This window comes from Streptomyces sp. NPDC054813 (assembly GCF_053611365.1).
Genome location: NZ_JBSHAF010000023.1, coordinates 81,579 through 188,994, shown reverse-complemented (window position 1 = coordinate 188,994; position 107,416 = coordinate 81,579). Strand labels below are relative to the sequence as shown.

95 protein-coding genes and 2 pseudogenes are annotated in these 107,416 nt (G+C 71.6%); 52 read left to right on the top strand and 45 right to left on the bottom strand.

The genetic code is table 11. The features are described 5' to 3' along the window. The 6 genes from ACWGJB_RS36960 to ACWGJB_RS36935 all read left to right on the top strand — a co-directional run. Positions 1–363, top strand: a 363-nt coding sequence (locus ACWGJB_RS36960; RefSeq protein ID WP_453384417.1) for a phosphoadenosine phosphosulfate reductase domain-containing protein, incomplete at its 5' end; no start/stop codon positions are given. 2 nt (positions 364–365) lie between these two features. Continuing rightward, positions 366–1,703 (top strand): sulfate adenylyltransferase subunit 1, encoded by a 1,338-nt coding sequence (locus ACWGJB_RS36955; protein WP_453384416.1) that lies wholly within the window; start codon positions 366–368, stop codon positions 1,701–1,703. Positions 1,704–1,925: 222 nt separating this feature from the next. Further along, positions 1,926–3,029, top strand: a complete 1,104-nt coding sequence (locus ACWGJB_RS36950) for an aliphatic sulfonate ABC transporter substrate-binding protein (RefSeq protein WP_453384415.1) — start codon at positions 1,926–1,928, stop codon at positions 3,027–3,029. A 35-nt stretch (positions 3,030–3,064) separates the two neighbouring features. Further along, positions 3,065–3,850 (top strand): ABC transporter ATP-binding protein, encoded by a 786-nt coding sequence (locus ACWGJB_RS36945; RefSeq protein WP_453384414.1) that lies wholly within the window; start codon positions 3,065–3,067, stop codon positions 3,848–3,850. Next, positions 3,837–4,715: an ABC transporter permease gene (locus ACWGJB_RS36940; protein ID WP_453384413.1), complete on the top strand. Its 879-nt coding sequence runs from the start codon at positions 3,837–3,839 to the stop codon at positions 4,713–4,715. The genes ACWGJB_RS36945 and ACWGJB_RS36940 overlap by 14 nt, the downstream gene beginning before the upstream one ends. Before the next feature lie 8 nt (positions 4,716–4,723). Further along, positions 4,724–5,461 carry a sirohydrochlorin chelatase gene (locus ACWGJB_RS36935; RefSeq protein WP_453384412.1) on the top strand — a complete coding sequence of 246 codons (738 nt, stop codon included), beginning with the start codon at positions 4,724–4,726 and terminating at the stop codon, positions 5,459–5,461. Positions 5,462–5,865: 404 nt separating this feature from the next. On the opposite strand, the gene ACWGJB_RS36930 is transcribed toward ACWGJB_RS36935, so the two are convergent. After that, on the bottom strand, positions 5,866–6,417 hold the full coding sequence (locus ACWGJB_RS36930; RefSeq protein ID WP_453384411.1) for a DUF1697 domain-containing protein: 552 nt from the start codon (positions 6,415–6,417) through the stop codon (positions 5,866–5,868). A gap of 382 nt (positions 6,418–6,799) precedes the next feature. Between ACWGJB_RS36930 and ACWGJB_RS36925 the strand changes: the two genes are divergently transcribed. Beyond that, the gene (locus ACWGJB_RS36925; protein ID WP_453384410.1) at positions 6,800–9,049 is read left to right on the top strand and encodes an MMPL family transporter; all 2,250 of its coding nucleotides are present in this window, start codon (positions 6,800–6,802) and stop codon (positions 9,047–9,049) included. 147 nt (positions 9,050–9,196) lie between these two features. Here ACWGJB_RS36925 and ACWGJB_RS36920 read toward each other — a convergent pair whose 3' ends face one another. Continuing rightward, complete coding sequence (locus ACWGJB_RS36920; protein WP_453384409.1) at positions 9,197–10,420, bottom strand: RNA-guided endonuclease InsQ/TnpB family protein; 1,224 nt, start codon at positions 10,418–10,420, stop codon at positions 9,197–9,199. A 172-nt stretch (positions 10,421–10,592) separates the two neighbouring features. After that, positions 10,593–10,733: pseudogene (locus tag ACWGJB_RS36915) on the bottom strand (sugar ABC transporter substrate-binding protein); the annotation flags it as partial. Between the two features lie 64 nt (positions 10,734–10,797). On the opposite strand from ACWGJB_RS36915, the gene ACWGJB_RS36910 reads away from it, so the two are divergent. Then, positions 10,798–10,986 (top strand): hypothetical protein, encoded by a 189-nt coding sequence (locus ACWGJB_RS36910; protein WP_453384408.1) that lies wholly within the window; start codon positions 10,798–10,800, stop codon positions 10,984–10,986. A gap of 241 nt (positions 10,987–11,227) precedes the next feature. Here ACWGJB_RS36910 and ACWGJB_RS36905 read toward each other — a convergent pair. Continuing rightward, positions 11,228–11,440 (bottom strand): annotated as a pseudogene (locus ACWGJB_RS36905) (hypothetical protein); the annotation flags it as partial. 158 nt (positions 11,441–11,598) lie between these two features. Here ACWGJB_RS36905 and ACWGJB_RS36900 point away from each other — a divergent pair. Continuing rightward, a complete protein-coding gene (locus ACWGJB_RS36900) occupies positions 11,599–12,462 on the top strand; it encodes a phosphotransferase enzyme family protein (protein WP_453384407.1) in 864 nt (287 codons plus the stop codon). Between the two features lie 123 nt (positions 12,463–12,585). Here ACWGJB_RS36900 and ACWGJB_RS36895 read toward each other — a convergent pair whose 3' ends face one another. From ACWGJB_RS36895 to ACWGJB_RS36880, 4 genes are all read right to left on the bottom strand, one after another. Then, complete coding sequence (locus ACWGJB_RS36895; RefSeq protein ID WP_453384406.1) at positions 12,586–13,305, bottom strand: exonuclease domain-containing protein; 720 nt, start codon at positions 13,303–13,305, stop codon at positions 12,586–12,588. A gap of 102 nt (positions 13,306–13,407) precedes the next feature. After that, positions 13,408–14,649 carry an SAV2148 family HEPN domain-containing protein gene (locus ACWGJB_RS36890; RefSeq protein WP_453384405.1) on the bottom strand — a complete coding sequence of 414 codons (1,242 nt, stop codon included), beginning with the start codon at positions 14,647–14,649 and terminating at the stop codon, positions 13,408–13,410. Between the two features lie 102 nt (positions 14,650–14,751). Continuing rightward, positions 14,752–16,068, bottom strand: coding sequence for a copper amine oxidase (locus ACWGJB_RS36885; protein ID WP_453384404.1), 1,317 nt, complete (start codon positions 16,066–16,068; stop codon positions 14,752–14,754). 100 nt (positions 16,069–16,168) lie between these two features. Then, on the bottom strand, positions 16,169–16,984 hold the full coding sequence (locus ACWGJB_RS36880; protein ID WP_453384403.1) for a Tat pathway signal sequence domain protein: 816 nt from the start codon (positions 16,982–16,984) through the stop codon (positions 16,169–16,171). A gap of 196 nt (positions 16,985–17,180) precedes the next feature. Here ACWGJB_RS36880 and glgX point away from each other — a divergent pair, with 196 nt between their 5' ends. The 3 genes from glgX to ACWGJB_RS36865 all read left to right on the top strand — a co-directional run bounded on the left by glgX (position 17,181) and on the right by ACWGJB_RS36865 (position 23,343). Continuing rightward, entirely contained in the window at positions 17,181–19,289 is a 2,109-nt protein-coding gene (gene glgX / locus ACWGJB_RS36875; protein ID WP_453384402.1) for a glycogen debranching protein GlgX, read from the top strand. A 157-nt stretch (positions 19,290–19,446) separates the two neighbouring features. Then, entirely contained in the window at positions 19,447–21,819 is a 2,373-nt protein-coding gene (gene treY / locus ACWGJB_RS36870) for a malto-oligosyltrehalose synthase (RefSeq protein WP_453384401.1), read from the top strand. A 270-nt stretch (positions 21,820–22,089) separates the two neighbouring features. Beyond that, positions 22,090–23,343 (top strand): M14 family zinc carboxypeptidase, encoded by a 1,254-nt coding sequence (locus ACWGJB_RS36865; RefSeq protein ID WP_453384400.1) that lies wholly within the window; start codon positions 22,090–22,092, stop codon positions 23,341–23,343. Positions 23,344–23,399: 56 nt separating this feature from the next. Here the strand turns inward: ACWGJB_RS36865 and ACWGJB_RS36860 are convergent, their stop codons facing one another. The 3 genes from ACWGJB_RS36860 to ACWGJB_RS36850 all read right to left on the bottom strand — a co-directional run bounded on the left by ACWGJB_RS36860 (position 23,400) and on the right by ACWGJB_RS36850 (position 25,838). Then, complete coding sequence (locus tag ACWGJB_RS36860; protein WP_453384399.1) at positions 23,400–23,807, bottom strand: SSI family serine proteinase inhibitor; 408 nt, start codon at positions 23,805–23,807, stop codon at positions 23,400–23,402. Next, the gene (locus tag ACWGJB_RS36855; protein ID WP_453384398.1) at positions 23,804–25,129 is read right to left on the bottom strand and encodes a M14 family zinc carboxypeptidase; all 1,326 of its coding nucleotides are present in this window, start codon (positions 25,127–25,129) and stop codon (positions 23,804–23,806) included. The genes ACWGJB_RS36860 and ACWGJB_RS36855 overlap by 4 nt, the downstream gene beginning before the upstream one ends. Positions 25,130–25,286: 157 nt before the next feature. Continuing rightward, positions 25,287–25,838: an FHA domain-containing protein gene (locus tag ACWGJB_RS36850; RefSeq protein WP_453384397.1), complete on the bottom strand. Its 552-nt coding sequence runs from the start codon at positions 25,836–25,838 to the stop codon at positions 25,287–25,289. Positions 25,839–26,014: 176 nt separating this feature from the next. On the opposite strand from ACWGJB_RS36850, the gene treZ reads away from it, so the two are divergent. After that, positions 26,015–27,760, top strand: coding sequence for a malto-oligosyltrehalose trehalohydrolase (gene treZ, locus ACWGJB_RS36845; RefSeq protein WP_453384396.1), 1,746 nt, complete (start codon positions 26,015–26,017; stop codon positions 27,758–27,760). Positions 27,761–27,833: 73 nt separating this feature from the next. Here the strand turns inward: treZ and ACWGJB_RS36840 are convergent, their stop codons facing one another. From ACWGJB_RS36840 to murJ, 4 genes are all read right to left on the bottom strand, one after another. Next, on the bottom strand, positions 27,834–28,778 hold the full coding sequence (locus ACWGJB_RS36840; protein WP_453384395.1) for an aminoglycoside phosphotransferase family protein: 945 nt from the start codon (positions 28,776–28,778) through the stop codon (positions 27,834–27,836). A gap of 62 nt (positions 28,779–28,840) precedes the next feature. Beyond that, positions 28,841–29,968: an aminopeptidase P family protein gene (locus ACWGJB_RS36835; RefSeq protein ID WP_453384394.1), complete on the bottom strand. Its 1,128-nt coding sequence runs from the start codon at positions 29,966–29,968 to the stop codon at positions 28,841–28,843. 197 nt (positions 29,969–30,165) lie between these two features. Next, complete coding sequence (locus ACWGJB_RS36830; RefSeq protein WP_453384393.1) at positions 30,166–30,720, bottom strand: PDZ domain-containing protein; 555 nt, start codon at positions 30,718–30,720, stop codon at positions 30,166–30,168. 212 nt (positions 30,721–30,932) lie between these two features. Continuing rightward, positions 30,933–32,765 carry a murein biosynthesis integral membrane protein MurJ gene (murJ, locus tag ACWGJB_RS36825; RefSeq protein ID WP_453384392.1) on the bottom strand — a complete coding sequence of 611 codons (1,833 nt, stop codon included), beginning with the start codon at positions 32,763–32,765 and terminating at the stop codon, positions 30,933–30,935. Between the two features lie 430 nt (positions 32,766–33,195). On the opposite strand from murJ, the gene ACWGJB_RS36820 reads away from it, so the two are divergent. Continuing rightward, positions 33,196–33,537 (top strand): hypothetical protein, encoded by a 342-nt coding sequence (locus ACWGJB_RS36820; RefSeq protein WP_453384391.1) that lies wholly within the window; start codon positions 33,196–33,198, stop codon positions 33,535–33,537. A gap of 238 nt (positions 33,538–33,775) precedes the next feature. Here the strand turns inward: ACWGJB_RS36820 and cyc2 are convergent, their stop codons facing one another. Both cyc2 and rox read right to left on the bottom strand, forming a co-directional pair. Continuing rightward, the gene (gene cyc2, locus ACWGJB_RS36815; RefSeq protein ID WP_453384390.1) at positions 33,776–35,941 is read right to left on the bottom strand and encodes a germacradienol/geosmin synthase Cyc2; all 2,166 of its coding nucleotides are present in this window, start codon (positions 35,939–35,941) and stop codon (positions 33,776–33,778) included. Positions 35,942–36,092: 151 nt separating this feature from the next. Next, a complete protein-coding gene (gene rox / locus ACWGJB_RS36810; protein WP_453384389.1) occupies positions 36,093–37,544 on the bottom strand; it encodes a rifampin monooxygenase in 1,452 nt (483 codons plus the stop codon). A gap of 294 nt (positions 37,545–37,838) precedes the next feature. Between rox and ACWGJB_RS36805 the strand changes: the two genes are divergently transcribed. Continuing rightward, on the top strand, positions 37,839–39,428 hold the full coding sequence (locus ACWGJB_RS36805) for a serine/threonine-protein kinase (RefSeq protein WP_453384388.1): 1,590 nt from the start codon (positions 37,839–37,841) through the stop codon (positions 39,426–39,428). 254 nt (positions 39,429–39,682) lie between these two features. Here the strand turns inward: ACWGJB_RS36805 and ACWGJB_RS36800 are convergent, their stop codons facing one another. Next, the gene (locus ACWGJB_RS36800; protein WP_453384387.1) at positions 39,683–40,846 is read right to left on the bottom strand and encodes a damage-control phosphatase ARMT1 family protein; all 1,164 of its coding nucleotides are present in this window, start codon (positions 40,844–40,846) and stop codon (positions 39,683–39,685) included. Between the two features lie 53 nt (positions 40,847–40,899). Further along, complete coding sequence (locus ACWGJB_RS36795; protein ID WP_453384386.1) at positions 40,900–41,547, bottom strand: ScbR family autoregulator-binding transcription factor; 648 nt, start codon at positions 41,545–41,547, stop codon at positions 40,900–40,902. Between the two features lie 433 nt (positions 41,548–41,980). Here ACWGJB_RS36795 and ACWGJB_RS36790 point away from each other — a divergent pair, with 433 nt between their 5' ends. Continuing rightward, entirely contained in the window at positions 41,981–42,913 is a 933-nt protein-coding gene (locus ACWGJB_RS36790) for a lytic polysaccharide monooxygenase auxiliary activity family 9 protein (protein WP_453384385.1), read from the top strand. A gap of 17 nt (positions 42,914–42,930) precedes the next feature. Here ACWGJB_RS36790 and ACWGJB_RS36785 read toward each other — a convergent pair whose 3' ends face one another. Further along, entirely contained in the window at positions 42,931–43,581 is a 651-nt protein-coding gene (locus ACWGJB_RS36785; RefSeq protein WP_453384384.1) for a Tat pathway signal sequence domain protein, read from the bottom strand. A gap of 613 nt (positions 43,582–44,194) precedes the next feature. Here ACWGJB_RS36785 and ACWGJB_RS36780 point away from each other — a divergent pair. The 3 genes from ACWGJB_RS36780 (at position 44,195) to ACWGJB_RS36770 (ending at position 46,605) form a co-directional block, all read left to right on the top strand. Then, a complete protein-coding gene (locus ACWGJB_RS36780) occupies positions 44,195–44,905 on the top strand; it encodes a DUF6230 family protein (RefSeq protein ID WP_453384383.1) in 711 nt (236 codons plus the stop codon). Beyond that, complete coding sequence (locus ACWGJB_RS36775) at positions 44,905–45,345, top strand: DUF6114 domain-containing protein (RefSeq protein WP_360475869.1); 441 nt, start codon at positions 44,905–44,907, stop codon at positions 45,343–45,345. The genes ACWGJB_RS36780 and ACWGJB_RS36775 overlap by 1 nt, the downstream gene beginning before the upstream one ends. A 300-nt stretch (positions 45,346–45,645) precedes the next feature. Then, on the top strand, positions 45,646–46,605 hold the full coding sequence (locus ACWGJB_RS36770) for a sporulation protein (RefSeq protein WP_453384382.1): 960 nt from the start codon (positions 45,646–45,648) through the stop codon (positions 46,603–46,605). A 36-nt stretch (positions 46,606–46,641) separates the two neighbouring features. On the opposite strand, the gene tatA is transcribed toward ACWGJB_RS36770, so the two are convergent. From tatA to ACWGJB_RS36755, 3 genes are all read right to left on the bottom strand, one after another. After that, positions 46,642–46,908 (bottom strand): Sec-independent protein translocase subunit TatA, encoded by a 267-nt coding sequence (gene tatA, locus ACWGJB_RS36765; protein WP_453384381.1) that lies wholly within the window; start codon positions 46,906–46,908, stop codon positions 46,642–46,644. A gap of 140 nt (positions 46,909–47,048) precedes the next feature. Continuing rightward, on the bottom strand, positions 47,049–49,553 hold the full coding sequence (gene mgtA / locus ACWGJB_RS36760; protein ID WP_453384380.1) for a magnesium-translocating P-type ATPase: 2,505 nt from the start codon (positions 49,551–49,553) through the stop codon (positions 47,049–47,051). Further along, positions 49,543–49,905, bottom strand: a complete 363-nt coding sequence (locus tag ACWGJB_RS36755; protein ID WP_453384379.1) for an ArsR/SmtB family transcription factor — start codon at positions 49,903–49,905, stop codon at positions 49,543–49,545. The genes mgtA and ACWGJB_RS36755 overlap by 11 nt, the downstream gene beginning before the upstream one ends. A 152-nt stretch (positions 49,906–50,057) precedes the next feature. Between ACWGJB_RS36755 and ACWGJB_RS36750 the strand changes: the two genes are divergently transcribed. Further along, positions 50,058–50,513: a tellurite resistance TerB family protein gene (locus ACWGJB_RS36750; protein WP_351729144.1), complete on the top strand. Its 456-nt coding sequence runs from the start codon at positions 50,058–50,060 to the stop codon at positions 50,511–50,513. A gap of 12 nt (positions 50,514–50,525) precedes the next feature. Here ACWGJB_RS36750 and ACWGJB_RS36745 read toward each other — a convergent pair whose 3' ends face one another. Both ACWGJB_RS36745 and ACWGJB_RS36740 read right to left on the bottom strand, forming a co-directional pair. Next, positions 50,526–52,040 (bottom strand): M81 family metallopeptidase, encoded by a 1,515-nt coding sequence (locus tag ACWGJB_RS36745; RefSeq protein ID WP_453384378.1) that lies wholly within the window; start codon positions 52,038–52,040, stop codon positions 50,526–50,528. A gap of 129 nt (positions 52,041–52,169) precedes the next feature. Continuing rightward, a complete protein-coding gene (locus tag ACWGJB_RS36740; protein WP_453384377.1) occupies positions 52,170–53,363 on the bottom strand; it encodes an ROK family protein in 1,194 nt (397 codons plus the stop codon). A gap of 184 nt (positions 53,364–53,547) precedes the next feature. Here ACWGJB_RS36740 and ACWGJB_RS36735 point away from each other — a divergent pair, with 184 nt between their 5' ends. The 5 genes from ACWGJB_RS36735 to ACWGJB_RS36715 all read left to right on the top strand — a co-directional run bounded on the left by ACWGJB_RS36735 (position 53,548) and on the right by ACWGJB_RS36715 (position 59,831). Continuing rightward, a complete protein-coding gene (locus ACWGJB_RS36735) occupies positions 53,548–55,305 on the top strand; it encodes a peptide ABC transporter substrate-binding protein (protein ID WP_453384376.1) in 1,758 nt (585 codons plus the stop codon). A gap of 2 nt (positions 55,306–55,307) precedes the next feature. Beyond that, positions 55,308–56,267 (top strand): ABC transporter permease, encoded by a 960-nt coding sequence (locus ACWGJB_RS36730; protein WP_453384375.1) that lies wholly within the window; start codon positions 55,308–55,310, stop codon positions 56,265–56,267. Further along, positions 56,264–57,136 carry an ABC transporter permease gene (locus ACWGJB_RS36725; protein WP_453384374.1) on the top strand — a complete coding sequence of 291 codons (873 nt, stop codon included), beginning with the start codon at positions 56,264–56,266 and terminating at the stop codon, positions 57,134–57,136. Before ACWGJB_RS36730 ends, ACWGJB_RS36725 begins: the two co-directional genes overlap by 4 nt. A gap of 137 nt (positions 57,137–57,273) precedes the next feature. Continuing rightward, positions 57,274–58,893 carry a dipeptide ABC transporter ATP-binding protein gene (locus ACWGJB_RS36720; RefSeq protein WP_453384425.1) on the top strand — a complete coding sequence of 540 codons (1,620 nt, stop codon included), beginning with the start codon at positions 57,274–57,276 and terminating at the stop codon, positions 58,891–58,893. Further along, positions 58,890–59,831, top strand: coding sequence for an ROK family protein (locus ACWGJB_RS36715; RefSeq protein WP_453384373.1), 942 nt, complete (start codon positions 58,890–58,892; stop codon positions 59,829–59,831). The genes ACWGJB_RS36720 and ACWGJB_RS36715 overlap by 4 nt, the downstream gene beginning before the upstream one ends. Positions 59,832–59,890: 59 nt before the next feature. Here ACWGJB_RS36715 and ACWGJB_RS36710 read toward each other — a convergent pair whose 3' ends face one another. Beyond that, positions 59,891–60,670, bottom strand: coding sequence for an aromatic amino acid lyase (locus ACWGJB_RS36710; RefSeq protein ID WP_453384372.1), 780 nt, complete (start codon positions 60,668–60,670; stop codon positions 59,891–59,893). A 73-nt stretch (positions 60,671–60,743) separates the two neighbouring features. Then, positions 60,744–61,706, bottom strand: a complete 963-nt coding sequence (locus ACWGJB_RS36705; protein ID WP_453384371.1) for an ABC transporter substrate-binding protein — start codon at positions 61,704–61,706, stop codon at positions 60,744–60,746. A 342-nt stretch (positions 61,707–62,048) separates the two neighbouring features. Here ACWGJB_RS36705 and ACWGJB_RS36700 point away from each other — a divergent pair, with 342 nt between their 5' ends. Genes ACWGJB_RS36700 through ACWGJB_RS36685 form a run of 4 tightly spaced genes read left to right on the top strand, consistent with a single transcriptional unit; the run spans position 62,049 to position 66,027 of the window. Further along, a complete protein-coding gene (locus tag ACWGJB_RS36700) occupies positions 62,049–64,517 on the top strand; it encodes an ATP-binding protein (RefSeq protein ID WP_453384370.1) in 2,469 nt (822 codons plus the stop codon). Beyond that, positions 64,514–64,993, top strand: coding sequence for a roadblock/LC7 domain-containing protein (locus tag ACWGJB_RS36695; protein ID WP_453384369.1), 480 nt, complete (start codon positions 64,514–64,516; stop codon positions 64,991–64,993). Before ACWGJB_RS36700 ends, ACWGJB_RS36695 begins: the two co-directional genes overlap by 4 nt. A gap of 34 nt (positions 64,994–65,027) precedes the next feature. Next, a complete protein-coding gene (locus tag ACWGJB_RS36690) occupies positions 65,028–65,444 on the top strand; it encodes a DUF742 domain-containing protein (protein WP_453384368.1) in 417 nt (138 codons plus the stop codon). Beyond that, positions 65,431–66,027, top strand: a complete 597-nt coding sequence (locus ACWGJB_RS36685) for a GTP-binding protein (protein ID WP_351729130.1) — start codon at positions 65,431–65,433, stop codon at positions 66,025–66,027. The genes ACWGJB_RS36690 and ACWGJB_RS36685 overlap by 14 nt, the downstream gene beginning before the upstream one ends. A gap of 79 nt (positions 66,028–66,106) precedes the next feature. On the opposite strand, the gene ACWGJB_RS36680 is transcribed toward ACWGJB_RS36685, so the two are convergent. Genes ACWGJB_RS36680 through ACWGJB_RS36670 form a run of 3 tightly spaced genes read right to left on the bottom strand, consistent with a single transcriptional unit; the run spans position 66,107 to position 68,549 of the window. Next, entirely contained in the window at positions 66,107–66,775 is a 669-nt protein-coding gene (locus ACWGJB_RS36680; RefSeq protein ID WP_453384367.1) for an ABC transporter permease, read from the bottom strand. Next, the gene (locus tag ACWGJB_RS36675) at positions 66,772–67,422 is read right to left on the bottom strand and encodes an ABC transporter permease (RefSeq protein ID WP_453384366.1); all 651 of its coding nucleotides are present in this window, start codon (positions 67,420–67,422) and stop codon (positions 66,772–66,774) included. Before ACWGJB_RS36675 ends, ACWGJB_RS36680 begins: the two co-directional genes overlap by 4 nt. After that, positions 67,419–68,549 carry an ABC transporter ATP-binding protein gene (locus tag ACWGJB_RS36670; RefSeq protein ID WP_453384365.1) on the bottom strand — a complete coding sequence of 377 codons (1,131 nt, stop codon included), beginning with the start codon at positions 68,547–68,549 and terminating at the stop codon, positions 67,419–67,421. The genes ACWGJB_RS36675 and ACWGJB_RS36670 overlap by 4 nt, the downstream gene beginning before the upstream one ends. 276 nt (positions 68,550–68,825) lie before the next feature. Between ACWGJB_RS36670 and ACWGJB_RS36665 the strand changes: the two genes are divergently transcribed. Together ACWGJB_RS36665 and ACWGJB_RS36660 are read left to right on the top strand one after the other, a co-directional pair. Beyond that, the gene (locus ACWGJB_RS36665; RefSeq protein WP_453384364.1) at positions 68,826–69,671 is read left to right on the top strand and encodes a glycosyltransferase; all 846 of its coding nucleotides are present in this window, start codon (positions 68,826–68,828) and stop codon (positions 69,669–69,671) included. After that, positions 69,668–71,791 carry an ArnT family glycosyltransferase gene (locus tag ACWGJB_RS36660; protein WP_453384363.1) on the top strand — a complete coding sequence of 708 codons (2,124 nt, stop codon included), beginning with the start codon at positions 69,668–69,670 and terminating at the stop codon, positions 71,789–71,791. The genes ACWGJB_RS36665 and ACWGJB_RS36660 overlap by 4 nt, the downstream gene beginning before the upstream one ends. Before the next feature lie 61 nt (positions 71,792–71,852). Here ACWGJB_RS36660 and ACWGJB_RS36655 read toward each other — a convergent pair whose 3' ends face one another. Genes ACWGJB_RS36655 through ACWGJB_RS36645 form a run of 3 tightly spaced genes read right to left on the bottom strand, consistent with a single transcriptional unit; the run spans position 71,853 to position 74,324 of the window. Next, positions 71,853–72,575, bottom strand: coding sequence for an FAD:protein FMN transferase (locus ACWGJB_RS36655; protein ID WP_453384362.1), 723 nt, complete (start codon positions 72,573–72,575; stop codon positions 71,853–71,855). Between the two features lie 2 nt (positions 72,576–72,577). Continuing rightward, the gene (locus ACWGJB_RS36650) at positions 72,578–72,976 is read right to left on the bottom strand and encodes an FMN-binding protein (RefSeq protein WP_453384361.1); all 399 of its coding nucleotides are present in this window, start codon (positions 72,974–72,976) and stop codon (positions 72,578–72,580) included. A 10-nt stretch (positions 72,977–72,986) separates the two neighbouring features. Continuing rightward, a complete protein-coding gene (locus tag ACWGJB_RS36645; protein WP_453384360.1) occupies positions 72,987–74,324 on the bottom strand; it encodes a ferredoxin reductase family protein in 1,338 nt (445 codons plus the stop codon). A gap of 91 nt (positions 74,325–74,415) precedes the next feature. On the opposite strand from ACWGJB_RS36645, the gene ACWGJB_RS36640 reads away from it, so the two are divergent. Continuing rightward, positions 74,416–75,171 (top strand): response regulator transcription factor, encoded by a 756-nt coding sequence (locus ACWGJB_RS36640; protein ID WP_453384359.1) that lies wholly within the window; start codon positions 74,416–74,418, stop codon positions 75,169–75,171. Positions 75,172–75,218: 47 nt separating this feature from the next. Continuing rightward, on the top strand, positions 75,219–76,622 hold the full coding sequence (locus tag ACWGJB_RS36635; protein WP_453384424.1) for a sensor histidine kinase: 1,404 nt from the start codon (positions 75,219–75,221) through the stop codon (positions 76,620–76,622). A gap of 157 nt (positions 76,623–76,779) precedes the next feature. Here ACWGJB_RS36635 and ACWGJB_RS36630 read toward each other — a convergent pair whose 3' ends face one another. Beyond that, positions 76,780–78,015, bottom strand: coding sequence for a PP2C family protein-serine/threonine phosphatase (locus ACWGJB_RS36630; protein ID WP_453384358.1), 1,236 nt, complete (start codon positions 78,013–78,015; stop codon positions 76,780–76,782). 424 nt (positions 78,016–78,439) lie between these two features. Next, complete coding sequence (locus ACWGJB_RS36625) at positions 78,440–78,832, bottom strand: ArsR/SmtB family transcription factor (protein ID WP_453384357.1); 393 nt, start codon at positions 78,830–78,832, stop codon at positions 78,440–78,442. Between the two features lie 95 nt (positions 78,833–78,927). On the opposite strand from ACWGJB_RS36625, the gene ACWGJB_RS36620 reads away from it, so the two are divergent. Continuing rightward, the gene (locus tag ACWGJB_RS36620) at positions 78,928–80,193 is read left to right on the top strand and encodes an MFS transporter (protein ID WP_453384356.1); all 1,266 of its coding nucleotides are present in this window, start codon (positions 78,928–78,930) and stop codon (positions 80,191–80,193) included. A gap of 132 nt (positions 80,194–80,325) precedes the next feature. Here ACWGJB_RS36620 and msrB read toward each other — a convergent pair whose 3' ends face one another. From msrB to ACWGJB_RS36600, 4 genes are all read right to left on the bottom strand, one after another. Continuing rightward, positions 80,326–80,733 carry a peptide-methionine (R)-S-oxide reductase MsrB gene (gene msrB / locus ACWGJB_RS36615; RefSeq protein ID WP_453384355.1) on the bottom strand — a complete coding sequence of 136 codons (408 nt, stop codon included), beginning with the start codon at positions 80,731–80,733 and terminating at the stop codon, positions 80,326–80,328. Between the two features lie 13 nt (positions 80,734–80,746). Beyond that, on the bottom strand, positions 80,747–82,135 hold the full coding sequence (gene murC, locus ACWGJB_RS36610) for a UDP-N-acetylmuramate--L-alanine ligase (RefSeq protein ID WP_453384354.1): 1,389 nt from the start codon (positions 82,133–82,135) through the stop codon (positions 80,747–80,749). A 194-nt stretch (positions 82,136–82,329) separates the two neighbouring features. Continuing rightward, a complete protein-coding gene (locus ACWGJB_RS36605) occupies positions 82,330–82,785 on the bottom strand; it encodes an indole-3-glycerol phosphate synthase (protein ID WP_453384423.1) in 456 nt (151 codons plus the stop codon). A 173-nt stretch (positions 82,786–82,958) separates the two neighbouring features. Then, on the bottom strand, positions 82,959–83,738 hold the full coding sequence (locus ACWGJB_RS36600) for a pyrimidine reductase family protein (RefSeq protein WP_453384353.1): 780 nt from the start codon (positions 83,736–83,738) through the stop codon (positions 82,959–82,961). Between the two features lie 37 nt (positions 83,739–83,775). Between ACWGJB_RS36600 and zapE the strand changes: the two genes are divergently transcribed. The 7 genes from zapE to ACWGJB_RS36565 all read left to right on the top strand — a co-directional run bounded on the left by zapE (position 83,776) and on the right by ACWGJB_RS36565 (position 89,745). Beyond that, a complete protein-coding gene (zapE, locus tag ACWGJB_RS36595) occupies positions 83,776–84,882 on the top strand; it encodes a cell division protein ZapE (protein ID WP_453384352.1) in 1,107 nt (368 codons plus the stop codon). 194 nt (positions 84,883–85,076) lie between these two features. Continuing rightward, positions 85,077–85,472 carry a hypothetical protein gene (locus ACWGJB_RS36590; protein WP_453384351.1) on the top strand — a complete coding sequence of 132 codons (396 nt, stop codon included), beginning with the start codon at positions 85,077–85,079 and terminating at the stop codon, positions 85,470–85,472. Positions 85,473–85,562: 90 nt separating this feature from the next. After that, positions 85,563–86,141, top strand: coding sequence for a carbonic anhydrase (locus tag ACWGJB_RS36585; protein ID WP_453384350.1), 579 nt, complete (start codon positions 85,563–85,565; stop codon positions 86,139–86,141). 8 nt (positions 86,142–86,149) lie between these two features. Further along, entirely contained in the window at positions 86,150–87,634 is a 1,485-nt protein-coding gene (locus ACWGJB_RS36580; RefSeq protein WP_453384349.1) for a SulP family inorganic anion transporter, read from the top strand. A 96-nt stretch (positions 87,635–87,730) separates the two neighbouring features. Further along, the gene (locus ACWGJB_RS36575) at positions 87,731–88,615 is read left to right on the top strand and encodes a slipin family protein (protein WP_453384422.1); all 885 of its coding nucleotides are present in this window, start codon (positions 87,731–87,733) and stop codon (positions 88,613–88,615) included. Between the two features lie 92 nt (positions 88,616–88,707). Then, positions 88,708–89,544: a polysaccharide deacetylase family protein gene (locus ACWGJB_RS36570; RefSeq protein WP_453384348.1), complete on the top strand. Its 837-nt coding sequence runs from the start codon at positions 88,708–88,710 to the stop codon at positions 89,542–89,544. Between the two features lie 18 nt (positions 89,545–89,562). Further along, on the top strand, positions 89,563–89,745 hold the full coding sequence (locus ACWGJB_RS36565) for a hypothetical protein (RefSeq protein WP_453384347.1): 183 nt from the start codon (positions 89,563–89,565) through the stop codon (positions 89,743–89,745). On the opposite strand, the gene ACWGJB_RS36560 is transcribed toward ACWGJB_RS36565, so the two are convergent. Both ACWGJB_RS36560 and ACWGJB_RS36555 read right to left on the bottom strand, forming a co-directional pair. After that, positions 89,737–90,408: an ABC transporter gene (locus ACWGJB_RS36560; RefSeq protein WP_453384346.1), complete on the bottom strand. Its 672-nt coding sequence runs from the start codon at positions 90,406–90,408 to the stop codon at positions 89,737–89,739. The genes ACWGJB_RS36565 and ACWGJB_RS36560 overlap by 9 nt on opposite strands. Further along, the gene (locus tag ACWGJB_RS36555; RefSeq protein WP_453384345.1) at positions 90,405–91,277 is read right to left on the bottom strand and encodes an ABC transporter ATP-binding protein; all 873 of its coding nucleotides are present in this window, start codon (positions 91,275–91,277) and stop codon (positions 90,405–90,407) included. The genes ACWGJB_RS36560 and ACWGJB_RS36555 overlap by 4 nt, the downstream gene beginning before the upstream one ends. A gap of 99 nt (positions 91,278–91,376) precedes the next feature. Here ACWGJB_RS36555 and ACWGJB_RS36550 point away from each other — a divergent pair, with 99 nt between their 5' ends. The 6 genes from ACWGJB_RS36550 (at position 91,377) to ACWGJB_RS36525 (ending at position 98,203) form a co-directional block, all read left to right on the top strand. After that, positions 91,377–92,102 carry a peptidyl-tRNA hydrolase gene (locus tag ACWGJB_RS36550; protein WP_453384344.1) on the top strand — a complete coding sequence of 242 codons (726 nt, stop codon included), beginning with the start codon at positions 91,377–91,379 and terminating at the stop codon, positions 92,100–92,102. Between the two features lie 106 nt (positions 92,103–92,208). Beyond that, positions 92,209–93,000 (top strand): DUF4142 domain-containing protein, encoded by a 792-nt coding sequence (locus ACWGJB_RS36545; RefSeq protein WP_453384343.1) that lies wholly within the window; start codon positions 92,209–92,211, stop codon positions 92,998–93,000. A 122-nt stretch (positions 93,001–93,122) separates the two neighbouring features. Further along, positions 93,123–94,406: a multinuclear nonheme iron-dependent oxidase gene (locus ACWGJB_RS36540; RefSeq protein WP_453384342.1), complete on the top strand. Its 1,284-nt coding sequence runs from the start codon at positions 93,123–93,125 to the stop codon at positions 94,404–94,406. Positions 94,407–94,742: 336 nt separating this feature from the next. After that, entirely contained in the window at positions 94,743–95,537 is a 795-nt protein-coding gene (locus tag ACWGJB_RS36535; RefSeq protein WP_453384341.1) for a DUF4142 domain-containing protein, read from the top strand. 96 nt (positions 95,538–95,633) lie between these two features. Further along, the gene (locus ACWGJB_RS36530) at positions 95,634–96,413 is read left to right on the top strand and encodes a TIGR04222 domain-containing membrane protein (RefSeq protein ID WP_453384340.1); all 780 of its coding nucleotides are present in this window, start codon (positions 95,634–95,636) and stop codon (positions 96,411–96,413) included. Between the two features lie 152 nt (positions 96,414–96,565). Further along, on the top strand, positions 96,566–98,203 hold the full coding sequence (locus ACWGJB_RS36525) for an alpha/beta hydrolase (protein WP_453384339.1): 1,638 nt from the start codon (positions 96,566–96,568) through the stop codon (positions 98,201–98,203). Positions 98,204–98,209: 6 nt separating this feature from the next. On the opposite strand, the gene hemQ is transcribed toward ACWGJB_RS36525, so the two are convergent. Both hemQ and hemG read right to left on the bottom strand, forming a co-directional pair. Beyond that, a complete protein-coding gene (hemQ, locus tag ACWGJB_RS36520) occupies positions 98,210–98,941 on the bottom strand; it encodes a hydrogen peroxide-dependent heme synthase (RefSeq protein WP_453384338.1) in 732 nt (243 codons plus the stop codon). 5 nt (positions 98,942–98,946) lie between these two features. Beyond that, positions 98,947–100,524: a protoporphyrinogen oxidase gene (hemG, locus tag ACWGJB_RS36515; protein WP_453384337.1), complete on the bottom strand. Its 1,578-nt coding sequence runs from the start codon at positions 100,522–100,524 to the stop codon at positions 98,947–98,949. A 155-nt stretch (positions 100,525–100,679) separates the two neighbouring features. Between hemG and ACWGJB_RS36510 the strand changes: the two genes are divergently transcribed. Next, positions 100,680–101,567: a DUF4349 domain-containing protein gene (locus tag ACWGJB_RS36510; RefSeq protein ID WP_453384336.1), complete on the top strand. Its 888-nt coding sequence runs from the start codon at positions 100,680–100,682 to the stop codon at positions 101,565–101,567. Positions 101,568–101,604: 37 nt separating this feature from the next. After that, positions 101,605–102,996: an FAD-dependent oxidoreductase gene (locus ACWGJB_RS36505; RefSeq protein ID WP_453384335.1), complete on the top strand. Its 1,392-nt coding sequence runs from the start codon at positions 101,605–101,607 to the stop codon at positions 102,994–102,996. 79 nt (positions 102,997–103,075) lie between these two features. On the opposite strand, the gene ACWGJB_RS36500 is transcribed toward ACWGJB_RS36505, so the two are convergent. Further along, complete coding sequence (locus ACWGJB_RS36500; protein WP_453384334.1) at positions 103,076–103,381, bottom strand: hypothetical protein; 306 nt, start codon at positions 103,379–103,381, stop codon at positions 103,076–103,078. 131 nt (positions 103,382–103,512) lie between these two features. Between ACWGJB_RS36500 and ACWGJB_RS36495 the strand changes: the two genes are divergently transcribed. Then, complete coding sequence (locus tag ACWGJB_RS36495) at positions 103,513–104,337, top strand: rhomboid family intramembrane serine protease (protein WP_453384333.1); 825 nt, start codon at positions 103,513–103,515, stop codon at positions 104,335–104,337. 9 nt (positions 104,338–104,346) lie between these two features. Here ACWGJB_RS36495 and hemE read toward each other — a convergent pair whose 3' ends face one another. Next, positions 104,347–105,414: a uroporphyrinogen decarboxylase gene (gene hemE, locus ACWGJB_RS36490; RefSeq protein ID WP_453384332.1), complete on the bottom strand. Its 1,068-nt coding sequence runs from the start codon at positions 105,412–105,414 to the stop codon at positions 104,347–104,349. A 120-nt stretch (positions 105,415–105,534) separates the two neighbouring features. Here hemE and ACWGJB_RS36485 point away from each other — a divergent pair, with 120 nt between their 5' ends. Both ACWGJB_RS36485 and ACWGJB_RS36480 read left to right on the top strand, forming a co-directional pair. Then, positions 105,535–106,212: a DUF3000 domain-containing protein gene (locus tag ACWGJB_RS36485; protein ID WP_453384331.1), complete on the top strand. Its 678-nt coding sequence runs from the start codon at positions 105,535–105,537 to the stop codon at positions 106,210–106,212. A gap of 302 nt (positions 106,213–106,514) precedes the next feature. Next, entirely contained in the window at positions 106,515–107,177 is a 663-nt protein-coding gene (locus ACWGJB_RS36480; protein ID WP_123973178.1) for a response regulator transcription factor, read from the top strand. Positions 107,178–107,416: the final 239 nt, after the last annotated feature.

Here is a 107,416-nt window from a genome sequence, read left to right as displayed (position 1 = left end):
GTCTTCCCGCTCTCCAACTGGACCGAACTGGACGTCTGGCAGTACATCGCCCGCGAGGGCATCGAGCTGCCGCAGATCTACTTCGCGCACGAGCGTGAGGTCTTCCAGCGGGGCGGGATGTGGCTGACCGCGGGTGAGTGGGGCGGCCCGAAGGACGGCGAGACCGTCGTGAAGCGCCAGGTGCGTTACCGGACCGTCGGTGACATGTCCTGCACGGGTGCCGTCGACTCCGACGCCGGCACGCTGGACGCCGTGATCGCCGAGATCGCCGCCTCCCGGCTCACCGAGCGCGGCGCCACCCGCGCCGACGACAAGCTCTCCGAGGCCGCGATGGAAGACCGCAAGCGCGAGGGGTACTTCTAGAGATGAGCACGACCACCACGGAACTCGGTCTGGCCGAGACCACCCTGCTGCGCTTCGCGACCGCCGGTTCGGTCGACGACGGCAAGTCCACCCTCGTCGGACGGCTGCTGCACGACTCCAAGTCGGTCCTCACCGACCAGCTGGAGGCCGTGGAGCGCGCCTCTGCCTCGCGCGGGCAGGACGCCCCCGACCTCGCCCTGCTCACCGACGGGCTGCGGGCCGAGCGCGAACAGGGCATCACCATCGACGTGGCCTACCGCTACTTCGCCACTCCCAAGCGCCGGTTCATCCTCGCCGACACGCCCGGCCATGTGCAGTACACCCGCAACATGGTGACGGGTGCCTCCACCGCCGAGCTGACCGTGGTCCTGGTCGACGCCCGCAACGGGGTCGTCGAGCAGACCCGCCGGCACGCCGCGATCGCCGCCCTGCTGCGCGTCCCGCACGTGGTCCTCGCCGTCAACAAGATGGACCTGGTCGGCTACCAGGAGGCGATCTTCGCCGGGATCGCCGAGGAGTTCACGGCGTACGCGACCGAGCTGGGCGTCCCGGAGGTCACCGCGATCCCGATCTCGGCGCTGGTCGGCGACAACGTCGTGGAGCCGTCCGCGAACATGGACTGGTACGGCGGCCCGACCGTCCTGGAGCACCTGGAGACCGTCCCGGTCAGCCACGACCTGGCGCACTGCCACGCCCGGCTGCCCGTGCAGTACGTGATCCGCCCGCAGACCGCCGAGCACCCGGACTACCGGGGCTACGCCGGCCAGATCGCCGCCGGCACCTTCCACGTCGGCGAGCCGGTCACGGTCCTGCCCTCCGGTCGCACGACCACGATCTCGGGCATCGACCTCCTTGGCAAGCCGGTCGACTCGGCCTGGACGACCCAGTCGGTGACCCTCCTGCTCACCGACGACATCGACGTCTCGCGCGGCGACCTGATCGTGCCCACGAAGGACGCCCCGCCGACCACCCAGGAGGTCGAGGCGACCGTCTGCCACGTGGCCGACCAGCCGCTGACCGTCGGGCACCGGGTACTGCTCAAGCACGGCACCCGCACGGTCAAGGCGATCGTCAAGGACATCCCGTCCCGGCTCACGCTCGACGACCTGTCCCTGCACCCGCACCCGGGGCAGCTCATCGCCAACGACATCGGCCGGGTGAAGATCCGTACCGCCGAGCCGCTGCCGGTCGACTCCTACGCCGACTCGCGCCGCACCGGCTCGTTCATCCTGATCGACCCCGCCGACGGCACCACGCTCACCGCGGGCATGGTCGGCGAGTCGTTCGCCTCCCCCGAGCCCGTCAAGGACGAGGCCGAGGACGACGGGTGGGACTTCTGACATGAACTCCACCGACTACTACTCCACGTTCGCCAAGGAGGGCGGCCGCGTCGGCAGCGGCAGCCTCGGCAGCGGGCAGGGCGGAGTGGCGCGATGTGTGCGCTGACGTACGCGCACCGCTTGCGCGCCCTCACCCCCCACCGCCGTAGACGCAGACCTGCCGACCTCCCGGCCACGACCTGAGAGACCGTGACCGCCGGGCCTCCGAGAGGAACACCTCCCGTGCCTGCAACAAAAGCCTTCCGCCGCAGTCTCGCGGTGATAGCCGCGCTTCCCCTGCTCGCCCTCGCCGCCTGCGGTTACGGGTCGGACTCCGACAAGACCGACACCGCCAAGGTCGCCGCCGGTGCCAAGAAGATCGACGGCCTCGACACCGTCAAGATCGGCTACTTCGGCAACCTGACCCACGCGACCGCGCTGGTGGGCAACCAGAAGGGCTTCTTCCAGAAGGAGCTCGGCGCCACCCAGGCCAAGTACGCGATCTTCAACGCCGGCCCCTCGGAGATCGAGGCGCTCAACTCCGGGTCCATCGACATCGGCTGGATCGGCCCCTCGCCGGCGATCAACGGCTACACCAAGTCCAACGGCACCGACCTGAAGATCATCGGCGGTTCGGCGTCGGGCGGCGTGAAGCTGGTCGTCGACCCGAAGAAGATCAAGTCCCTGAAGGACGTCAAGGGCAAGAAGATCGCAACGCCTCAGCTGGGCAACACGCAGGACGTGGCGTTCCTCAACTGGATCGCCGACCAGGGCTGGAAGGTCGACGCGCAGAGCGGCAAGGGTGACGTCACGGTCGTCCGCACCGACAACAAGATCACCCCGGACGCCTTCAAGGCCGGTTCCATCGACGGCGCCTGGGTGCCGGAGCCGACCGCGTCCAAGCTGGTCGCCGAGGGCGGCAAGGTGCTGCTCGACGAGTCCACGCTGTGGCCCGACAAGAAGTTCGTGATCACGAACATCATCGTGTCGCAGAAGTTCCTGAAGGAGCACCCGAAGGTCGTCGAGGCGGTCCTGAAGGGCTCGGTCGACACCAACAAGTGGATCAACGCCAACCCGGACGCGGCGAAGGCCTCCGCCAACAAGCAGCTGGCGGTCGACTCCGGCAAGGCGCTGCCGGACGACGTCCTGAACTCCGCCTGGTCGTCGATCCAGTTCACCGACGACCCGCTGGCCTCCACCCTCAACACCGAGGCCGAGCACGCCGTCAAGGCCGGTCTGCTCACCGACCCGCTGCTGAAGAACATCTACGACCTGACGATCCTCAACAAGGTCCTCAAGGCCGAGGGCGCGAGCACGGTCGACGCCGCCGGTCTCGGCAGCAGCTGACCCCGGTCCCGACGCGTTCCCAGGAGGTGACGACCATGGCCACGACCACGACACTCGCCAAGGCCGGCGAGTCGGTGGAGCACGCGGCACGCCTTGAGCACGTCTCGAAGTCCTTCGCGACTCCCGGCGGGCAGCAGCTCGTCCTGGACGACATCACGCTCGATGTCGCGCCGGGTGAGTTCGTCACCCTCCTGGGGGCCTCGGGGTGCGGCAAGTCCACGCTGCTGAACCTGGTGGCGGGGCTGGACCGGCCCACCGCGGGCTCCATCGCGACGGACGGGCGGCCCGCCCTGATGTTCCAGGAGCACGCCCTCTTCCCGTGGCTTACCGCGGGCAAGAACATCGAACTCGCCCTGAAGCTCAGGGGGGTTCCCAAGAACGACCGCCGTGCCAAGGCCGAGCAGCTGCTCGAACTGGTCCGGCTGAAGGGCGCGTACGGCAAGCGCGTCCACGAGCTGTCGGGCGGTATGCGCCAGCGTGCGGCGCTGGCGCGGGCACTCGCCCAGGAGAGCAACCTGCTGCTGATGGACGAGCCGTTCTCGGCCCTGGACGCCATCACCCGGGACGTGCTGCACGACGAGCTGACCCGTATCTGGCAGGAGACCGGGGTCTCCGTCCTGTTCGTCACGCACAACGTGCGCGAGGCGGTGCGGCTCGCCCAGCGGGTGATCCTGCTGTCGTCCCGCCCGGGCCGGATAGCGCGCGAGTGGACGGTCGGCATCCCGCAGCCGCGCCGGATCGAGGACGCTCCCGTGGCCGAACTGTCCCTTGAGATCACCGATGTACTGCGTGGGGAGATCCGCCGTCATGGCCAGCACTGAGACGACCGCGGCCAAGGACGCCGGAAGTGTCGAGGCGGGCCTGGACGCACTGGAGACGTCGGCCACCGGCCGCCCGACCTTCCGGCAGGTCTTCACCGCCAAGATCCTGCCGCCGATCATCGCGCTCGCCGTGGTCCTCGTGGTCTGGACGCTCCTCGTCCCGGTCGTCGACGACCCGTCCAAGCTGCCCTCGCCGGCCGCGGTGGGCAGCGCGTTCAAGGACGCCTGGCTCAAGGGCGACCTGCTCGGCTACATCTGGACCAGTGTCAGCCGCGGCCTGCTCGGCTTCCTCTTCGCGCTGGTCATCGGCACCCCGCTGGGTCTGCTGGTGGCCCGGGTGAAGTTCGTGCGCGCGGCCATCGGCCCGATCCTGTCCGGCCTCCAGTCGCTGCCGTCGGTGGCGTGGGTGCCGCCGGCAGTGATCTGGCTGGGCCTGAACAACTCGATGATGTACGCGGTGATCCTGCTCGGCGCGGTCCCCTCCATCGCCAACGGTCTCGTCTCCGGTGTCGACCAGGTGCCCCCGCTGTTCCTGCGCGCCGGACGCACGATGGGCGCCACGGGAGTGAAGGGCATCTGGCACGTGGTGCTGCCGGCGGCGCTGCCCGGCTATGTGGCGGGCCTGAAGCAGGGCTGGGCGTTCTCCTGGCGTTCGCTGATGGCGGCGGAGATCATCGCGAGCTTCCCGGACCTCGGCGTGGGCCTCGGCCAGCTGCTGGAGAACGCGCGCACCGCCAGCGACATGGCCATGGTGTTCGAGGCCATCATCCTGATCCTGTTCGTCGGCATCGCGATCGACCTGCTGATCTTCAGCCCGCTGGAGCGGTGGGTGCTGCGCAGCCGCGGTCTGCTGGTGAAGAGCTGAGGTAGCCCATGAGCAAGCCGGTCCTCGTCGTCATCGCCCACGGCAGCCGCGATCCGCGGCACGCGGCGACCGTGCACGCCCTGGTACGGCGGGTACGGTCGCTGCGGCCCGGGCTGCGCGTGGAGACCGGCTTCCTGGACTTCAACATCCCCTCGGTGCACGGGGTGCTGGAGTCCCTGGCGGCGGAAGGCGTCCGCGATGTCGTGGCCCTCCCCCTGCTGCTCACCCGCGCGTTCCACGCGAAGGCGGACATCCCGGCCGTCCTGCGGGACGCGCCGCCGCGGCTGCGGATCCGGCAGGCGGAGGTGCTCGGCCCGTCCCCGCTGCTCCTGGCGGCCCTCGAACGGCGGCTGCACGAGGCGGGGCTGACCCCCGCCGACAAACCCTCGACCGGGGTCGTACTGGCCTCGGCGGGGTCCAGCGACCCGGAGGCGATCGCGGTGATCGCAGAAATCGCGCGGGAGTGGCGGCACACCGGTTGGTGCGCCGTGCGGCCCGCGTTCGCCTCCGCATCCCTCCCCCGCACCGAGGACGCGGTACGGGAGCTGCGGGAGCTCGGCTGTGCCCGGGTGGCGGTCGCCCCCTACGTCCTCGCCCCCGGCTTCCTGCCCGACCGGATCGCGCGGGGCGCGGCGGAGGCGGACGTGCTGGCCGAGGTGCTCGGCCCGGCCCCCGAGGTGGCGCGGGTGCTGCTGGAGCGGTACGACGCGGCCCGCACCCCCGCCCTGGCGGCCGTGGGGGCCTGAGCGGTCCGGCGTTCGGTCCGAGGGGGTTCGCGGTCCGGCGCTCCCCTGTGACGTCGGACCGCGAACGGCCGGCCCACGGCGGGGCTCTCGCGAGCGTCACCGCCACGGCCGGCTCTTACTTCAGCGTCGCGCCCCGCGAACGTGTCACACCAGGGGCTTTACTGTTTCAGTTGTCAACAACTTGTTTTTATTGGGCAGTTGACCGGGTGATCGTCGTGCCCTCGGCGGCGGCGATCCGGTGGCGCGGCTCATCCCTCCACTGGCCCAGGCCGTTGCGCCCGATGTGCCGGAGGGCCTCGCCGCTGGTGTATACGAACTCGGCGTCGGCGGGATGTTCCCCCTGGGCGTCCGCGGACGCCGTGGACCTGGCCTTTCGCTGGCGCCCTTCCTCGGCCTGCGGACGGTCACGCTTCCGGGGCGGTGAGCTCCACCAGCTTGACGACCGTGTTCCAGTTGCGGGTGGTGGCGATCAGCCCCTTGTTGATCCGCGGCCGGGACAGCGCCTCCGCCAGCTTGGAGCGGCCGAGGCCGTCCGGGGCGTACAGGTACAGCGCGCGGTCGCCCAGCCGGAACTCCTCGGGGAGGTGGGCGGCGGGGTCCAGGTCCGCGAACCGCTCCGGCGCGACCGGCGCGGAGAAGTAGGTGACGTGCAGCTGCCTGGCCTCCAGTTCGGCGGCCGGGAACGGGCAGGCCCCGGCGGTCGCCTTCAGGTAGGCGTGGTCGCGGACCAGGATGTCGACGGGGAAGCCGAACCGCTCCTCGATCGCCCCGGCCAGCTCCGCGGCCAGCGACTCGGTGTCCCCGCGGACATCGGCGAAGACGGCCTGCCCGCTCTGCAGGTAGGTCTGTACGGACGCGTACCCCAGGCCGGTCATGAGCGCCCGCAGCTCGGCCATCGGGAGCCTCTTCCGGCCGCCCACGTTGATCCCGCGCAGCAGTGCCGCATACATCGTCATTCGAACACCTTAGAACGGCCGTCGTGCCCCGTGGGGGTGGGCACGACGGCCGTGCCGGGCATGCCGGGCTGCCCGAAACTCTGGCCGATCGGACCGCTCCGGATCAACTCCTACACGCACCTGTGACTTGTTCAACAAGGTTCTGTAATCACAAAGCGGATCCCGGTCGTCGGAAGGGACAGCCCTGATCATCACCCCCGAGATCGGTCGATAGATGTAGGGGCCCGACATCCTCCCAGGCGATGAGAGCCGGCCGCCGCACTTCACCGGACAGCACGAGGAGTCGGTCTTATCCGGCCCATACCTTCGAATCGAACGAAGGAAGTCGTGAAGAGATCGTGGCGGCCGGGGCCGTCACCGCACACGAGGGGGCAATCCCGTCATGGGGAACGGAGACACGCGGGTGCGGGGCCTGGCCGCCCGGGCCGGCGGCTGGAGCGCCCGGCACCGCTGGGCCGCCGTCGGCATATGGGTACTGTTCGTCGTCCTGGCGATGGGACTCGGCTCGGCGGCCGGCCGGGTCGACGTCGACGAGAGCGACCAGCTCAAGGGCGAGACCCACACCGCAGCGAAGATCATCGACGACGCGGGGATCAAGGAACCGGCCGCCGAGACGGTCCTGATCCAGTCCAAGGACCCGTCGGTCAAGACCACGGACGCCGGGTTCAGGTCCGCCGTCGCGGAGGTCGTCAAGGCGGTCGACGGCACCGGCAAGGTCACGGACATCACCTCGCCGTACGCCACCGGAACCATCTCGAAGGACGGCCGCAGCGCGCTGGTCCAGTTCGACATGCGCGGCGACGCGGACACCGCCGCCGAGCGGGTCGAGCCGGTGCTGGACGCGGTGGCCGGGGTGCAGAAGGCGCACGGCACGCTGCGGATCGCGGAGATCGGCGGCGCCAGCATGGACAAGCAGTACGGCGACGCCTTCGGCAAGGACTTCAAGCGGGCCGAGTACTCCGCCGTGCCGGTGGCCTTCGGCATCCTGCTGATCGCCTTCGGCGCACTGGTGGCCGCGCTGCTGCCGGTCGGCCTGGCGATCACCGCGATCATGGCGACGATGGGCCTGATGGGCCTGGTCAGCCATCTGCAGCCGATGAGCGACACCGCCAACTCCGTGATGCTGCTGGTCGGCATGGCCGTCGGCGTCGACTACTGCCTGTTCTACCTGCGCCGGGAGCGCGAGGAGCGGGAGGCCGGCCGGGACGCGGGCGCGGCGCTGCGGATCGCCGCCGCCACCAGCGGCCGGGCCATCATCGTCTCCGGTGTCACGGTCTGCGTGGCGATGGCGGGCATGCTGTTCACCGGCCTCGCCGAGTTCGAGGCGATGGGCCTGGCCTCCCTGATGGTCGTCGCGGTCGCCATGGTCGGCTCGGTCACCGTCCTGCCCGCCCTGCTCTCCCTGCTGGGCGAGCGGGTCGAGAAGGGCCGGATCCCGTTCCTGCGCCGCCGTGGGCGCGCCCACGGCCCCTCCGAGAGCCGGTTCTGGAGCGCCGTACTGCGGGGTGTGCTCGCCAGGCCGCTGGTCTCCGCGCTGGTCGCGGTCGGCGCGCTGCTCGCGGTCGCCGCACCCGCCCTCGGGATGAAGACCTCACAGCTCACCCTGGACCAGGAGTTCGGCGGGTCGCTGCCGATCGTGCAGACCTACGACCGGGTCAACCAGGCCTTCCCCGGCGGCTCCGAGCCGGCCGAGGTGGTCGTCAGGGCGAAGGACATCAACGCCCCCGAGGTCAAGCGGGCGCTGACCGACTTCCGGGAGCAGGCGATCAGTTCGGGTGCCTCGCGCGGCCCGGTCGACATCAGGCTGCACGACGCCCAGAACGTCGCCCTGATCTCCGTACCGCTGGTCGGCGGCTCCGACCTGGACAAGGCCGGCAAGAGCCTGGAGAAGCTGCGCGACCAGGTACGGCCCGCCACGCTCGGCAAGGTCGACGGGGTGCAGGCGCCGGTGACCGGGAACGTCGCGGGCAACGAGGACTTCAACGACCAGCTGATGGGCTCGGTCGTCCCGGTCTTCGCCTTCGTGGTCGTCTTCGCCTTCCTCCTCATGCTGCTGTCGTTCCGGTCGCTGACGGTCGCGATCACCTCGATCCTGCTCAACCTGCTCTCGGTCGGCGCCGCCTACGGCGTCCTGGTCGCCGTCTTCCAGCACGGCTGGGGTGCCTCCCTGGTGGGCGCGGAGGGCGTCGGCGCGATCGTCAGCTGGCTGCCGCTGTTCCTCTTCGTGATCCTGTTCGGCCTGTCGATGGACTACCACGTGTTCGTGGTCTCCCGGATCCGCGAGGCCCGGCTGCGCGGCCGGTCCACCAGGGACGCGATCCAGCACGGGGTGGTCACCACGGCCGGGGTCGTCACCAGCGCCGCCGTCATCATGGTCGCCGTGTTCGCGATCTTCGGGACGCTGTCCATGCAGTCCATGAAGCAGATGGGCGTGGGCCTGGCGGTCGCGGTCCTCATCGACGCGACGGTCATCCGGGGCGTGCTGCTCCCGGCGGTGATGGCCCTGCTCGGCGAGCGCAACTGGTACCTGCCGCGCTGGCTGCACCGGCTGCCGGACCTGACCCACGACGAGTCGCCGGAGCCGGTGGCGCCGCCGGTGACCCGGGGCGAGCAGGACCGGCTGCCGGTCTGAGCCCGGACAACGCCCGCTGACACAGGGTCTATTGGCCTCCGGGGGAGCCAACGGGCCCTGTTCGGTGCACACGGGTGCTCAGCGCTGTTGACTTGCTCCTCGCCCTGAATGGCGAGGATTCTGGCCTTCTCGATCGTCGCTGTGCCGCTACGCGGCACGGTTTCCGGTCTCGAATCCGTGGCTTCCTGTTTCTTCGCGCTGTGCCGGGATCGCTCCAGGTCTTACCGGCGCTCCGCAGGCCGATACCGCCAGTCCGGCGGCCGTCTTCACGTTGAGTGCGGCGTTGTGGTCCCGGTCGTGGACGGTGCCGCAGGCGGTACAGGTCCATTCGCGGACGCTCAGGGGTTTGGGTCCGTCTTTGATGCCGCAGGTGGAGCAGACCTGACTCGTCGGCTCGAACCGGCCGATCTTCACCAGGGTGCGGCCGTACCGTTCCGCCTTGTACTCCAGCATGCTGATGAACGCGGACCATCCCGCGTCGTGCACCGACTTGGCCAGCTTCGTGCGGGCCAGTCCCGCCACCGAGAGGTCCTCCACGGCGATCCCTTGGTTCTCGGAGATCAGCTTCATGGAGAGCCGATGGTGGAACTCACGGCGCGCATCAGCGACCTTGACGTGGGCGCGGGCAACCTTGAGGCGGGCCTTGGCCCGGTTCTTCGATCCCTTCTGCTTGCGGGACAGCTCCTTTTGAGCCTTCTTCAGCTTCTTCTCCGCGCGCCGCAGAAAACGCGGGGAGTCGATCTTCGTGCCGTCGGAGAGGACCGCGAAGTGGGCGAGGCCGAGATCGATGCCGATGGTGCGGTCGGTCTCCGGCATTCGCGCCTGGTCAACGGCAGGGTCGGTGGCAATGACGAAGGAGGCGAAATACCTGCCGGCCGCGTCCTTGACGACGGTGACGGAGGACGGCGTGGTGGGCAGCGTGCGGGACCACTTCACCTTCACCGCGCCGATCTTCGGCAGGTCCAGACGGCCACTGTCAGTGATCTTCCAGCGGGCGTTGGCGGTGAACCGGATCGACTGCCGGGCGTCCTTACGGGACTTGAACCGTGGCGCTCCCACCTTCGGTCCCTTGCGCGTGCCCTTGAGGGAGGTGAAGAAGTTGCGGTACGCCCTCTCGGCGTCCCTCAGGGACTGCTGCAGCACCACTGCGGACACCTCACCCAGCCAGGACCTTTCCTTCGTCCGCTTCGCCCCGGTGATCAGCTTCCGGGACAGCTGACCGGCCGTCGGGAACGGCTGCTCAGCCTTTCGCGCGTCTTCACGGACGCGGACCGCGTGGTTGAACACCACCCGGGCACACCCGAACGCCCTGCCCAGCCCGGTGCGCTGACCGGCATTCGGGTAGAGCCTGAACGCGTACCGGAGCTGCATGCCAATCACCCTAAAGAGCCCGAACATCCACTGTCGCCAGGAACATGCGTGCGAGATGTCACCTGAGCCCCGCACTGCCCGACTCCGCCGAGACAACACCGCGACGCTCCGCGTCGCCACCACGAGATTCGCTCCTCCCCCGGCCTGAAGGCCGGAGCACTGCGAATGAATCCCGGTAGCGGGCGAGGACGAGGTTGCCGTCCTTCCCCAGGCGGTGGCGGAGTTCGTCGAGGCCGATGGCGCCGCTGTAGTACGACTGGAGGGCGGGGGTGGCCACCTTGTCCTTCCACTCCGGGTAGCCGCGGACCGCGAGAAGACCAGCACGATGCTCGCCAAGTCGTGCTGTCTGGTGCGGTTTGAAGCTGAGCATCAAGAACATGACGCGCTCGGCGAAGGGAACCGTCGAGCAGCCCGGCAAGAACGTCCGGCAGAAGGCCGGGCTGAACCGGGGCATCCTCGCTCAGGGGTGGGGCCTGCTGAGGCGGCGCACGGGGCAGAAGGCTCCGGTCCGGGCCGAGGATGTGCCCGCGCCCTTTACGTCGCTGCGGTGCAGTGCCTGCGGATAGATCGAGAAGAAGTCGCGCAAGAAGCAAGCCGACTTCGTCTGCGTGTCCTGCGGCTTCACCTGCAACGCCGATGAGAACTCAAGCATCAACGTCTCGGCAGGACAGGGCGGGATCTCCCGCCCCGGCGAACAGCCGGTGCCGGAGGGGTGACAACGGCCACCAGCCGTTCGAGCTCCCGTGAACCTCAACCCGCCTGGGTTGGAATCCCCCTCTTTCAAGAGGGGGAGGATGTCAAGGCCCCAGTCCGGCCCGACTGGGCGTCGGTGAACGCCAGCAGGATCCCGTAGAGCAGCGGACCGACGCTCAGGACGAGGATCGGGATCAGGGCCGGCAGAACCAGGAACCAGGCGCCGTGGCCGGTCAGGCGTGCGGCGGCCGGTCGCCGCACGGTGGCCACGTTCGTCGCCAATGCCACGTCATCCCCCCTTTGCGCGGCCCGGTCGGACCCGGTCATGGTCGTGAAGGCAGGTTGTCTCGTCAAGGCACCGCGCACCACCCGCCGCTACCTCCGTGGATGCGAGACTGGCCGGCGGATGGCGAGAAGAGGGCGCCGTGTGCACCCGCACAGCCGCGGGGGCGCGCGGGCACCGGGAACGGACACGGAGGCGGACGATGGACGAGGCAAGGGCGCGGGACGTACTGGCCGCGGCGGATGTGCTGCCCGGTGCGGCGGCTGACGCCCCGCTCCTCGCCCTGGGCGAGAACGCGGTGTTCGCCGCCGGCGACCTGGTGGTGAAGGTCGGCCGGGACGCCGAACTCCTCGACCGGGCCCGGCGAGAACTGGAGATCGCCGGGTGGCTGGCGGAGGCGGGCGTCCCGGCCGTACGGGCCGCCGAGCCGAAGGCGCGGCTCGTGGACGGCCACCCGGTGACCGTGTGGCACCGGCTGGCGGATCCGGTACGGCCCGCCGAGCCGCGCGATCTGGCCGAACTCCTGCGGATCGTGCACGCGCTGCCCGCTCCTCCCTTCGCGCTGCCGCCCCGCGAGCTGCTGGGCGGTGTGGAGCGCTGGCTGCGGCTCGCCGGCGACGCGATCGCCCCCGTGGACGCGGCCTATCTGCGGGAGCGCCGGGACGGCTTCGCGGCGACCGCGGCCGCGCTGACACCACAGCTGGCTCCGGGGCCGATCCATGGGGACGCGCTGCCCCGCAATGTGCACGTCGGTCCGGACGGTCCGGTGCTGGTGGACCTGGAGACCTTCTCCTCGGACCTGCGCGAGCACGACCTGGTGGTCATGGCGCTCTCCCGGGACCGGTACGGCTTGCCCGCCGAGGCCTACGACTCGTTCGTCGAGGCCTACGGGTGGGACGTGCGGGAGTGGGCGGGGTGCGGAGTGCTGCGCGGGGCCCGGGAGACGGCGAGCTGCGCGTGGGTCGCCCAACACGCGCCGAGCAACCCGAAGGCGCTGAAAGAGTTCGAGCGCCGGGTGGCGTCGCTGCGGGAGGGCGACGAGTCGGTGCGCTGGTATCCCTTCTGAGCACCAGCGCTCCGCAGGGGCGCGGGGCTGTATTGGATGTGCGGCTACCGCCGCGTGGGCGCGACCAGCCACGACGAAGCCGCAGACGACCGACGGCGCATCTCGGCACTTGCAGCGGAACGCTCAGACCGCTTCGGCCAGCTCCCGCAGCGGCCACGCCCCGTCCACCACCGCGCCGGCCTCTCCCTTGCGGCGCAGAAAGCTCTGGAAGTCCGCGGCCCACTCCGCGTACCACTCCACCTGGCGCCGGTGCAGCTCCGCCGGCCCCAGCGCCGCGATCTTCGGGTGGCGCTCGGCTATGGCCCCGGCCAGGCGCGCCGCGGCGAGGGCGTCCGCCGACGCGTTGTGGGCGGCGGCGAGGGTGATGCCGTACTCGGCGCAGACCGCTTCGAGGTTGCGCTTGCCACGGCGGTAGCGGTCGACCCAGCGGTCGATGGTGTACGGGTCGATGACCGGCGCGGGGTCGAGGCCGCCGAGGCGGTCGGAGAGGGACGGCAGGCCGTGCCGGCGCAGCTCCGCGGAGAGCAGGGTGAGGTCGAAGGTCGCGTTGTACGCGACGACCGGGACGCCTGTCTTCCAGTACCCGGTGAGGACGTCCGCGAGGGCGTCGGCGACCTGGTCGGCCGGGCGGCCCTCGGCCGCCGCCCGCTCGTTGCTGATGCCGTGCACGGCCACCGCGTCGGCCGGGATCTCCACGCCCGGATCCGCCAGCCATTCGCGGCGGCCCAGCTCCTGCCCGGCCCTGACCTCGATCACGGCGCCCGTGACGATACGCGCCTCGCGCGGATCCGTACCCGTCGTCTCCAGATCGAAGCCGATCAGGAGCTCTTGGTGCCAGCCCATGGGCGGTCCCCCTTCTTGGTGGTGCTTTCCCCCAGTGGTCTCCACCCTCGCATGCGCCACTGACAATCAGAGGACCGCGTTCCGCTTACCGTCGCACCCGTCTCAGGACACAGGGCGCGAATCCGCCCAAGCCATTTCGAACTCCTCGCGGTATGTCGGGAAGAGTCCCGCTTCCAGGACGTCGTCCGACTTGACCACCTTGTCGCCGTTGCGCAGGACCAGCACCGGCGACTCCATGCCCCGCGCCCCGCGCAGATAGGACTGGACGATCCCGACCCCGTCGGCGCCGTCGCCGTCGACCAGGTAGGCGGAGAAGCGCGGGGTGTCGTCGTAGACCTGGATCTCGAAGGCGCCCGGATCGCGCAGCCGGGAGCGGACCCGGCGCATGTGGAGGATGTTCATCTCGACCGAGCGGGAGAGTTCACCCCGTTTCATGCCCAGTTCGCGCTCGCGGCGCTTGATCGCGCTGGAGGCGGGGTTGAGGAAGAGCAGCCGGACCCGGCAGCCGGTCCCGGCGAGCCGGACAAGGCGGCGGCCGGAGAAGTTCTGCACGAGCAGGTTGAGGCCGATGCCGATGGCGTCCAGCCGGCGCGCGCCGCCGAAGAGGTCCTCGGCCGGGAACTGACGCATGAGCCGGACCCGGTCGGGGTGGACGGCGACGACGTCCGCGTAGCGGTCGCCCACCAGGTCCTCCACCGCGTCCACCGGCAGCCGGCGTGCGGAGGGCACGTCACCGCCCGCGCCGAGCATCTCCAGGAGCCGGGCGGAGGCCCGCTCGGCCTGGTTGAGGACGGCCTCGGAGAGCGCCCGGTTGCGGGAGACGACGTTGCGGGTCACCTCCAGCTCGTCGAGGGCGAGTTCGACGTCCCGGCGTTCGTCGAAGTACGGCTCGAAGCAGGGCCAGTGCTGCACCATCAGCTCGCGCAGCTGCGGCAGCGTCAGGAAGCTGATCACGTTGTCGTCGGCCGGGTCCAGCAAGTAGCCCTTGCGACGGCTGACTTCGCGGACCGCGACCGCCCGCTGGACCCATTCCTGACCGGCGGGCCCGGCCGCGGCGACCACCCACTCGTCGCCGTGGACGGGTTCGTAGATGGGCCGCAGCACGGCGGCCACGACCGTACGCAGCCGCTGCTCGACCAGGTTCAGCCAGATGTAGGCACGGCCGGCCCGCTGGGCGCGCGTACGCACCTCCAGCCAGGCGTCGGCGTCCCAGTCCAGCTCCGGCCCGATGGAGCCCGAGGCGTCCATCGGCCGGGCCAGGGACACCGCGCCGGGCGGGACGTCTGTGGAGTTCCCCTCGTGACCCTCGTCACCAGGGGGCAGCTCCAGGCCTCCCGAGCCCACCCGTGCACCGCCTTCCGCTCCCCCGAACCTTCCCCGTGCCAACGATCAAGGAAGGGTACTCCGGGAGCGGTCGGCGGTGCAGCAGGATGGACAGGTCGTTTCTCAACTACCGTTTCCGGGCTGTCCGTTCTGATCAGCGAGGGCGGCCGGAGTGAGCGGATTCATAGCGGTGACATCCCGCGGGGCGATGGAGAAGCCCTGCCAGTGGACCGGCATGGGCTGCTGGTCCTCGTCGCGCGCGATGTGGTGGAAACCGACGTTCACCCAGACCACGGGGTTGGTGAGGGTCTGCCCGTTGACCCACTGGTCGACGGTCTTGGGGTGCCCGTTGGCGCAACCCGGGTTGTTGCTGGCAAACAGCTCGCACTTGTCGTACTGGGTGAAGTAGACGTCGTGCTTGGTGAAACCGTGACCCGGGTACTTGTTGGTGGCGCCCTGGACGATCTCGTACGAACGGGCGTGCCCGTCCTTGTTCTTGCCGGCCGTGCTGACCACCCGCCACCAGCGCATGTTCTTGGAGTCACCGGCGAGTTCCTTGGTGACGTTGGTGCGGGTGGTCTTGTTGGTGGGCGCCTCCTGGCCGTGCGCGGGTGCGCTGACCACCGAGTCGTACTGCTCGACACGGCTCTTGGAGGAGCCGTCGAGGTCGAAGTCCAGCTTCCAGAACACGTTGTGGGCGTGGCTGGTCGCGTAGGCGTGGGCGCCCTTGCCGATCGGCCAGCCGCGGCCGTCCCCGGCGTCGTAGTCGCCCGGGGAGAGGCTGCCGGTGGCGCCGACGTTCATGTTGATGGTGCCGTCGTCCTGGAACCGCCACTCGGTCATGTACTCGTACCAGCCGACCTTGTTGACGGTGTAGACCAGCAGGTCCTTGCCCTGCTGCTGGTACACCCGGTTGCCGGTGTCGGCCTGCATCCGGTACGCGTGGCCGCGCGAACGGGTGGTGGTGCACAGGCCGTTGACGTTCGGGTGGGCCGGGTCCCAGGCGTCGGGGACCTTGACGGTCTTGATGGTGCCGCCGGGGCACTCGGCCGAGGCGAGCGGCACCAGGCCCTGGGCGAAGCCGAAGCCGGTCAGGTCGTCGTACTCGACGCTGCCGTCGTCGTAGGGGACGTCGATCTGGCCGAGCCGGGCGCTGGAGAGGACCTTGATGGGGGCCGACTCGCCCTTGGGCTGGTAGGAGATGTGCTCCAGGACCAGTCCGGCCTTGCTGTCGTAGCGCCAGCACATCCGCCAGGTGGTGCCGGTGGAGAGCTTCTGCTCGATCCGGTAGGCGGCGGAGCAGTCGGCGGCGGGCGCGGCGGCCTGCTTGGGCTGGGCGGCGGCGGGTCCGGCCGCGGTGGTCGCGCCGGCGGCCAGCGCGGCCACGGACAGGCCTACGGCGGCCGTCCGGCGGGCGCGGCGGATTCTGTTCGGGTGCATGACGAAGTGACTCCTCGTGCGGGAGATGCAGTCGAAAAGGAGAAGGAGTTCGGGAAAGGCGAACGGGACCGGCGGCTCAGCGGCTCAGCGGCTCAGCGGCTCAGCGGCCGAGCTTGACGACCTTGCGAGCGCTCAGGTCGACGATCAGGGAACGGGCGTCGATCCAGGGCCCGTTCTTGACCTTCGGGAAGAGCCGCACACAGCGGTGTTCGCCGCACTTGTCGAGCGCGGCCGGCTGGGCGCCCGGAGTGGCGCGGTAGACCGCGCTGTTGAGCAGCAGCTGCTGCTCCGGGGAGGTGAGGTCCTCACCCGTGGCGTCCTTGAAGTCCGCCTTCAGGCCGGCGCCGAGCGGGTCGGCGACGAGCAGCTGGAGCGCCTCGACGTTCTCGTCGTGGCTGAGCGGCGGCTGGACGCCCTGCCGGGTGGTGGTCTGCTCGACCTTGCCGGTGTCGAGATTCACGGTCCGGGTCACGAGGCTGTCGTCCCGGTAGTCGTAGAACGTCACGTCCGCGCGCCGTGGCGCGTTCGTGGCGTCCAGTTCGTTCGCGTTCGGCTCGGCCAGGTCGACGCTGATCCGCTGCGGGCCGCGCCGGCCCTCGACGTTCTCCCCGGCGTTGAACATCTGCTTGGTCAGAGCGAGTTGTTCGACGCGCTTGGTCTCGTCGTCGGTCAGCGGGTCGCTGCCCGTGCCCTTCTTCCCCTCGGCCGGCGCCTGCTCCACCACGCCCGGCTTGACGGCGTCCGTGCCCTGCCCGGCCTGCCGAGCGGCGACCGCGCCTGTCCCGTCACTCCCTCCCGAGTCGTTTGCCCCCGCCGTACCCGGCAGGGTGATCCCGACCATCACGGCGGTCCCCGCAACCGCCAAGCCCGCACCGGCCACCACTTTGCCCAGATGGCGGTGCACTATCTTGCGCACATCTTCCCCCTACTCCCCCTTGGTCACAGGGAGTACGTGTTTGCCCCACTGGTTCGGCACACTTCGCCACATGGGCCGCTGTGTGCACTGGTCGCCGGGTAAGAGGGGCGTAAGTCACCTGGGGTTCCATTACTTTCGGGCAGACTCATGACCAAGGCGCCCCCACGCGCAATGCACACCTGGAAGAGTCGACTTCATGCAGGTCTGGCCTGGAGAGGCATATCCGCTCGGTGCCACGTACGACGGCGCCGGGACCAACTTCGCGGTGTTCACGGAGACCGCGGACCGAGTGGAGCTGTGTCTGCTGCACGACGACGGCTCCGAGACGGCGGTGGAGCTGCGCGAGAGCGACGCCTTCGTCCGGCACGCGTACCTGCCGGGGGTGATGCCCGGGCAGCGCTACGGCTTCCGGGTGCACGGCCCGTACGACCCCGGACGCGGGCTGCGCTGCAACTCGGCGAAGCTGCTGCTCGACCCGTACGCGAAGGCGGTCAGCGGGTCGGTGCGCTGGGGCGAGGAGGTGTACGGCTACCACTTCGGCGACCCCGACAAGCGCAACGACCTCGACTCGGCCCCGCACACCATGACCTCGGTGGTGATCAACCCGTACTTCGACTGGGGCGACGACCGGCGGCCGCGCACCGAGTACCACCACACGGTGATCTACGAGGCCCATGTGAAGGGCCTGACCATGCGCCACCCGGGCCTGCCCGAGGAGCTGCGCGGCACCTACGCGGGTCTCGCGCACCCGGCCGTCATCGAGCACCTGACGGAGCTGGGCGTCACGGCGCTGGAGCTGATGCCGGTCCACCAGTTCGTGAACGACCACCGGCTGGTCGACATGGGCCTGAACAACTACTGGGGCTACAACACGATCGGTTTCTTCGCCCCGCACAACGCGTACGCCTCCTGGGGCGACCGCGGCCAGCAGGTCCTGGAGTTCAAGTCGGCGATCAGGGCGCTGCACGAGGCCGGGATCGAGGTGATCCTGGACGTGGTCTACAACCACACCGCCGAGGGCAACCATCTGGGCCCGACGCTGTCCTTCCGGGGTCTGGACAACCCGTCGTACTACCGGCTGACCGACGACCCCCGCTATTACATGGACACGACCGGCACCGGGAACTCCCTGCTGATGCGGTCCCCGCACGTCCTCCAGATGATCATGGACTCGCTGCGCTACTGGGTCACCGAGATGCACGTCGACGGCTTCCGCTTCGACCTCGCGGCGACGCTGGCCCGGCAGTTCCACGAGGTGGACCGGCTGTCGTCGTTCTTCGACCTGGTGCAGCAGGACCCGGTGGTCTCCCAGGTGAAGCTGATCGCCGAGCCCTGGGACGTGGGCGAGGGCGGCTACCAGGTGGGCAACTTCCCGCCGCTGTGGACCGAGTGGAACGGCAAGTACCGCGACACCGTGCGCGACCTGTGGCGCGGCGAGCCGCGCGCGCTCGCGGAGTTCGCGTCCCGGCTGACCGGCTCCTCGGACCTCTACCAGGACGACGGCCGCCGCCCGCTGGCCTCCATCAACTTCGTGACCTGCCACGACGGGTTCACCCTGCACGACCTCGTGTCGTACAACGACAAGCACAACGCGGCCAACGGCGAGGACAACCGGGACGGCGAGAGCCACAACCGCTCCTGGAACTGCGGGGTCGAGGGACACACCGACGACCCCGGGATCCTCGAACTGCGCGAGCGGCAGATGCGCAACTTCGTCGCCACGCTGATGCTCTCCCAGGGCGTGCCGATGATCGGCCACGGCGACGAGTTCGCGCGCACGCAGCAGGGCAACAACAACGCGTACTGCCAGGACAACGAGGTGTCCTGGGTGGACTGGCCGGCCCCCGAGGACGACAGCGGCCTGCTGGCCTTCACACGCGCGATGGCGCGGCTGCGCAAGGAGCACCCGGTCTTCCGGCGCCGCCGCTTCTTCCACGGCCGCCCGGTGGAGGGCACCCACGACGAGCTTTCCGACATCGCCTGGTTCACCCCGGAGGGCCACGAGATGGCCCAGCAGGACTGGGGGTCGGCACAGGCGTCGGCCCTGACGGTGTTCCTCAACGGCAACGCGATCTCGGAACCGGGCACCCGCGGGGAGCGGATCGCCGACGACTCCTTCCTGCTGATGTTCAACGCCTCGCCGGAACCGCTGGAGTTCCTGGTGCCGGTGAACCACGGCCGGCAGTGGGAGGTGGTGGTGGACACGGCCCGGGCCGAGGAGGTGCCGCCCGGTCCGAAGGTGGACGGGGGCGCACGGCTGACGTTGGTGGGGCGGAGCCTGACCGTTCTGAAGAGGCCGGCGTAGGGGGCGCGCTCCGGTGGGCTGTTGTACGGGTGCGGGCCGGCGGGGGCTGGTCGCGCCCACGCGGCGGAGCCGCACATGGATACAGCCCCGCGCCCCTACGGGGCGCTCTGCCGTACCCGGTGACAGAGAATCCGGCGGGGCGGGTACGTAGGTCTCCATGACAGCCGAGCGAATCCCCGCCACCGTGCCCACCTCCACCTACCGCCTCCAGCTCCAGCCCGACTTCCCCTTCTCGGCCGCCGAAGCCGCCGTGCCGTACCTCTCCTCGCTCGGCGTCTCCCACCTGCACCTCTCCCCCGTCCTGGAGGCCGTCCCGGGCTCCACGCACGGCTACGACGTCGTCGACCACGCGCGCGTGCGGGAGGAACTCGGCGGCGAGGAGGGGCTGCGCGCCCTCGCGCGGACCGCGCGGGAGCACGGTCTCGGGCTGGTCGTGGACATCGTGCCGAACCACATGGCCATGTCCCCCCGGCACAACCACGCCCTGTGGAAGGTCCTGCGGGAGGGCCCCGAGTCGCCGTACGCGAGCTGGTTCGACATCGACTGGGAGGCACAGGGCGGGCAGCTGCTGATGCCGGTGCTCGGCGGCCCGGTCGGCGAGGTCCTCGGGCAGCTCGTGGTCGACGGCGACGTGCTGCGCTACCACGAGCACGCCTTCCCGCTCCGGGAGGGCACCGCGGACCTGCCGCTGCCGCAGCTGCTGGACGCCCAGTGGTACCGCCCGGTGTGGTGGCGGCTGGCCCGGACCGAGCTGAACTACCGGCGGTTCTTCAGCATCTCCGAGCTGATCGGGGTGCGGGTGGAGGACCCGGAGGTGTTCGGGGCCACCCACGTCAAGATCCTCCAGCTGCTGCACGAGGGGGTGGTGGACGGGCTGCGCGTCGACCACCCCGACGGACTCGCCGACCCCGACGGCTATCTCGCGCAGCTGCACGAGGCGACCGGCGGGCGCTGGACGGTCGTGGAGAAGATCCTGGCCGACGGCGAGCGGCTGCCGGCCGGCTGGCCGGTCGCGGGGACCACCGGGTACGACGCGCTGCGGCAGGTGGACGGCTTGTTCACGGATCCCGCGGGCGCCGGTGAACTGCTGGGCGAGTACCGGCGGTTCGCGGCCCCGCAGACGGACCGGGGCGGCGACTGGGCGGCGACCGTACGGCGGGCGGCGTACAAGGTACTCACGCACGAGCTGGCGGCCGAGACGGACCGGCTGACCCGGGTCGCCACGCGCGTGTGCGCGACCTCTCCGGACCCCGCGCTGCGCGACCGGGCGCCGTGGGCGCTGCGCATCGCGCTGGAGGAGCTGCTGGTACGGATGCGGGTGTACCGGCCGTACGCCTCCGGTGACGCGGGTGCCGTGGTCACCGAGCGGGCCGCGCAGGAGGCGGGGTCCGCCTTCATGGTGCCCGAGGAGGGCGGGGCGGTGGACGTGGTGCGCGGGCTGCTGCTCGCGGCGGACGACGGGCCCGGGCCCGCGGAGTTCCGGACGCGCTTCGCGCAGACCTCCTCGGCGCTGCGCGCCAAGTCCGTGGAGGACACGGCGTTCTACCGCTATGTGCCACTGCTGTCCGCGACCGAGGTGGGCGGTGATCCCGGCAGCCCGGGCGTCTCTCCCGACGACTTCCACGCGTACTGCGCGCGCGTGCAGCGCGACTGGCCGCTCTCCGGGACGGTGGTGACAACGCACGACACCAAGCGCAGCGCCGATGTCCGGGCGGCGCTGGCCGTGCTGACGGAGTGCCCGGAGCAGTGGGCGGACGTGCTGACCGAAGTGACCCGGGACGGGGCGGGCGTACCCGACGCGCAGCTGGCGTGGGCGGCCTGGCAGACGGTGTTCGGGCTCGGCCCGGCGTCCCCCGAGCGGGTGCAGGGTGCGCTGCTCAAGCATGTGCGGGAGGCCGGCCTGTACACGAGCTGGACGGAGCAGGAGCCGCCGTACGAGGAGGCGGTCGCCTCGTTCGTCGCGGCGGGGCCCTGCGGGGCGCCAGGAGAGCCCGTGGCGGCCTTCCGGGCCTCGCTGGGGCCGCAGGTCCGGGCGAACATCCTCGGCACGGCTCTGGTCCATCTGACGATGCCGGGCGTGCCGGACGTCTACCAGGGCACGGAGGGCGAGTTCCGGGCGCTGGTGGACCCGGACAACCGGCGGCCGGTCTCCTTCCCGCCCGAGCACCCGGGCGAGAAGGACGCGGTGACGACGGCGGCGCTGCGACTGCGGGCACGGCGCCCGGGCGTCTTCGGCGACACGGCGACGTACCTGCCGCTGGAGGCCGAGGGCCCGGCCGCCGCACACTGTCTGGCGTTCGCACGCTCCGGGGAGGCGGTCACCGCGGTGACCCGGCTGTCGCTGCGGCTGGCCGCGGCGGGCGGCTGGCGGGACACGGTCCTGCCGCTGCCGCCTGGGCGGTGGGCGGACGTGCTGGCGCCGGAGCGGGAGTTCACGGGGCGCGCGCGCGTGGCCGAGCTTTTCGAGCGGCTGCCGGTGGCGCTGCTGGAGCGAGTCGACGGCGGGGGCGACGAAGACGACGGGCGCTGAGGGCACCGAGGGGCATATTCACTCGTACGGGTGAATATGAGGCCGGGGTGGGGGGTTGCCGAAACTCGTCGGGCGTCCGCCGCGTCCGTAAAGGCGCGCGGAGCCGTTCCGCGCCCCGTAGTGGCTTCGCACCCCCACCGGCGACAACCGCCCCGTCGGCCGACGGGGCATGCACCTGGGCGCCCCCTGGAGCCTCCCCCGGGAGGTTCTTGACAGTTCACCTATGCCGTGCGGGACTGGGGAATGCGAAGCCGGGCGGACAAGTCGGGGGTGAGTCTCCTGCCGGAGCTGCGTTACCCCAGTGTTCCCGAACTGGTCGCGACCGCCCGGGCGTTGGCCGCTCACCGGCCCGGCCTGTGCACGTTGCGGCAGATCGGCGTCTCCCGCGCGGGCAGACCGCTGCACCTGCTGTCCGTGGGGCACGACCGGCGGGCGGTGCTGGTGGTCGCGGGCGCCCACGCCAACGAGCCGACCGGGGGCGGCACCCTCCAGGCGCTCGCCGAGCGGGTGGTCATGGAGCGGGACCTACGGGCGGAGACCTCCTGGCACTTCCTGCTGTGCGCGGACCCGGACGGCGCGAGCCTGCACGTCACCCCGGCGCCGCGCAGCCTGCTCGACTACCACCACGGCTTCTACCGCCCGGCAGGTCCCGAACAGCCCGAGTGGTCGCCGTCGGTGCTGCCCCCGGACCGGCTGCCGCCCGAGACCCTGGCCCTGCTCGGGGTGATCGACGAACTGCGCCCCTACCTCCAGGTGACCCTGCACGGCACAGATCTGGGCGGCAGCTGGGTGCAGTTGACGAAGGACGTGCCCGGGCTCGCCGAACCGTTCGCCAAGTCCGCGGCGGAGCTGCACATCCCGGTGGAGACGGGCGCCTCGGACGCCGCAGGCTGGCCGGCCTCCGGTCCCGGGGTCCGCGTCATGCCGGGTCCGGGGACGGGGGTGGCCTACCCGAGCCTGCCGGACGACGCACGGCACAGCACCTGGTACCACGCGCACCGCTACGGCGGCCTGACGGCAGTGGTCGAGGTGCCGATGTGGGCGAGCGACCTGGTCGACGACCCGGCGCCGCACCCGGCGCCGGCCGCGGCGATGCGGCGGCTGGCGGGCCGGCTGCTGCGGGACTCGCGGGAGGTGGAGCGGGTGCTGACCGAGGCGCTGCCCCGGCTGGACGGCCTCCTGGACGGCCCACTGCTGCGGGCGGCCCGCTGGGCGCTGGGGCTGATCCCCGGACTGGCCGAGGACTGGATCCGCCGGCCGCCGATCGACACCACGATGGCGTACGTCGGCAGCGTGGACGCCTTCGGGCGACGGCTGCCGTTGCGGGCGGCGTCGATGCTGCTGCGGGTGCTGCGGGAGGCGGACGACCGTGCGGTGCCGCGGCTGGAAGAGCTGGTGGCCTCCTGGTGCGACGCCTACGGGGAGCGCTTCCAAGCCCGCTGGGTGCCGTTGGAGCGCCAGGTGGAGCATCAGTCCAGGACGGTGCTGGCGGCCGCGCAGCACGCCCGTGAGCGGGCAGCGTGAGGCTCCGGGGCCGGGCCGGTGGTTCACGCCCCGGGAGCCGCACGCCGCCGACGGGTTCAGCTGTCGAGGGCGAAGACCGGTCCGGTGCGGGCCGCCATCCCGCAGGAGTTCGAGAACGTCTCGCGGTACTCGATCGGCCGGCCGTTCCACTGCCCGCGCGCCTGCGCGGTCACGGGGGCGTAGACCATCGGGCACATGGCGTCCCTGACCGGGGTGAGGCGCGCGATGTCACCGCCCACCGTGTCGAGTTCGGCGCAGGCATCGGCAGCGCGGGAATGCCCCTCGGGCGGGTCGCACAGCAGCAGCGTGGCGCTGGACCGGCCGTCCCCCTTGGTGACGGTCAGGTACAGGTAGTCGCCGCCGAGGGTGGCACCGGGCGCGGCCTGGGCCGGGCCGGCGGCGAGGAGGGCGGCGGCCGCCAGCAGGGCGCCGCCGGCCGCTGTCGCTCTGATCAGATGGCTCATTCCCGGTGCATCGGCACAACGGCCTCCGCGCCCCAGCCCGACTCACCCGAACGAGCACGCACGCGCGTGTGGCGTAGTGCCAGTTCGAAGGCGCTCAGGACCACCCGCGTCTGGTACTCGGCCTGGCGTGCGACCGGGATCCAGCGCGCGCCGAAGGCCTGGTGGTAGTCCGCGCACCAGTCGTCGATCAGCCGGTCCAGGTCGGGCAGGGCACCGGCGGGGTCGTGGCCGGTGCCGCGCAGCAGCCGGTGCAGCAGTCCGGCGGTGCGCAGGACCAGCCGACGCCCGGCGATCCGCAGGGCGGCCAGATGGGCGGTGCTCAGCGGGGGCAGCGGGCGGGCGCTGCCGGCGTCGGTACCGGGGTCCCAGGCGTCGGCGAGGCCCGGGCAGACGAGTAGGTAGTCGTCCACCGGCGCGAGCAGCCGGGCCGCGTCCGGCGCGGCGGACAACTGGGGCCGGATCCGGGCCAGGACGCCCTCCAGGAGGCCGGTGTCGTGCCGCAGGGTCCGGCTGACGGCGCGCAGCGCGGCGTCCCGGTCGGCGGGCGGTGCGCCGTCCTGGACGGCGGCCACGCCCCACATGGGCGCCTCGACGATGGCGGTGACGGTGCCGTGCCGGTGCGGATGGAACCAGGTGGAGTCGACGGCCGCCTCGGTGATGGCGGCGACCAGATCGCCCCGGCGGGGCGGCGGCACCCGGTAGACGGCCGGGCCCAGGGTGGGCCAGTACAGGGTGTCGTAGGCGCCGAGTTCGCGGGGGATGCCGAGCCGGCTCGCGGTGTGTGCGAGGCGCGGGGCGAGGCCCGGCAGGTCGTCGGTCAGCTCGACGAAGCCGCCGCCGACGTCGACGCCGTGCAGCGAGCACTGGAGGAAGGGCCGCAGCTCGTCCTGGAGGTCCAGCAGGGCCCGGGTCTCGGGCAGCGCGACGGCGTCGGCCCCGTCGGGCAGCCATTCGGGCTGCTCCAGGAAGCCGGGCCGGAAGAAGTTCCGGAAGTAGTGGCCCAGCGTGTACGGCCCGGCCAGCCAGCCCTCGTTGCGGCGCGAGCCGTCCGGGTCCAGGCACAGCAGCAGGTTCCAGGTGACGTCGGCGTCCTCGGTGAGCCGGGGGTCGGCGAGGACCCGGTCGGCGAGGCGGAGCGCGGTGGCGCCGCCGACGGGTTCGTTGGCGTGCGGGCCGGCCACGACGAGGGCATGCCGGCTGCCGTGACCGATCGAAAGCAGCCACAGCGGGGTGCCCGCGCGGGAGGTGCCGATCCGGCGCAGCCGAGCCTCCCGGGGGTGCTCGGCGACCAGCCCGGCCGCCCGCGTTTCCAGCTCGTCCACGGACGGATAGCGGAGGAGTGACGGCAGGGCACACCTCCACGACGCGCCGTCGGTTCACCTGATGTGCATGATGCACGCACAGTCAGTCACGACTCGAGGGGTACGTCAACACCGCGGCGGACAAACGTTTTTCAGCCACTTGAGAAAAGGTGCGAACTCAGTGCGTCGAGAGCCGGAAGCAGACCCGGCCGAAGCCGATCTGGTCGCCTTCGCGGACCACGGCGGCGCCGATCACCCGGCGGCCGTTCACGGTCGTGCCGTTGGTGGAACCGAGGTCCCTGAGGACCCACAGGCCGCCTTGCCGGTGGAGTTCGGCGTGCACCCGGGAGACCGTCTCGTGGTTGAGCCGCAGCCCGTTGGCCGGGTCACGGCCGATGCGCAGCGGATGCCCGGCGCCGGGGTGCGGCAGCAGCAGCTTGGGCAGCCGCTCGGACTGCCAGGCCCGGCGCAGCCGTACCGTGAACCCGGAGACGGCCTCGACGGTACCGAAGAGCACGCGCGCGAAGCGGCTCTCCTGGGGCAGGTCGGCGGTGAGTACGGCAAGTTCGTCCACGCGGTGGGCGGCGAGGGCCAGCTCCATACGGCGCACGAACGTGTCGTGCGACAGCCGTCCCATGGCGACGCCGTCGCGCAGCACACTCAGCGCCTTCTCGCGCTCCGCGTCGGACAGCCGCGCGGGATAGGTGTTGAACTCGAAGGACGACGTCACGCTGCCGATTCTGGGTCAGTGAACCCCGGGTGTCCAGAAAACGGGGAAACGGCCGTCACGCGCGCGTACGTACTGCGACACCCGTCGGCAAAGCCGGGATTCAAAGCGGATTGATCTCTTTTCACGGCACGATGGACGGACTACCTCACGATGAGCCAGACGAAGGGGAACCGTCCGTGCAGTTCGAGGTGTGGGCACCGCAGGCAGACCGTGTGACGCTCCATTGCGACGGCGCAGCACGCGCGTTGGAGCGTGATCCGCGGCGACCGGGCTGGTGGGCCGGGGAGGCGGACGCCGAGGACGGCACGCGCTACGGGTTCGCGCCGGACGACGGTCCGGTGCTGCCCGACCCGCGCTCGCGACGCCAGCCGGACGGACCGGACGGGCTCAGCGCGGTCGTCGACCACGGACGGTACGCGTGGCGTGCCGCGTGGCCGGGTCGCGCGCTGCCGGCCGCGGTGTTCTACGAGCTGCACGTGGGCACGTACACCCCCGAGGGCACCCTGGACGCCGCCGCCGGACGCCTGGACCATCTGAAGGAACTGGGCGTCACGCACGTGGAGTTGATGCCGCTGTGTCCGTTCCCGGGCCGGCACGGCTGGGGGTACGAGGGGGTCTCGCTGTGGGCGGTGCACGAGCCGTACGGCGGACCCGAGGCGCTGAAGCGCTTTGTCGACCGGGCGCACGGACTCGGGCTGGGTGTCGTCCTGGACGTGGTCCACAACCACCTCGGCCCGTCGGGCAACTACCTGCCCGCGTTCGGGCCGTACTTCACGGAGACGCACCACACGCCCTGGGGCGCGGCGGTCAACCTGGACGCGCCCGGTTCCGACGAGGTGCGCGCGTACCTGGTGGGCAGTGCGCTGGCCTGGCTGCGCGACTACCGGATCGACGGGCTGCGCCTGGACGCGGTGCACGCGCTGTGCGACACGCGCGCGTGCCACTTCCTGGAGGAGCTGTCGTCGGCCGTCGCCGGTCTGGCGGCCGAGTCGGGCCGGCCGTTGTTCCTGGTCGGTGAGTCCGACCTGAACGACCCGCGGGTCATCACCGCGCGCGCGGAGCACGGGCTCGGCCTGGACGCGCAGTGGAACGACGACTTCCACCACGCCCTGCACACCGCGCTGACCGGCGAGTCCCAGGGCTACTACGCCGACTTCGCGCGCGCCCCCCTCGCCGCCGTCGCCAAGACCCTCACCGGCGGTTACTTCCACGACGGCACCTACTCCAGCTTCCGGGGCCGCCACCACGGCCGGCCGCTGGACCGGGCGCGGGTGGCCGGGCACCGGCTGCTCGGCTACACCCAGACCCACGACCAGATCGGCAACCGCGCCCAGGGCGACCGGCTTTCGGCCACGCTCTCGCCCGGCCTGCTGGCCTGCGCGGCCACGCTGACGCTCACGGCGCCTTTCACACCGATGCTGTTCATGGGCGAGGAGTGGGCGGCGGGCACCCCCTGGCAGTTCTTCACCGACCACACGGACCCGGATCTGGCGGAGGCCGTACGACGCGGCAGGCGGCGGGAGTTCGCGGCACACGGGTGGGCCGAGGAGGACGTACCCGATCCGCAGGACCCGGCGACCCGGGACCGGTCCTGCCTGGACTGGTCGGAGCCGGAACGCGAGCCGCACGCGCGCGTGCTGGCCTGGTACCGCCGGCTGATCGCCCTGCGCCACGAGCAGCCGGACCTCACCGACCCCGACCTCGCCGACACCAAGGTGGCGTACGACGAGGAGGCACGCTGGCTGGCGTTCCGGCGCGGTGACGTGCGGGTCGCCGTGAACCTGGGCAAGGAGCCGGCCGCGATCCCGCTGGGCACCGCCCGGGTCGAGGTCCTGGCCGCGTGGGAGACCGTGACGGCACCGGACACGAACGGGCTGCTGCGGGTGCCGGGCGAGTCCTGCGTGGTACTGACCCAGGCGTGAGCACGCGCCTACCGGCGTACGGGATGTACGCATGCCGGCTGGGACACGCATAGGGCGTGCACGCGCGCGTGCCCTACGTCTCCTCGTCCGTGTCGTCCTCCCGGAGGTCCGACACGCGCTCGAGGAGGATCGCCTCCCAGGCGCGCCGGAGCTGGGTGCGCAGCAGGGGCAGGGGGCTGTCGTCGCGGCCTTCGAGGCGGTCGGTGAGGCGGATGACGGTGTCGCAGCGGGCGAGCCACAGGCCGCGCAGGCAGGGGCGGGCGCCGTAGCCGGCGAGGGTGGCCGCGCGGACGGCCGCACCGGAGCCGACCGCGAGGGCGAGCCCGGCGATGTCCTCGGCGGGGTCGCCCACCGCCGCGTCGGTCCAGTCGAGGACGCCGCGCACCCTGCCGTCGGCGCTCACCACCAGGTGCTCGCCCTTGAGGTCGTGGTGGGCCAGCACGGCCGTACCGGGCTGGGCGGCGAGCTGGGCGGCGCCCGGCGGGGTGAAGTGGAGCAGGGGTGCGGGGTCGAACTCGTCGGCGACGGCGAGGCGTTCGGCGGCGGGCAAGGCCATCCGGCGCAGCGCCTCCAGGGATCTCGGTGGGGTACGCGGCACGCCGAGCGTCTCGGCCTGCCGTACCGGCACCTCGCGCAGCCCGGTGAGCAGCCCGGCCAGATCGGCCTCGCCGACCGCGGAGACGTCGTGCTCCTCGGCCGTACCGCCGGGGATCGCGGTGTCCAACGTGTAGGTCAGCCCGGGCGCCCACTCGCCGTGCGCGACGCCGGCCGGGACCGCGACGGGCAGGTGCGGACGCACCAGGTCACGCAGGCGCAGTTCGCGGCGCTGGCGTGCGGCGGCCTCGCGGTCGGGCGCGAGGCGCAGCACGTACCGGGTGCCGACCCACCAGGTGGAGTGCTCACCGCCCGCCGCCACGGGCCGGATGTCGGGGCCCGGGGTTCCGTCCGCGCTCTCCTTGAGCAGCGAACGGACCAGTCGGCGGACGGTGTCCGCGGTGGGTGTCGGTGCCTGGGTCATGGATCGCGCCGTTGCCGTTCGGGGTCGGGTAGGGGCGAGAAGGTACGCCGGGGCCGGCTCGGTCAGCCCACTATGACCATCTCGCGGGTGGTGTTGTTGAAACGACGCCCGCCCTCCTCGGTCACCGTGACGATGTCCTCGATCCGCACCCCGAAGCGGCCGGGCAGGTAGATGCCGGGCTCCACGGAGAAGCACATCCCGGGCACCAGCGGCTGCTCCTCGCCCTCGATCATGTACGGCGGCTCGTGCGTGGTGACGCCGATGCCGTGGCCGGTGCGGTGGATGAAGAACTCGCCGTACCCGGCATCGGTGATGACCGCGCGGGCGGCCCGGTCGACCTCCTGGCAGGCGGCACCGGGGTGTACGGCCCGGAAGCCGGCCTCCTGGGCCGCGCGCACGATGTCGTGCACCTCGCGTTCCTCGGCGGTCGGCGGGCCCACGTGCACCGTTCGGGTGGTGTCGGAGCCGTAGCCGTCCTTGAGGCCGCCGAAGTCGAGGACGACCATGTCGCCGTCCTGGATGACGCGGTCGCCGACCTCGTGGTGCGGGTTGGCGCCGTTGGGACCGGAGCCGACGATGGTGAAGTCGACCTGGTCGTGACCGAAGCGGCGCAGCAGGTCGGCGAGGTCGTGGCCGACGTCGGACTCGCGGCGGCCGGCGAAGGGAACCTTGCGGATCTCCTCGAACGTTGCGTCGGCAGCCGCTCCGGCGGCGGCGAGGAGTTCGAGTTCGGCCGCGTCCTTCACTGCGCGGAGCATGGGCAGCGCGTCGGTGAGGGAGGCGTAGGAGGTGTCGGGGAGTGTCTTCTGCAGGCCCAGCAGGTGCATGGCCCATGCGTTGTCGCTGATACCGAAGCGGCCGTCCTTGGCGAGCAGGCCGGCGGTGACGGTGTAGGGGTCGGTGCCGTCGGTCCAGTCCCGCAGGGTCAGGACGGCCGCGCCGTCGGCCTTCGCGGCGTCGGGGGCCTCCAGGGTGGGGACGACCAGCACGGGGTCCTCGCCGGGGGTCAGGACGAGGAGGGTGAGCCGTTCGGTGACCGCGGTGGGGGTGTAGCCGGTGAGCCACACCATGTCGGGGCCGGGGGCGATCAGGAGGCCGGCGAGTCCGGCGTCGGCCGCGGTGTGCGCCGCGCGCGTCATGCGGGACTTGTAGTCGCCGGCGGTGAAGGGCGCGGGCGTGCTGCCGGTCATCCGAGCCTCCCTGTGCGGGTGAGGGGACTGTAGGGGCCTCGGCATGCATCCTGCCGGGTGCGGCGTGGCCGCGCGAGCCGGTTTGGGTATAGCCGCCGTCGTGGGTTGCGGTCGTGCTGCCGGTGCGGGTGGGTCGTGGCTGGTCGCGCCCACGCGGCGGAGCCGCACATCTGTACGGCCTCGCTCCCCTGGGCAGATCAGGTCACGACGCCGGGGACGACCGTCAGCTGCTGATACCCCCCGCTCTCGTGCCGCACCGTGAGCTTGGCCTCCTTCCCCGGATGCGCCTCGGCCACCGCGCGTGCCAGGTCCGCGGCGCTGTCGATCCGCCTGTCGCCGAGCTGGAGGAGCACGTCACCGCGCACCAGGCCCGCCGTGTAGCCCGGGCCGGGCATGTGGACGCCTACGACCAGCGCGCCCACCTTCTCGGCGTCCACGGCCTCCACTCCCAGGGTCGCGGCTGCCGTCGGCGAGGGGGTGGCGGTCACCGACGGTGCGGGGCTCGGTGTCGTCGGCGGAGCCTGCTGCCGCAGTTCCGCCAGTCTGCTCATGCCGATCACCGTGGCGCCGGCCGTGCCGAGTCCGACCCCGGTCAGCAGCAGGACCGTGCCCACGGACAGGCCGAACACCAGGGACCTGACGCGCCGGCCGCGTCGGCGTGCGGCGTGCGGGTGCCGGGCCGGGCCGGGTTCGGGGCCGTCCCGGCGTTCCTGACCGGGGATGGGCTTGGGACGCAAAGCGGTCTGTTCCATGGTTCGCCTCCAGCCGCAGCTCTACCCGGCGCACGCGGGCGCGACGAGACACGAACGAGTGAGACTGCCCCTGGGTCAACCACGGGAAGCCTCAGCCCTCACTCGCGCCACCTGACCACCACCCGCGACGGCGGCGGCCGCCGCTCGCGCCTTGAGCGGGAGGACGGGTATGGCGGCCCCGCCGTCCGGCTCATGGCCGGCCGGCCGCGTTGTCAGCGGCCAAGGCGGCCGCGAACCATGTTCACCATGGCGTTGACTTCATTGATGCGCATCATGCGGGCGAGGGGGATGAACAGAGCGATCAGTACGGTCGCTCCTGCGACGAGTGCGGTGAGCGCGGCAACGGCGGGGGTGTGAATCGCCGTCATCAGCCAGGCAGCGACCGATCCGGCTGCCAGGGATGCGGGAAGGCTGGCCCCGATGAGACGCGCGTAGGTTCGGATGACTTCACGGCCGTCGAGGTCGCCGCCGAGTCGGCTGCGGAGTCGTCTCCAGGCGACGCCGACGCCGATGACGTAGGCCAGGCCGTATGCGGTGGCCATGCCGGTCACGGCCCACCGCGCGGGGAGCAGGAGATAGGCGGCGAGAGATCCGCCGGCGTTCACGAGCGCGACGATGAGGGTGTTGAAGAAGGGCGTTCGGGTGTCTTCGTAGGCGTAGAAGCCGCGCAGTACTACGTATTGCACCGAGTACGGGATCAATCCCAGGGCGAAGGCCATCAGGACGAAGCCGATGTTGCGGGCGCCTTCCTCGCCGGCTCCGGCGTAGAGCAGCTGGATCAGAGGCACGCCCAGAGCGAGAAATGCGAAGGCACAGGGAACGATGGCGACTGCTGATGTACGCAGCCCCTGTGAGATGTCGTCTCGGACTGCTCCGTGATCGCCGTCGGCGGCTGCGCGGGCGATGCGGGGAAGGATGGCTGTCATTACGGAGACGGTGATGATGGCCTGCGGCATCTGCCACAGCAGGAGCGCGTAGTTGTATGCGGTGATGCCGGTGCCGGGGTGTCCGGCCTTCTCTGCGGTCGCGCCGGCGGCGGTGGCAAGTCGCGTGACGACGACCATGCCGGCTTGATTGACGAGCACGAACAGGAAGGTCCATTTCGCCAGGCCGAGAGCCTTCCCGAGGCCATGACCACGCCAGTCGAAGCGCAGGCGGATCCGGAATCCCGAGTCGCGCAGGTAGGGGACCATGGCCAGCGCCTGAACCGCCAGCCCCAGAAGGGTGCCGAGGCCGAGCAGGCGTACTCCCTGCGGCGTGATCGTCGATGCCGACATGCCCGAGTGGTCAGCCGAGCCGAACACCCAGACGAATGACCCGAAAGCAGCGATGATCAGGATGTTGTTCAGGACGGGCGTCCACATCATGGCACCGAACCGCCCGCGCGCATTCAGGATCTGCCCCATCACCACGTGAATCCCCATGAAGAACATGGTGGGCAGGCAGTAACGGGCGAAGGCGACCGCGACACGCAACTGGTCGGGGTGAGTGGCCATCGAGGGCGACATGATACGGATGAATTCCGGTGCCGCAACGACACATATCAGGGTGGTCGAGCCGAGAAATGTGATGACCAGGGTGATGAGACGGTTGGCGTATGCGGCACCCCCGTCGGAGTCCTCTTTCATCGATCGCACCAGCTGCGGAATGAAGACCGCGTTGAGGGCCCCTCCGCCAACCAGCACGTAAATCATGGTGGGTAGCGTATTGGCCACCTGATAGGTGTCGTTGAGCGTTCCCACACCTAGCGCAGCTCCCATGACCAGAGTGCGCAGAAAACCAGTCAAGCGTGACACCAGAGTTCCGGCCGCCATCAAAGCGCTGGACTTCACAAGACCGGGAGGCTGCTTACCGTCGGAGCTTTCGCCGGCGACCGGCACCGCCTCGGTCACGACAGGATTCATGGCCGAGGCAGAGTCGGACACCCGGCGAATCCGGAGTGTCTCGAAGTCGCGGGCAGCCCCGTCCGGCACGGCACGCCGGCCGCGATCCCGCGCCCCGGACTCCGGGGCGGCTGCGCGGCTGCCGTCACCTTCAACATTCATGCGTGATCCATCGCTCCGTATCTCTGGCCCCCACTGGGCAGCCACCATACCGGCGCGGCAACTCCGGGACGCCCGCAGGACGTTGTGGTCAGCGTGCTCCGACTCCCCGACGCCTCTGCCGTCAGACACGGCAGCCGCAAGTCCTGATCGTGGAGGTGTCGACCGGGAGTTGCACCTGTCGGCCGGCTGGGCCCGCCGATGTGACGTGGATCATCCCAGCCTCGGTGCCGCACTTACCTTCTGCTACCAATATCCACTTCTATTGCGAAAACTTCGGGCGGAATACGGGTCAAGAAATATTAATTATTGCCGATTCTCGGCCACCCTGACCGGAAATAATCACTGGCAATCCCTGGGAGCCCCATAGATAGTTAGCGACCGCACGTGAAATCAGGCAAAAGTAAACCGCTTCTCCACGAGAGGAAAACAAATGCGTCGAATAGTGGCGACAGTCGCAGCGACGGGTTTCCTGTTCGCACTCGGAACGGGTGTCAGCGGGGCGGCAACGCCGACCAACTCCGGGACCCACGACCAGATCGTGAGCCCCAAAGCGAGTTACAGCTTCGCATGCACCCTGCCGCAAGGTTCCTACGCCAACTACTCGTTCAGCGACGGAATCACGTCCACCAGGATCTACTACAACAACCACTGTTCCAGTGGGATATACGTCAGGGTACACGTCGCCGCGGGCAGCTCCTGCTGGCTCACCCCGACCGGCAAGTCCAGCGCAGTCTTCGATGCCGGGGTGACGGGCATCACCGAAGGATGCTGAGAGTCCATTCTCTGCTGACGCAGCGGCGGATCTGAAAATCACCCACGAACCCGTTTCAGTCCGATCTCCCGCTTTCACGAGCGGACTTGTCCTGACGGCGGGGAATCTGTCGGGTGCGCGGGCGGGTGCGGGACGGTCTTGCCGAGGCCGTCCCGCGAACGTGTGCCCGCGCCGCACAGGCGGTCACGGCCATCCGGACAACTGGGGGCCGGGGTCAGGACCGCCGCCGGCCGACCCGTCAGGCGATGACGGGGAGCGCCGGGGCGAGCGGCGGGCGGTCGGGCAGAAAGCCGTGGGCCCGACGGGCGAGGTGGTGCGCCTTGTAACGGTCCACCCGTCGGTGCCAGTTCAGGATTCCCGCCATCCAGTTCTGCAGGTCGCGGACATAGCCGTCCATGGCCGCACGGGCCTCGGCCGACAGCTCGAAGTCGTCGTACACGACCGGGAGTTCATTGCCGACGACGTGCTCGAACTGCTGCATCCGCTGGGTCATCAGGTCGTGCACGACGCAGAGCGCGGTCGGGTAGTCGACGCCGAAGAAGTTCTGGACGACCAGGATCGCGTTGTGGAACTCGCCCTCGTACTGGATCTCCTTCTGGTACGAGAAGACGTCGTTGATGAGCATGCCGTAGTCAATGGCGGCGTTCTCCAGGGAGCGGACCGGGCCGCTGCGGTAGACCTCCGCGGGGATCGCGGGGCCCCGGCCGCGGCGGGCCAGGCTCAGGGTGAGGTCGGAGCCGAAGGTGGCCCGGCGCATCTCCAGGAAGTCCACGGGGTCGGGGATGCGGTGCTGGAGCTGGTTGGACATCTCCCAGAGCCAGCTCTCGGTCATGCTGTCGACGGACCGCTTGAGAGTGAGCCGGTCCTCGGGGCTCGTCCCGGCGGTCGTGCGGGCCCAGAGGTCGATCAGGCCGCGCTCCATGGCCGTGGCCGGCACGGGGACGGGCTCGTCGGCGAGGGGCATGCAGGCGGAGAGGCGGGCCGTGGCGAGCCGGGCGCCGGCCAGGTCGCGCCGGGTGCCGAAGACCAGGGGGTAGTAGTCGTCCCCGTAGGTGCCCCAGGCCAGCCAGTCGGCGCTGAGGTCGAGTTCCTCGGGGGTGGCGTCCGGGTCGAGGCCGGCGGAGCAGAGCACGAGGTCGGAGGCGGCGAGCTTGTCCTCGTCCCAGACGCCCTCGGCGAGCATGCCGGTGGCGTGCATCCAGGCGGTCAGCCGGGGGCGGGCGGCGTCGAGGTGCGGGCTGAGCTCGACCTCGTAGGGCATGTGGAAGTCGGGCAGGAGGGAGGGGCCGACCTGCTGGAAGGGCACATGTGAGTAGGCCCGCAGACGCTCGGCGGCGGCCGAGGCCAGCAGGGCGCCCACGTCGGCGGCGGCGGTGCCGGGCCCGGTGAGGTGCTGCCAGGGGGAGGACCGGGTGGCGCCCTGGTTCATGTAGCGGCTGGAGCGCATGTGCCACTCGTGGCCGCCGGACTGCCAGTCCTGCAGACCCTTGGTGTAGGCGGCGATCGCGGCGGCCTGGTCGGGGGTGAGGCCCTTCTCGACGGCGAGGGCGGGCATTTCGGTGAGGGCGGTGTGCTCGAACTGGTGGAGGCGGGAGGTGAGGATGTCGTTGACCGTGTCGGCGGCCTCCTGGGTCGTGCAGTCGAAGAAGGTCTCCAGGACCAGCACGCCGTTGCTGTTCTCGCCCTCGTCCTCCACCTCGCGCTGGTAGGAGAACAGGTCGTTGCGCAGGTGGACGGCGTCGGCGAAGGTCTCCATCAGCACCCGCAGCGGCCGCGTCCCGGCGGCGGCCGCGGGCACCTCGGCCGTCGCGTACTCGACCAGCCCCGCCGACCAGGGGGCGCCGCCGACCTTGCGGCGCATCTCGATGTACTCGACGGGGTTGGCGATCCGCCCCTCGTTGATGTTGGCCAGCTCCCACATCGACTCGTTCAGCAGGTGCTCGGTGGCGACCGAGAAGCGGCGGCGCCAGTCGACCGACATCGACGGCACCGTGCGCGCCCACAGGTCGGCGAGGCCCGCCTCGACCGGGTTCTGCGGCTCCGGCACGGGAGTGGCGGGGTCGAGCGGCATGAAGAGCGGGAGCCGGTCGAGATGGGCCTTGCCCGCGGCGCGGTCCTGGGTGCGCTTGTACATGTCGAGGAAGTGGTCGTCGAAGAAGAACACCCACACGTACCAGTCGGTGATCAGCGACAGGGCCGGGCCGTCGCAGTCGGGGTGGGTGTAGCTGCACAGCAGGCCGTAGTCGTGTGCCTCCAGGTCGGCCTGGGTCCAGATCCCGGAGCCCTCCAGCATGCCCATCCCGCGGGCCCACTCGGTGGAATGGGCGCGGGCCTCCTCCAGGTGCGGATTGAGCCGCGCGGGATACGGCATGTAGAAGTGCGGGAGTTCGAACGGCTGCGTCATGGCCGGGGCCCTACCCGTGGGCTCCAACGGCCATCCACCGGGGGACACATGATCACACCATCGCGTGAACCGAGGCGGAATCCGGGAACTTCGGACGGCCTTTGTGGCGCCCGCGGCGCCCCGGCCCCGCCCCGGCACCCTGCCGGGGTACTCAACCGGCGGCGGCGCCGAACCACTTGGGCAGCACGTCGAGCAGCTCCCGCGGTTCCTCGCCGGCCCACGCCACATAGCCGTCCGGCCGCAGCAGCACGGCGGGTACGTCCAGTTCCTCGCTGACGTCGACGACGTGGTCGACCCGGTCCGCCCAGCCCGCGACCGAGAGCCCGCCGGCCCGGTCGAGCAGCAGCCCCCGGCCGGCGTGCATCAGCGAGTAGAGGCGCCCCCGCTTCAGCCGGACGTCCCGGAGGCGCCGGCCGACCAGTTCGTGCCCCTCGCCGAAGTCGTAGCGGACGGAGATCGCGGCGATCTTCTCGATCAGGTACCGGTTCACCTCTTCGAAGCCCATCAGTTCCGTCACCAGCCGGCGCACGGCCCGCGCACCGGGTTCGGCGGACAGCAGTTCGGTCTGCGCACGGGTGTTGTCGAGCACGGCGGCGGCCACCGGGTGCCGTTCGCCGTGGTAGCTGTCCAGCAGCCCCTCCGGCGCCCAGCCGCGCACCTCGGCGGCCAGCTTCCAGCCGAGGTTGAACGCGTCCTGGACACCGAGGTTGAGCCCCTGGCCGCCGGTCGGCGGGTGGATGTGCGCCGCGTCACCGGCCAGCAACACCCGGCCGTCCCGGTAGCGCTCGGCCAGCCGGGTGGCATCGCCGAAGCGGGAGATCCAGCGCGGCGAGTGCACCCCGAGGTCGGTGCCGGCGAACTCCCGCAGCCGCTGCCCGAACTCCTCAAGGGTCGGCGGGACCCTGCGGTCCTCGGAGACCGCCGCCGCGGGCACGATGACGCGGTGCACGCCGTTCTCGCGGGGCATGACGCCGAACCGCGCGCTGGTCCTGCGGACTTCGGCCACCACGGCGGCCAGTTCCTCCGGCGGCAGGGCCACCTCCAGCTCGGCCAGCCAGGTCTCGCTCCGGGCCGGTTCGCCGGGGAAGCCGACGCCCAGCAGCCTGCGTACCGTGCTGCGGCCGCCGTCACAGCCGACGAGATAGCGCGAGCGCAGCCGCGTGCGCTCCTCGCCCGCGGGGGTGCCCGCATCGGCGAGTTCGACTCTCACCCCGTCCTCGTCCTGGCTCAGCCCGACCAGTTCACAGCCGCGCCGGATCTCGGCGCCGAGTTCACCGGCGTGCTCGGCCAGCAGGCGCTCGGTGGTGGTCTGCGGAATGCCGAGGACATAGGAATGCGCGGTGTCCAGCCGGTCGGGCCACGGCGCGGGAATACCGGCGAAGAAACCGGGGGCCGCGAACTTCTGGCCGAGCGCGAGAAACCGCTCCAGCAATCCGCGCTGGTCCATTGTCTCGACACTGCGGGCGTGCAGGCCGAGCGCGCGGGACTGGCCGGTCGGCACCGCCTCCTTCTCCAGCACGAGCACCCGCACACCGTGCAGCCGCAGTTCGCCCGCCAGCATCAGTCCCGTCGGACCGCCGCCGGCAATGATCACATCGAACATCGAAATCCCCCATGGGAAAAGAAAGGCACGCACACGGCGCGTATCACCGATTTCCGCCGCTACCGGCTTCGGCCCGGGATTCTGCAACATCGACCGGGCCTTGCCGCAAGGCCCCCGGTGGGCTATACGTTGAGAAGGGCAAGGAGCGGAAGACTCCTTGCCCTTGGCTTTTCCGCCGGTCGTTTCCGCCGCCCGCTCCGGACGGATGTCCTCCCCCGAAGGTTTCACAGGGCATCCTTTAGGCTGCCGCTGTTGGTCCATTCACCGGATCAACGGATCAGGGGGCGGGGGCCGATGAACAACGCGACCGGGGTGTTCCAACCGCTGCAGGCGGACGATCCGCCGATGGTCGCCGGTTACCGGCTCGCCGCACGGCTCGGCGCGGGCGGCATGGGCCGGGTCTATCTGTCGCACACGCGCGGCGGCCGGCCGGTGGCGATCAAGGTGGTGCGGCCGGAACTGGCCGACGACCCGGACTTCCGGCGCCGGTTCCGCAGGGAGATCGCGGCGGCCCGCCGGGTCCGGGGCGCGTACACCGCCGAACTCATCGACGCCGACTCGGACGGCGTACCGCCCTGGCTGGCCACGCTGTACGTGCCCGGGCCCGCTCTCTCGGACGTCGTCGCGCGGCGCGGACCGCTGCCACTGCCGGCGGTGCTGTGGCTGATGGCGGGGGTGGCCGAGGCGCTCCAGGCCATCCATGGCGCGGGCATCGTGCACCGGGATCTGAAGCCGTCGAACGTGCTGCTGGCCTCGGACGGACCGCGCGTGATCGACTTCGGTATCTCGCTGGCCGCCGACACCACCTTCCACACCGCCACGGGCACCGCCATCGGCACACCCTCGTTCATGGCTCCCGAGCAGGCGTCCGGAGGCGAGGTCACCCCGGCGACCGATGTCTTCGCGCTCGGTCAGACGGCGGCGTTCGCGGCGCTGGGCGAACCGCTGTACGGGGACGGCCCGGCGGTCAACGTGCTGTACCGGATCGTGCACTCCGAGCCCGATCTCACCCTGCTGCCGGAGGAGTTGCGCCCGCTGATCGCCCGCTGTCTGGATGCCGATCCGGAGCGGCGGGCCACCCTGGCGGAGATCGTCGAGTGGTGCCGGCGGCGGCTGGGCCCGGACGCCGATGCCGGCGCGGGGCCGACCGTGTGGCAGGAGGTGATCGGACCGGAGGTCACGGTTCCGGAGCCGGCCGCCGACCCCACGTGGGCATACCCCGTCCCGCCCGGTACGCGGCCGCTGCCGGCGCCGCCGGTGGGCCGGCCGGTGAGCCGCCGTCGCCGGGCACTGATAGCGGTCGCCGCCGTGACGTCGGTCGTGCTGACGATGACGGCGGTGGTGCTGATCGTCAGGGAGACGGACACCTGGGTCCGCGGGCAGGTGAAGGCCCGGTCCTCGTCCGGCACATCCGGTTCGACGGTGTCCGGCAAGGACGGTGCCGTCTCCTCGGGCGGTGCGGCCCGGGCGTCGTCGTCCCCGAGCGCGTCACCGTCACCGCACACGGTCGCCTACCCCTACCCCGCCGAGTTTCTCGGCGAGAAGAACTCCGTCGACATCGATGCGCAGGCCGAGCGCAAGGACCGCAAGGGCGACGTCCGCTTCGCGTGCGCCAAGGGCGGCTGCTCGCTGGAGAGCCGGACCAGCGTGTTCGTCGACGTGCTGGGAGACCCGCGCGGCTCCCTGAAGGTGTGCCGTCAACTGCTCGGCGACGCCACCAGCCACAGCATCCCGCTGGCCGCGGTGGCGGCCGGGAGCGAGATCTGCGCCGAGGACCGCGACGGCGACATCGCCCTGTTCGTGGTCCGGGTGAAGTCGGACGCACTGCCGGACAGCGGGAGCAGCTTCCTGATGGCGGACCTGACGGTCTGGCAGACGGGCTAGGCCCGGTCCCCCTTGGCGGGTTCCGACGGGCGGGCCGGCGTGGTCGTGTGACCACCTCTGCCGGCGGCGGCGAGGGCCCGTCCGTGCCCGACTTCTTCGATCCGTGGGCCGTACGCCGAACCCGCACCTGTCCTTCGGGGACGGTCCGCACATCTGCCTGGGCGCTCATTTCGCACGGCTGCGGCCGCGCACGCTCCGTGCCGAGGCGCCCGCGCTGGAGCGGGGCGGGCCTGCCGAACGGCCGGTCTCCACCTTCATGAATGGGATGAAGTCGCTGCCGATGTCCCTGGGTTGACCTGGATGAGGGCGTGGGTGCCGGCCGTGCGCCAGCGTTGTCCCTCGGCCGCGTCCAGGGCCGCCTCGGTGTCCGCGGCCAGGCCGGTGATCACATCGGACTTGAGGGTGCGCAACGCGGCCACCGGCCCCGGAAACCAGGCGGTGACCCCGGCGAACGGGGTGGTCGGCGGCCAGAGCCGATCGCCCACCAGACGGCGGTAGTTGAGGTCGCCCTTGAAGATCGTGAGGTCGGCGGAGGCGAACTCGGCGCGCAGGTCACCGGGCATCTCGGCGTACGGCAGCGGGGCGCAGGAGAAGGGGTGGGCGCGCACGCTGAGCCGGCCGTCCGACATCGCCGACCAGAGGGTACGGCCGTACCCGGCTGCCGCTCCGGGTGCGGCGGTGAGCCTGCGCAGGGCGTCGAGCACGTCGGCGGTCGTGGCGTCGGAGACGTAGTAGGGGTAGGGCTTGATGTGCAGGACCGCGTCCGCGATGCGGCCGGTGTCCAGGAGGCGGGCGATCAGCAGCAGGTCGGGGACGAGTTCACGGCCCGCGTTGTCGGCGACGAGGCACAGGGTGCCGCCCCGGAGCAGCCGCCACAGATCGGCGCTGTCATCGGCGACCAGGGCGGAGACGGCCTCGCCCGACTCGGCGGAGAGGCGAAAGCCCAGGTCGGCACGGTTGCCCCAGAGGGAGCCGTACAGCAGGGCGCGGTCCGGGTCGTCGCCGAGGGCGTCGAGCGCCGCCAACTCCTCGTCGGTCTCCTTGGCGTCCAGTTCGGCGAGCTTGAAGGGACGGAAGGGGTCGATGCCCTGCCAGGGGCCGGGCCCGAAGTAGCCGACGGCGTCCAGGAGCCGACGGTAGAAGTAGCTCTCGGACCACAGCCACGGCACGTCGAACCAGGAGTGCCCGAGGTAGCCGTCCAGGCCCCAGCCGCGCCACCGGTCGCCGTCCGGCAGGGGTTCGATGACGCCTTCGGTGCAGTTGCGCAGCAGCGCGTCGAGGGCGCGGTGCTGTGCGGGGCCGTACGGGAAGGCGTCCCGCACCTGACGGATGATCGCGGGGTGCCGTTCGGCCAGCACGCTGTGCGGGAACGGGCCGGTGGTGCCGAGGATCACGGGTGCGGCGGCGGAGTCGGGCATGGGCGCCACGCTATCGCGCGGGATGCCCGGCTCCGGCGAACCGACGGCGCCTGTCACGCCGTTCTGATCTCGCGCTCCAGCTGGGTGGCGAGGGTCATGTAACGGGCGCGCCGGTGCACCGGGACCAGGCCGCGGATCATCAGGTACCACATCTCCGCGACCCTGCGCGGCAGTCGTCCCACCGGCTCCAGGTTGCGGCCGGCCACCCGGGTGCCGACGAAGAAGCAGACCAGGGAGTGGGCGACCGCGCCGATGTCGATGTCCGGGTGGACGTCGGACTCCTTGACCGCGCCCTGGAGTTTGCGCGTGGCGAACTCCAGGCCCTCCGTGAACGGATGCCTCAGCGGCGGCCGCACGCTGACGTCCGCGGTGGCGAGCCGCAGTCCGGCGCGCGGGATCGGGCCGTCGACGGAGAGCCGGGCGATCGCGAACGTGGTGCGCATCAGGGCCTCCAGCGAGGAGTAGCCGCGGCTGTCCAACTCCTTCACCAACTGGCTGGAGGTGCGGGACTGGAGCTCCATGATGGCGTGCGCCAGGTCTTCCTTGGCGGCGAAGTGGAAGTAGAGCGCCCCCTTGGTGACCTTCGCGTGCTCGACGATCTCACTCAGACTGGTGGATTCGTAGCCACGCCGGTCGAAGAGGTCGGCGGCGGCCGTGATGATCGTGGCGCGGGTCTGCTCCGCGCGTAACTGCCTCGCCATCGACTCAACACTCCTCACGGCTCCAAACCGACGGGGCATGCGGTTTGTTTTTTACCCCGTGCACACGATAGCTCACCGTGCGGCAACGGGAGGCGACTGTGCGGACCTGGTGACAGACACGCGCAAGTGGTGGGCGCGGCCCCGCCATCGGCGGCCACACTGCACAAACGCACGAGATCAGAACGCGCCACTCCCTCGTGTTCGTGCCGGTTCCCGGAGGCGATGCGGGCGGCCGGGCGCACATCGGTGATCACAACGATACGAGCCGCGCGGTTGGTTCTCAATGACGCCTGCGCGGTCCGCAAAACGGACGACCCGGTCGGCGGCCCGCACACCGCCCTGCCCTGTGATCAATCGCGCTGAACAGTGCGCGCCCGGATCCCGTACTCATCTCAGCAGACTTCGTACCCGCGCCTGCCGAGGAGACGTCCCGATGACCCGGACGACCGCCCGTCTGACGGGAGCCGCCGTCGCGGCTCCGCTGCTGCTCCTGTCGTGGGCGGCGGGTTCCGCCCAGGCACACGGCGCGCCCACCGACCCCGTCAGCCGGGTCTACGCCTGCTCCCCCAGCGGCGGCAGCGCGTCGACGGCGGCCTGCAGGGCGGCGATCGCGGCGAGCGGGCAGAACTTCGTGGCGTGGGACAACCTGCGGGTGGCGGGGGTCAACGGCCGTGACCGGCAGGTGATTCCGGACGGGAGGCTGTGCAGCGGCAACCTGCCGGCGTACAAGGGGCTCGACCTGGCGCGCACGGACTGGCCCGCGACCCGGTTGACCCCGGGCGCCCGGATGACGATGACGTACGCCTCGACGATCGCGCACGCCGGCACGTTCAAGCTGTATCTGACGAAGCAGGGGTACGACCCCGCGAAGCCGCTGACGTGGTCCGAGCTGCCCGCGCAGCCCTTCGCCGAGTTCAAGGACCCCGCGCTGACGAACGGGGCGTACCACTTCACGGCGAAGCTGCCGACCGGCCGGACGGGCCGTCAGATGCTGTACACGATCTGGCAGAACAGCAGCACGACGGACACCTACTACTCGTGTTCCGACGTGGTGTTCACGGCGAAGCAGGACGGCGGGGCGACGGCGAGCGCGCGGCCGCGGCAGCGGGCGAGTGCCACGCCGACCCCGAGCGCCTCCAAGAGCCCGACTCCCAGCGCCTCGAGGAGTGTTGCCGTCCCGACGCGGCGGACGGCGGCGGCACCGGCCTCCCCAAAGACCGGAACCGCCGCCGCCGACAGCACTCCCGTGGCCTCCGACACGACCTCGGGCTCGGGCCCGTCGGCGCCACTGCTGGCGGGCGGCGCCGCCGCGGTGCTGGTGCTCACCGGGGGCGCCGCCCTGGCGTTGCGTCTGCGTCGACGCTGACCGCCCTTGTGCGAAGGTCAGTTGACGAAGACGGTGGCTCCGTTGTCGGTGACCGGCGTGTACTTGGCGGTGAAGTAACCGGCCGCGAAGCAGAGCGAGGAGCCGGAGGTCTTCGTGAACGCCTGGTTGGTGAAGTTGATGCTGTTGTCGGTGTTGCTGGACGTACCGGTCAGGCTGGGCGCCTGGTAGACGCAGGTGATGCTGCCCAGCAGGGTCTTCAGCTTGACGGTGGTCTGGATCGTGGAGCCGCTCGCCGGGGTGACCGTGAGGGTGCCGTCCGAGGCGACCGTGGTGGTGTACGGCAGATTGTCGACGGTGATGCTGGTGACGCCGGTGACACCGAGGACGTTGCTGGTGCAGCTGCTGGCGTCGAAGGTGTGCCCGCTGACCGACTCGGTGGCGGTGCCGGGGGCGGCCGGGTTGTCGGTGACCGTGGCGGTGAAGACCGAGGACGTGCACGACACGCCGCTGGTGCCGGTGGCGCTGGAGTAGAGGGTGGCGCTGGTGCCGGTGGCCAGCGGCGCGCTGAGCACGTCACCGACGGCGACGGCGGTGCCGCCGGCGCTGCCGGTGGTGAGCACCGCACCGTCGGCGGAGGCGGGAACGGTGGCGGCGACCGAGAGGGCGGCGACGGTACCGGCGAGGGCGAGGAGGGATCGCGTACGCATGCGGGTTGCCTCTTTCCTTGGGGGACTTGCGTGAGGTGAGGGGAGGTGGGGGTGCAGGGTGGGCGCGTATGCGCCGCCAGCCGTTGCCGGCCCGTGACGCCTTCTCCGTACGTGACGGACCGACAACGGCAGCCGAGCCGGACACCGGCCGAAAGCCTGGGGGGGTTAGGCCTCCGGCCGGGCCGGTTGAGGGCGTTCGGGCACGGCCCCTGGGGGGAAGCGACCGTGCCGACGCCGAGAGCGGAGCGGTGATCGAGGAGGCCGGGAAGCGGCCGATGCCGCTCGGCGGATCCGGCGCCACGGATCCGAAGGAAACCAGGGAGAGTTGTAGACCTGATCAACCGTCAACGTCAAGGCCGATCAAGGGAGTTGAGAAACCGATCAAGGGAATGTGAGGTCGGAACACAATTGACGCATATTCAACACCCTTTTTTCACAACTGCCTTGACCCATTAAAGTAACCGCCGGTAACTTGCGGCATGGCTACTGCTGCGTAACGAGAAATCCCTTGCGTCCGCCGGGAGTTGTGAGGAGGCGTGCGCGGCAGCCGCTGTCCGCGCCAGGACAACGTGCCACTGAAGCCCAACCCGCGTCTTAATGCATGGGAGCAGACATGGCCTCGTCCCCGGACGTTCCGTCCGCCGACAACACGCCTGAGAACCCGGGAAGCGGTTCTCTTTCCGATACACCAGACACCACCGGGGCCACCGGGGCCACCGGAGGGGAACCGAGACGGGGTCGGGTCCGCGCGCGCCGGGCCGCGGTGATGGCGGTGCCGGCCACCCTGGCCGCCGCCGGTCTCGCGGTCTTCACCGCACAGGGTGTGCTGGGCGTGCAGTTCGCCATCTCCGGCATGCCGTTCGTGGTCACCGCCGACCGGCTCGACGGCACCGGCTTCGAGCAGTTCGGCGGCCTCGACAACATGATTCCGGACAGCCCCAACGCCGGTGACACCGGCGGCCAGGAGCTGGTCGTCACGTCGGTGGTGAAGAACGGCACGCTCACCAACATGTGCCAGAGCGTCGACCTCGGCGGCATCCAGCTCCTCCTCAAGGCCGGCGGCGGCTCCAAGCCGGTGTCCGTGTCGAACCTGGCGATCGACTCCGACGACATCAAGGGCGACGCCACGTTCAACAACATCGAGATCGGCCGCGACGCCAGCACCTTCGACAAGGCCGGTGTGCAGGGCCCGAAGGGCGTCTACGGCCAGCAGGCCGACGGCGTCGTCATCGAGCACCTCTACCAACACAACTACGCGGCCACCGCGGCCGTCTTCAAGCTGCCCAACCTGCACATGTCCTTCAGCGGCGACGGTTGCGACTGATGACCGACCCGGGGACCCGGACAGAGCGATTCCGGCGGTGGCGGGGGCAGCGGCCGTTCGCGGGCGGCGTGCTGCTCGTGCTGGCCGGTGCCGAGATCCTGGTGACCATGAAGGCACCCCTTCCGGTCATCCTGCACATCGGCATGCAGGGCCTGGCGGGTTATCTGCTGCCGACCCTGATGGTCGTCTGCGGGCTGCTCATCGTCTTCAACCCGGCCCAGCGCCTCTTCTACTCCATCCTCGGCATCCTGCTCTCCCTGGGGACCTGGCTCACCTCGAACCTCGGCGGTTTCATGGTCGGCCTGCTGCTCGGGGCCGTGGGCAGCTGCATCGCCTTCGGCTGGCTGCCGGACCAGGAACCTCGTGTCAGCCGGCGCAAGCGGCGTAAGGCCGCGCGGGCTGCCGCACAGGGGTTCGGGGACGGGGCGGAAGCGGTCTGAAGCGGTGAAGGAGGCGGACCGGTGGGTTTCGGTCCGCCTCCTCTCTGTGCGCGGGGAGCTTTCCGGCCGGTTGGACGGGGGTGGTGGCTTCCGGACGGCGGCGGCCGGTTCATCGTGGTCGCCCGCGCTCACGCGGCGGAGCCGCACATCGATACCGCCCCGCGCCCTGACCGGCACGTTGTTCGCCTGAACAGGTGACTTGGGAACTTCTTTGCTGTCGCTGCGAGTTCATCGGGCAGCCGGGCGGCGAGCGGCCGTTCGGGGTGCGAGTGATGAGTGCGGCGAAGGAGCGGCGGCTTCATGGTGTTCAAACGGCTGCTGGGGGCGATCGGGGTCGGTGGTCCCTCGGTGGACACGGTGCTGGACGGTGCAGCGGTGGTACCCGGCGGGGTGTTGTCGGGGCGGGTGTGGCTGAAGGGCGGCTCGACGGCGGTGGAGGTCGAGCACATCGGACTCGAGTTGCTCGCGCGGGTCGAGGCGGAGCAGGAGGAGGGGGAGACCGAGGGCGCGGTCGTCTTCGAGCGGTTCACCGTGGGCGGCGGGTTCCGGCTCGGTGAAGGAGAAGAGCGGGAGGTGCCGTTCAGTGTGCCGCTGCCGTGGGAGACGCCGGTCACCGAGCTGTACGGGCAGCCCCTCGGGATCGTGCTCGGGGTGCGCACCGAGGTCGGGGTGGCCGGCGCCCGGGACAAGGGCGACCTGGACCCGCTGACCGTGCGGCCGCTGCCCGTCCAGGAGGCGGTGCTGGAGGCCCTCGGACAGCTGGGGTTCGGCTTCCGCTCGGCGGATCTGGAGTACGGCCGTATCGGTGGTACGGGCCAGCGGCTGCCGTTCTGTCAGGAGGTCGAGCTGGCCCCGGCGCCGCAGTACGCGCACGCGGTCAGCGAGATCGAGCTGACCTTCCTCGCCTCCCCCGCCGGTCTGGAGGTCGTCCTGGAGGCGGACAAGCGCGGCGGGCCGTTCTCCTCCGGGCACGACGCACTGACCCGTTTCACGGTGCGCCACGAGGACGCTCACGTGCTGGACTGGAACAGCGAGGTCGACGGCTGGATCCGCCAGCTGATCGCGCACCGCGAGGCCTACGGCACCCATGCCGCGTACGGCCACGGCGGGCAGCACGACGGCCACCACCGCTCCGGACCGGGCCTCGGCACGGCGGTCGCCGCCGGTGCGGCGGGTCTCGCGCTGGGCGTGGTCGGCGGATTGGTGGCGGCCGAGGTGGTGGACGAGATCGGGGACTTCTTCGAGGGGGACGAGGACTAGGGCTGTCCGGCGGAGGAGCAGGGCCGGCGGCGTTCGTCAGCTCGCGGTGACGGTCGGCTCGGCGGCCTTCCCGGGCTCCGGCTGCGCGGGGGCCGCGGCCGGCTCCGCCGCCATCTGCACCGACGTCGGCTCCACCGGCGCCGCCGTGTCGTCCGTCTTCATCGCCTTCGCCTCGCTCTTGAGGATGCGCATCGACTTGCCCAGGGCCCGGGCGGTGTCGGGCAGCTTCCGGGAGCCGAAGAGCACGATGAAGACGATCGCGACGACCAGCAGGTGCCAGGGTTCGAGTCCGTTACGGAGCATGACCGCCCCCTCCCTTTCTCACGTTGTTCCGTGCCGACGAAGGGTGCTTTCTGCGCCCCGGCCGAGCAGCGACGATTGCCACATTGCGCAACTGTACAACCCTGCCTCGAAGGCGGTCCCCCGACCCAGCCGCGCGATCGCTACGGCCGACGCCGGTCGTGGCGTGCCCGTACCGCCTTCAGCGCCGGCGCGTACAGCCCGAGGACGGCGGCGAGCAGCAGCGGGTAGGCGGGCGGCAGCCCGGTCATGCCCAGGGCCGCGCCCAGGGGGCTGGGCGGGAGCAGCAGGCCGACGGCGGCGAGCGCGGCGGCGGCCCGGCCGATGGGTCCGGGCCGGGTGCCGCCGCGCAGCAGGTACATCACCAGAGCCTGGGTGAGCAGGTTCTCGGTGAACCAGGCGGAGTGGAAGACGGCCTGGTCGTCGAGGGCGTCGGGACCACGCAGGGCGAGCGCCAGGACGCCGAAGGTGGCGAGGTCGGCGATCGCGTTGAGCACGCCGAAGCCGGTGATGAACCGCAGGAAGGCACGCGGCCGCAGCACGGTCGGGCGGCGCAGGGCCGCCGGGCCGGGGCGGTCGTACGCGAAGGCGAGCTGGGCGGCGTCGAAGCAGAGGTTCTGGGCGAGCACCTGGGCCGGGAGCATCGGCAGGAAGGGGAGCAGCAGGCCGGCACAGAGCATCGCGATGACGTTGCCGAGGTTGGAGGAGAGGGTGACCCGCAGATAGGAGGCGATGTTGGCACTGCTGTGCCGGCCGGCGGTGACGGCGTGCCCGATCGCACCGAGGTCCTTCTCGGCGAGCACCACGTCCGCGGTCTCGCGAGCGAGGTCCACGGCGGTGCGGGGCGCGATCCCGACGTCGGCCGCGCGCAGGGCGGGGATGTCGTTGACGCCGTCGCCGAGGAAGCCGACGGTGTGCCCGGCGGCGCGCAGCGCGCTGACGATACGGGCCTTGTCCTCGGGGGTGCAGCGGGCGACGACGTCGGCGTCGAGGTCGAGGGGATCACCGGACACGGCCACCCGCCCCGCGGCCAGGCCGAGGTCCCGGCAGGCACGGGCGGCCGTGGCGGGGTGGTCGCCGGTGAGGACGCGGACGGTGATGCCGAGGCCGGTGAGGCGGCGCAGGGCCTCGGCGGCGCCGGGGGCGAGGGCGTCCCGGAAGGTGACCAGGCCCCGGAAGGTGAGGCCGTGTTCGTCGGCGGCCGTGTAGGGGCGGGTGCGGGCGGGTCCCTCGGCGGTGGCGACGGCGAGGACGCGCAGCCCGGCGCCGGCCTCGCGGGCGGCGAGGGCGAGCAGGCGTTCGTGTTCGGCGGGGTCGAGGCCGCAGCGGGCCAGTACGTCCTCGGCGGCGCCCTTGGTGACCAGGACATGGGTACCCAGGCCGCCCGCGACGACGGCAGTGGCGGTGCGCCGGCCGGGGTCGAAGGGGACGGCGCCGATGCCGTCGTACTCCTCCCCCACCGGTCCGGCCGCCGTGAGCAGGGCCTCGTCCAGGGCGTCGGCGGCGGGCAGTTCGGCGAGCTGGAGGGTCCACCAGGCGCCGACGGCCGCCCAGCGCAGCGCGTCCGGGTCGTCGTGCCCGTCGGGGCCGAGGGCGCGTTCGACGACGGGCCGGTCCTGGGTGAGGGTGCCGGTCTTGTCGAGGCAGAGGACGTCGACCGCGCCGAGGTCGTGCAGCGCGGGCAGCCGCCGTACGACGACCTGGTGGGTGCGGGCGAGCAGGGCGGCGGCCCGGGCCAGGCAGGTGGTGACGATCACCGGGAGCATCTCGGGGGTGAGCCCGACGGCGACCGCGACCGCGAAGGGCAGCGTTTCCAGGCCCCGGCCGCGCAGGGCGGCGTTGGCCATGAGGACCAGCGGCGGGGTGAGCAGCATGAACCGGATCAGCACCCAGGAGATGCCGCGCACGGACCGGTCGAAGGCGCTCGCCTCCCGCCGCCCGCCCGCCGTGCTCTGCGCCACGGCGAACCGGGTCCGCTCCCCCGTCGCCACGACCACCGCCGTGGCACTGCCCGAGGCGACCCCGCTGCCCTGGAAACAGAGGTACGGCTCCTGGAAGGGACCCGCGTCGGCCGGGTGGTCCGCGTCGGGGATCTCGACGGCGGCCTTGGCGACGGGCGCCGACTCGCCGGTGAGCACGGCCTGGTGCACGGTCAGGCCACGGGCGCGCAGCAGTCGTACGTCGGCCGGGACCAGGTCGCCGGGGCCGAGCCGTACGACATCGCCCGTCACCAGATCGGCGACCGGGACCTCCCGGGTCCGCGGTGCCGCCTCCTCCCCGGTGCGGCGCAGCACGGTGGCGGTGCCGGCGACGAGTTCGCGCAGTGCGGCCAGGGAGCGGTCGGCGCGGTGTTCGCCGGCGGCGCGCAGCCCGCAGCTGACCGCGACCAGGGCGAGGATCACCACGGCCGTGCCCCAGGAGGCGACGAGAGCGGAGACCAGCCCCAGGGTGAGCAGGACGGCGGTGAAGGGGTCGCGCAGGGCGCGGGCGCAGCGCACCGGCCAGGAGACCGTGTGGGGAAGGGGCGGGGTGTTCTCGCCGGCGTCGGCGAGCCGGGCCGCGGCCGCGGCCTCGGTCAGCCCGCGCGGTCCCGTGTCCAGCCGGCGCAGCACCTGCAGCGCGGTGGCGGCCTCGCCCTCAGAGACCACGGAGGCGGCGGGGGGCCGGGAGTTCGGCGCCGGTGGTGCGGGCGGTGAGGCGGCCGACGAGGAGGCGTACGACGTCGACCACGTCCGGGTCGTCCACCAGGTACACCTGGCGGCGGCCCTCCCGGCGGGAGCGGACCAGACCGGCGAGCTTCAGCTTGGTGAGGTGCTGGCTGACGGCCGGCAGCGCGCCGCCCACCCGCTCGGCGAGTCCCGTGACGTCGCTCTCGCCCTGCGCCAGCGCCCAGACGATGTGCAGCCGGGCGGGCGAGGCGAGCAGCCCGAAGGCCGCGGCGGCCTCCGTGAGCACGTCCGCGGAGGGGTCCTCGACACCTGTTCCGGGCCCTGTCGCCACCGTCGTCGTCCTCCTGCCCGCCAAGTCGAAGGGACCAGTCTAGGACGCGGGAACTTCTCGGCCTCCGCGTCAGTTTCTACGTTGTTGTAGAAGTAAATTCTTGGGCAAGCAAGACTCTTGGCAAGCACATACCGACCGAGGAGTGAGTGCGCATGGCTCTGTGGGACCGCATCAAGGACTCCGCGACGCAGATGCAGACCCAGCTCGTGGCGAAGAAGAACGACTTGAAGAGCGGTGCGTTCCGCGACGCGAGCATGGCGATGTGCGCGCTCGTGGCGGCTGCCGACGGCACCATCGACCCGGCGGAGCGGCAGCGGGTCGCCCAGCTCATCGCCACCAACGAGGTGCTGCAGAACTTCCCGGCGGACGACCTGCGCCGGCGTTTCGAGGAGAACCTGAACAAGCTGACCGCCGACTTCGCCTTCGGCAAGGTGAGCGTGCTCCAGGAGGTCGCCAAGGCGAAGAAGAAGCCGGCCGAGGCGCGTGCCGTCATCCAGATCGGCATCGTGATCGGCGGCGCGGACGGCGACTTCGACAAGACCGAGCAGGCCGTGGTCCGCGAGGCGTGCTTCACGCTCGACCTGCCGCCGCACGAGTTCGACCTCTGACCGGCGAGTCCCTCACTCCTCGGCACCCGGCACGGTGGCCGGTTCGTTCGACGCCGGGATGATCCGGGCCCGCAGATCCGGGTCCGGCATCCCCGGGTCGAAGGGGAACAGGGGGCGGCGGATCCGCTGGTGGCCGAGGCGGACGAGGTCCTGGTCGACGCCGCCCGGGGTGAGGGCCATCTTCCAGTCCGCCGCCATGGCGTACAGCTCGGGCTCCAGGTAGCCGATCTTGACGATCACGATGTCGGCCGTCCGCGGATCCAGGTCCAGGCCGGTGAAGTCGTGCTCGTGGTGGTACGGCTTGCGCAGCCGGGTCAGGATCACCCGGACACTGCCGACGCGGAGGACCACCTCGGTCCCGGCGTCCCGGTCGCCGTGCCGGATCGCGTGGACCACGCCGGTCAGCGTGCGCGGTCCGCTGTGGCGGTCGTCGACCTCGGCACCGGCGGTGACGGTGACGGTCGCGCCGACGCCGGCCTGGACGGCGGCATCGACGGCGGCGGGGCCGGGCAGCGAGGCATAGACGACCTGCGGACCGGACGCGTCCCGGAACTCCGGCCGGGCCAGTATCTGCCGGAGTCCCCAGGTCACGTCGCCGGCGCCGCCCGCCGTCGGGTTGTCACCGGTGTCGCTGATGAAGTACGGGCGGGCGGTGGCGGCCAGGGCCTCGTCGAGGCAGTCGTCGAGGGTGCCGGTCGGCGCGACGAACGCGAAGTCGTGGCGGGCCTTCCAGAAGCCGAGCGCCAGCCGTTCGGCGCCCTCCGTCACCGCCGCCCGGTCCTGGCCGGTGACCACGACGGCGGCCCGGTTGCGCGGTTCGTCCGCCCACGCGTAGCCGACCCAGATCGCGGCGTCGAGGACGCCGGGCCGCGCCGCCACCTCCTCGACCGCCGCGTACACGCTCCTGGCGGGCTCGATCCGGGTCGAGGTCTGTTCCCCGGCCAGCAGGACCGGGACCGGGATCCACACCTTGACCGGCCGGGGCGCGCCCTCGAGCAGCCCGCCGAGGAGGTTGCGGGCGGCCCGTTCCCGGGTCTGAAGGGTGTCCACGTGCGGGGCCGTGCGGTAGCAGGTGATCAGGTCGCTGAGGTGGACGAGCGTGCGCGAGACGTTGCCGTGCAGGTCCATGGAGGTCGACACGAGGGCGTCCGGGCCGGTCACCTCGCGGATACGGGCCAGGAGTTCGGCCTCGGCGTCGTCGAGGCCCTCGACGGTCATCGCACCGTGGATGTCGTACCAGAGGCCGTCCACGGGACCCAGCTCCGCGAGCCGCTCGATGAGTTCGTCGGAGAGGGCGCGATAGGCGGCCGCCGTCACCGTGCCACCGGGCAGGGCCTTGCCGACCAGGACACCGCGCCAGTCGGCGGCGGCCCGCAGCGGGGTGCCCTCCGCGAGGAAGGGGTAGCCGGCGAGGACGTCGGCACCGCGCCGGGGGTGGAAGGCAGGGGCCTCGGTGCGGGCCGGGGAGAAGGTGGACGACTCGATGCCGAGACCGGCGATCGCGATGACGGGACGGGACGGGGACATGGCTCCTCCGGAACGGGACGGGACACGACTCCTGCGGCGAACCCCCGGGACGGTGGGGCGTGGTGACGGGGCGGGCTGGGCCGGGGCACTCGGTGACGGCGGGGCCGGGTCGGCCGGTGGGCGTGGGGTTCAGGGGTGGTGGCCGGTGGCCGTGTGCAGGGCCTGGGTCAGGGCGCGTTGCAGGGCGAACCGGCCCGCGCCGGCCAGTCCCGCGTCGGCGCCGAGGCTGGCCCGCTCGATCACCAGATGCTCGGTCACCAGCGGGTGGCAGCCCTCGTAGAGCTGGCTGCGCACGGCCGCGACGAACGGTTCCAGCGTGGAGAGGATGCCGCCGAGATACACGGCGTCGGGGTTGAAGAAGTTGACGTTGGCGGCCAGCACCATGCCGAGGTAGCGCCCGGCCTGCCGGACCGCCCGGGTGGCCTCGGGGTCGGCGTCGGAGGCGAGTCGTACGACGTCCTCGGTGGAGGTCACCGACAGACCGCGCTCCCGCAGGATCCGCACCAGCGCCGCACCGGAGGCGACGGTCTCCAGGCAGCCGGTGTTGCCGCAGGAGCACGGGATGTCGTGGGCGGCCTCCACCCGGACGTGCGTGATCTCCCCGGCCGCGCCGGTGCCGCCCCGGTAGAGGCGGCCGTCGGCGATGACGCCGGCGCCGATCGCCGTGCCGGTCTTGACCATGATGGACTGCCGGCGTTCGGGCGGCTGGGCCCCGTGTTCGCCGACGGCCATACAGTTGGCGTCGTTCTCGATGGCCGCCGGCACCCCGAATCGGTTCTCCAGCCAGGCGCGCACCGGAAACCGGTTCCAACCGGGCATCCGGGACGGCAGGGTGACGACTCCGGAGACGACGTCGACCGGTCCGGGCAGCGAGAGGCCGACCGCGCGCAGCAGCTCCCGGCCGTGCTGCTCGGCGAGTGCCTCCAGGGTCGCGGCGAGGCCCGGCAGCGCGGCCTCGGGTCCGTCGGCGGTGGCGAACGGCACGGTGCTGACATCGGTGAGCACACCGCCCGCCTGCATCACCCCCACATGGGCGTGCCGGCCGCCGAGTTCGGCGGCCACGGCGAAGCCCTCGCTGCCGCCGAGCCGCAGCGTCTTGCGGGGCCGGCCGCCGGCCGAGGACACCGTGCCCTCCTCGGCGACCAGGCCGTGGGCCATCAGCTGACCGACCGCCGACGAGACCGTCGAGGGCGCCGCGCCGAGGAGGGCCGCCAGTTCGGTGCGCGAGGCGGCCTGCCCGGAAGCCAGCAGGTCGAGGACGCGCTCGGCCAGCACGGGGTGACCGGCGGTGGGCTTGCGGCGCCGCCGACTTTCTTCGGTCATGGACGAGGTTTCTTCCGGCATCGGGAACGAGTGGCGTCGAGCGTAAGCCCCGCAGCGCGGCCGTGGGCTTTCTCCAGAACAGCAGAAACAGGCTTTTTACAGGAACACACCTGTTTCTTCGACCAGTCGAATCGTTGACTGTCCCTCACCCCCTTCCGCCGATCCTCTTTTTTCGAGGTGAGCCATGTCCTCTGTCCGCCCCGGGCTCCTCGCCGGCGCCCTTCTCACCGCGAGCACACTGCTGCTCGCGGGGTGTTCCGGCTCGAGCGGTTCGTCGTCGTCCGCGTCCCACGACTCGTTGGACTACGCGCTGCCCGCCAACTTCACACCGAACTGGATCCTGCCGATCGGCACCGCGGCGCACCTCAACACCAACAACATCTCGATCGCCAACTCCCTCTGGGAACCGTTGATCGCCTACGACGGCTCGACCGGCTCGATGGGCTGGAACAAGAAGGGTTCCGTGGCCACGGCCGCGACGTTCGCCGCGGACCACAAGAGCGTGACGATCACCCTGGGCGACCGGCACTGGAGCGACGGCAAGCCGATCACCTCCGCCGACGTGGCGTTCTGGTACGGCCTGATCAAGGCGAACAAGGCCCAGTGGGCGGGTTACAACCCCGGCAAGGCGCCGGACAACTGGACGTCCTTCAAGACCCTCGACAGCCGCCGCTTCACGATCACCTTCGACAGGGCCTACAACCCGCAGTGGATGCTGGCGAACGAGCTGAGCTCGATCAACCCGCTGCCCAAGCACGCCTGGGACAGGGGCGGCAGCGCCAAGGACGAGTGGACCTACCTGAACGACGCGGCGAAGAACATCGCCGGGTACCAGACGAACGCCCTGTGGAAGACGATCAGCGGCCCGTACGCGGTGAAGTCGTTCTCGACGGCCGGCAAGGTGGTCCTGACCGCCAACAAGAAGTACGACGGCGGCGAGAAGCCCGCCATCGCCACGGTCGACCTGCTGCCCTTCACCACCGCCGACGCGGAGAAGAACGCCCTGCGCTCGGGCAGCGTCGACTACGGCTACATCGAGGCGACCGACCTCGACCAGAAGGAGAGCTTCACCGCGCGCGGCTACTCGGTGAAGCCGTGGTCCGGCTGGGCGATCACCTACATGCCGTACAACTTCAACAACCCGGCGATGGGCGCCGTGTTCAGGCAGTTGTACGCGCGGCAGGCGATCCAGCGGTCCATCGACCAGACGACCCTCGCGAAGGTCGTCTTCAACGGCACCGCGGTACCCGGCTACGGCCCGATCCCGCAGGCCCAGTCCTCGGACTTCGTGTCGGCGGCGCAGCGGGCCAACCCGTATCCGTTCTCCACGACCGCCGCCAAGTCCCTGCTGACCGCCCATGGCTGGACGGAACAGGGCGGGGTGATGACCTGCACCGCCCCGGGGTCGGGGGCGGACCGGTGCGGGGCCGGGGTCGCCAAGGGCACCAAGTTCGAGATGCAGGTGCTGTCGCAGTCCGGGTCGACGGTGACCGACAACATGATGAGCGCGATCCAGTCCTCGCTCGCCGAGACCGGCATCAAGTTCGGCATCAAGACCGCGCCGGTCAACTCGGTACTTTCACGGACCCCGCCGTGCACGGCGGGCCAGTCGATCTGCGCGTGGCAGCTGTCGTTCTTCGGGACGGCGGGCAGCTGGTACTTCCCGGCCTTCCCGACCGGTGACTCGCTCTTCCAGTCCAAGGGCGGCTCCAACTTCGGCAACTACTCCGACACCGCGGTCGACAAGCTCATCGCGGCGTCCACGACGGCGAGTTCGAACGCGGTGATCCAGGAGTACAGCGCGGCCCTCGCCAAGGACCTGCCGGTGATCTGGCTGCCCGAGCCCGACTACCAGATCTCCGTGATGCGCAACGGCCTCGGCGGTTTCTCCCAGGACCCGCTCGCCAACTTCCATCCGGCGCAGTGGAAGTGGACCAGCTGAGCATGGACACCGTGTTGTTCCTCGCCCGGCGCCTGCTCCAGGCCCTGGTGGTGATCCTCATCGTCACGGTCGTGGTGTTCTGCCTGCTGCACGCACTCCCCGGGGGTCCCGCGCGCGGGATCCTCGGCCCGCAGGCCACCGCCGAGCAGATCACCTCGTTCAACCGCGAACAGGGCCTGGACCGGCCGCTGCCCGTCCAGTACGTCTACTACCTGCGCACCCTGCTGCACGGCGACCTCGGCACCTCCTACACCCTCAACGAGGCGGTCTCCCGGCTGATCGAGCAGCGGCTGCCGAAGACCCTCGTGCTCACCGTGCTGTCGGCGCTGCTCGGCCTGCTGGTCGCGGTGCCGGTCGGCATGTGGCAGGCGGTGCGGCGGGACCGGCCGGTCGACTACGCCCTGACCACGCTGAGCTTCGTGGCGTACGCGACACCCGTGTACTTCCTGGGGCTCGTCCTGGTGCTGGTCTTCACCCAGTGGCTGCCCTGGTTCCCCTCCCAGGCACCCCAAGGGGACACGCTAGGGCAGGTGTTCGCGGATCCGGCGGGCCTGGTACTGCCGGTGGTGACGGGTGCCGCGTCGATGGTCGCCGTGTTCAGCCGCTACATGCGGGCGGCGACCCTGGACAACCTCTCCGAGGACTATGTCCGCACCGCGCGGGCGGGCGGCTCGACACCCGCCAGGATCCTGTGGCGGCACGTGTTCCGCAATTCCCTGACCCCCGTGACCGCCATGCTCGGCTACTACGTCCCGGTGCTGTTCGGCGGCGCCCTGGTCGTCGAGCAGCTGTTCAACTACCCGGGGATGGGGCTGCTGTTCTGGAGCGCCGCACAGTCCTCCGACTATCCGGTGCTGCTCGGCTGCGTTCTGGTCATCTCCGTCGCGACCGTCGTGGGCACCCTGCTGGCGGACGTCGTCCAGCGGATCATCGACCCCCGGGTGAAGGGAGGCCGGGCATGAGCGCCCTGACCGAGACCGTGCCCGTGACGAGCCGACGGCCGCTGTCCGTACGGCGGTTCGCCCGCAACCGGACGGCCTTGGCCGGGGTCGCGGTGGTCGTCCTGTTCCTGCTGTTCTGCTTCGCCGGCCCGCTGCTGCACGCCACGGACCAGACCCACACCGATCTCTCCCAGGTCAACCTCCGCCCGGGCGGGGCGCATTGGCTGGGTACGGACGCCGTCGGCCACGACGAGCTGGGCCGGCTCATGTACGGCGGCCGGGTCTCCCTGCTGGTGGGCCTGGCGGCCGGCATCCTCGCGACCGTGATCGGCACGCTCTGGGGCGCGGTGGCCGGCTACGCGGGCGGCTGGGTGGACGCGGTGATGATGCGCGTGGTCGACGCGGGCATCGCCATCCCGGCCCTGTTCATCCTGCTGGTGGTGTCCGCGATCAGCAATCCCGGTCCGCTCGGACTGGTCCTCGTCCTGGGTCTGGTGTCCTGGCTGGTGCCGTCCCGGCTGGTGCGGGCGGAGACGCTGACGCTGAAGAACCGTGACTACGTACTGACGCTGCGCGCCATCGGCGGCACCCACGGCCGGGCGATCCTGCGGCACGTCCTGCCGAACTCGGTGTCGACGATCGTCGTCGCGGCGACCTTCCAGGTGGCGGACGCGATCCTGCTGGTCGCGTACGTCTCGTATCTGGGCCTGGGGGTGCAGCCGCCGCGGACCGACTGGGGCGGCATGCTGTCCGCCGGTCTGACGGCGGCCTACTCCGGACGCTGGTGGCTCATCGTTCCGCCCGGCCTCGCGATCATCCTCGTCGTGTGCGCGTTCAACGCGATCGGCGACGGGCTGCGCGACGCCTTCGACGTGAGGGGACGCGGGTGAACAACCTTGACAACTCCGGCACTTCCCGGACCCCCGACGACCGGACCGACCCCGACGACTGCTCCGTTCCCGACGCCCGGACCGGCCCCGACGCCCGGACCGGCCCCGACGACCGCTCCGTCCTCGACGTCCGGGACCTGGCCGTGACCTTCACGACCGACACCGGTCCGGTGCCCGCCGTCCGTGGGGTGTCGCTGCGGGTGCGGCCCGGGGAGACGCTCGCGCTGGTCGGCGAGTCCGGGTCCGGCAAGTCCACGGTGGCGCTGGCCGCGTTGGGGCTGCTGCCCGGCAACGCCGTGACGACGGGCCGGATCTCGGTCGGCGGCACGGACGTCGTCGGCGCGGGCGAGCCGGAACTGACGCGGCTGCGCGGTCGTACCGCGTCCATGGTGTTCCAGGAACCGGCCACCGCGCTGGACCCGCTCACCCGGGTCGGCGCCCAGATCGCGGAGGTCGTCCGCAACCACCGGGCGGTGTCGCGCGCCGAGGCCGCCGCCGAGGCGGTCGCCCTGCTGCGCAGGGTGGGCATTGCGGAACCGGAGCGGCGGGCCAGGGCCTTTCCGTTCCAGCTCTCGGGCGGACAGCGGCAGCGGGTCGTCATCGCGATGGCCGTCGCCAACTCCCCGGTTCTGCTGGTCGCCGACGAGCCGACCACCGCGCTCGACGTCACCGTGCAGGCCGGGATCCTGGACCTGCTGCGGGAGTTGGCGGCCGAGGCGGGCACGGGCGTGCTGCTGGTCACGCACAACATGGGCGTGGTGGCCGACTTCGCCGACCGGGTCGCGGTGATGCTGCGCGGCGAGGTGGTGGAGACCGGGCCGGCCGAGGAGGTGCTGCTGCGTCCCGCCCACGAGTACACCCGGCGGCTGCTGGCGGCGGTGCCCCGGCTGACGGCCGACGGACCCGCAGCCGAGGACGTCGTGGCGCCCGAGGGGGAACCGGTCGTCCGGCTCCGGGACGTCTCCGTCCGTTTCGGCCGTGGCCGGGGTGCGGTGTCCGCCCTCCAGGAGGTCTCGTTCACGGTCCGGGCCGGGGAGACGGTCGGGCTGGTGGGCGAGTCCGGGTCCGGGAAGTCGACGGCGGCCCGGGTGGCGCTGGGCCTGGTCGCGCCCGACGCCGGGGCGGTCTCGCTGTTCGGGGCCGATCTGCGGCGCAGCCGAGGGCGGGCCAGGCGGCGGCTGCTGTCCGGGGTCGGGGTGGTGCTGCAGGACCCGGTGGCCTCGCTGGACGCCCGGATGAGCGTCGCGGAGTGCGTCGCCGAGCCGCTGCGAGTGCACCGCCGGGACCTGTCGGCGGCCGGACGCCGCGCCCGGGTCGCCGAGGTGCTCGATCTGGTGCGGCTGCCCGGCCGGGTGGCGGGGCGCGGACCGCGTGAGCTGTCCGGCGGCCAGCGGCAACGGGTCAGCCTGGCCCGGGCGCTGGTGCTGGGGCCCCGGCTGCTGGTCGCGGACGAGCCGACGAGCGCGCTGGACGTGAGTGTGCAGCGCACGGTGCTGGAGGTGATCGCGGAGTTGCAGCGCGAGCTGGGGTTCGGATGTCTGCTGGTCTCGCACGATCTGGCGGTGGTGCGGGAGTTCGCCGCGCGAGTGGTGGTCATGCGGGGCGGGCGGGTGCTGGAACAGGGGGCGACCGCGACGACCCTGCTCCACCCGGAGACGGAGTACACCCGCGGGCTCCTCGCCGCCGTGCCGGTACCCGACCCGGTGCTGCAGCGCGCCCGCCGGGCTGCCGTACGAGGACAGGAGGCCGGCGCGTGAGCGACGCACCCGAGGCGTTCGCGGGGATCGACATCGGCGGGACGACCACCCAGGCCGTCCTGTGCACGCCGGATCTCGCCGTCCTGGACCGGGCGCAGCTGCCGACCCCGGCCGCCGAGGGCGGCACCGCCATGGTCGGCGCCGCCCTGACCGCCGTACGACGGCTGCTGGACCGCACTCCGGTACGGCTGCTCGGTGCCGGGGTCGGGGCGGCCGGGGTGGTGGACGCGCAGGCCGGGCGGATCCTGGTGGCCAGCGACTCCTTCCGGGACTGGGCCGGTTACGAGGTCACCGCGGCCGTCCAGGAGGCGCTCGGGGTACCGGCGTCCCTCGACAACGACGTCAACGCCTTCCTGCGCGGCGAGGTGGCGCGGGGCGCGGTCGTGGGCGAGACCCATGTGCTCGGCATGACGCTGGGCACCGGGGTGGGCGGGGCGCTGTGGCTGGACGGCGAGCTGTACGACGGCCCGCGGGGCGCGGCGGGCGAGATCGGGCATGTGCCCGGCTTCGGGGGGCTGCCCTGCACCTGCGGTGGGCGTGGTCATCTGGAGACGCTGGCGTCCGGCCGGGCGCTGGCGGCGATGTACGCCGAGCGGACCGGGCGTACGGCGACCGCCCGGGAGCTCGCGGTGGCGGCGGGGCGCGGCGACGCGGACGCGGTCGCCGTGTACGAGGCGGCCGGGGCCGCCGTCGCCCGCGCGATCCTGCTGGTGGCGGGGGTGCTGGACGTCACCACGTGTGTGGTGGGCGGCGGGGTGAGCCGCTCCTGGGCGGCACTGGAACCGGCCCTGCTCGCCGTGCTGGCGGCCGAACCCCCGGTCAGCGGACGGCCGGTGCGAGTGCTGCCGGCCCGGCTGGGCGAGGACGCCGTCGCGGTGGGCGCGGCGGCCCGGATCAGGGCGCGGCTGCTCGCGCAGGCACCGGAGACGGCCGCCTGAGCGGCGGAGTCGCATGTTGACACAGCCCGGGGCTCTTCAGGTGGAGGGGCTCACGTATCTCACAGGTCGGCCAGTAGCGGCAGCGCCTCCATTGCCGCCGTCACGTCCCCCGTCAGCGCACGGTCCGCCGTGTCCGCCGTGTCCGCCGGCAACGCTGCCGCCGCCACCCGGTAGGCAGGCACCGTCGGCTCCACCGGACCGAGCCGCAACGCCCTTACCGCTACGACCAGTTCGCAGGCCGGGACCACTCCGTACGCCTCCGCCGCCCGTTCCGTCTGTTTCGCCGCCTGGCCCGCGAAGGTCGCAGCCTCCTCCAGGGGGTGGAGGGTGACCGGGGCGGGCAGCTCGGCGTCGGGGGACGTGGTGAGCCAGGGGCGTTCGCCGATCAGGGTCAGGCCGGTCTGGGCGAGCGCGGTCAGGTCGCCGGTGCCCACTCCCCCGTACTCGTTGATCGCGGGGTGGACGCCGAGGCGCAGGGCCTCGGTCAGGGCCGTGACGAAGGACGGGTGGATACCGGAGCCGGCGGCCAGGAGCTGGTTCGCCCGGACCGCCAGCAGCGCGCGGGCCCGGCGGGGCGGGAGCAGGGGGCCGGCGCCGCCGGCGTGGCTGCGCAGCAGACGCAGGGTGTGGCCGGCCGCGTCCGCCGGGGCGACCGCGACCGAGCGGTGGGCGCCGACGCCGGTGCCCCGGCCGTACCAGCGGCCCTGCGCGGCAAGGCGGTCCGCGGTCTGGTGGGCGTGGCGGACCCGGTCGAGCGCCTCGGGCGGTACGACCGGGTCGGCGACGGCGTCGGCGAGCCGGACGAGTCCGGGCAGGCCGAGGCCGTTGCCGTCGAGCACTACACAGGGCCGTGAAAGCACCTGTCTCGGTACGTCGGTGGTGCTGTCCAAGGGAGGTCGGGCGCGGGTCGGGTCAGCTGCTGAGGCCGGCCTTCTTCAGCCAGGCCTGGGCCACGTCCAGCGGGTCCTTGTTGTCCGACTGCACCTGGGTGTCCAGGTCCAGCAGGGTCGCGGTGTCGAGCTTGGCGGAGACCGCGTTGAGGGCGTCGGTGGCCTTCTGGTTCAGGGCGCTCTTGTAGACCAGGGGCTGGACGTTCTCGAAGCCGAAGAGGTTCTTCGGGTCCTGGAGGACGACGAACTTCTCCTTGGAGATGGTCGGGTCCGTGCTGAAGATGTCGCCGGCCTGCACCGCGTTCTTCGTCAGGGCCGCCTCGGTGAGCGCGCCGCCCGCGTCGAGCGCCTTGAAGGACTTGAACTCCAGGCCGTACACGGACTTCAGGCCGACCAGGCCCTGCTGGCGGGTCTGGAACTCCGGCGAGGCGCCGATGACCAGGTCCTTGGCGATGTCCTTGAGGTCGGCGATGGAGGACTTCTCGGTGAGCTTGTACTTGGCGGCCGTGGTCGCGTTGAGCGTCACCGTGTCCTTGTCCTGCGCGTCCGCCGGGTCGAGCAGCGTCAGCTTGGAGTCCAGCTTGGCCTCGATGGCCGACGTGGTCTCCTCGACGGTCTTCGGGGCGGCCTTGGGGTCGAGGTAGGCGAGCAGGGCACCGTTGTACTCGGGCAGGACCGAGACGGAGCCGTTCTTGAGCAGACCGTAGGTCGTCTCACGACTGCCGATGTTCGGCTTGTAAGTGACCTTGATGCCCTTGGCCTTGAGTGCTTCGCCGTAGATGTCGGCGATCAGGGTGCTCTCGGCGAAGTTGTTGGAGCCGACGACGACGGTGTCCCCGCTCGCTTTGCTGTCCGACAGCGGGTCGGACTTGCTGTCGTCGGAAGAGGAACAGCCCGCCAGCAGGGCCGTCGTCGCGGCGAGCGCGACGGCCGCCACGCCTCGGTATGTCCGGGTTGACCTGCTGGGAAGGGTGTTGGAAGTCACGGTTGCCGTTCCGGGAGCTGTGGGCAGAAGGGTGGGGGTGTTGCGAACCACGAGGTGCTGTTGGGAACCACTCCACACGATCCAATCCAGCCGGTTCTCGGTCAGTCAAGTGTCTCCGGGTCACCGATTGGCTTCAATCCGTGGCCAGTTGTGGACGGAGAGCGGTCTCTTTGTAACGGATTCTTGATAAAGAGCAAGCGGAATCGCGCTTCAAGAACGCTGTAGTCTCACGGCAGTTGATATCGGTCACAGCGGTGCACGGGGCCCGCTACTCGGTGTCGTTCCGCAAGCTCGGGGTGAAGACGCCCCCCACAGTCGAGACACCTTCATGAAGGAGGCCCGGTGTCCACGAACCAGGTGGACGCGTCCGTCCGGCCCGCCCCGACGCGGGGCGGGATACGGGGTTTCGCCGACCGTTGGCCCTTCCGGCGCAAGCTGAACCTGCTGGTCGGTGTGCCGCTCGCCGTGATCGCCGTACTGCTCGCCTATGTCTTCACCGATCTGGTGCAGCAGTCCACCAGCGCGGAGGACGCGGCGCAGCTGGTCCGGGACAGCACCCAGGTGGCAAGCCTGGTGGACAAGGTCGAGGCGGAGCACCAGCAGGCGATCCTGCTCTCCGCCCGGTACGAGTCCGGGTACAGCACCCCCTCGCAGGGCGCCTACCGCGCGGCCCAGGAAGCGGTGACCGCCCAGCTCCGGACGGTCCGTGACACCTTCGGCGACCGGCTGCCGGGCACCGAGGCGGACGCGTTGCGACAGGTCGAGGGCCTGTCCAGCCTGCGTGATTCCGTCGAGCAGTCGTACCTGCCGGCGGACAACATCGACCCGGCGTACGGCAACGCGGCCAACGACCTGATCGACGGCCTCGGTCTGGACCGCAACGCCGACCTCGCCGCCACCTTCACGGGCAACCTGCTGGACTCGCTGCTGCGCGCGGACGCCGCCCACGGCGCCTTCGAGACCAACGTGCTCGCGGCCACCACCGGGGACACCAACGCGCTGATCGAGTTCACCAACGCGGTCGGCGCCTACGACCTGTACCAGCACCAGGCCGACCGCTTCACCCGGTTCGCCACCGAGGGGCAGGCCCGGCAGCTGGCCGACGTCGAGCACACCAAGGCCCAGAGCACCATCGCCGAGTCCTTCGCCGAGCTGCAGATCGACCCGACCAAGCTGCAGTCCGGCAACCAGGACCAGATCCGGCAGGCCGTCAAGGACGCGCTCACCGACTACCCGGCCTATCTCCAGCAGGCCACCGCCCGGCTGACCATCACCGCCTCGCTCATCGGCCAGATCGCCGACCGCGCCGACGCCGCCGATCGCGCCGCCGAGCTGCGGGCGGTACTGCTGCTGGGCGGCTCGCTGCTCGGCTTCATCCTCTGGATCACCCTCGCCGCCCTGGTGCGCCGCTCGGTGATCCGCCCGGTGCAGGCCCTGACCGGGGTCGCGCACGAGGTCGCCGAAGTGGCGGGCCGCGAACTCGCCCGGGTCGCCGACGACGACGCAGAGGACGCCGGCCCGCCCCGGCTGCGGGACATGCCGGTCACCGCCCGCGACGAGATCGGCGACCTGGCCGAGGCCTTCAACCAGGTGCAGACCACGGCCGCGGCCCTGCTCGAACGTCAGGTGCTCAGCCGCCGCAACACCGCCGAGATGTTCGGCAACGTCGGCCGCCGGGTCAGCAACCTGACCACCCGTCAGCTGGCCTTCATCGACGCGGTGGAGCGCGCCGAGACCGACCCGGCCCTGCTCGAACGCCTCTACTCCATCGACCACATCGCCGTCCGCCTGCGCCGCAACGCCGACAGCCTGATGCTGCTGGCCGGCATCCGCGAGACCGTGCTGGCCTCCGGGCCCACCCCGATATCCAACGTGGTCCGGGCCGCGCTCGGCCAGATCGAGGGCTACCAGCGGGTACGGCTGTACGCCGGCACGGACGTCATGATCGAGCCGGACATCATCGGCGACCTCACGCTGATGGTGGCCGAACTCCTGGAGAACGCGGTGTCGTTCTCGCCGGAGGGCAGCCCGGTCGAGGTGACCGTCCGCACCGGCGACGACGGCGCGCACATCGTTGTCACCGACCACGGCCTGGGCATGAGCGCCGAGCGGCTGTCCGAGGAGAACGCCCGGCTGATCCGCCGTGAGCGCCTCGACCTGGTGCCGACCAAGGTGCTCGGCCTGTTCGTGGTGGGTGCGCTGGCCCGGCGCTGGGAGATCGGCGTCGAGCTGACCCGGACCCCGGGCGGCGGTGTCACCGCCGAAGTGACGCTGCCCTCGCGGCTGTTGCTGACGATGAGCGCGCTGGCCGGCACCTCCGCCACCCCGCTCGCCGTGGAACCGACGGGACCGACTGCACCGGCGGCACCGACGGCTCCGGCGGCACTTACCGAGCCGACCGGCCCGACCCCCGCCGCCTCGATCCCGGCCGCCGCCGTGCCCGAGAGCCCGCTCCCCCGCCGGGTACCGCGCCGCGAGCCGGCCGCCGAGGCGGAGGCCGCGCCGGCCCCGCTGATCCCGGCCGCCCGCGCCGGCGAACCCCCGGCCGACTCCGCCGACGGGCCGCGTCCGCTGCGCCGCCGGGTACGCGGAGCGACCCTCCGTATCACCGTCGGCGCCGCCCAGACCCTCGCCCAGCCACCGCGCAACCGCGACGCCGACGCCGAGCGGGACGCGCTGGAGGAGTTCGAGGCGGCGGTGGAGCGCGCCCGGCGCGAGAGCGACACCGGAAGCCACGAGCGGCCCGCGCCGCCCCCCGAGACCAACCCGCCGCACCACCAGATCCACCTTCCGGAAGGAGCCGAGCAGTGAGCACGTCGACAGGTGACACCCCGACGGGCGGCGCCGCCACGCCGACCGACCTGCAGGCGGCCGCAGCCGACTTCACCTGGCTGCTGAACCGCTTCGCGACCGAGACAGCCGGGGTGGTGGACGCGATCGCCGTGTCCTCCGACGGTCTGCTGATCGCGGTGTCGGAGCTGCGGGAGCGCGCGCACTCCGAGCGCCTCGCCGCGATCGTCTCCGGCATCACCAGCCTGGCCGCCGGCGCCTCCGGCAACTACGGCCTGGGCAGCCTCAACAAGGTCATCATCGACCTGGAGGGCGGCCATGTCATCGTCTCCGCGATCGGCAGCGGCGCCGTGCTCGGCGTCGTCGCCGACAACGAGGCCAAGCTCGGCAACATCGCCTACGAGATGACCCTGTTCGCCAACCGGGCCGGTGCGGCGCTCAGCCCGCAGCTGGTCCTGGAGCTGAAGAACAGCGTCGGCGTCCCACAGACGCGCTGACCGGCGGAGCCGGTCGAGAGAGGAAGACACAGCCATGGCGGACGGCTTCCCGCCCCCGGGCCCGGACCCGGTCGGCCCCGCCCCCGCCGTACGGCCGTTCCTGGTCACCGCCGGCCGGGTGGCGGACAGCGCCTCCGGACCGGCGATGCCCGTCGAGACCCAGGTGGTGGCCACCACCGCCGGGCTCGACGCGCTCGTCCGGCTCTCCTTCGAGCAGCACGACATCATCGCCGCGTGCCGGCTTCCGCAGTCGCTCGCGGAACTGGCGGCACGGCTGCGACTGCACCTGAACGTGGTCCGGGTGCTCGCCGAAGACCTGCGTGAGGCCGGGCAGCTGACCGTGCATGTGCCCGACTTCGAAGCCACCCACGACTCGTCCGTCCTGCGCAGGGTTATCGACGGCCTGCGGGCCATCCCAGACTCCCGAGGGGTACTCCGTGACACCGACTGACTCGCTGACCCGGGGGACCGGGCGTACGGCCGTACGGCCGCCGCTGCCGGTGAAGATGGTCATCGCGGGCGGTTTCGGCGTGGGCAAGACCACCGCCGTCGGCTCGATCTCGGAGATCGAGCCACTGACCACCGAGGCGTCGATCACCGAGGTCGCGGCGGGCGTGGACGACCTGACGCTCACCCCGCGCAAGACGACCACGACCGTGGCGATGGACTTCGGCTGCATCACCATCGACCCGACGCTGAAGCTGTATCTGTTCGGCACGCCCGGGCAGGAACGGTTCGGCTTCATGTGGGACGACATCGTCGAGGGCGCGCTCGGCGGGCTGGTGATCGTTGACACGCGTCGCCTGGACGACTGCTATGCCGCGGTCGACTACTTCGAGCACCGCGGGATTCCGTTCGCCATCGCCATCAACGCGTTCGACGGGCATGTCGAGCACACGCTGGACGAGGTGCGGTGGGCTTTGGACGTCGCGGAGGGGACTCCGCTGGTCGTCTTCGACGCACGTGAACGGGGTTCGGTGCGCGACGCGCTGCTGGTTGTTCTGGAACTGGCGCTGGCGCGGCGCGAGGGGTAGTGCGGCGCAAGGGGTAGTGCGGTTGTGGGGAACTGCGGGCCGTACGTGGCCGGCCGCGCAGTTCCCCGCGCCCCTGACGTCAGCTGCTCCTGCGTACGCCGGGAGACACCGTCAGTCTCTGTATCGCCCAGAAGATGCCCAGCGTCGCCAGGGCCATGGCCGCCACCAGGGTGGCGCCGCCCACGACCTTCTCGTAGTTCTTCTGGTAGAGGCCGTCGATGATGTAGCGGCCCAGGCCGCCCAGGCTGACGTACGCCGCGATCGTCGCCGTCGAGACGATCTGGATGGCCGCCGAGCGCAGGCCGCTGAGGATCAGCGGGAGGGCGACCGGGAGTTCGACCTGGAAGAGGACGCGTGCCTCCGGCATGCCCATGCCGCGCGCCGCGTCCACCGGGGACGGGTCGACCGAGCGCATCGCCTCGTACGTCGTGACCAGGATCGGCGGTACGGCGAGGATCACCAGCGGGATCATCACCGGCAGCAGGCCGAAGCCCAGCCAGATGAACATCAGGACCAGCAGGCCGAAGCTGGGCAGGGCCCGGCCGGCCGTGGCGATCAGGGCGAGGGTGTTGCCGCCGCGGCCGTAGTGGCCGGTGATCAGGCCGATGGGCAGGCCGATGACGGCCGCGTAGGCGAGCGCCTTCAGCGAGTACTGGACGTGCTCCCACAGGCGGGTGGGGATGCCGTCGTACCCGTGCCAGTGCGAACTGTCGCTGAAGAAGGCGTGGACGAAGTTGAGGACGTTCACCGGGTGCTCTCCTTCGGCATCCAGGGCGTCAGCACACGGCGCAGGAGGACGAGGAGGGCGTCCGCCAGGATCGCCAGCACGGCCGTCGTCACCACGGAGTTCACCGCCAGCTCGGGACGGTGGTAGGTGTTGGCGTCGTTGAGCAGGTTGCCGAGGGCGCCCTGGTTGCCGATCAGCATGCCGACGCTGACCAGCGAGATACTGGAGACAGTGGCCACCCGCAGGCCCGCGATGATCGCGGGGACGGCGATCGGCAACTGCACCTGGAAGTAACGGCGTACGGGGCCGAGGCCCATGGCGGTGGCGGCGGCGAGGGTCTCGGCCGGGACCGAGCGGACGCCGTCCACGATCGCCGGGACCAGGACCACCAGGCTGTACACCGCGAGCGGGATCATCACCGTCGTCTCGGTCTGGCCTGTGTAGTCGATGAGGACCACGAAGAAGGCCAGCGAGGGGATGGCGTACAGGATCGTGGTCACGCCCAGGACGGGCGGGTACAGCCAGCGGAAGCGCACACAGAGCTGGGCGATCGGGAGGGACACCAGCAGGCCGGCCAGCACCGGGACGAGGGCCTCGCGCAGATGCAGGCCGATCAGCCCGAAGTAGGTGTTCTGGAGGTCGCTGGGGATGTCGAAGAAGCCGCTCATCCCCCGACCTTCGTGTCGTCGCGGCCCTCGGCGTGGGCGGTGCGGATCGCGGCGCCGATGACCTGCTGGGAGACGACGCCGACCGCGCGTCCCTCGCCGTCCACGGCCACCGCCCAGCCGGTCGGCGAGAGCACGGAGCCGTCGAGGGCGGCGCGCAGCGAGTCCCGGCCGGGCACGAACGGCCGCCCGTACGGCAGCAGCCGCTCCGTGTCGATCGAGCCGGCGGTCAGCTCACGCGGCTCGCCCCAGCCGAGCGGCCTGCCGTCCAGGTCCGTCACGAGGAGATAGGGGGCGTCCGTCGAGGTGCGGGCGCCGAGCTTGGTGGCGTCGGCGTCGACGGGCACGATCGGGGCGGTCTGCAACGCGAGGTCCGCCGAGGGGAAGAAGGACAGCCGGCGGATACCCCGGTCGGCGCCGAGGAAGTCCTCGACGAAGGCGTCGGCGGGGTCGGTGAGCAGTTCGGCGGGCGGCGCGTACTGGGCGAGGTGCCCGCCGGTGCGCATCACGGCGACCATCGTGCCGAGCTTGATCGCCTCGTCGATGTCATGGGTGACGAAGACGATGGTCTTGCCCAACTCGTCCTGAATACGGAGGAGTTCGTCCTGCAGGCCTTTGCGGACCACGGGGTCCACGGCGGAGAACGGCTCGTCCATCAGCAGCACGGGCGGGTCGGCGGCGAGCGCCCGGGCCACACCGACGCGCTGCTGCTGGCCACCGGAGAGCTGGTACGGGTAGCGCTTGGCGAGGGCCGAGTCCAGGCCCACCCGCTCCATCAGCTCGCCCGCCCGGGCCCGCGCCTTCTGCTTGCTCCAGCCGAGCAGCCGGGGCACGGTGGCGATGTTGTCGATGATCGTGCGGTGCTGGAAGAGACCGGCGTTCTGGATGACGTAACCCATCGACCGGCGAAGGGTGTTGACCGGCTGCGCGTGGATGTCGGCGCCGTCCAGGAGGATACGGCCCTCGCTGGGCTCGACCATCCGGTTGATCATCCGCAGGGTCGTCGTCTTGCCGCAGCCCGAGGGGCCGACGAGGACGGTGATCGAGCGATCCGGTATCTCCAGGGAGAGTCGGTCGACGGCGACCGTACCGTCCGGGTACCGCTTGGTGACTGAATCTATCCGTATCAAAACGCCGAATGCCCTTCGGGTTTGGCTGAGACTGCCCAGTTTTCGACCACGGTCGCCGTGGCACAGGCCGTTGCGGGGAGAGTCTAGACCGCAAGTGTTTCAGCACTTTGGCGGCTGACTGGTCGTCTTCAGTCTGTGACCTGCCGCCCCGCTCCCGGCCGCTTCCTGGGCGCCCGACCGGCATCCGCTGTGCGGAACCTGTGAGTTCCCTGATTCTCATCGCCCGCTCAGTGAAGCCTCACGGCCGCCCCAGACAGCGCCCCGATCGTCATGGTCATGAACGAAACGAACGCGGGAGGCGTCCGGCGCCGGTCGGTAGAGATCGTGGTGCCGGTCCACAACGAGGCCCATGTCCTCGCCGACAGCATCGGCCGTCTCCACGCATACCTCGAGGACTCCTTCCCGTTCCCGTTCCGCATCACGATCGCGGACAACGCGAGCACGGACGCCACCTGGACGGTGGCGACCGGCCTGACCCTGCGACTGCCGCACGTGCACGCCCGGCGGCTGGAGGAGAAGGGCCGGGGCCGCGCCCTGAAGCACGTGTGGAGCCGGTCCACGGCCGACGTGGTCGCCTACATGGACGTCGATCTGTCGACCGGGCTCGAAGGCTTCCTGCCGCTGGTCGCCCCGCTGCTGTCCGGGCACAGCGACCTCGCCGTCGGCAGCCGGCTGCACCGGCAGTCGGCGGTGGTGCGCGGCCCGAAGCGCGAGTTCGTCTCGCGCTCCTACAACCTGCTGCTCAAAGCAGGCCTCGGCGCCCGTTTCCGGGACGCCCAGTGCGGCTTCAAGGCCGTGCGCACCGAGGTGTTCCGGGCGCTCGCCCCGCACATCGAGGACACCGCCTGGTTCTTCGACACCGAACTGCTGGTGCTCGCCCAGCGCAACCGGCTGCGCGTCCACGAGGTCCCGGTCGACTGGGTCGACGACCCCGACAGCCGGGTCGACATCGTCCGCACCGCCGTCGACGACCTCAAGGGCATGGGCCGGATGTTCCGGGCCACCGTCACCGGCCGGACCCGCGTCCCCGCTGTACCCCGTCGTACCACCGTCCCGCAGCACGTCGCGGTCCTGCCCACCGGGGCGGCCACCGTCACCGAGCCCCTGGAGTACGCGTCATGACGACCCTCGCCCCGCCGCCCGCCCCGGTCCAGGACGACCGGCACCGGTCCGTCGCCCCGCCGGTCTCCCGCGCCAAAAGGCTGTTCACGGGCGCGCCCGAGGACCCGCGCTGGGCCCGCCCCGCCCTGTGGGCGGTCCTGCTCCTGGCCACCGCCCTGTACGCCTGGAACCTCTCCTCCGTCACCGGCAACACCTTCTACAACGCGGCCGTCTACTCCGGCACCAGGAGCTGGAAGGCGTTCTTCTTCGGCGCCCTGGACGCCGGCAGCTTCATCACCGTCGACAAACCCCCCTTCGCCCTGTGGGTGATGGGCCTGTCCGCCCGCGTCTTCGGCTACGGCACCTGGCAGTTGATGCTGCCGATGGTCGCCGTCGGAGTCGGCTCGGTCGCCCTGCTGTACCGGCTGGTCAAGCGGGACTTCGGGGTCGTGGCGGCCACGATCGCCGCACTGGTGCTGACCCTGACGCCCATCACCGTCGCCATCGACCGCGACACCAACCCCGACCCGATCCTGGTCTTCCTGATGCTGCTCGGCGCGGCCGCGCTGCTCAAGGCCGTGCGCACCGGCCGGTTGCTGCCGCTGGTGTGGTCGGCGGTCGCGATCGGCTTCGCGTTCAACACCAAGATGATGCAGGCGTACGTGGTACTGCCGGCCTTCTTCCTGGTCTACCTGTGGGCCGCGAACGTGTCGTTGGGCCGGCGCGTCCGCAACCTCGCCGTCGCCACGGTCGCGTTGATCGTGAGCAGCGCCTGGTGGATGGTGATCGTCGACCTGATCCCGGCCGCCGACCGGCCCTACATCGGCGGCTCCACCGACAACACCGTGTGGGACCTGGTCATCGGCTACAACGGCTTCGGCCGGATCTTCGGAGCGAGTTCGTCGGTGGGCTCGGCAGGCAACGGGGCCAGTTTCGGTGGCAGTTCGGGTCTGTACCGGATGTTCAACGACATCATGGGCGGCCAGATCTCCTGGCTGATCCCGTTCGCCGCGATCGCCCTGGCCGGTGCGCTGGTGCTGCGCGGCCGGGCGCCGCGCACCGATGCCAGGCGGGCCGCGCTGCTGCTGTGGGGCGGCTGGTTCGTCCTGCACTTCCTGACCTTCTCCCTCGCCGAGGGCACCTTCCACCCGTACTACGTCACGGCCATGGCGCCCGGGATCGCGGCCGTGGCCGGCGCGGGCGGGGTCATGCTCTACCAGGCCTTCCGCGACGGCTCGGCCGCCATGGGGGTCCCCCCGCGCGAGCGCATTCGAGCGTGGGGGAGGGGTTGGGTGCTCCCGGTGGCGGTCGCCGCCGGCACCGTCTGGGCGGTCGTCCTGCTCCAGCGGGTCTCCGGCTCCGGCACGGTGTACACGGTCGCCGAGGTGGTTGCCGCGCTGGGCGGTGCGCTGGCGGTGGCCGGGCTGCTGGTCGGGCGGTTCATGCGGCGGCGGAAGCTGATGGGCTTCGCGGCGATCGCGGCGATCGTCGCCCTGCTGGCCGGCCCGGCCGCCTACTCCGTGTCTGCGGCCACGACCGCGAGCACCAACGGCACCAACCCGACGGCCGGCCCCAACACCGGTGGCGGTATGGGCGGTACGGGCAGCAGCGGTGGCCGGCGGCCGAGCGGCAGCGCACCGAGCGGGACCATGAGCGGCACCGCCCCGAGCGGTTCCGGCAGCTCCGGCGGGCAGTCCATGGGGCAGCCGCCGACCGGAACGGGCAGCACCGGAACGGGCAGCACGAGCAGCGGCTCCAGCAGCCGGTCACAGTCCGGTCGGACCGCCGGCGGCACGGGCGGCGACACCCAGGTCGGCTCGGCGATGATCACGTACCTCAAGAAGCACCAGGACGGGGCCACCTGGCTGGTCGCGGTGGCCACCGACCAGACGGCCTCCTCGATCATCCTGCAGTCCGGTCAGCCCGTCATCTCCATGGGCGGCTGGTCCGGCAGCGACGACGCGATGACCCTCGCCAAGCTCAGGAGCCTGGTGAAGTCGGGCAAGCTGCACTACATCGTGGTCAGCAGCGGCGGCGGCCAGGGCACCAACTCCGAGATCGCGACCTGGGTGAAGAAGCACGGCAGCGCGGTGAGCGCCTACAGCGGTCTGTACCGCCTGGACGCGTCCGACGTGAACTGATCGCACCCCCGGCGGAAAGGGGGGCCGCTCCCGGCGGCCCGCCTTTCGCACGTTCCTGGGATCACGCGGCGACCGGCAGCCCCGCCGTCCGCAGCACGGCGTGCGCCGCGTCCACCACGAACACCTCGCAGCCCGGCCGGCCCGCCGCCCACTCTGCGCCCGCCGCACCCATCGCGAAGGCGGCGGTGGCCACGGCGTCGGCCTCCGTCAGGGTCGCGGCGACGACGGTGACGCTGAGCAGCCCGGTGGCCGGACGGCCGGTGCGTCCGTCGAGGATGTGGTCACCGCGCTCGTACCGCCCGGAGGTCGCGACCGCCCCGTCCGTGATCTCAAGGACGTTGCACAGTTGATCGGCGTGCTCGGGGTGCCGTATCCCGACCCGCCAGGGCCCGCCGGACACCACCACGTCTCCCCCGGCGTTGAGGCAGAACCGGCGGGCTCCCGCCGCCGACAGCAGCTCCGCCGCCCGCTGCACCGACCAGCCCTTGACCACCGCGCACGGGTCGAGGCCCCGGCCCGGCAGCCGTACGTCGAACGCGCCACCGGTAGCCAGCCGGTACTCCTCGCACAGCGCGAGCACCTCGGCGAGGTCCGGGCTCACCCCGGTCTCGGAGAGTTCGCCCCGGTCGAGCCGGGAGACCTCGCTGTCCGGCCTGAACGGGCTGAACCGCTCGTCGACCTCGCGCAGCCAGGCGAAGACGGCGTCCGCGGCCCTGCCGAAGTCCCCCTCGTCGTCCGTCCGCAGCGACACGGGGAACCCCATGACGTGTTCGACCCGGTGCATGATCAGCCCTTCGCGTCGATCGCGGCCTGCAGGGACTTCCGGTAGCCGTCGCTGGTGATCGTCGCGCCGGAGACCGTGTCGATGTCCGCGCTCTGCGCCTTCAGCGTCTCCGAGATCAGTACCGGCACGGCCGCCGTCGTCTGCGGGTGGTCGGGCTGCTGGAGCATCCTCACCGCGGCGATCCTGTCGCCGTCGAAGGTCACCTGGACCTGGACGGGGCCCTTCTCGGTGTTGATGGTCGTGCCCTGGACGACCGTGCCCGAAGCGGCGGTCCCCGAGGTGGACGGGATCGTGACGGGCTCGGTGGCGGAGGTCGTCGTACCGCCGATGGACGGCTCGTAGCGCCAGACGGGGATCAGGCCGGCGATGCTCAGGGCGACGACAGGTATGGCTCGCTTCACGGTGTCTCTCTCATCCCGCCAGGCTGAAACGCTCGAAATGGATCTGCGGCTCGGGCACGCCCAGGTCTCCCAGGCTGCGCAGCACCGCGTTCATCATCGGCGGCGGCCCGCACAGGAAGACGTCCCGGTCGGCGATGTCCGGCACCAGTTGGATCAGCTCGCGCGGCGCCAGCCTGTCGGGGACCGGCGGGCCGGTGACCAGGTGCAGTTCGGCGCCCTTGGCGACGGCGAGGTCGCGCAGTTCGTCGTAGAGGACGGCGTCCCGGTCGGTGGCGACGCGGTAGATGACGACCGCGTGGCCTTCGAGGTCCTCCAGGAGGGCGCGGACGGGGGTGACGCCGACGCCGCCCGCGATCAGCAGGGACTCGGTCTTCCGGCGGTGCAGGGTGGTGAAGGCGCCGTAGGGTCCCTCGGCGAAGACCCGGGTGCCGACCTTCAGGTGGCGCAGGGCGGCGCTGCCGTCGCCGGCGGCCTTGGCGGTCAGGCGCAGGGTGCGGCCGTCGGGCGCGGCGGAGAGGGAGAAGGGGTTCGCCTGCCACCAGCGGTCCTTCGTGAGGAACCGCCACAGGAAGAACTGGCCTGCTCGCGCGCCGAGCCGGTCGAGGTCGCGGCCGGTGACGTAGACGGAGACCACGTTGTCCGACTCGGGGACGACGGCGGAGACGCGGAACTGGTGGCGGTGGTTGCGCCACAGCGGCAGGGCCAGCCGGCCCAGGGCCACCGAGCCGAGCGCGACGCCCCACAGGACGTACCAGTACGCCGTGGCGGTGGACGACGCCGTGAACGTCGTACCGACCGCGACCTGGTGGCTGAAGGCGAGCACCACGGCCACGTAGGTGTACAGGTGGATGAAGTGCCAGGTCTCGTAGGCGAGCCGGCGGCGGGCGTAGCGGGCCGAGACGGCGCCGACCACGAGGACGATGCCGAGCGCGACGACGGCGCGCAGCACACCCTCGGTCGTCTCGGCGAGGTCGACGACCTCGCCGATCGGGCCGACGCCGGCGCCGTCGGCGTAGCCGAAGCTGATGAAGACGGCGTGCCCGAGCAGCGTCCACAGCAGGGCGAAGCCGGTCCAGCGGTGCCAGGAGGTCAGCCGGTCCATGCCGATCCGGCGGTCCAGCCAGGGCAGCCGGGCGACCAGCACCAGCTGGAAGGCCATGACGAGGGCGCCGTACAGGCCGAGGAAGCGGCCGATGACGATCAGGGCGTTGGAGGCGAAGCCCGCCTGGGCGAAGAAGTAGGCGACCACGGCCGCGTTCACGGCGAGCGCGGCGTACAGGCCCGTGCGGGCCACCACCCCGGGGCGTATCGCCGTGGGGGGCGCAGGGGGTGATTGGACGGTCGTCACGGGTCGGCAGCTCCTTGATCGGGTCCTGGGAGTCGAGCTTCACCCGTGGCTGCTGTCGTTTTCCTGTCGGACGACTTTCAACTGGTTATCGATGTGTTTTCGGTGTGGGCGCGGGTCTGGCGTCCGCCACCGGGTAGCGCAGTATGAGCGGGTGGAAAAAGTACGACTCCTCGTCGTGGACGACGACCCGCCGATCGCCGACCTGGTCGCGACGGTCGCACGGTACGAGGGCTGGGAGGCGGTCACCGCGTACTCCGGTGAGGACGCGCTGGCCCGGGCCGCCGAGTTCCGGCCGGACATCGTCGTGCTCGACCTGATGCTGCCGGACGTGGACGGCTTCGGTGTCCTGGACCGGCTGCGGCGCTCCGGGACGATGGTGCCGGTGGTGTTCCTCACGGCCCGCGACGGGGTCGCCGACCGGGTCGCGGGGCTGACCCGGGGCGGGGACGACTACCTGGTCAAGCCGTTCGCGGTGGAGGAGCTGATGGCCCGGCTGCGCACGGTGCTGCGGCGCAGCGCGGGGCCCGGCTTCCAGCGCTCGGTCCTCCAGGTCGCCGACCTGACGATGGACGAGGACACCCGTGAGGTCCGGCGCGGCGAGCGGCTGTTCTCGCTGACCCCGACCGAGTTCGAGGTGCTGCGCTATCTGATGCGCAAGTCGCCGACCGTGCTCACCAAGGCGCAGATCCTGGACCATGTCTGGGAGTACGGCTTCGGCGGCCGCTCGAACGTGGTGGAGCTGGTGGTCAGCCGGCTGCGCCGCAAGCTGGACGAGGCCGGCGGGGAACCGCTGATCCACACCGTGCGCGGTTTCGGGTACGTCATACGGCAGCAGGCGGCGGAGTGACCGGCCGGCTGCGCCGCTGGTACCGGGGCAGGCGCCGGTACCGGAACATGCGTCTGGGCACCCGGCTGGCGCTGGGGCTGGGGGCGCTGGCCCTGGTGGTGTTCGCGGTCGTCGGCACGGCCCTGACCACGTACATGCGGGACTACCTGTCGGCGCAGCTGGACGACCAGCTGGGGCTGGCCCAGGTCGCCCAGTCCAAGAGCATCGCGCAGAACGGCACTCTGCAGGGCAAGAAGTACTACCGCTGGTACTACGCCGTGTACGACGTCTCGCACGGCTCGCCGGTGCTGCGCAAGCCGGAGGAGCGGGGCGATCTGCCCGCGGACATCGGTGACCTCACGTCGGTGGCGAAGGCGCAGATCGCCGCAGGCACCGAGGTGCTGAGCACCACGGACCTGACCGGGGAGGGCGAGTACCGGCTGCGCGGCTGCGAGGTGGAGCCGGGGGTGGTGCTGGTCAGCGGCGCGCCGATGGACAGCATCGACGACACGGTACGGCAGCTGGTCACGGTCCAGGTGGTGGCCTTCGGGCTGGCGCTGCTGGCCCTTGTGGTGTTCGGCCGCCGGCTGCTGCGGCACGGCCTGGAGCCGCTGAGCGACATGGCGCACACCGCCCATGGCATCGCCTCGCACAATCTGACCGAGTCGGCGGCCCGGCTGCCGCTGCGCGCGGCCAAGCGGGGCGGCGGCCCCGAGGTCGAGGAGCTGCGCACCGCGTTCAACACGATGCTCGAACACATCGACCGGTCCCTCGCCGTCCGCGCGGAGGCCGAGCAGCGGCTGCGCCGGTTCGTCGCGGACGCCTCGCACGAGCTGCGCACCCCGCTGATGTCGGTGCGCGGCTACGCCGACCTCTTCCAGTACGCGGCGGCCAACGCCCCCGAGGAACGCGACAAGCACCTGGCCCGGCTGCGCGCCGAGGCGGCCCGGATGGGCATCCTCCTCGACGACCTGCTGCTCCTGGCCCGGCTGGACGCGGCCGAGGTGGAGGCCCCGCTGCGGCTGGAGGACGCCGACCTGACGGAGCTGGTGCGGGAGGCCGCGGACGCGTTCCGCGCGGCGCACACCGACCATCCGCTGACGGTGACCGTCGGTCCGGACCCGGTCCCGTTGCGCCTGGACCCGGTCCGCATCCGCCAGGTGCTGGACAACCTCCTCACCAACGCGGCCGTCCACACGCCCACCGGCACGCCGGTCGCGGTGACGGTCACCACGGCGCCCGGCTCGACGACGGTGAGCGTCGCCGACCGTGGCCCCGGCATCCCGTCCGCCGACCGGGCCCGGGTCTTCGACCGCTTCTACCGCGTCGACAAGGCCCGCAGCCGCGACCGCGGCGGCAGCGGCCTCGGCCTGTCGGTGGCCCGGGCCCTGGTGGAGGCACACGGCGGCACCATCGGGCTGGGCGACGGTCCGGACGGCACGACCGTGTTCACACTGAAGTTGCCCGGGTAGCCCACGGCGGCCAGGATCGGGGCAGCGGCGGCGGACGGGCAGTCGGCGCCGCGGCCCCGCACCGGCTCGGCGTCCCCGTCCGGCGTCAGCCACCGGATCCCGGGCGGTACTTGCCGTGGCGCGGTCCTGCGGGCCGGCGTTGTCTCCGGGCCCACCGTCACAGGCCCGGTGCCCTCTCCTCCTCCGGGATGAAGGTGAACCCGCCCTGCCGGGGATGCGGGCGGGCCGCCAGGACCGCGACGTCGTCCTCGGCGTTGCGGGCGTCGAGGCGGGTGAGGATGGACTCCAGCAGGGCGTCCACGCCGACGGCCGGGCTGAAGTGCAGGTCCGCGAGGCGGTTCAGGGAGCGGTCGATGTCCTCGCCACGGTGTTCCACCAGTCCGTCCGTGAAGAGGACGAGGGCTTGGTCGGGGTCGAACCGGTGGGTGGCCGATTCGTAGCCCCCGAAGCCCGTGCCGAGCGGCGGGCCCACCGGGACCGGCAGCAGGGAGGTCCGGCCCTGCCCGGTGATCAGGGCGGGCGGGAGGTGGCCGGCGCTGGACAGGGTGACCTGACGGCGGCCCGGGTCGACGCGCACCAGCAGACAGGTGGCGGGTCTTCGGTCCGCCTCGTTGGACGAGATGGTGTCCATCTGGCGCAGTACCCGGTGCGGGGGCAGCTCGGAGGAGGCGATGTAGCGGAGCGAGGACCGGTAGGCGTTCATGTCGACGGCGGCTTCCAGGCCGTGGCCCATCACGTCGCCGACGACGAGCAGGGTGCGGCCGAAGTGCAGCCGTACCGTCTCGCACCAGTCGCCGCCGACCAGCACCCGGCCGCCGGCCGGTAGGTAGCGGATCGCCACGTCAAGGTTGGGATGCGGTCGGCCGGGCTCGGACAGCAGGGCGCGCTGCAGGTCGCCGGCGGTGCGGTTGACGTGCTCGTACTCGCGGGCGTGCCGGATGTGGGAGGCCGCGCGTTCGGCCAGGAAGGCGAGCAGTTCGGCCTCCGCCCGGACGAAGGCCATCCCCTCGCGGGCGCAGACCAGGACGCCGTACTGGTCGGAACCACTGGTCAGGGGCACGCACACGGCCGGACGGGTGCGGCTGCCGGCCGGGCGGGACAGCCAGGGGTCCGCCCAGTGGTCGGCCGCCGGGGAGCCCGCGTCCCGGGCGACCGCGGTGGCCCAGCGGGCGTCGGGCAGCATGTCGGCGTCGCCGGTGATCGACTCGTAGCCGGAGACGGTCTCGCCCACCCGCCGCATCACGGCAGCCCCGCCGCCGGTCAGCCGTACCGCCGCCCGGGACAGTTCCGTGCAGGTCGTGGACTCGTCGAGGGTGGTGCCGATGCCGGCCGCGGCCGTCCGCAGCATTCTGAAGGGCGCGGAGGGGTCGGCGCCCGCGACGGACCCGTCCACTGCTCCCGGGCCATCGGCGGACGCGGGTCCCCTGCGGGACTGGAACCATCGCGCGACACCCGACACCCTCACAGAATCTCAAACAGCGCCCCTGGGGGCACCAGCCACCCGCGCCGCACGGTCGCCGGAGGTGGTGCGCCGGGGCGGCCGGTGCTCCGGCCGCCGCGCCGTCGGCGGCGGTGCGCGCTCACACCCGGGGAGTTCGGATCCGGTGTGCGAGCGGGCCACGGACGGATCCGGCGCGCGGGCTCCCCGGGCCATGGACGGTTCCGGTGTGCGGGCCTGCCGGGCCTCGGACGGGCCCAGCGGTCCGGCACACCGGTTACGCCCGAACGGCGCTGAGCATGCCGACGACGGCTACGAACGAGGCGACCGCGAGGGCCCGGTTCCTGAAGAGGTCCAGGCCCCGCAGCGGAGAAGGGGGTCACCCCTCGGCGGGCGTCCAGGCCGCGACCAGGTCCAGCAGGCCGGGGAAGCGCGCGTTCAGGTCGTCGATGCGGACGTGACTGCGGCGCTCCAGGCCGTACTGGCGCTGCCGGGTGACCCCGGCCTCGCGCAGGGCCTTGAAGTGGTGGGTCAGCGAGGACTTGGGGCGGTCGAAGCCGAACCACCCGCAGGTGTGGTCGTACCGCTCGGAATCCAGCAGCAGCTTCTGCACGATCCGCAGCCGCAGCGGGTCGCTCAGCGCCCCCAGCACCGTCTCCAGGCGCAGTTCCGCCACCGCGGGTTCGGGCAGCGGCTCGGGCAGGTCCGCGGGCTGCGGCAGCACCTTGAAGTCCGGCACCCGTACGGACGCCGGACGCGCCGTGGAAGGCATGGGCGACTCCTCATGACCCGAATCCCTTTGTACGACTCCAATCGTACTGCATGCTATGTTCGAGAAAACTCGTACTGCAGCAGGGGGCACCTGTCATGTCGGAGAGTCGAACCGCGCCCGCGAAGGCGGGAGGTGAGCGGGAGGCCGCTACCGGCGAGCCTTCGGGGCCGGCCGCCTCCCCCGCTCCCACCTGGTGGATATGGCTGGCCGCCTGGCCGGTGACGGCGGTCTTCGTCCTGTCCAACGCGGCGACGCCGCTGTACGTGATGTGGCAGCGTGAGATCGGGTTCTCGAAGGGGACCCTGACCGTGATCTTCGCCTGCTACATCGTCGGCCTGCTCGGGTCACTGCTCGTCTCCGGCGTGGTCTCCGACCGGCTCGGCCGCAAGACGGTGCTGCTGCCCGCCCTCGGGCTGGCGCTGGCCGCCTGTGTCATCTTCGCGACCGCGTCCGGTGTGGCCGCGCTGATCGTGGCCCGGCTGTTCACCGGGATCGCCGTCGGCGCGGTGGTCTCCGCGGGCATGGCGGCCGTGACGGACGTGGCCGGCCGGGAACGCAAGCGGCTCGCGGCCCTGCTCGCCTCCTGCGCGATGGTCTTCGGGGCCGGCCTCGGTCCGCTCCTCGCGGGCGTCCTGTCCGAGACCCTGCCCGGTCCCACCGTCACCGTCTTCGCGGTGGAGACGGTACTGCTCGCCACCGCGATCCTCGCCGTGCTGCGCATGCCGGTGCGCCGCCCGGCCGCACGTGCCCAGGGCGCCTGGTTCCGGGTACCCGGCGTCCCGCACGGCAACGGCCGGCAACTCGCCCTCGGCATCGCGGTGTTCGCGCCCGGCATCACCGCGACGTCCTTCGTGCTCTCGCTCGGCCCCTCGCTGCTGTCCGGCCTGCTCGGCACCACCAGCCGGATCGTCGCCGGGGCCATGGCGTTCGCGATGTTCCTGGCCGCCACCGGGGTGCAGTTCGCCGTGCAGAGGCTGCCCCTGCACACCATCCTCACCGCCGGAGCCGTCAGCACCACGCTCAGCATGGTCGCGCTCGCCACCGCCGTGCACACCTCGGCGGTCGCCGTGCTGATCGCCGCCGCGCTGCTGGCCGGCGCCGGCCAGGGCATGGGACAGCTCGGCGGGCTCTCCCTGCTCAACCACAGCGTCCCGGCCCAGCGGCTCGCCGAGGCCAACGCCGCGCTCAACGTGGGCGGTTACGTCCCGGCGGGCCTGCTGCCGGTCTCGGCCGGCTACCTCAGCGACGCCGTCGGGCTGACCAACGGCACCACCGTGTTCGCCGTCGTCCTGACGACCCTCGCCGTCATCGGCGGCCTGGTGGTCCTCGCCTCCCGACGCCGGACGGCCGAGCCCGGCTGACCGGCCGACGCACCGCGGCGGTCGCCGTGGCGCACCACCCGCACGCCGGACACCGACCCGCACGCACGGATCGCCGCAGACCCTCCCCGGGTCGCCGGCTCGGCGACCCGGGTCTCCTGATCCAGCGCTGTCTCAGCTCTCGTCGGCGGTCAGCCGCAGCGAGATCGAGTTGATGCAGTACCGCTGGTCGGTCGGGGTCGCATACCCCTCACCCTCGAAGACGTGCCCGAGGTGCGAGCCGCACCGCGCACAGCGCACCTCGGTGCGGACCATCCCGTGCGTACGGTCCTCGATCAGCTCGACCGCGTCGGTGTTCTTCGGGTCGTAGAAGGACGGCCACCCGCAGTGGGACTCGAACTTCGTGGTGGAGGTGAACAGCTCCGCACCGCAGGCGCGACAGGAGTACACGCCCTTGGTCTTGGTGTCGGTGTACTCACCGGTGAAGGCCGGCTCGGTGGCCGCCTGACGCAGCACGGCGTACTCGGCCGGCGTCAGCTCCGACCGCCACTGCTCGTCCGGCTTGTCGACGTCGTACGACATGACTCTCAGCCCCTTACTTCGCCAGGCGTTCCAGGATCTTCGGGCCCAGGTCGGTCACATCTCCCGCGCCCATGGTGAGAACCAGATCACCGGGCCTCGTCATTCCCGCGACCACGGCGGGGACCTCGTCCTTGTCGTGGACGGCGGTGACGTCGGCGCCCGCGGCCCGTGCCGCCTCGATGATCAGCTCGCTGGTGACACCGGGGATCGGGTCCTCGCGGGCCGGGTAGATGTCCAGGACCACCGACGCGTCCGCGAGGGCCAGCGCGTCGCCCATCTCCTTGCCCAGCTCCTGGGTACGGGAGAAAAGGTGCGGCTGGAAGACGACCAGGATCCGGGCGTCCCCGGCGGCGGCGCGCATGGCCTCCAGGTCGGCGGTCATCTCGGTGGGGTGGTGGGCGTAGGAGTCGATCACCTGGACGCCGGCCGCCTCGCCCTTGAGCTGGAGGCGGCGCTTGACGCCCGTGTACGCGGCGAGCGCGGGCGCCAGCTCGGCGGCCGGGACCCCGAGGGCCACGCCCGCGGCGAGCGCGGCGACGGCGTTGTGCGCGTAGTGCCGGCCGGGCACGGAGACCGTGAAGGTCAGCTCGGTCCCGTCCAGCGCGACGGTGACCTCGCTCTTCAGCCCCTGCGGTACGACGGACAGCACCCGCACATCGGCATCGGCGGCGTCGCCGTAGGTCACCGTCCGGACCTTGCCGGCCAGCCGCCGGGTCAGCTCGCGCGCGCCCTCGTGATCGGCGTTGACCACCAGCGTGCCACCGGGCACGATCCGGCCCGCGAAGGTCTCGAAGGACTCGTAGATCTCTTCCATCGAGGCGTAGTTGGCGTGGTGGTCGAGCTCCACGTTGAGGACGATGGCGACCTCGGGCGCGTACTTGTGGAAGCTGCGGTCCGATTCGTCCGCCTCGGCGACGAAGATCTCACCCTCGCCGTGCAGGGCGTTGGAGCCGGGGGCGTCCAGGTCGCCGCCGATGGCGTACGACGGCTCGCGGCCCAGCTCGGTCAGCGAGACGGCCAGCATCGAGGTGGTCGTGGTCTTGCCGTGGGTGCCCGCGACGGCGATCGACCGCGCGCCGTCCATCAGGGCGGCGAGGGCGTCCGAGCGGTGCACCACGGGGATGCCCAGTTCGGCCGCGCGCGCCAGCTCGGGGTTGTCCTGGCGGATCGCCGACGACACGACGACACAGCTGGCGTCGTCGGCCAGGTGCCCGGCCGCGTGCCCGATGTGCACGGTGACGCCCAGCGCCCGCAGCGCCTCGACGGTGGCCGACTCCTTGGCGTCGCTTCCGGCCACCTGGGCCCCACGCTGGGCGAGGATCTTGGCGATCCCCGACATCCCGGCGCCGCCGATCCCGATGAAGTGCGGTCGCTCCATGGCGGAAGGAAGGCCGGGTGCCATGTGTTTCTCCCAGAGACGGTGACGTGCGAAAGCGGCCCTAGCCTATGCGCTCGGGCACCGGGTGCCGTGCAACGGGCACGAGCATCAGCGCCCCTTCAGGGGCGCGGGGCCGTCTCGATGTGCGGCTACCGCCGGATGGGCGCGACCAGCCACAACGCGCCCCCGGCCTTCGACGCACGCACTACCCACGGCGCCTAGGCCTTGCTGTGCGAGAACAGCTTCAGCACCGGTACGCCCACCTTGTGCCGCGCACGCGACGCCCAGTCCCGGTGGAAGAACTCCTCCACATAGTGCGGATCGGTCAGCACGATCACCTCGTCCGCACCGACCTCTCCCACCACCGTCTTCAGCGCGTCCAGCGGGTGGTCCTCGACCATCCGCCCGTCCGCCGTGCTCCCCGCCGCCCGCAGGGCCGCCAGGGAGACGTCCAGCGCCTGTTCGGCCGGTCCCTTCGCCGCGTCCCCCTCCGGCGTCTCCCGCTCGCGCGCGGCTTCGTCCAGTTCGCCGAGCGCGATGTCGTCGATGGCCCGCAGCAGACGGTCCGCCTGGTCGCCGCGCGGCTGGAGCAACACATGGAAGGAGACCTGCTCGTCCCCGTGCAAGGTGGTGACGAACTCCACGTCGGCGGACGTCAGGGCCTTCTCGATCATCAGAACGCTTGTGAACACCAGGCGCCTCTTCTCCTGAGAGGGCCGCTCGGACCCTCTGTCCTCCCTGGGGCCTAGACAGCCCTGCGGAAACCATCCTGCCCCGTGATCGCACGGGTACTGCCGGATTCAGTGTGCCCGCAGGAAGCTAAGCGGAACGGTAGATTCCGCCGAATTCAGGACCGCCGGTAGCGGCTGAACAGGAATCCGGCCTCCTCCAGCAAGGACACTAGTTCGAAACGTCTGGGCACATCGACACCGGGGCCCCCGGAAATGCGCTGCGCCGCCCCCGCCGTGAGCATCGGGGACGTCGTCAGGCACAGCTCGTCGAGGACATCGGCGGCGATGAACTGCCCGAGCAGCCGGGGTCCGCCCTCGGTGAGCAGCCGGGTGTGGCCGAGACCGGCGAGGGCACCGACCGCGCGGGCGGGGTCGACACCGACGCCGTCACCGGCGACCACCACCCGGGCGCCGGCCTGCTCGGCGGCGGCGACGCGGTCGGGGGCGGCCGCCGCGCCGGTGAGGACCAGGGTGGGGACGAGGGGCGAGGTGAACAGCGGGAGCGAGAAGTCGAGGTCCAGGCTCGCGGTGACGACGGCCACCGCGGGGGCCGCGCTCTGCCCCGCCGCCGCCCGGGCCCCGGCGAACTCCGCACGCGCGCGGGCCGGCCGGTACCCCTCCTGCCGTACCGTTTCCGCTCCGACGACCACGACGTCCGCGAGCGCCCGCAGGGTGCCGAAGATCCGCATGTCGGTGTCGCTGGAGAGGGGCTGCGACCGTCCGTCGTGCTGGGCGGCGCCGTCGAGCGTGGACACCATGTTGGCCCGCAGCCAGACCTCTCGCCCAGCGGGATAGCCGTAGGCGAGCGCAAGCTCGGCGAGACTCCACTCCCCCTCGGCCGGTCCGCCGGAGGCCGGGGCCGCTGTCTCTTCGGTCACAGGGAACAGGCGTCGCATGTCGTGCAGTGTGGCACGGCAACTACCATGGACAACCGTGTCGTCTTCTCCCGCCGCTTCCGAGGTCAGCCCCATAGCCGACGCGGCCCCGCTGTCCCTCTGCGCCCGCTCGCCGCACGTCCCCGCGGACCGGCTGGTCGCCGAGATGGTGCCGCCGCCCCGCTTCGACTCGGTCCGCTTCACGACCTACATACCGGACCCGAACCAGCCGAGCCAGACCGAGGCCGTACGCGTCCTCGAGGGCTTCGCGGCCGGTCTCGGCGGAGCCCACGCGGCGGCCGGCGGCAAGCGCGGCTTCTTCGGCTTCGGGAAGGCCAGGGCACCGAAGATTCCGGCCGGACCCCGCGGGGTCTACCTCGACGGCGGGTACGGCGTCGGCAAGACCCACCTGCTCGCCTCGCTCTGGCACGCCACCCCGGCCGAGCCCGCGCTGAAGGCGTTCGGCACCTTCGTGGAGCTGACCAACCTGGTCGGCGCGCTCGGCTTCCAGCAGACCGTGCAGACCCTCTCCGGCCACCGTCTGCTCTGCATCGACGAGTTCGAGCTGGACGACCCCGGCGACACGGTCCTGGTGTCGACGCTGCTGGGCCGCCTGGTCGACGCGGGTGTCGCGCTCGCCGCCACCTCCAACACCCTGCCGGGCAAGCTCGGCGAGGGCCGGTTTGCGGCGGCCGACTTCCTGCGGGAGATCCAGGGCCTGTCGGCCCACTTCCGCGCCCTGCGCATCGACGGCGAGGACTACCGCCACCGCGGCCTGCCCGAGGCGCCGGCGCCGTTCTCCGAGGAACTGGTGACCAAGGCGGCGTACGCCACCCAGGGCGCCTCGCTCGACGACTTCCCGCAGCTCCTGGACCACCTGGCCAAGGTGCACCCCAGCCGGTACGGCGCGCTGACCGACGACGTGACGGCGGTCTGCCTCACCGACGTGCGGCCGGTGCCGGACCAGTCGACCGCGCTGCGGCTGGTGGTCCTCGCGGACCGGCTCTACGACCGTGAGATCCCGGTCCTGGCCTCCGGACTGCCGTTCGACAGGCTGTTCAGCGAGGAGATGCTGAACGGCGGCTACCGGAAGAAGTACTTCCGCGCGATTTCCCGGCTCACCGCCCTGGCCCGGGACGCCAAGGAGCTCGTCGCCGCCGGGTAGACCCCCTCTATTCGATCAAGATCGCCGGGTCAAGAGCTCGATCGAGCCACCGCACCGGCATTTTCCACGCTCTCTTCGGTTCGCAACACCGAGTTAACCCTGCAAACGACTTTGCAGGGTTAACGTGTTTCTTGACCAACCATTGACCTGTGCTTGGTGCACACAAGAGGCGCGAACTGCTGCGAGGGGGGCTCATGTTCCGTGGTACGACGGCCCGGGCCGTGTTCTCGCTCCTGGCCGCCGCCCTGCTCGCCGTCCAGTTCTTCGCGCCCGCGGCAACATTCGCAGCCGCGCACACAGCCAGTCATGTAGAGGCCAAGGCCCAGCCCGGTCCGCAGCCCTCGACGAAGTTCGTGCGCGACGGCTCGCACACCCTCCGCGACCACGGCCTGTGCGGGGAGCCCCCCAGCCCGCCGCAGAGCGCCGACCGCCATCGCACCGCCACCGCCGGCTGGGCCGACGACCGTCCGCCCACCGCCCGGCACACCGAGGCGATACCGGCCTCGGCGGCCCCCGCGGCCCGCCATCAACGCACGCCAAGAGCGTCCAGAGCCCACTCGCCGGCCGCCCTTCAGGTCTTCCGCTGCTGAGCGAAGGGTTCCGCCCCCGCTCGTCACCCCCCACAACCGTCGTGCAAGGCCGACGCGCCGTTCCGGCGCGCCAGGAGGAGTCCACACATCATGCAGCCCCTCATCGACAACGCCCGTACGTTCGGACAGCGCCCTGAGGAGTTCGCCAAGCTCGCCGCAGGCCAGTCCCCGCAGGTGCTGTTCATCACCTGCTCCGACTCCCGGGTCGTCCCGGCCCTGATCACCGGCGCCCGCCCGGGCGAGCTCTTCGAGCTGCGCACCGCGGGCAACATCGTCCCCCCGTACGCCTCGGAGCACCCCACCAGCGAGGCGGCCACCATCGAATACGCCGTGGAGGTGCTCGGCGTCCGCGACATCGTCGTCTGCGGGCACTCGCACTGCGGCGCCGTCGGCGCGCTGGTGCGCGGCGACGACCTGACCGCCGTACCCGCCGTACGGGACTGGCTGGCCCGTGCCGAGCCGCGCCCGACCGGGGCCGTCGAGGACCCGGCCGTCGCCGAGGGCGTGCAGAGCCATGTGCTCGCCCAGCTGCTGCGGCTGCGCTCCTACCCGTTCATCGACAGGAAGCTGGCGCAGGGCGAACTGACCCTGCGCGGCTGGTACTACGAGGTCCACACCGGTGCCGTGCGCGAACACCGCGCCGACACCGACGCGTTCGAGACCCTGTGAGCGTCGCGATGACCAAGTTCCCTTACATAAAGCAGGACTTCACCGCCTCTCTCGTCGTCTTCCTGGTCGCGCTCCCGCTGTGCGTGGGCGTGGCCGTCGCCTCCGGTGTGCCGGCCGAACTCGGCCTGGTCACCGGCATCGTGGGCGGTCTCGTCACCGGGATGCTGCGGGGCAGCAGCCTTCAGGTTTCGGGGCCGGCCGCCGGTCTGACCGTACTCGTCTTCGAGGCGGTGCAGGAGTTCGGGCTGCCGGTGCTCGGTGTGATCGTGCTCGTCACCGGCGTGCTCCAGATCGCCATGGGTGTGCTGAGGCTGGGCCGCTGGTTCCGGGCCATCTCGGTCTCCGTGGTCGAGGGCATGCTGGCCGGAATCGGTCTGGTCCTGATCGCCGGTCAGCTGTATCCGGCGCTCGCCGCCAAGGCCCCCGAGTCGGGGCCCGGGAAGATAGCCGGACTGCCCGGGGCGTTCGCGGACGCCCTCGGGGACGGGGAGGCGCTGGCCTCGCTCGCCCTCGGCGCGGGCACCGTCGCGGTCCTGGTGCTGTGGAAGTACCTCCCGGGGAAGGTGCGCACGGTTCCGGGCCCCCTGGCCGCCGTCGGTCTCGCCACCCTGGCCGCGTTCCTGCTGAGCCTCCCGGTCGCCACCGTGGAGGTGCACGGGCTGCTGGGCTCCGTCCAGCCGCCGCCGCTGAGCGCCTTCGGCGAACTGGCGGGCTTCGGCGTGCTCGGCACGATCGTCGCGTTCACGCTGATCGCGTCCGCCGAGTCGCTGTTCAGCGCGGCGGCCGTGGACCGGCTGCACAACGGTCCGCGCACCAAGTACAACCAGGAGCTGATCGCCCAGGGCGCGGGCAACGCGCTCTGCGGAGTGCTCGGCGCGCTGCCGATGACCGCGGTGATCGTGCGCAGCGCGGCCAATGTGCAGGCGGGTGCCCGGACGAAGGCGTCCCGGGTGCTGCACGGCGTCTGGCTGCTGCTGTTCGCCGCGCTGCTGCCGGGAGTCCTCGGCCACATACCGATCCCGGCGCTCGCCGGAATCCTGGTCCACTCGGGCGCCAAGCTCATCCCCGTGCGGGCGCTGGCCGTCCTCTGGCGCGAGCACCGGGGCGAGGCGCTGATCCTGGTCGTCACCGCGGTGTCGATCGTCGCGGTCAGCATGTTCGAGGGCGTGCTCATCGGACTGGCCCTGTCGATCGTCAAGACCGCGTGGGAGGCCTCGCACATCAAGCTGGAGGTGGTCGACAAGGGCGCGGGCCCGATCGACGCGCACCTGTCGGGCAACGCGACCTTCCTGCGGCTACCCAAGATCCTCGACAGTCTGGAGGCGCTGCCCCAGGACCGCGCGATCCGGGTGGACCTGTCCGGGCTGCACCATCTCGACCACGCCTGCCGGACCGCGCTGGAGGGCTGGGCCGAGCGGCACAGCGACGCCGGCACCGAGCCGGTGAAGGTCACGGCCGTCTCGGCCGGGACCACCCGGGTCACGGCCGTCTGAACCGACGGCCGCTCCCGGCGACCGTGGCCCCGAACGGCCCGCCGGGCATATCGTTGCAGCATCAGACATAACGGGCCTCTCTGGCTGGAGGTCATGATGGTTCAGGAGCTGCTGGTCTCGGTGGTGGCGGCGCTCTGCGTCGGTGCGCTGTACCTGGCCGCGGGGGCGCGGGTTGTCAAGCAGTACGAACAGGGTGTGCTGTTCCGGCTCGGCCGGGTCAGCGGTGGCGTACGACAGCCCGGATTCAATCTGGTGATCCCGTTCGCGGACCGGCTGCACAAGGTCAACATGCAGATCGTCACGCTGCCGGTCCCCGCCCAGGAGGGCATCACCCGCGACAACGTCACCGTGCGCGTGGACGCGGTCGTCTACTTCCGGGTGGTCGACGCGGTCAGCGCGCTGGTCAAGGTCGAGGACTACAAGTTCGCCGTCTCGCAGATGGCCCAGACCTCGCTGCGGTCCATCATCGGCAAGAGCGACCTGGACGACCTGCTCTCCAACCGGGAGCAGCTCAACCAGGGGCTGGAGCTGATGATCGACAGCCCGGCCGTGGGCTGGGGCGTTCAGGTGGACCGGGTCGAGATCAAGGACGTCTCGCTGCCGGACACGATGAAGCGCTCGATGGCCCGCCAGGCCGAGGCCGACCGGGAGCGCCGGGCCCGGATCATCAACGCCGACGCCGAGTTCCAGGCCTCGAAGAAGCTGGCCGAGGCGGCCCAGCAGATGGAGAAGACCCCGACAGCCCTCCAGCTGCGGCTGCTCCAGACGATCGTGGCGGTGGCGGCCGAGAAGAACTCCACCCTGGTGCTGCCCTTCCCGGTGGAGCTGCTGCGCTTCCTGGAGCGGGCCCAGCAGCCCGCGCCGAACGGCAGCGCACCGCACGTTCCCCCCGATCTCGCCGGGCTCGCCGAACTCTCGGAACCCTCGGCGCCAGGAGCGGTTGCTGAGGACACCTTGAGGGGACAGCCGCCGCCCGGGTGACCCCGGCGGCCCCGGCGCCGCGCCACCCAGAAAAACCGGACAATCCGACCTACGTTCATAGGGTGATCCGATCAGTACGCCGTCTTACCGGTATGACCGTCGCCTGCGTCGCCCTGAGCGCCGCGCTCGCGGCCTGCGGCACCGCCCAGGCCCCTCACGCCGGCCACCCGGCCCCTGCCCACCCGGCCCCCGCCCGGCCGGCCCCCGCCGCCAAGCCGCCCACGCTCCCCGCGGGACCCGGCGGCCTGGCGCCCGTCTTCTCCAACGGTCCGCGCACCCTGGGCAAGACCGTCGCCCTGACCTTCGACGCCGACATGACCGCCGACCAGGGGCCCCGCGCGGCCGCCGGCGAGCACTTCGACAACCCCGCGCTGATCGCGACCCTGCGCCGGCTGAAGGTGCCGGCCACGGTCTTCATGACCGGCCGCTGGGCCGACGAGTACCCGGACCAGGCCCGCTCCCTCGGCCGCGACCCGCAGTTCGAGGTCGCCAACCACTCCTACAGCCACTACGCGTTCACCGGCGACTGCTACGGCCTGCCGACCGTCTCCGCCGTGAACATGAAGTCGGACGTGGAGCGCGCCTACGCCGCACTGCTCAGGGCGGGAGTGCCGCATCCGATGCCGTACTTCCGCTTCCCCGGCGGCTGTTACGACCAGCAGGCACTGCGCGCGGTCGGCTCGCTCGGGGTCACCGCGGTGCAGTGGGACGTGGTGAGCGGCGACGCGTTCGCGACCGACGCCGACGCCGTGACCAAGCAGGTGCTGGACGGGGTGAAGCCCGGCTCCGTGGTCGTCATGCACTGCACGCGCAGCGCCGCCCCGACCACCGAGCGGGTGGTCCGCAGTGTGGTACCGGAGCTGCGCAAGCGGGGCTTCCGGTTCGTGAAGGTGTCCGAGCTGATCGGGGAGACGCCCGGTCATCGCTGACCGTCCTACGCTGGAGACATGAGTGACGAGGACCACCGCACGATCTCCGAGGCCGTGAAGCCGCCGACGACGGACGGTCCGCCGTACGCAGAGTGCGTCCTGTGCCGGGAGCCGACCGAGTACCCGGAGTCGTACAAGGGCATCACGATGTGTCCTGTCTGCGAGTGGCAGGAGGCGCAGCGGACCGCCTGCTCAGGATGAGCGGCGGCCGTTGAGCACGCAGGCCACGGTGAAGGCCGCGGCGGTGAGCAGGGCCGCCGCGGCCAGGGGCAGGGGTGACACCGGGACCCGGCCGGACTCCGAACCGGAGACCAGATTGCTGACCGCCGCATGCGCCGGGGAGCCCGCGACCACCACCGCGAGCAGCGCGGCGAGCAGCATCGTGGGCACCGCCCGGCCCGGCGAGCGCAGCAGCGGCCGGTTGGTGAGCGCGCCGACGGCACTGCCGAGCAGCGCGCAGGCGAGGGTCGCGAACAGACCGGCGGCTCCGGCCCCCAGGGGTGGTACGGCGAGCCGGTGGTCGTTGGTGGCGTGCCGGCTGATCACCGTCACGATCAGGGTCGCCGCCGTGCCGAGCAGCGCGGCGGCGGCGAGGGCGGTGAGCAGGGCGGCCAGATGGGCCCTGGCCGGCCCCCGCGCCGCCGTGACACAGGCGCGGGCGGCCGACGGTTCGCCCGTGACACAGATCCGTACCAGCCAGGCGGCCACCGGCAGCAGCGCCGCGGCCGTGTAGCCGAGCGAGTCCAGCACCGGCTGACCACTCTGCACACCCACGCCCAGGAACACGGCGTACAGGATCACCGGTGGCAGCCAGCGCTGGGAGCGCAGGAGGAGTGCGGTCTGGTAGCGCAGGAGTGCGGTCATGGGCGGGCTTTCTCGTCCGGTGGGACGTCCGAGGGGCTGACGGTGACCACGTGCCACGGCGGGTGGGCCGTGAGAAGGGCACGCAGCACCACGTCCGAGTGGGACGCGGGAACCGTAAGACGGTAGGTGCCGGGGGCCGGTTCCTCGGCGGAGGCAGCCGTGCGGGTCGCTTCGGCGGGGAGGCGGCCGCCGGCGGGGCCCCGGACGGTGACGACGGTGTGCGGGCCCACGGGTGAGGTCACCTGTGCGGCACGGGGTCTGAGGGTGCCGTCGACGACCTGGTAGGTCGCGTCGGGCGCGCCCGCGAGGCGCCGGGGATCGTGATCGACGAACACGACGGCACCCCCGGCCGCGGTCCGCTCGGCGACGGCCCGCTCCAGCTCCGCGCGGGCTTCGGCGTCCAGGCCGGTCCAGGCCTCGTCGAGGACGAGCAGCCGGGGGTCGGCGAGCAGGGCCTGGGCGACCGCGACCTTCTGGCTGGTGCCCTTGGAGAGCTGCGCCATGGGTGTGGCCGCGTAGGCCGCGGCGCCGAACCGCTCCAGCCAGTCCGCTGCGCGGGCGGCGGCCGACCTGCGGGAGAGGCCGTGGACGGTGCCGAGATGGGTGAGGTAGCCGGAGGGGGTGAAGGGGAGGGCCGAGGGGAAGCGCTCGGGCACGTACGCGGTGCGGGGGCGGCCGGTGACACGGCCCTCGGTGGGGGTGTCTATGCCGGCGACGATGCGAAGCAGGGTGGACTTGCCGGTGCCGTTCGCTCCTTCCACGCGGGTGAGGGTGCCGGGGGCGATGGTGAGGTCGATGCCTCGTAACACCCAGGGGCCACGTATGCCGTAGCGGCGGCCTACGCGGGCCAGTTCAAGATCACGGTGCATGCTGACATTGTCGTGCGGGATCGGCGTGGTGAGTTTCGGTCGGGTGCGGTCCGCGGGCACGTGGGGGCCGTTCGCGCAGTTCCCCGCGCCCCTTATAGGTTGACTGGTGTGACAGAAGTTCCCACGCGCCCCAGCGACAGTCCCTTCCAGTCGGAGCCCACCAGGCGTGACGAGGCACCTCAATTCGTGTTGCCGCTCGTCGTGCGGATCGAAAAGGCCGATCCGCCCGCCCGCACCGACGCTCTCGAGACCGCCGCGCGGGCCGTGCTGAGCATGCTCGGTGATCCGCGGGCGCTTGGGGACGGGGAGTGGGCTCAGGCCGTTCGGGACTGGGAGGACGCTCGGATCCGCAAGGTCGTGCGGCGGGCCCGGGGGGCCGAGTGGCGGCGGGCCGGGGAGCTGCCCGGGATCACTCTCATGGGCAAGTCCGCCGAGGTACGGGTGTTTCCGCCGGTTCCCCTGGACGGGTGGCCCAAGGAGCTGGCGAAGTTGCAGGTGTCCGGGACGGAGCTGGACGATCCCGAGCCGCCCGCCGACGCCGACCGGGCGCAGGCCGTGCTGTGGCTGAACCCGGATCTGGAGATGTCGGCGGGGAAGGCGATGGCGCAGGCCGGTCACGGGGCCCAACTGGCCTGGTGGGCGCTGCCGGAGGAGGAGCGGGAGGCCTGGCGCGAGGCCGGGTTCCCGCTCGCCGTGCGGACCGCCGAGCCGGCCGAGTGGCGTGAACTGACGGACAGCGGACTACCGTTGGTGCGGGACGCCGGGTTCACCGAGATCGCACCGGGCAGTTGCACCGTGGTCGCGGACCATCCCGCACTTCGCTGACCTGGAATTTTTTAAAAACCCTGACGAACTTTGCCGTTTGTTTGAACACCGCAGCCATCACACCCGTACGTCCGGTCACTGAACCAGCGACATGGGGAGGCATCCCTTGCGGCGTTCCAACGGTACGGCCATGATCCTGGCGGCCCTCGCCGCCACGATCGGCGTGCTCGCCTATCCCGTGTGGTCGTACGCCGACCGCTCCGGCACCGGGCAGGCGAACCTGGCGGCGGGGACGGTGGCCACCCAGTGGGGTCCGCTGTCCGCCTCGGACCGCGATCTGATCGTGCGGGTCCGGCTGGCCGGGCTCTGGGAGCTGCCGGCCGGGCAGCAGGCCATCCAGCGTGCGCCGAGCGCGGAGATCAAGGAGGCCGGGGACCATCTGATCGTCGGCCACACCGACCTGGACCGGCGGGTCCGGATCATCGCGGCACAGCTGGGCGTCGAGCTGCCCAACGTGCCCAACGAGCAGCAGCAGGGCTGGCTCCAGGAGATGTCGTCGGCGACCGGCGCGGAGTACGAGTACAAGTTCGTGAACCTGCTGCGCGCCGCGCACGGCAAGATCTTCCCGGCGATCGGGACGGTACGGAACACCACCCGCAACAGCCTGGTGCGGCAGCTGGCCTCGGACGCCAACCAGACCGTGCTGGACCACATCACGATCCTGGAGAAGACCGGGAAGGTCGACTTCGAGGCGATCGCCAACGAGATCGCCAACTCCACCACGGCGAGCCCGACCGGTCCGGCGGTGCCGGCACCGGGGGTGGTGGTGCCCTCCGCTCCGGCCGCGCAGGCCAGCGGCGACGTGCGGGTCACGTCGCGGCCCTCGCCCGCCGCGCCGGGCACGGTGAACACCGCACGCCCGGACCCGGTGGACTCGCTGGGCGTGCTCGGCGGATAGCCGGTTCAGCTCCCCGGAGCGCGGACCCGAACCTCAAATGTTGCTCTGAAGCGGCAGGCAACGAGGTTGGCGGACGCGCTCCGGGGCCATACCCCCGTCATTCGGATGAGGAGGGGGCGGCCATGACCGTGGAGCGGCTGGGAACGGGCATCGGCTGGCGGCCGGAGATCGCGGACGCCGTGGAGCGCATGCCCGGCATCGACTGGGTCGAGGTCGTGGCCGAGAACACCTGCCCGGGTCACCTCCCCGAGTCGCTGCGGCGGCTGCGCGAGCGCGGGGTGACGGTCGTACCGCACGGTGTCTCCCTGGGCCTCGGCGGCGCGGACCGCCCGGAGGAGCACCGTCTCACGGCGCTCGCCGAGCGGGCGCAGGCGCTGGGCTCCCCTCTCGTCACCGAGCACATCGCGTTCGTCCGCGCGGGCGGCCCGCTGACGGCCTCCCCGCTACTGGAGGCAGGCCACCTGCTTCCCGTGCCGCGCACCCGGGACGCGCTCGACGTCCTCTGCGAGAACATCCGCATCGCGCAGGACTCGCTGCCCGTGCCGCTCGCCGTCGAGAACATCGCCGCGCTCATCTGCTGGCCCGGCGAGGAGATGACCGAGGGGCAGTTCCTGTACGACCTCGTCGACCGCACCGGGGTACGGCTGCTGATCGACGTGGCGAACCTGCACACCAACCGTGTCAACCGGGGCGAGGACCCGGCCAAGGCGCTCGCCGAACTCCCCGTCGAGGCCATCGCCTACGTCCATGTCGCGGGCGGCTTCGAGCGGGACGGCGTCTGGCACGACAGCCACGCCCACCCGGTACCCCCGGAGGTCCTGGACATCCTGACCGACCTCGCGTCCAGGGTCACGCCGCCGGGAGTGCTGCTGGAACGGGACGAGAACTTCCCCGACCCGGCCGAACTGGAGCGGGAGCTCGCGGCGATTCGCGGGGCGGTGGCGGCGGGGGGCGCTGACACCGGCCGCCGGTTCGACGCCTCGGCGCGGCCGACCCCGCCCGAGGTGACCGACGCCACCCGGCAACGCGTCGGGCTCGCACAGACCGCGGTGCTGTCGTCCCTGGTCGCGGGGACGCCCGTACCGGAGGGGTTCGACCGGGTGCGGATGGGGGTGCAGGCGCGGGCACTGGCGTCGAAGCGGGCGGACGTGGTGGCGAAGGTGGCCCCGGAACTGCCGGAGATCCTGGGCGAGGCTTATCGGCCGGCGTTTCTGGCGTATGCACAGGAGCGGCCGATGACCGGGGGTTACCGGCGGGACGCCCTGGACTTCACGGAGCGGTTGCTGAGCGACGGCCGAGCGGGAGACAGGACGTCCCGGCGCCGACTGCAACAGTGGTGGCGCGACCGAGCGGGCGCGACGCCCCGAGGGTCGGCTGCCCGAAGGGCGTTGCTGCGGCGGGGCTAGGGGCTTAGGGCGGGGGTGTCACTTACCGGCGTTGGCCAGGGTGCCGCATGGAAGTTCGGTCGGATGTCGGCTGCGGGCCGTGTGCGGCTGGTCGCGCAGTTCCCCGCGCCCCTGACGACGCGCTGTTCAGCCGTGTCCTGCACAGCCACGGAGCTGCATAGCCGCGGGCAGTCGTGCCGCTGGGGCGGCACGGGTGGGCGCGGCCGCCCCACCCACCCACAGCCGACATCAGGCCCATACCCGTACCAACCCCTCGGCCCGGCCCCCCGCCCCGCGCCCTCGGTAATATGCCAAGCCCGCACAGCGAAGCCCCAGTCGTGCGGTGCAGGAGGCATCATGCGCGCGCGTTCCCGACCCCCCGTCCAAGGCCGAGGCATATTCACCGGCACTGGGCTGATCATCACCTGTCTCGCGGCGACCCTCGCCGCCCTGGTCTTCCCGATCTGGTCGTACGCCGACCGTACGGACCCGACCGGCACGGTGAACGTGCTGAGCGCCCAGACCGTGTCGACCCGCTACGGCCCGCTGTCCGCCCTGGACCGGGACTTCATCGTCAAGGTGCGGCTCGCCGGGCTCTGGGAGCTGCCGGCCGGGGAGATGGCGGAGCAGAAGGGCACCACCCAGGCCGTACGGGCCGCGGGCCAGCACCTCGTCGACGGGCACGCCGCCCTCGACGCACACGTCCGCAGCGTCGCCGCCCAGCTCGGCGTGCCGATTCCCAACCAGCCCAACGACCAGCAGCAACAGTGGCTCGCCACGCTCACCGAGGCGCAGGGGCAGGACTTCGACCGGCAGTTCGCGAACATCGTGCGGCTGGCCCACGGCCGGGTCTTCTCGGTCGTCGCCCAGGTCCGTGCCGGCACCCAGAACACCCTGGTCCGCGATCTCGCCGACGACGCCAACACCACCGTCCTGGACCACATCAAGGTCCTGGAGGCCACGGGGTACGTCGACTTCGCCGCCCTGGCGCAGCAGTTGGCGGTCACGCCCTCCCCCGCCGCCTCGCCGCCGGTCTTCGCGCCGAGCGACGCGATCCCGGTCGTACCGTCACCGGTACCGGCCCCGCCGTCGGCCTCGGCATACCCGCTGCCGCCCGCCGCCTCCAGCCCCCCGCCGCCCGACAGCCCCTGACCTGCACGGGAAACGGAACGTCACGTACCGACAACACTCGGTCCGGAATGTGAACAGAGCATGGCGTTTCCCAAGCCTCTGGCATAGAAACGCGTCATGTTCTGGGTCCTTCTCCTGCTCCTGGCCTGGGCCGTCGCCGGCACCGCCTGCACTCGGCTGTGCCTGGCCGCCGTACGCACGGCGGCGACCGACACGGACACGGGCCGAGGACACGATCTGACGCTGTACGAGGCCGCGTTCCTGTCCGGCGGGCCCGCGCGGGTCGCCGATCTGACCCTGGTGTCCATGGCCCGCCAACAGCGGCTGCTGCTCGCCCACACCGGCTGGGCGACCGTCGTGGACCCGCGTGCGCGGGACGAGATGGAACGGTCGGTGATAGGTGCCATCGGGCCCGAGGGGCAGTCGCGGATAGCGCCGGTGCGGTCGGCGGCGGCCGACGCGGACGCCGTGCGGAGCCTCGGCGAGGGGCTGGTGCGGGCCGGGCTCGCGGTGCCGGACGCGGCGGCGCGTACGACGGTCGCGTCGGGCGTGCGCCAGGTCCGGGCCGCCGCACTCGCCGTGTTCGGTCTGGCGGTGGCCGCCCTGGCGCTGCCCGCCCCGACCGAGATGCCCCGCGACCTGGTCGCCGTGTGGTTCGCACTGCCCCTCACGCTGACGCTGAGCTGCCTGGCCATCGCCCGCGTCGAGGTGCACCCGTACGCGCGCTGGGCCTCCCCGGCGGGGCAGCGGCTGCTGGGCGGGCTGCACCGGCGGGCGAACCGGGCGGCCGACGACCACTCGCTGCTCGCCTCGGTCGCCGTCCGCGGAATCCGCGCGATCGGCGAACCGGAGCTGCGTGCGGCCTTCGCACACCGGGACCAGCTCCCGCGGGAGTGAGCGGGGGCGTACAGGGGCATTGGCGCCGACACCGGCCGATGGTGCTTGCGTTCTCCGACAACCGGTCGAAATATCCCTTTTATTGCTGCCGTGCAGTCGCTGCGGTGCCGTTGCTGCCGCGCCACGCAGCGACCGCACCGAAAGGGATACGCATGAGAGCCCCCGCCCTGTATTCGGCAGCCGGGTCCCTGATCCTGACCACCCTGGCCGCCGCCCCGGCCGGGAGCGCCCCCCGCGTCCCGGACGCGGCGGCGGCCGAACTGCGCGGTACCGCCGTGGCCGCCGCGCGGGCGCGCGCGGAGGGCATCGACTTCGGCAGGTGTGCCGCCGGACTGGACTACCCGAGTTCCTTCCAGTGCGGCACGCTGAGCGTCCCGCTGGACTACGCGCACCCGGACGGCAAGCAGATCAGACTGACCGTCAGCCGGGTGCGGGCCACCCACAAGGACCCGCACAACAGCAAGCGCAAGGTGCCCCGGCAGGGCGCCCTGGTCTACAACCCGGGCGGCCCCGGTGCCTCCGGCATGGCCTTCCCGATGGTCGGCGCACTGCCCGAGTGGAAGCGCCTCGCCGCCGCCTACGACCTGGTGGGCTACGCCCCGCGCGGGGTGGACCGTTCGGCGCCGCTGTCCTGCGTGGACCCCAAGCGTTTCTTCAAGGCGCCGTCCCCGGCGCCGACGCACCCGTCGGCGGCGTACAAGAAGGCGCGGGTCGCCGAGGCGAAGGCGTACGCGCGCGGCTGCCTCAAGCGGTCCGGGAGCAGGCTGAGGTACTTCACCTCGCTCAACAACGCCCGTGACCTGGACGTGCTGCGCGCCGCGCTCGGCGAGAACCGGCTGACCTTCATGGGCGCCTCCTACGGCACCTACTTCGGCGGGCTGTACGCCACCCTGTTCCCCTCGCACGTACGGCGGATGGTGCTGGACTCGGTGGTGAACCCGGACCCGGCGCAGATCTGGTACCGCTCCAACCTGGAGCAGTCGGCCGCGTTCGAGAGCCGCTGGGCGGACTACCGCGAGTGGATCGCCGAGCACGACGACGTGTACGGGCTGGGCAACACGGCCGCGAAGGTGCAGGCGAGTTACGACCGCGCGAGCAAGCGGCTGGCCAAGAAGGCGGCCGGCGGGAAGGTCGGGCCGGCGCAGTTGCAGGGCGCCTTCCTGACGGCCGGGTACTACGACGACTACTGGCCGAGCCGCGCGGAGGCGCTGTCGAAGTTCCTGAAGGGGAACGCGAAGCCGTTGGTCCGGCTGGCGTCGCCGACGCCGGCGACGGCCGCCGCGGCGGAGAACGGCAACGCGGTCTACACGGCCGTCGAGTGCAACGACGCGGCCTGGCCGACGGACTTCAGGACCTGGGACCGGGACAACACCCGGCTGGCGCGGGTGGCGCCGTTCGAGACCTGGGACAACGCCTTCATGAACCTGCCCTGCGCCTACTGGCCGGTGCCCCGGCAGAAGGCCCTGGACGTGCGGACCGGTCCCGGTGAGCTGCCGCCGACGCTGATCCTTCAGGCGGAGCGGGACGCGGCCACACCGTACGCGGGCGCGCTGGAGATGAACCGGCGGCTGGCCGACTCGGTGCTGGTGACCGAGCGGGACGCGGGCACCCACGGCATCGGCGGCGGCCCCAACAAGTGCGTCAACGGCTATCTTGAGGCCTACCTGCTGGAGGGCCGGCTCCCGGAGCGGCGGGCGTCCTGCGCGGGGCACCCGGAGCCGAAGCCGGCCGGCCGTGCCCAGCAGAAGAAGCTGCGGGACTCCCTGAAGGGCAAGGCCGACCAGCGCTGAGCGTCGTCAGGCGAGGCCCGCGACCAGCTCCGCGACGTCCTTGCGGCGTCCCGTGTAGAAGGGGACCTCCTCGCGGACGTGCATCCGGGCCTCGGAGGCGCGCAGATGACGCATGAGGTCGACGATGCGGTACAGGTCGTCGGCCTCGAAGGCCAGGATCCACTCGTAGTCGCCGAGCGAGAACGAGGCGACCGTGTTGGCCCGCACGTCCGGGTAGCCGCGGGCCATCTTGCCGTGGTCGGCGAGCATCCGGCGGCGGTCCTCGTCGGGCAGCAGGTACCAGTCGTACGAGCGCACGAACGGGTACACGCTGACGTAGTTGCGCGGCGTCTCGTCGGCGAGGAAGGCCGGGATGTGCGAGCGGTTGAACTCGGCGGGGCGGTGCAGCGCCATGTTCGACCAGACCGGTGCGAGGGCGCGGCCCAGCTTCGTGCGGCGGAAGAGGTTGTACGCCTCCTGGAGCTGGTCGCTGTCCTCGGCGTGCCACCAGATCATCAGGTCGGCGTCGGCGCGCAGACCGGAGAGGTCGTAGGTGCCGCGCACGGTCACCTCCTTGGCCGCGAGCTGGTCGAACAGCTCCTGGACCTCGTCGGCGTAGCCCGTGCGGTCCTCGGGCAGCACGTCCTTCAGCTTGAAGACCGACCACAGGGTGTAGCGGATGACCTCGTTGAGGTCCTTGGCCAGCTTGCCCTTGTTCGGGATCCGCTCGGAGGCGGTGGTGGGGGCGTCGTCACTCATGGTCCTTATTCTCCCGCTCCGCCGTGCAGGCTCTGCACCGGGTTGGCGGTGAGCTCCCGCACCGCCGCCAGGTCACCGCCCAGCTGGTCGACGGCCGCGTACGCGCTCGCGATGCAGGCGGGGATGCCCACCCCGTCGTACTGGGCGCCGCAGACCGCCAGGCCCGGGAGCTCGGCGACGTGCTCGCGGACGCGGGCCACGCGCGCGTGGTGGCCGACCGGGTACTGGGGCAGGCCGTCGGTCCAGCGGGTGACCCGGGTGGCGACGGGGTCCGCGGCCAGGCCGGTGGCCGCGCGCAGGTCGTGCCGGGAGACGTCGACGAGGTCGGCGTCCGCGCGTCCCAGCACCTCCGTCTCGCCGTACCGCCCGACCGAGGTGCGCAGCACGACGACATCCGGGTCCTCGTCGGCGATCCAGCCCCATTTCTGGGAGGCGAAGGTGGCGGCCTTGATGGTGCGGCCGTCGACGGGCGGCACCAGGAAGCCGCTGCCCTCGGGAAGGGCAAGGTCGGCGCGGCGGTAGGCGAGGGTGATCAGGGCCATCGAGGCGTACTCGACGGCGGCCAGTTCGGCCGCGGCGGCGGGCGCCTCGGCGCGCAGCAGGGCGGCGGCGACGGGGGCCGGGACGGCGACGATCACGGCGTCCGCGTACAGCACCCGGTCGCCGGCGACGACCCGCCACCCGGTGTGCGAGCCGCCGGGGGCGACCCCGCCCGCCTCACGGTCCCCGTCCGCCCCGGTGGTCGCCCACGGGAGGCCGGATCCGCCGGCCGGCGAGCCGTCACGGTCGAAGTCGCCTGCCGCGCCCGGTCCCACCCGGCGCAGTTCGGTCACGGGTGCGCCGGTGACGATCTCGCCCCCGCGCGCCCGGACCGAGGCGGCCACGGCGAGCGGCAGGGTGCCGACGCCGCCGTCGATGCCCATGAACACCGGGCCCGTCTGCTGGTTGGCGGCCGCCTTGGCCTGGATCTCGCGGACGGCCTCGGTCAGCGAGTCGTGCGTCCTGGCGGCCTGGTAGAGCTGGGGGACCGCCGAGCGCATCGAGATGCGGTAGGCGTCGCCCGCGTAGACCCCGCCGAGCAGGGGCTCGACCAGCCGGTCGACGACCTCCCGCCCCAGCCGCCCGGCCACGTACTCCCCCACCGCGACGTCGTCGCCGACCTCGGTGCGGGGCAGGTCGGCGTCGCGCTCGATACGCGCGAGGCCCTCCTCGGACAGCACGCCGGACAGCGCGGCGGCGGTGCCGGGGACACCCATGACATGGCCTTTGGGCATGGGGCGCAGGGCGCCCCGGGTCCAGATCGAGGCCGTGGCGGTGGCCGGCCGCCGCAGCCGGTCGTCAAGACCCACCTCGCGCGCGAGGGCGACCGCCTCGGGCCGGCGGGCCAGCATCGACTCGGCGCCCAGGTCGACCCGCACGCCCGCGATCTCGCCGGGCAGCAGCTTGCCGCCGACTCTCTCCGAGGCCTCCAGCACGGTCACGCGCACGCCGCGCTCCAGCAGCCGGTGGGCCGCGGCCAGCCCGGCGATCCCGGCGCCGATGACCACGACGTGCTGCCCCGTGCCCGTACCCGTTGCGCTCATGACCCCCACTCTCTCAGACCCCGCCGACACTCCCGCCCGGGCCCGGTGACCCGTACGCGTCCGGACCGTGACCGCATCGGGATCAGCGCGGTCAAACGTCCGGCCCCTCCCCGGCGTCGAAGGAGCGTCAGTCATCACGTCCCCCGGGGGAAACCATGCGACATCCCGTACGACCCGTTCTCGCCGGCCTCCTGCTGGCCGCCGCCCTCGTCCTCACCGGATGCAGCGCGGGAGGCGACTCCGGCGGCTCCGCGAGCGATGCCGGCGACGCCAAGGCAGCCGTGGGCAGCGCGGCCCAGGAGGCGGCGGGCTCGGCAGGCGCCAAGGAAAGCAGCGGCAAGGGCACCGACAAGGCCCCCACGCTCACGGTGAACCACATCATCCGCACCGCCTCCCTGACGGTGCAGGTCAAGGACGTGCCCCGGGCCCTCGACGAGGCCCGCACCACGACCGAGAACGCCGGCGGCTATGTCGGCAACGAGACCACCACCCGCGGCTCCCACGGCCGTGAACGCACCCGCGTGGTCCTCCGGGTCCCCACCGATAAGTACGACGAGGTGCTCACCGACCTCCAGGGCGCGGGCAAGCTCCTCGACCGCACCGCGAAGGCCCAGGACGTCACCGACCAGGTGGTGGACGTGGACAGCCGCATCAAGTCGCAGCGGGCCAGCGTGGCCCGGGTCCGCGAGCTGATGGACCGGGCCACCAAGCTCAGTGACGTGGTCACCCTCGAAGGGGAGTTGAGCAGCCGGGAGGCCGACCTGGAGGCGCTGCTCGCCCAGCAGGCGACCCTGAAGGACCGCACCAGCCTGGCGACCATCACCCTGTCGCTCACCCAGACCCCGGTGGCCAAGGCCGCGAAGGAGGACACGCCGGGGTTCGTGGACGCGCTGGCGGGCGGCTGGCACGTCTTCGTCACCATGCTGCGCTGGATCGCCCTGGCGCTGGGCGCGGCCCTGCCCTTCGCGGCCCTGGCGGCCCTGGTCGCGTTCCTGTGGTGGCGGGTCGTCCGCCGGCGCCGCACGCCCGGCGGGGAGACCTGAGCAAGCCCGAAATTCCGTCGCCCCGTAGCGTGTTCGCATGGACATGAGCGGTGGACGGGAACGGCTGGTGGTGATCGGCGGGGACGCGGCGGGCATGTCCGCGGCGTCCCAGGCACGCAGGCTGCGGGGACCGGACGAGCTGGAGATCGTGGCCTTCGAGCGCGGTCACTTCAGCTCCTACTCGGCGTGCGGCATCCCGTACTGGGTCGGCGGTGACGTGGCGGAGCGGGACCGTCTGATCGCCCGCACGCCCGAGGAGCACCGGTCGCGGGACATCGATCTGCGGACGCGCACCGAGGTCACCGAGATCGACGTGGCCGGGAAGCGGGTACGCGCGCGTGACGTCGATTCCGGCGCCGAGTCCTGGACGTCGTACGACAAACTCGTCATCGGGACCGGCGCCCGCCCGATCCGTCCCGACATGCCGGGCGCGGACGCGCCGGGGGTGCACGGCGTGCAGACCCTGGACGACGGCCAGGCCCTGCTCGACACGCTGGCACGCACGCGTGGCCGTCGTGCGGTGGTCGTCGGCGCCGGCTACATCGGCGTCGAGATGGCCGAGGCGATGATCAACCGGGGCTACGAGGTGACGGTCGTCAACCGCGGCAGCGAGCCCATGTCCACGCTCGACCCGGACATGGGCCGCCTGGTGCACGAGGCGATGGAGGGCCTCGGCATCACCATGGTCAACGACGCCGAGGTCACCAAGGTGCTCACCGGCCAGGACGGCAGGGTCCGAGCGGTGGCCACGGAGGACGGCGAGTATCCGGCGGACGTGGTGATCCTGGGTATCGGTGTCCGCCCGGAGACGGGCCTCGCCCAGGCCGCGGGCCTGCCCGTCGGCGAGCACGGCGGCCTGCTGACCGACCTGGCGATGCGGGTCCGCGGTCACCAGGACATCTGGGCGGGCGGCGACTGCGTGGAGGTCCTGAACCTGGTCTCGGGCCAGGAGCAGTACATCCCGCTGGGCACCCACGCCAACAAGCACGGCCAGGTCATCGGCACCAACGTGGGCGGCGATTACGCCACGTTCCCGGGGGTCGTCGGCACGGCGGTGAGCAAGGTCTGCGACCTGGAGATCGCCCGCACCGGCCTGCGTGAGAAGGACGCGCTGCGGGTGGGCCTGCGGTTCGAGGCGGTCACCATCGAGTCCACGAGCCGCGCCGGGTACTACCCCGGCGCGAACCCTATGACGGTCAAGATGCTCGCGGAACGCCGCACGGGCCGCCTCCTCGGCGTCCAGATCGTGGGGCGCGAGGGCGCGGGCAAGCGGGTCGACATCGCGGCGGTGGCCCTGACGGCAAAGATGACGGTGGACCAGATGACAGCCCTGGACCTGGGCTACGCACCCCCGTTCTCACCGGTGTGGGACCCGGTACTGGTGGCGGCGAGGAAAGCGTCGGCCAAGGTGCGCAAGGGGACCTCTTGAAAGAGGGGCACAGGAACACACCCAGGGGCGCGGGGAACTGCGCGACCCGCCCCCACGCACCCGCACCCCGCAACGCGTCCTAGGCCGTCCCACTGATCCTCGGCAGAGAAGTGACCCCGGCTCCACCCGGCATGGTGGCTGGAGGCTGCGGTTCGGTCCCCGGCCGCGCCGCATGCGCCGCCGCCGGCCGAGTCGACCGCAGCCGATTGCTCACCGCCTCGTCCAGCGTCACCGGCCGCTGCATCTGCGCCGCCAGCCGTCCCGCCTCCTGACCGAGCCGCGCCACGTCCTCCCAGGGAAGCCGCACGACAAGAGAGATCTCCGCCTCACCGTCGGGCATGGCCTGCATGGGAGGGAACCCCTGAGAAGCAACCCGCTCGTTCATCGCCTGGTCCTCACGTCGCCTGAAACATCACCTGAAGCTCATCGGTCGCAAGGACATACGCACCCGCGCGTGCCGACGTTCACCGAGCCGCTCCGCGCTTCGGGCGCCCCCGCCCTGGGCACTAGTGAGCTGTGGTCATACCCGTCCATGACGTCAACCCGGTGCGGCGCACGCCGTACGTGACGTACGCGCTCATCGCCGCGAACGTCCTCGTCTTCCTGTTCACGCCCGGCATAGCCGGCTCCGTGGCCGGCGGGAGCGATCTGGCACAGCTGTGCCATCTCCAGGCCTTCACGGACCACTATGCGGCGGTCCCCAGAGAGCTGATCCACCATCAGATGCCGCGGCTGGTCCCGACCGGCGCGGCGGGCATCGGCCAGAACGGCCCCGGCTGTGTCGTCGGACCGCCTTCCTACGACAAGTCGCCGGTGCTGTCGGTCTTCACGGCGATGTTCCTGCACGGCAGCTGGCTGCATCTGCTGGGCAACATGCTGTTCCTGCTGATCTTCGGCAACAACGTCGAGGACCGGATGGGCCACGTCCGGTACTTCCTCTTCTACGTCGTCTGCGGCTACGCGGCCGGCTACGGCTTCGCGCTCCTCAACGACACCTCGGCGGACCCGCTGATCGGCGCGTCCGGCGCGATCGCCGGCGTCCTGGGCGCCTATCTCGTCCTCTACCCGAGGGCCAGGGTCTGGGTGCTGGTGCCGTTCCTGGTCTTCCTGCCACTGCGGCTGCCGGCCTGGCTGGTGCTGGGCTTCTGGTTCGTGCTCCAGGCCGTGTACTCGTCCGGTGAGGGCGTCTCCGACGCCGGCACGGTGGCGTACGCGGCGCACATCGTCGGCTTCCTCGTGGGCATGCTGCTCGCCTGGCCGCTCAAGCCGGGCACGCCCCCGCCGCCGGAACCGCGCGGCCTGCTGTTCGGCAGGCGGGCCCGACCCCGGCACGGCTGGTAGCGGACGGGGTCAGCGGGCCGTCTCGGTGTGGACGTACTCGACCAGCCGGGTCAGCGCGTCCGGGTCGGTGGAGGGCATCACGCCGTGGCCGAGGTTGAAGACATGGCCTTCGAGACCGGCGGCCGCGTCGAGCACCTCGCGCGCCTTGGTCTCCACCGCGTCCTTGCCGGCGAACAGGACGGTCGGGTCGATGTTGCCCTGGAGCGCCTTGCCGGGGCCGACGCGGCGGGCGGCCTCGTCGAGCGGGACGCGCCAGTCGACGCCGACGACGTCCGCGCCGGCCTCGCCCATGAGGTTCAGCAGTTCGCCGGTGCCGACGCCGAAGTGGATGCGCGGGACGCCGTATCCGGAGACGGCCTCGAAGACCTTCGCGGACGCGGGGAGCACCGAGCGGCGGTAGTCGGCGGGGGCCAGTGCGCCGGCCCAGGAGTCGAAGAGCTGCACGGCAGAGGCGCCGGCCTCGATCTGGACCTTGAGGAACGCGGCCGTGATGTCGGCGAGGCGGTCGAGCAGGTCGGCCCAGAGCTCCGGGTCGCCGTACATCATCCCCTTGGCGTTCTCGTACGTGCGCGAGGGGCCGCCCTCGACGAGGTAGCTCGCGAGGGTGAACGGGGCGCCGGCGAAGCCGATCAGCGGGGTCGGGCCGAGCTCGCGGGTGAGCATGCCGATCGCCTCGGTGACGTAGGAGACGTCCTCGGGGGTGAGGTCCCGGAGCTGGGCGAGGTCGGCGCGGGTGCGGATCGGGTGCTCGACGACCGGGCCGACGCCGGGCTTGATGTCGAGGTCGATGCCGATGGCCTTGAGCGGGACCACGATGTCGCTGTAGTAGACGGCCGCGTCCACATTGTGCCGGCGGACGGGCTGGAGTGTGATCTCGGTGACCAGCTCGGGCCGCATGCACGACTCCAGCATGGGGATGCCCTCACGCACCTTGCGGAACTCCGGCAGCGAGCGACCGGCCTGCCGCATGAACCACACGGGGGTGTGCGGCACGGGTTCACGCCTGCACGCCTTCAGGAAGGCACTGTCGTACGTCGCTGTCGGCTGCTGGCCCGCGGGGCTTCCGTTCGCACTCACGACGGCAAGTCTCGCACGCCCCCGAACCCGGTGCGGCCCCGGCCCGTGCGGGGCCTCGGGTGCGGCCTTAGGTGGTGTCTCTCCCTGCGCGAAGGCGTCGTTCCCCTTACTCTTCCCCGCATGGCTGCGGCTCAGGGACGACTGTCGGACGGCGCTGGCGGGATGGGCGAGGGGAAGGGCACCGAGGAGGGCGAAGGACATACGGGGAGTACGGCGCCACCGGCCTTCCGAGCCGCGGTCGACGCGCTGCGCGGCGCGCGGCTGCGGCCGCAGGTCGAGGTGGAGCCGACGCCCGCACCGCAGCGTCTGGCCCCGTTCGCGTACGCCGTGGAGGCGGCGGTGGTCGACGGCGAGCAGGACCTCGCCGACGGCCGTCTGGTGCTGCTGCACGACCCGGCCGGGCACGACGCCTGGCGGGGGACGTTCCGGCTGGTCACGCTGGTGCGCGCGGAGCTGGAGCCGGAGATGGCGGCCGATCCGCTGCTGCCGGACGTCTGCTGGTCGTGGCTCACCGGTGCCCTCCAGGCGCGCGGCCTGTCGTACGGGGAGCCGAGCGGGACCGTCACGCGGGCGAGTTCGCACTACTTCGGCGGGCTGTCCGAGCGCCCCGCCGCCTCGCAGATCGAGATCCGGGCCTCGTGGACGCCCCGGGAGGGCCGCGCCGGGGTCCCGGACACCGCGGCGCATCTTGCCTCCTGGTGCGATCTGCTGGCGCAGGTGGCGGGGCTGCCGCCGGCCGCTCCGGGCGACGCCTCGGTGGTCACGCTGCCGCAGCGCCGCGACCCGCAGGCGCGCTAGCCGCCGCCTCGTTCCGTCAGTGTTCGAGGACCCGTCCACCCGGGTCCCGTCGACTCACCCTTCGTTGACCATCTCTTTGTCGATACGGCCACTTTCTGTCCCGTACGACAACAGCCCGAACCGATTCGATCTTCGGATGATCGATCGCGTGTCCGAATTGCACGTATTGTTACTCACCAGATCGTGATCATTCTCTAAAGGCGGACGGGTTTGATGCCGAAGACGACTGTGACCTTGAAAGCACGGTTCGTCCCGGCTTCTTCCCCACAAGCCGGCCCCCGTCCCCCACCCCAGGAGGCCTGGTGTCCGTTCTCCTCGAGCAGCCCGCAAGCCTGGTCGCCTACCGCCCGAACAAGCCCACCGCCATGGTGGTCGTGGCCGACCCGCGCGTGCGCTCCACCGTCACCCGCCACCTGTGGGCGCTCGGCGTGCGCGATGTCATCGAAGCCTCGTCCATCGCGGAGGCTCGTCCCCGCATCGGCAACCCCCGCGACATCTGCGTCGCCGACGTCCACCTCCCCGACGGCTCCGGACTGACCCTCCTCTCCGAGACCCGCGCCGCCGGCTGGCCCAACGGCCTGGCCCTGTCCGCCGCCGACGACATCGGCGCCGTGCGCAACGCCCTGGCCGGCGGGGTCAAGGGCTACGTCGTCACCGGCACCCGCACCAACATCGGGCTCCCCACCCGACCGGGCGCCGCCCCCATCGGTTCCGCCGCCGCCCGTATGCACCGCCGCCCCCCGGGTGCCCCGAGTCACCCGGGCGGCTACCGCGAGCTCTCCGGCCGTGAGGTCGAGGTGCTCCGACTGGTCGCGGAGGGCCAGTCGAACAAGGCGATCGGCGTCTCGATGGGCCTGTCCGCCCTCACCGTCAAGAGCCACCTGGCCCGAATCGCCCGCAAGCTCGGCACGGGCGACCGCGCCGGGATGGTCGCGGTCGCCCTGCGCACCGGCATCATCCACTGACCGATCGCTCATCCCGCACTCCACCGTTCAGTGACGTGAACCGGATCGGCCGCTGATCCGCTGTCACGTCCTACGACGACGTCCCCCGTTCGTGGACCTGATCTTTCACCGACCTGACTGGTTTACGACCCTCCGGGGGGCGGGGGGGGCACAGGGAGGGCGGCGCGAGCGGGGTGATCACCACCGCCAAGAAGGACAAGAAAAAAAACCACAACACAACACACAAAACGAAGAGACTG

What these genes read in the sequence shown, in the direction of transcription:
- ACWGJB_RS36955 (WP_453384416.1), top strand. Translation starts at nt 366, where the DNA reads ATGAGCACGACCACCACGGAACTCGGTCTGGCCGAGACCACCCTGCTG.
- ACWGJB_RS36945 (WP_453384414.1), top strand. Translation starts at nt 3,065, where the DNA reads ATGGCCACGACCACGACACTCGCCAAGGCCGGCGAGTCGGTGGAGCAC.
- ACWGJB_RS36940 (WP_453384413.1), top strand. Translation starts at nt 3,837, where the DNA reads ATGGCCAGCACTGAGACGACCGCGGCCAAGGACGCCGGAAGTGTCGAG.
- ACWGJB_RS36935 (WP_453384412.1), top strand. Translation starts at nt 4,724, where the DNA reads ATGAGCAAGCCGGTCCTCGTCGTCATCGCCCACGGCAGCCGCGATCCG.
- ACWGJB_RS36930 (WP_453384411.1), bottom strand. Translation starts at nt 6,417, where the DNA reads ATGACGATGTATGCGGCACTGCTGCGCGGGATCAACGTGGGCGGCCGG.
- ACWGJB_RS36925 (WP_453384410.1), top strand. Translation starts at nt 6,800, where the DNA reads ATGGGGAACGGAGACACGCGGGTGCGGGGCCTGGCCGCCCGGGCCGGC.
- ACWGJB_RS36920 (WP_453384409.1), bottom strand. Translation starts at nt 10,420, where the DNA reads ATGCAGCTCCGGTACGCGTTCAGGCTCTACCCGAATGCCGGTCAGCGC.
- ACWGJB_RS36910 (WP_453384408.1), top strand. Translation starts at nt 10,798, where the DNA reads ATGACGCGCTCGGCGAAGGGAACCGTCGAGCAGCCCGGCAAGAACGTC.
- ACWGJB_RS36900 (WP_453384407.1), top strand. Translation starts at nt 11,599, where the DNA reads ATGGACGAGGCAAGGGCGCGGGACGTACTGGCCGCGGCGGATGTGCTG.
- ACWGJB_RS36895 (WP_453384406.1), bottom strand. Translation starts at nt 13,305, where the DNA reads ATGGGCTGGCACCAAGAGCTCCTGATCGGCTTCGATCTGGAGACGACG.
- ACWGJB_RS36885 (WP_453384404.1), bottom strand. Translation starts at nt 16,068, where the DNA reads ATGCACCCGAACAGAATCCGCCGCGCCCGCCGGACGGCCGCCGTAGGC.
- glgX (WP_453384402.1), top strand. Translation starts at nt 17,181, where the DNA reads ATGCAGGTCTGGCCTGGAGAGGCATATCCGCTCGGTGCCACGTACGAC.
- treY (WP_453384401.1), top strand. Translation starts at nt 19,447, where the DNA reads ATGACAGCCGAGCGAATCCCCGCCACCGTGCCCACCTCCACCTACCGC.
- ACWGJB_RS36860 (WP_453384399.1), bottom strand. Translation starts at nt 23,807, where the DNA reads ATGAGCCATCTGATCAGAGCGACAGCGGCCGGCGGCGCCCTGCTGGCG.
- ACWGJB_RS36840 (WP_453384395.1), bottom strand. Translation starts at nt 28,778, where the DNA reads ATGACCCAGGCACCGACACCCACCGCGGACACCGTCCGCCGACTGGTC.
- ACWGJB_RS36835 (WP_453384394.1), bottom strand. Translation starts at nt 29,968, where the DNA reads ATGACCGGCAGCACGCCCGCGCCCTTCACCGCCGGCGACTACAAGTCC.
- ACWGJB_RS36830 (WP_453384393.1), bottom strand. Translation starts at nt 30,720, where the DNA reads ATGGAACAGACCGCTTTGCGTCCCAAGCCCATCCCCGGTCAGGAACGC.
- murJ (WP_453384392.1), bottom strand. Translation starts at nt 32,765, where the DNA reads ATGAATGTTGAAGGTGACGGCAGCCGCGCAGCCGCCCCGGAGTCCGGG.
- ACWGJB_RS36820 (WP_453384391.1), top strand. Translation starts at nt 33,196, where the DNA reads ATGCGTCGAATAGTGGCGACAGTCGCAGCGACGGGTTTCCTGTTCGCA.
- cyc2 (WP_453384390.1), bottom strand. Translation starts at nt 35,941, where the DNA reads ATGACGCAGCCGTTCGAACTCCCGCACTTCTACATGCCGTATCCCGCG.
- rox (WP_453384389.1), bottom strand. Translation starts at nt 37,544, where the DNA reads ATGTTCGATGTGATCATTGCCGGCGGCGGTCCGACGGGACTGATGCTG.
- ACWGJB_RS36805 (WP_453384388.1), top strand. Translation starts at nt 37,839, where the DNA reads ATGAACAACGCGACCGGGGTGTTCCAACCGCTGCAGGCGGACGATCCG.
- ACWGJB_RS36800 (WP_453384387.1), bottom strand. Translation starts at nt 40,846, where the DNA reads ATGCCCGACTCCGCCGCCGCACCCGTGATCCTCGGCACCACCGGCCCG.
- ACWGJB_RS36795 (WP_453384386.1), bottom strand. Translation starts at nt 41,547, where the DNA reads ATGGCGAGGCAGTTACGCGCGGAGCAGACCCGCGCCACGATCATCACG.
- ACWGJB_RS36790 (WP_453384385.1), top strand. Translation starts at nt 41,981, where the DNA reads ATGACCCGGACGACCGCCCGTCTGACGGGAGCCGCCGTCGCGGCTCCG.
- ACWGJB_RS36785 (WP_453384384.1), bottom strand. Translation starts at nt 43,581, where the DNA reads ATGCGTACGCGATCCCTCCTCGCCCTCGCCGGTACCGTCGCCGCCCTC.
- ACWGJB_RS36780 (WP_453384383.1), top strand. Translation starts at nt 44,195, where the DNA reads ATGGCCTCGTCCCCGGACGTTCCGTCCGCCGACAACACGCCTGAGAAC.
- ACWGJB_RS36775 (WP_360475869.1), top strand. Translation starts at nt 44,905, where the DNA reads ATGACCGACCCGGGGACCCGGACAGAGCGATTCCGGCGGTGGCGGGGG.
- ACWGJB_RS36770 (WP_453384382.1), top strand. Translation starts at nt 45,646, where the DNA reads ATGGTGTTCAAACGGCTGCTGGGGGCGATCGGGGTCGGTGGTCCCTCG.
- tatA (WP_453384381.1), bottom strand. Translation starts at nt 46,908, where the DNA reads ATGCTCCGTAACGGACTCGAACCCTGGCACCTGCTGGTCGTCGCGATC.
- ACWGJB_RS36750 (WP_351729144.1), top strand. Translation starts at nt 50,058, where the DNA reads ATGGCTCTGTGGGACCGCATCAAGGACTCCGCGACGCAGATGCAGACC.
- ACWGJB_RS36745 (WP_453384378.1), bottom strand. Translation starts at nt 52,040, where the DNA reads ATGTCCCCGTCCCGTCCCGTCATCGCGATCGCCGGTCTCGGCATCGAG.
- ACWGJB_RS36740 (WP_453384377.1), bottom strand. Translation starts at nt 53,363, where the DNA reads ATGACCGAAGAAAGTCGGCGGCGCCGCAAGCCCACCGCCGGTCACCCC.
- ACWGJB_RS36735 (WP_453384376.1), top strand. Translation starts at nt 53,548, where the DNA reads ATGTCCTCTGTCCGCCCCGGGCTCCTCGCCGGCGCCCTTCTCACCGCG.
- ACWGJB_RS36730 (WP_453384375.1), top strand. Translation starts at nt 55,308, where the DNA reads ATGGACACCGTGTTGTTCCTCGCCCGGCGCCTGCTCCAGGCCCTGGTG.
- ACWGJB_RS36725 (WP_453384374.1), top strand. Translation starts at nt 56,264, where the DNA reads ATGAGCGCCCTGACCGAGACCGTGCCCGTGACGAGCCGACGGCCGCTG.
- ACWGJB_RS36690 (WP_453384368.1), top strand. Translation starts at nt 65,028, where the DNA reads ATGGCGGACGGCTTCCCGCCCCCGGGCCCGGACCCGGTCGGCCCCGCC.
- ACWGJB_RS36675 (WP_453384366.1), bottom strand. Translation starts at nt 67,422, where the DNA reads ATGAGCGGCTTCTTCGACATCCCCAGCGACCTCCAGAACACCTACTTC.
- ACWGJB_RS36665 (WP_453384364.1), top strand. Translation starts at nt 68,826, where the DNA reads ATGAACGAAACGAACGCGGGAGGCGTCCGGCGCCGGTCGGTAGAGATC.
- ACWGJB_RS36660 (WP_453384363.1), top strand. Translation starts at nt 69,668, where the DNA reads ATGACGACCCTCGCCCCGCCGCCCGCCCCGGTCCAGGACGACCGGCAC.
- ACWGJB_RS36655 (WP_453384362.1), bottom strand. Translation starts at nt 72,575, where the DNA reads ATGCACCGGGTCGAACACGTCATGGGGTTCCCCGTGTCGCTGCGGACG.
- ACWGJB_RS36640 (WP_453384359.1), top strand. Translation starts at nt 74,416, where the DNA reads ATGTGTTTTCGGTGTGGGCGCGGGTCTGGCGTCCGCCACCGGGTAGCG.
- ACWGJB_RS36635 (WP_453384424.1), top strand. Translation starts at nt 75,219, where the DNA reads ATGCGTCTGGGCACCCGGCTGGCGCTGGGGCTGGGGGCGCTGGCCCTG.
- ACWGJB_RS36625 (WP_453384357.1), bottom strand. Translation starts at nt 78,832, where the DNA reads ATGCCTTCCACGGCGCGTCCGGCGTCCGTACGGGTGCCGGACTTCAAG.
- ACWGJB_RS36620 (WP_453384356.1), top strand. Translation starts at nt 78,928, where the DNA reads ATGTCGGAGAGTCGAACCGCGCCCGCGAAGGCGGGAGGTGAGCGGGAG.
- msrB (WP_453384355.1), bottom strand. Translation starts at nt 80,733, where the DNA reads ATGTCGTACGACGTCGACAAGCCGGACGAGCAGTGGCGGTCGGAGCTG.
- murC (WP_453384354.1), bottom strand. Translation starts at nt 82,135, where the DNA reads ATGGCACCCGGCCTTCCTTCCGCCATGGAGCGACCGCACTTCATCGGG.
- ACWGJB_RS36605 (WP_453384423.1), bottom strand. Translation starts at nt 82,785, where the DNA reads ATGATCGAGAAGGCCCTGACGTCCGCCGACGTGGAGTTCGTCACCACC.
- ACWGJB_RS36600 (WP_453384353.1), bottom strand. Translation starts at nt 83,738, where the DNA reads ATGCGACGCCTGTTCCCTGTGACCGAAGAGACAGCGGCCCCGGCCTCC.
- ACWGJB_RS36590 (WP_453384351.1), top strand. Translation starts at nt 85,077, where the DNA reads ATGTTCCGTGGTACGACGGCCCGGGCCGTGTTCTCGCTCCTGGCCGCC.
- ACWGJB_RS36585 (WP_453384350.1), top strand. Translation starts at nt 85,563, where the DNA reads ATGCAGCCCCTCATCGACAACGCCCGTACGTTCGGACAGCGCCCTGAG.
- ACWGJB_RS36580 (WP_453384349.1), top strand. Translation starts at nt 86,150, where the DNA reads ATGACCAAGTTCCCTTACATAAAGCAGGACTTCACCGCCTCTCTCGTC.
- ACWGJB_RS36575 (WP_453384422.1), top strand. Translation starts at nt 87,731, where the DNA reads ATGGTTCAGGAGCTGCTGGTCTCGGTGGTGGCGGCGCTCTGCGTCGGT.
- ACWGJB_RS36570 (WP_453384348.1), top strand. Translation starts at nt 88,708, where the DNA reads ATGACCGTCGCCTGCGTCGCCCTGAGCGCCGCGCTCGCGGCCTGCGGC.
- ACWGJB_RS36565 (WP_453384347.1), top strand. Translation starts at nt 89,563, where the DNA reads ATGAGTGACGAGGACCACCGCACGATCTCCGAGGCCGTGAAGCCGCCG.
- ACWGJB_RS36560 (WP_453384346.1), bottom strand. Translation starts at nt 90,408, where the DNA reads ATGACCGCACTCCTGCGCTACCAGACCGCACTCCTCCTGCGCTCCCAG.
- ACWGJB_RS36555 (WP_453384345.1), bottom strand. Translation starts at nt 91,277, where the DNA reads ATGCACCGTGATCTTGAACTGGCCCGCGTAGGCCGCCGCTACGGCATA.
- ACWGJB_RS36540 (WP_453384342.1), top strand. Translation starts at nt 93,123, where the DNA reads ATGACCGTGGAGCGGCTGGGAACGGGCATCGGCTGGCGGCCGGAGATC.
- ACWGJB_RS36535 (WP_453384341.1), top strand. Translation starts at nt 94,743, where the DNA reads ATGCGCGCGCGTTCCCGACCCCCCGTCCAAGGCCGAGGCATATTCACC.
- ACWGJB_RS36530 (WP_453384340.1), top strand. Translation starts at nt 95,634, where the DNA reads ATGTTCTGGGTCCTTCTCCTGCTCCTGGCCTGGGCCGTCGCCGGCACC.
- ACWGJB_RS36525 (WP_453384339.1), top strand. Translation starts at nt 96,566, where the DNA reads ATGAGAGCCCCCGCCCTGTATTCGGCAGCCGGGTCCCTGATCCTGACC.
- hemQ (WP_453384338.1), bottom strand. Translation starts at nt 98,941, where the DNA reads ATGAGTGACGACGCCCCCACCACCGCCTCCGAGCGGATCCCGAACAAG.
- hemG (WP_453384337.1), bottom strand. Translation starts at nt 100,524, where the DNA reads ATGAGCGCAACGGGTACGGGCACGGGGCAGCACGTCGTGGTCATCGGC.
- ACWGJB_RS36510 (WP_453384336.1), top strand. Translation starts at nt 100,680, where the DNA reads ATGCGACATCCCGTACGACCCGTTCTCGCCGGCCTCCTGCTGGCCGCC.
- ACWGJB_RS36505 (WP_453384335.1), top strand. Translation starts at nt 101,605, where the DNA reads ATGGACATGAGCGGTGGACGGGAACGGCTGGTGGTGATCGGCGGGGAC.
- ACWGJB_RS36500 (WP_453384334.1), bottom strand. Translation starts at nt 103,381, where the DNA reads ATGAACGAGCGGGTTGCTTCTCAGGGGTTCCCTCCCATGCAGGCCATG.
- ACWGJB_RS36485 (WP_453384331.1), top strand. Translation starts at nt 105,535, where the DNA reads ATGGCTGCGGCTCAGGGACGACTGTCGGACGGCGCTGGCGGGATGGGC.